At 67.7% G+C, this 114,129-nt stretch carries 103 protein-coding genes, 2 tRNA genes, 1 pseudogene and 1 riboswitch (2 of these 107 only partly in view); of the genes and pseudogenes, 51 read left to right on the top strand and 55 right to left on the bottom strand.

Annotated elements, in window-relative coordinates; all coding sequences use genetic code 11:
- The 8 genes from ABTV68_RS12130 to ABTV68_RS12165 form a co-directional block, all read left to right on the top strand.
- Positions 1-289, top strand: the 3' portion of a protein-coding gene (locus ABTV68_RS12130; protein ID WP_433673942.1) for a hypothetical protein. Its footprint begins 77 nt before the window's first position; 289 of the gene's 366 nt are visible here — the last part of the coding sequence; the start codon falls outside the window, past its left edge; the stop codon is at positions 287-289.
- Positions 290-296: 7 nt separating this feature from the next.
- Positions 297-1,124, top strand: coding sequence for a hypothetical protein (locus ABTV68_RS12135; protein WP_433673943.1), 828 nt, complete (start codon positions 297-299; stop codon positions 1,122-1,124).
- A gap of 26 nt (positions 1,125-1,150) precedes the next feature.
- Positions 1,151-3,961 (top strand): hypothetical protein, encoded by a 2,811-nt coding sequence (locus ABTV68_RS12140; protein ID WP_433673944.1) that lies wholly within the window; start codon positions 1,151-1,153, stop codon positions 3,959-3,961.
- Positions 3,961-4,308 carry a hypothetical protein gene (locus ABTV68_RS12145; RefSeq protein WP_433673945.1) on the top strand — a complete coding sequence of 116 codons (348 nt, stop codon included), beginning with the start codon at positions 3,961-3,963 and terminating at the stop codon, positions 4,306-4,308. Before ABTV68_RS12140 ends, ABTV68_RS12145 begins: the two co-directional genes overlap by 1 nt.
- Entirely contained in the window at positions 4,305-4,577 is a 273-nt protein-coding gene (locus tag ABTV68_RS12150) for a hypothetical protein (RefSeq protein WP_433673946.1), read from the top strand. The genes ABTV68_RS12145 and ABTV68_RS12150 overlap by 4 nt, the downstream gene beginning before the upstream one ends.
- A gap of 151 nt (positions 4,578-4,728) precedes the next feature.
- Positions 4,729-5,337 (top strand): hypothetical protein, encoded by a 609-nt coding sequence (locus ABTV68_RS12155; RefSeq protein ID WP_433673947.1) that lies wholly within the window; start codon positions 4,729-4,731, stop codon positions 5,335-5,337.
- An 89-nt stretch (positions 5,338-5,426) separates the two neighbouring features.
- Complete coding sequence (locus tag ABTV68_RS12160; RefSeq protein ID WP_433673948.1) at positions 5,427-5,888, top strand: hypothetical protein; 462 nt, start codon at positions 5,427-5,429, stop codon at positions 5,886-5,888.
- 44 nt (positions 5,889-5,932) lie between these two features.
- On the top strand, positions 5,933-6,574 hold the full coding sequence (locus ABTV68_RS12165; RefSeq protein WP_433673949.1) for a hypothetical protein: 642 nt from the start codon (positions 5,933-5,935) through the stop codon (positions 6,572-6,574).
- Here the strand turns inward: ABTV68_RS12165 and ABTV68_RS12170 are convergent.
- The gene (locus ABTV68_RS12170; protein ID WP_433673950.1) at positions 6,571-7,023 is read right to left on the bottom strand and encodes a hypothetical protein; all 453 of its coding nucleotides are present in this window, start codon (positions 7,021-7,023) and stop codon (positions 6,571-6,573) included. The two genes, ABTV68_RS12165 and ABTV68_RS12170, sit on opposite strands and share 4 nt — an antisense overlap.
- A gap of 222 nt (positions 7,024-7,245) precedes the next feature.
- Here ABTV68_RS12170 and ABTV68_RS12175 point away from each other — a divergent pair, with 222 nt between their 5' ends.
- A complete protein-coding gene (locus tag ABTV68_RS12175) occupies positions 7,246-7,557 on the top strand; it encodes a hypothetical protein (RefSeq protein ID WP_433673951.1) in 312 nt (103 codons plus the stop codon).
- Positions 7,554-9,347: an ATP-binding protein gene (locus tag ABTV68_RS12180; RefSeq protein ID WP_433673952.1), complete on the top strand. Its 1,794-nt coding sequence runs from the start codon at positions 7,554-7,556 to the stop codon at positions 9,345-9,347. Before ABTV68_RS12175 ends, ABTV68_RS12180 begins: the two co-directional genes overlap by 4 nt.
- A 28-nt stretch (positions 9,348-9,375) precedes the next feature.
- Here the strand turns inward: ABTV68_RS12180 and ABTV68_RS12185 are convergent, their stop codons facing one another.
- The 4 genes from ABTV68_RS12185 to ABTV68_RS12200 form a co-directional block, all read right to left on the bottom strand.
- Positions 9,376-10,578: a site-specific integrase gene (locus tag ABTV68_RS12185; RefSeq protein WP_433673954.1), complete on the bottom strand. Its 1,203-nt coding sequence runs from the start codon at positions 10,576-10,578 to the stop codon at positions 9,376-9,378.
- Entirely contained in the window at positions 10,578-10,796 is a 219-nt protein-coding gene (locus ABTV68_RS12190; protein WP_433673955.1) for a helix-turn-helix domain-containing protein, read from the bottom strand. The genes ABTV68_RS12185 and ABTV68_RS12190 overlap by 1 nt, the downstream gene beginning before the upstream one ends.
- Before the next feature lie 195 nt (positions 10,797-10,991).
- A tRNA-Ile gene (locus ABTV68_RS12195) sits at positions 10,992-11,066 on the bottom strand.
- 28 nt (positions 11,067-11,094) lie between these two features.
- Positions 11,095-12,255 (bottom strand): DMT family transporter, encoded by a 1,161-nt coding sequence (locus tag ABTV68_RS12200; protein WP_433677601.1) that lies wholly within the window; start codon positions 12,253-12,255, stop codon positions 11,095-11,097.
- 46 nt (positions 12,256-12,301) lie between these two features.
- Here ABTV68_RS12200 and def point away from each other — a divergent pair, with 46 nt between their 5' ends.
- The 5 genes from def to ABTV68_RS12225 all read left to right on the top strand — a co-directional run bounded on the left by def (position 12,302) and on the right by ABTV68_RS12225 (position 14,656).
- Complete coding sequence (def, locus tag ABTV68_RS12205) at positions 12,302-12,868, top strand: peptide deformylase (RefSeq protein WP_433673956.1); 567 nt, start codon at positions 12,302-12,304, stop codon at positions 12,866-12,868.
- A gap of 144 nt (positions 12,869-13,012) precedes the next feature.
- Positions 13,013-13,507: a septum formation family protein gene (locus tag ABTV68_RS12210; protein ID WP_433673957.1), complete on the top strand. Its 495-nt coding sequence runs from the start codon at positions 13,013-13,015 to the stop codon at positions 13,505-13,507.
- A 233-nt stretch (positions 13,508-13,740) separates the two neighbouring features.
- Complete coding sequence (locus tag ABTV68_RS12215) at positions 13,741-14,079, top strand: ATP-dependent DNA ligase (RefSeq protein WP_433673958.1); 339 nt, start codon at positions 13,741-13,743, stop codon at positions 14,077-14,079.
- Positions 14,080-14,081: 2 nt separating this feature from the next.
- Complete coding sequence (locus tag ABTV68_RS12220) at positions 14,082-14,459, top strand: hypothetical protein (RefSeq protein WP_433673959.1); 378 nt, start codon at positions 14,082-14,084, stop codon at positions 14,457-14,459.
- Positions 14,456-14,656 (top strand): hypothetical protein, encoded by a 201-nt coding sequence (locus tag ABTV68_RS12225; RefSeq protein ID WP_433673960.1) that lies wholly within the window; start codon positions 14,456-14,458, stop codon positions 14,654-14,656. Before ABTV68_RS12220 ends, ABTV68_RS12225 begins: the two co-directional genes overlap by 4 nt.
- A gap of 128 nt (positions 14,657-14,784) precedes the next feature.
- Here the strand turns inward: ABTV68_RS12225 and ABTV68_RS12230 are convergent, their stop codons facing one another.
- Entirely contained in the window at positions 14,785-15,666 is an 882-nt protein-coding gene (locus ABTV68_RS12230; protein ID WP_433673961.1) for an SDR family oxidoreductase, read from the bottom strand.
- Between the two features lie 237 nt (positions 15,667-15,903).
- On the opposite strand from ABTV68_RS12230, the gene ABTV68_RS12235 reads away from it, so the two are divergent.
- Positions 15,904-16,191, top strand: coding sequence for a stress protein (locus ABTV68_RS12235; protein ID WP_433673962.1), 288 nt, complete (start codon positions 15,904-15,906; stop codon positions 16,189-16,191).
- A 65-nt stretch (positions 16,192-16,256) separates the two neighbouring features.
- On the opposite strand, the gene ABTV68_RS12240 is transcribed toward ABTV68_RS12235, so the two are convergent.
- Both ABTV68_RS12240 and ABTV68_RS12245 read right to left on the bottom strand, forming a co-directional pair.
- The gene (locus ABTV68_RS12240; RefSeq protein ID WP_433673963.1) at positions 16,257-16,517 is read right to left on the bottom strand and encodes a hypothetical protein; all 261 of its coding nucleotides are present in this window, start codon (positions 16,515-16,517) and stop codon (positions 16,257-16,259) included.
- A 131-nt stretch (positions 16,518-16,648) separates the two neighbouring features.
- Positions 16,649-18,589: a heavy metal translocating P-type ATPase gene (locus ABTV68_RS12245; protein ID WP_433673964.1), complete on the bottom strand. Its 1,941-nt coding sequence runs from the start codon at positions 18,587-18,589 to the stop codon at positions 16,649-16,651.
- A 39-nt stretch (positions 18,590-18,628) separates the two neighbouring features.
- Here ABTV68_RS12245 and ABTV68_RS12250 point away from each other — a divergent pair, with 39 nt between their 5' ends.
- The 4 genes from ABTV68_RS12250 (at position 18,629) to ABTV68_RS12265 (ending at position 20,762) form a co-directional block, all read left to right on the top strand.
- Positions 18,629-18,979 carry a hypothetical protein gene (locus ABTV68_RS12250; protein WP_433673966.1) on the top strand — a complete coding sequence of 117 codons (351 nt, stop codon included), beginning with the start codon at positions 18,629-18,631 and terminating at the stop codon, positions 18,977-18,979.
- 94 nt (positions 18,980-19,073) lie between these two features.
- A complete protein-coding gene (locus ABTV68_RS12255) occupies positions 19,074-19,505 on the top strand; it encodes a DUF6153 family protein (RefSeq protein ID WP_433673967.1) in 432 nt (143 codons plus the stop codon).
- Between the two features lie 60 nt (positions 19,506-19,565).
- Positions 19,566-20,153, top strand: a complete 588-nt coding sequence (locus tag ABTV68_RS12260) for a DUF305 domain-containing protein (RefSeq protein WP_433673968.1) — start codon at positions 19,566-19,568, stop codon at positions 20,151-20,153.
- A 120-nt stretch (positions 20,154-20,273) separates the two neighbouring features.
- Complete coding sequence (locus ABTV68_RS12265) at positions 20,274-20,762, top strand: ferritin-like domain-containing protein (protein WP_433673969.1); 489 nt, start codon at positions 20,274-20,276, stop codon at positions 20,760-20,762.
- Between the two features lie 49 nt (positions 20,763-20,811).
- Here ABTV68_RS12265 and ABTV68_RS12270 read toward each other — a convergent pair whose 3' ends face one another.
- The 3 genes from ABTV68_RS12270 to alr are packed head-to-tail and all read right to left on the bottom strand — an operon-like array spanning position 20,812 to position 25,021.
- Positions 20,812-22,926, bottom strand: coding sequence for a CapA family protein (locus ABTV68_RS12270; RefSeq protein ID WP_433673970.1), 2,115 nt, complete (start codon positions 22,924-22,926; stop codon positions 20,812-20,814).
- Positions 22,923-23,885 carry a D-alanine--D-alanine ligase family protein gene (locus ABTV68_RS12275; protein WP_433673971.1) on the bottom strand — a complete coding sequence of 321 codons (963 nt, stop codon included), beginning with the start codon at positions 23,883-23,885 and terminating at the stop codon, positions 22,923-22,925. Before ABTV68_RS12275 ends, ABTV68_RS12270 begins: the two co-directional genes overlap by 4 nt.
- Positions 23,882-25,021, bottom strand: coding sequence for an alanine racemase (gene alr / locus ABTV68_RS12280; protein WP_433673972.1), 1,140 nt, complete (start codon positions 25,019-25,021; stop codon positions 23,882-23,884). The genes ABTV68_RS12275 and alr overlap by 4 nt, the downstream gene beginning before the upstream one ends.
- Positions 25,022-25,147: 126 nt before the next feature.
- A riboswitch (FMN riboswitch) is annotated at positions 25,148-25,301 on the top strand.
- Positions 25,302-25,412: 111 nt separating this feature from the next.
- Here alr and ABTV68_RS12285 point away from each other — a divergent pair.
- From ABTV68_RS12285 to ribH, 3 genes and pseudogenes are all read left to right on the top strand, one after another.
- Positions 25,413-26,042 carry a riboflavin synthase gene (locus tag ABTV68_RS12285; protein ID WP_433673973.1) on the top strand — a complete coding sequence of 210 codons (630 nt, stop codon included), beginning with the start codon at positions 25,413-25,415 and terminating at the stop codon, positions 26,040-26,042.
- Positions 26,039-26,641 (top strand): annotated as a pseudogene (gene ribB, locus ABTV68_RS12290) (3,4-dihydroxy-2-butanone-4-phosphate synthase); the annotation flags it as partial. The gene ABTV68_RS12285 and the pseudogene ribB, both read left to right, overlap by 4 nt.
- Before the next feature lie 23 nt (positions 26,642-26,664).
- The gene (gene ribH, locus ABTV68_RS12295) at positions 26,665-27,132 is read left to right on the top strand and encodes a 6,7-dimethyl-8-ribityllumazine synthase (protein ID WP_433673974.1); all 468 of its coding nucleotides are present in this window, start codon (positions 26,665-26,667) and stop codon (positions 27,130-27,132) included.
- 37 nt (positions 27,133-27,169) lie between these two features.
- On the opposite strand, the gene ABTV68_RS12300 is transcribed toward ribH, so the two are convergent.
- Entirely contained in the window at positions 27,170-28,162 is a 993-nt protein-coding gene (locus tag ABTV68_RS12300; protein WP_433673975.1) for a LacI family DNA-binding transcriptional regulator, read from the bottom strand.
- 143 nt (positions 28,163-28,305) lie between these two features.
- Here ABTV68_RS12300 and ABTV68_RS12305 point away from each other — a divergent pair, with 143 nt between their 5' ends.
- From ABTV68_RS12305 to ABTV68_RS12320, 4 genes are all read left to right on the top strand, one after another.
- A complete protein-coding gene (locus tag ABTV68_RS12305) occupies positions 28,306-29,595 on the top strand; it encodes an ABC transporter substrate-binding protein (RefSeq protein ID WP_433673976.1) in 1,290 nt (429 codons plus the stop codon).
- A 6-nt stretch (positions 29,596-29,601) separates the two neighbouring features.
- The gene (locus tag ABTV68_RS12310; RefSeq protein WP_433673977.1) at positions 29,602-30,615 is read left to right on the top strand and encodes a carbohydrate ABC transporter permease; all 1,014 of its coding nucleotides are present in this window, start codon (positions 29,602-29,604) and stop codon (positions 30,613-30,615) included.
- Complete coding sequence (locus tag ABTV68_RS12315) at positions 30,612-31,493, top strand: carbohydrate ABC transporter permease (RefSeq protein WP_433673978.1); 882 nt, start codon at positions 30,612-30,614, stop codon at positions 31,491-31,493. The genes ABTV68_RS12310 and ABTV68_RS12315 overlap by 4 nt, the downstream gene beginning before the upstream one ends.
- A gap of 71 nt (positions 31,494-31,564) precedes the next feature.
- Positions 31,565-33,790 (top strand): glycoside hydrolase family 3 N-terminal domain-containing protein, encoded by a 2,226-nt coding sequence (locus ABTV68_RS12320; protein ID WP_433677602.1) that lies wholly within the window; start codon positions 31,565-31,567, stop codon positions 33,788-33,790.
- A gap of 275 nt (positions 33,791-34,065) precedes the next feature.
- Here ABTV68_RS12320 and ABTV68_RS12325 read toward each other — a convergent pair whose 3' ends face one another.
- Positions 34,066-34,665 carry a hypothetical protein gene (locus ABTV68_RS12325; RefSeq protein WP_433673979.1) on the bottom strand — a complete coding sequence of 200 codons (600 nt, stop codon included), beginning with the start codon at positions 34,663-34,665 and terminating at the stop codon, positions 34,066-34,068.
- 66 nt (positions 34,666-34,731) lie between these two features.
- Positions 34,732-35,193, bottom strand: a complete 462-nt coding sequence (locus ABTV68_RS12330; protein WP_433673980.1) for an Lrp/AsnC family transcriptional regulator — start codon at positions 35,191-35,193, stop codon at positions 34,732-34,734.
- Positions 35,194-35,286: 93 nt separating this feature from the next.
- Here ABTV68_RS12330 and ABTV68_RS12335 point away from each other — a divergent pair, with 93 nt between their 5' ends.
- Positions 35,287-35,730 carry a rhodanese-like domain-containing protein gene (locus ABTV68_RS12335; protein WP_433673981.1) on the top strand — a complete coding sequence of 148 codons (444 nt, stop codon included), beginning with the start codon at positions 35,287-35,289 and terminating at the stop codon, positions 35,728-35,730.
- Positions 35,731-35,779: 49 nt separating this feature from the next.
- On the opposite strand, the gene ABTV68_RS12340 is transcribed toward ABTV68_RS12335, so the two are convergent.
- Together ABTV68_RS12340 and ABTV68_RS12345 are read right to left on the bottom strand one after the other, a co-directional pair.
- On the bottom strand, positions 35,780-36,001 hold the full coding sequence (locus ABTV68_RS12340; RefSeq protein ID WP_433673982.1) for a DUF2795 domain-containing protein: 222 nt from the start codon (positions 35,999-36,001) through the stop codon (positions 35,780-35,782).
- Positions 35,998-36,441 (bottom strand): Hsp20/alpha crystallin family protein, encoded by a 444-nt coding sequence (locus ABTV68_RS12345; protein WP_433673983.1) that lies wholly within the window; start codon positions 36,439-36,441, stop codon positions 35,998-36,000. Before ABTV68_RS12345 ends, ABTV68_RS12340 begins: the two co-directional genes overlap by 4 nt.
- A 116-nt stretch (positions 36,442-36,557) precedes the next feature.
- Between ABTV68_RS12345 and ABTV68_RS12350 the strand changes: the two genes are divergently transcribed.
- The 6 genes from ABTV68_RS12350 to ABTV68_RS12375 all read left to right on the top strand — a co-directional run bounded on the left by ABTV68_RS12350 (position 36,558) and on the right by ABTV68_RS12375 (position 45,442).
- Positions 36,558-36,866, top strand: a complete 309-nt coding sequence (locus ABTV68_RS12350) for a MerR family transcriptional regulator (RefSeq protein ID WP_433673984.1) — start codon at positions 36,558-36,560, stop codon at positions 36,864-36,866.
- 16 nt (positions 36,867-36,882) lie between these two features.
- Complete coding sequence (locus ABTV68_RS12355) at positions 36,883-37,242, top strand: hypothetical protein (RefSeq protein ID WP_433673985.1); 360 nt, start codon at positions 36,883-36,885, stop codon at positions 37,240-37,242.
- A 393-nt stretch (positions 37,243-37,635) separates the two neighbouring features.
- Positions 37,636-43,074, top strand: a complete 5,439-nt coding sequence (locus ABTV68_RS12360) for an SdrD B-like domain-containing protein (RefSeq protein WP_433673986.1) — start codon at positions 37,636-37,638, stop codon at positions 43,072-43,074.
- A gap of 272 nt (positions 43,075-43,346) precedes the next feature.
- Positions 43,347-44,102 (top strand): 23S ribosomal RNA methyltransferase Erm, encoded by a 756-nt coding sequence (gene erm, locus ABTV68_RS12365; protein ID WP_433673987.1) that lies wholly within the window; start codon positions 43,347-43,349, stop codon positions 44,100-44,102.
- Positions 44,103-44,250: 148 nt separating this feature from the next.
- Positions 44,251-44,994, top strand: coding sequence for a siderophore-interacting protein (locus ABTV68_RS12370; protein ID WP_433673988.1), 744 nt, complete (start codon positions 44,251-44,253; stop codon positions 44,992-44,994).
- Between the two features lie 40 nt (positions 44,995-45,034).
- Positions 45,035-45,442, top strand: a complete 408-nt coding sequence (locus ABTV68_RS12375) for an Imm70 family immunity protein (RefSeq protein WP_433673989.1) — start codon at positions 45,035-45,037, stop codon at positions 45,440-45,442.
- Positions 45,443-45,521: 79 nt separating this feature from the next.
- Here the strand turns inward: ABTV68_RS12375 and ABTV68_RS12380 are convergent, their stop codons facing one another.
- Positions 45,522-46,208 carry a FadR/GntR family transcriptional regulator gene (locus ABTV68_RS12380; protein WP_433673990.1) on the bottom strand — a complete coding sequence of 229 codons (687 nt, stop codon included), beginning with the start codon at positions 46,206-46,208 and terminating at the stop codon, positions 45,522-45,524.
- Between the two features lie 52 nt (positions 46,209-46,260).
- Here ABTV68_RS12380 and ABTV68_RS12385 point away from each other — a divergent pair, with 52 nt between their 5' ends.
- Positions 46,261-47,475 (top strand): MFS transporter, encoded by a 1,215-nt coding sequence (locus tag ABTV68_RS12385; RefSeq protein ID WP_433673991.1) that lies wholly within the window; start codon positions 46,261-46,263, stop codon positions 47,473-47,475.
- A gap of 68 nt (positions 47,476-47,543) precedes the next feature.
- Entirely contained in the window at positions 47,544-47,930 is a 387-nt protein-coding gene (locus ABTV68_RS12390) for a hypothetical protein (RefSeq protein ID WP_433673992.1), read from the top strand.
- A gap of 162 nt (positions 47,931-48,092) precedes the next feature.
- Here ABTV68_RS12390 and ABTV68_RS12395 read toward each other — a convergent pair whose 3' ends face one another.
- The 4 genes from ABTV68_RS12395 to ABTV68_RS12410 all read right to left on the bottom strand — a co-directional run bounded on the left by ABTV68_RS12395 (position 48,093) and on the right by ABTV68_RS12410 (position 51,079).
- Positions 48,093-49,238 carry an SMP-30/gluconolactonase/LRE family protein gene (locus ABTV68_RS12395; RefSeq protein WP_433673993.1) on the bottom strand — a complete coding sequence of 382 codons (1,146 nt, stop codon included), beginning with the start codon at positions 49,236-49,238 and terminating at the stop codon, positions 48,093-48,095.
- A gap of 21 nt (positions 49,239-49,259) precedes the next feature.
- The gene (locus ABTV68_RS12400) at positions 49,260-50,021 is read right to left on the bottom strand and encodes an SDR family NAD(P)-dependent oxidoreductase (protein WP_433673994.1); all 762 of its coding nucleotides are present in this window, start codon (positions 50,019-50,021) and stop codon (positions 49,260-49,262) included.
- Between the two features lie 69 nt (positions 50,022-50,090).
- Positions 50,091-50,696 (bottom strand): TetR family transcriptional regulator, encoded by a 606-nt coding sequence (locus tag ABTV68_RS12405; RefSeq protein WP_433673995.1) that lies wholly within the window; start codon positions 50,694-50,696, stop codon positions 50,091-50,093.
- 50 nt (positions 50,697-50,746) lie between these two features.
- A complete protein-coding gene (locus tag ABTV68_RS12410; RefSeq protein ID WP_433673996.1) occupies positions 50,747-51,079 on the bottom strand; it encodes a winged helix-turn-helix transcriptional regulator in 333 nt (110 codons plus the stop codon).
- A 64-nt stretch (positions 51,080-51,143) separates the two neighbouring features.
- Here ABTV68_RS12410 and ABTV68_RS12415 point away from each other — a divergent pair, with 64 nt between their 5' ends.
- Positions 51,144-52,028 (top strand): SDR family oxidoreductase, encoded by an 885-nt coding sequence (locus ABTV68_RS12415; RefSeq protein WP_433673997.1) that lies wholly within the window; start codon positions 51,144-51,146, stop codon positions 52,026-52,028.
- A gap of 147 nt (positions 52,029-52,175) precedes the next feature.
- Complete coding sequence (locus tag ABTV68_RS12420; protein WP_433673998.1) at positions 52,176-52,805, top strand: GNAT family N-acetyltransferase; 630 nt, start codon at positions 52,176-52,178, stop codon at positions 52,803-52,805.
- 62 nt (positions 52,806-52,867) lie between these two features.
- On the opposite strand, the gene ABTV68_RS12425 is transcribed toward ABTV68_RS12420, so the two are convergent.
- From ABTV68_RS12425 to dusB, 5 genes are all read right to left on the bottom strand, one after another.
- Positions 52,868-52,940 (bottom strand) — tRNA-Asn (locus ABTV68_RS12425).
- Positions 52,941-53,028: 88 nt separating this feature from the next.
- On the bottom strand, positions 53,029-53,805 hold the full coding sequence (locus ABTV68_RS12430; protein WP_433673999.1) for an ATP-binding cassette domain-containing protein: 777 nt from the start codon (positions 53,803-53,805) through the stop codon (positions 53,029-53,031).
- A 32-nt stretch (positions 53,806-53,837) separates the two neighbouring features.
- Positions 53,838-55,697 carry a DNA primase gene (gene dnaG / locus ABTV68_RS12435; protein ID WP_433674001.1) on the bottom strand — a complete coding sequence of 620 codons (1,860 nt, stop codon included), beginning with the start codon at positions 55,695-55,697 and terminating at the stop codon, positions 53,838-53,840.
- A complete protein-coding gene (locus tag ABTV68_RS12440) occupies positions 55,697-57,037 on the bottom strand; it encodes a deoxyguanosinetriphosphate triphosphohydrolase (protein ID WP_433674002.1) in 1,341 nt (446 codons plus the stop codon). Before ABTV68_RS12440 ends, dnaG begins: the two co-directional genes overlap by 1 nt.
- Positions 57,027-58,199 carry a tRNA dihydrouridine synthase DusB gene (gene dusB, locus ABTV68_RS12445; protein ID WP_433677603.1) on the bottom strand — a complete coding sequence of 391 codons (1,173 nt, stop codon included), beginning with the start codon at positions 58,197-58,199 and terminating at the stop codon, positions 57,027-57,029. Before dusB ends, ABTV68_RS12440 begins: the two co-directional genes overlap by 11 nt.
- Positions 58,200-58,276: 77 nt before the next feature.
- Here dusB and ABTV68_RS12450 point away from each other — a divergent pair, with 77 nt between their 5' ends.
- The 3 genes from ABTV68_RS12450 to ABTV68_RS12460 all read left to right on the top strand — a co-directional run bounded on the left by ABTV68_RS12450 (position 58,277) and on the right by ABTV68_RS12460 (position 61,044).
- Entirely contained in the window at positions 58,277-58,777 is a 501-nt protein-coding gene (locus tag ABTV68_RS12450) for a glutathione peroxidase (protein WP_433674003.1), read from the top strand.
- Between the two features lie 218 nt (positions 58,778-58,995).
- Positions 58,996-59,901 (top strand): DMT family transporter, encoded by a 906-nt coding sequence (locus ABTV68_RS12455; protein ID WP_433674004.1) that lies wholly within the window; start codon positions 58,996-58,998, stop codon positions 59,899-59,901.
- Positions 59,902-60,099: 198 nt separating this feature from the next.
- The gene (locus ABTV68_RS12460; RefSeq protein WP_433674005.1) at positions 60,100-61,044 is read left to right on the top strand and encodes a PIG-L family deacetylase; all 945 of its coding nucleotides are present in this window, start codon (positions 60,100-60,102) and stop codon (positions 61,042-61,044) included.
- A gap of 13 nt (positions 61,045-61,057) precedes the next feature.
- Here the strand turns inward: ABTV68_RS12460 and ABTV68_RS12465 are convergent, their stop codons facing one another.
- From ABTV68_RS12465 to ABTV68_RS12475, 3 genes are read right to left on the bottom strand one after another with little or no spacing between them, the layout of a single operon-like run.
- Positions 61,058-61,867, bottom strand: coding sequence for an isoprenyl transferase (locus ABTV68_RS12465; RefSeq protein WP_433674006.1), 810 nt, complete (start codon positions 61,865-61,867; stop codon positions 61,058-61,060).
- Positions 61,864-62,589, bottom strand: a complete 726-nt coding sequence (gene recO / locus ABTV68_RS12470) for a DNA repair protein RecO (protein WP_433674007.1) — start codon at positions 62,587-62,589, stop codon at positions 61,864-61,866. The genes ABTV68_RS12465 and recO overlap by 4 nt, the downstream gene beginning before the upstream one ends.
- Before the next feature lie 46 nt (positions 62,590-62,635).
- Positions 62,636-64,057 (bottom strand): RNB domain-containing ribonuclease, encoded by a 1,422-nt coding sequence (locus tag ABTV68_RS12475; RefSeq protein ID WP_433674008.1) that lies wholly within the window; start codon positions 64,055-64,057, stop codon positions 62,636-62,638.
- A gap of 79 nt (positions 64,058-64,136) precedes the next feature.
- On the opposite strand from ABTV68_RS12475, the gene ABTV68_RS12480 reads away from it, so the two are divergent.
- Positions 64,137-64,832, top strand: coding sequence for a trimeric intracellular cation channel family protein (locus tag ABTV68_RS12480; protein WP_433674009.1), 696 nt, complete (start codon positions 64,137-64,139; stop codon positions 64,830-64,832).
- A gap of 52 nt (positions 64,833-64,884) precedes the next feature.
- Here the strand turns inward: ABTV68_RS12480 and leuA are convergent, their stop codons facing one another.
- The 9 genes from leuA to hrcA all read right to left on the bottom strand — a co-directional run bounded on the left by leuA (position 64,885) and on the right by hrcA (position 74,184).
- Positions 64,885-66,639 (bottom strand): 2-isopropylmalate synthase, encoded by a 1,755-nt coding sequence (gene leuA, locus ABTV68_RS12485; RefSeq protein WP_433674011.1) that lies wholly within the window; start codon positions 66,637-66,639, stop codon positions 64,885-64,887.
- Between the two features lie 555 nt (positions 66,640-67,194).
- Entirely contained in the window at positions 67,195-68,079 is an 885-nt protein-coding gene (gene era, locus ABTV68_RS12490) for a GTPase Era (RefSeq protein ID WP_433677604.1), read from the bottom strand.
- Positions 68,079-69,389 carry a hemolysin family protein gene (locus tag ABTV68_RS12495; protein WP_433674012.1) on the bottom strand — a complete coding sequence of 437 codons (1,311 nt, stop codon included), beginning with the start codon at positions 69,387-69,389 and terminating at the stop codon, positions 68,079-68,081. The genes era and ABTV68_RS12495 overlap by 1 nt, the downstream gene beginning before the upstream one ends.
- Positions 69,386-69,847 (bottom strand): rRNA maturation RNase YbeY, encoded by a 462-nt coding sequence (gene ybeY / locus ABTV68_RS12500; protein WP_433674013.1) that lies wholly within the window; start codon positions 69,845-69,847, stop codon positions 69,386-69,388. The genes ABTV68_RS12495 and ybeY overlap by 4 nt, the downstream gene beginning before the upstream one ends.
- Before the next feature lies 1 nt (position 69,848).
- A complete protein-coding gene (locus ABTV68_RS12505) occupies positions 69,849-70,868 on the bottom strand; it encodes a PhoH family protein (RefSeq protein WP_433677605.1) in 1,020 nt (339 codons plus the stop codon).
- 43 nt (positions 70,869-70,911) lie between these two features.
- Complete coding sequence (locus ABTV68_RS12510; protein ID WP_433674014.1) at positions 70,912-71,259, bottom strand: HIT domain-containing protein; 348 nt, start codon at positions 71,257-71,259, stop codon at positions 70,912-70,914.
- Between the two features lie 22 nt (positions 71,260-71,281).
- Positions 71,282-72,010, bottom strand: coding sequence for a 16S rRNA (uracil(1498)-N(3))-methyltransferase (locus ABTV68_RS12515; RefSeq protein WP_433674015.1), 729 nt, complete (start codon positions 72,008-72,010; stop codon positions 71,282-71,284).
- The gene (gene dnaJ, locus ABTV68_RS12520; protein WP_433674016.1) at positions 72,010-73,122 is read right to left on the bottom strand and encodes a molecular chaperone DnaJ; all 1,113 of its coding nucleotides are present in this window, start codon (positions 73,120-73,122) and stop codon (positions 72,010-72,012) included. The genes ABTV68_RS12515 and dnaJ overlap by 1 nt, the downstream gene beginning before the upstream one ends.
- 33 nt (positions 73,123-73,155) lie before the next feature.
- Positions 73,156-74,184 (bottom strand): heat-inducible transcriptional repressor HrcA, encoded by a 1,029-nt coding sequence (hrcA, locus tag ABTV68_RS12525; protein WP_433674017.1) that lies wholly within the window; start codon positions 74,182-74,184, stop codon positions 73,156-73,158.
- A gap of 127 nt (positions 74,185-74,311) precedes the next feature.
- Between hrcA and ABTV68_RS12530 the strand changes: the two genes are divergently transcribed.
- Positions 74,312-75,730 (top strand): carboxylesterase/lipase family protein, encoded by a 1,419-nt coding sequence (locus ABTV68_RS12530; RefSeq protein ID WP_433674018.1) that lies wholly within the window; start codon positions 74,312-74,314, stop codon positions 75,728-75,730.
- A 7-nt stretch (positions 75,731-75,737) separates the two neighbouring features.
- Here ABTV68_RS12530 and ABTV68_RS12535 read toward each other — a convergent pair whose 3' ends face one another.
- Positions 75,738-76,145 (bottom strand): ankyrin repeat domain-containing protein, encoded by a 408-nt coding sequence (locus ABTV68_RS12535; protein WP_433674019.1) that lies wholly within the window; start codon positions 76,143-76,145, stop codon positions 75,738-75,740.
- Between the two features lie 101 nt (positions 76,146-76,246).
- Here ABTV68_RS12535 and ABTV68_RS12540 point away from each other — a divergent pair, with 101 nt between their 5' ends.
- From ABTV68_RS12540 to ABTV68_RS12555, 4 genes are read left to right on the top strand one after another with little or no spacing between them, the layout of a single operon-like run.
- Positions 76,247-77,194 carry an ABC transporter ATP-binding protein gene (locus ABTV68_RS12540; RefSeq protein ID WP_433674020.1) on the top strand — a complete coding sequence of 316 codons (948 nt, stop codon included), beginning with the start codon at positions 76,247-76,249 and terminating at the stop codon, positions 77,192-77,194.
- The gene (locus ABTV68_RS12545; RefSeq protein ID WP_433674021.1) at positions 77,191-77,952 is read left to right on the top strand and encodes an ABC transporter permease; all 762 of its coding nucleotides are present in this window, start codon (positions 77,191-77,193) and stop codon (positions 77,950-77,952) included. The genes ABTV68_RS12540 and ABTV68_RS12545 overlap by 4 nt, the downstream gene beginning before the upstream one ends.
- Before the next feature lie 20 nt (positions 77,953-77,972).
- Entirely contained in the window at positions 77,973-79,064 is a 1,092-nt protein-coding gene (locus ABTV68_RS12550) for a sensor histidine kinase (RefSeq protein ID WP_433674023.1), read from the top strand.
- Entirely contained in the window at positions 79,061-79,675 is a 615-nt protein-coding gene (locus ABTV68_RS12555) for a response regulator (protein WP_433674024.1), read from the top strand. The genes ABTV68_RS12550 and ABTV68_RS12555 overlap by 4 nt, the downstream gene beginning before the upstream one ends.
- 3 nt (positions 79,676-79,678) lie before the next feature.
- Here the strand turns inward: ABTV68_RS12555 and hemW are convergent, their stop codons facing one another.
- The 5 genes from hemW to ABTV68_RS12580 form a co-directional block, all read right to left on the bottom strand.
- Positions 79,679-80,899 (bottom strand): radical SAM family heme chaperone HemW, encoded by a 1,221-nt coding sequence (hemW, locus tag ABTV68_RS12560; RefSeq protein ID WP_433674025.1) that lies wholly within the window; start codon positions 80,897-80,899, stop codon positions 79,679-79,681.
- A complete protein-coding gene (locus ABTV68_RS12565) occupies positions 80,899-81,552 on the bottom strand; it encodes a DUF1990 family protein (protein WP_433674026.1) in 654 nt (217 codons plus the stop codon). The genes hemW and ABTV68_RS12565 overlap by 1 nt, the downstream gene beginning before the upstream one ends.
- Before the next feature lie 125 nt (positions 81,553-81,677).
- Entirely contained in the window at positions 81,678-83,525 is a 1,848-nt protein-coding gene (lepA, locus tag ABTV68_RS12570; RefSeq protein WP_433674027.1) for a translation elongation factor 4, read from the bottom strand.
- Positions 83,526-83,557: 32 nt separating this feature from the next.
- Positions 83,558-84,340, bottom strand: a complete 783-nt coding sequence (locus tag ABTV68_RS12575) for a hypothetical protein (protein WP_433674029.1) — start codon at positions 84,338-84,340, stop codon at positions 83,558-83,560.
- The gene (locus ABTV68_RS12580; RefSeq protein WP_433674030.1) at positions 84,337-93,972 is read right to left on the bottom strand and encodes an SdrD B-like domain-containing protein; all 9,636 of its coding nucleotides are present in this window, start codon (positions 93,970-93,972) and stop codon (positions 84,337-84,339) included. Before ABTV68_RS12580 ends, ABTV68_RS12575 begins: the two co-directional genes overlap by 4 nt.
- 224 nt (positions 93,973-94,196) lie before the next feature.
- Here ABTV68_RS12580 and ABTV68_RS12585 point away from each other — a divergent pair, with 224 nt between their 5' ends.
- Positions 94,197-94,928 (top strand): alpha/beta fold hydrolase, encoded by a 732-nt coding sequence (locus ABTV68_RS12585; protein ID WP_433674031.1) that lies wholly within the window; start codon positions 94,197-94,199, stop codon positions 94,926-94,928.
- Here the strand turns inward: ABTV68_RS12585 and ABTV68_RS12590 are convergent.
- The gene (locus tag ABTV68_RS12590) at positions 94,907-96,145 is read right to left on the bottom strand and encodes an MFS transporter (protein ID WP_433674032.1); all 1,239 of its coding nucleotides are present in this window, start codon (positions 96,143-96,145) and stop codon (positions 94,907-94,909) included. The two genes, ABTV68_RS12585 and ABTV68_RS12590, sit on opposite strands and share 22 nt — an antisense overlap.
- Positions 96,142-97,494 (bottom strand): GH1 family beta-glucosidase, encoded by a 1,353-nt coding sequence (locus ABTV68_RS12595; RefSeq protein WP_433674033.1) that lies wholly within the window; start codon positions 97,492-97,494, stop codon positions 96,142-96,144. Before ABTV68_RS12595 ends, ABTV68_RS12590 begins: the two co-directional genes overlap by 4 nt.
- Before the next feature lie 232 nt (positions 97,495-97,726).
- Here ABTV68_RS12595 and rpsT point away from each other — a divergent pair, with 232 nt between their 5' ends.
- Positions 97,727-97,987, top strand: coding sequence for a 30S ribosomal protein S20 (gene rpsT, locus ABTV68_RS12600; RefSeq protein WP_433674035.1), 261 nt, complete (start codon positions 97,727-97,729; stop codon positions 97,985-97,987).
- A gap of 127 nt (positions 97,988-98,114) precedes the next feature.
- Here rpsT and araA read toward each other — a convergent pair whose 3' ends face one another.
- From araA to ABTV68_RS12635, 7 genes are all read right to left on the bottom strand, one after another.
- The gene (araA, locus tag ABTV68_RS12605; RefSeq protein ID WP_433674036.1) at positions 98,115-99,638 is read right to left on the bottom strand and encodes an L-arabinose isomerase; all 1,524 of its coding nucleotides are present in this window, start codon (positions 99,636-99,638) and stop codon (positions 98,115-98,117) included.
- A 16-nt stretch (positions 99,639-99,654) separates the two neighbouring features.
- On the bottom strand, positions 99,655-101,241 hold the full coding sequence (locus ABTV68_RS12610) for a xylulokinase (RefSeq protein WP_433674037.1): 1,587 nt from the start codon (positions 101,239-101,241) through the stop codon (positions 99,655-99,657).
- Positions 101,242-101,251: 10 nt separating this feature from the next.
- The gene (locus tag ABTV68_RS12615; RefSeq protein WP_433674038.1) at positions 101,252-101,971 is read right to left on the bottom strand and encodes an L-ribulose-5-phosphate 4-epimerase; all 720 of its coding nucleotides are present in this window, start codon (positions 101,969-101,971) and stop codon (positions 101,252-101,254) included.
- A gap of 92 nt (positions 101,972-102,063) precedes the next feature.
- Entirely contained in the window at positions 102,064-103,071 is a 1,008-nt protein-coding gene (locus ABTV68_RS12620) for a LacI family DNA-binding transcriptional regulator (RefSeq protein WP_433674039.1), read from the bottom strand.
- A 106-nt stretch (positions 103,072-103,177) separates the two neighbouring features.
- Positions 103,178-104,224: a DNA polymerase III subunit delta gene (gene holA / locus ABTV68_RS12625; RefSeq protein WP_433674040.1), complete on the bottom strand. Its 1,047-nt coding sequence runs from the start codon at positions 104,222-104,224 to the stop codon at positions 103,178-103,180.
- A 56-nt stretch (positions 104,225-104,280) separates the two neighbouring features.
- Entirely contained in the window at positions 104,281-106,596 is a 2,316-nt protein-coding gene (locus ABTV68_RS12630) for a ComEC/Rec2 family competence protein (protein ID WP_433674041.1), read from the bottom strand.
- Complete coding sequence (locus ABTV68_RS12635; RefSeq protein ID WP_433674042.1) at positions 106,593-107,201, bottom strand: ComEA family DNA-binding protein; 609 nt, start codon at positions 107,199-107,201, stop codon at positions 106,593-106,595. Before ABTV68_RS12635 ends, ABTV68_RS12630 begins: the two co-directional genes overlap by 4 nt.
- An 803-nt stretch (positions 107,202-108,004) precedes the next feature.
- On the opposite strand from ABTV68_RS12635, the gene ABTV68_RS12640 reads away from it, so the two are divergent.
- Together ABTV68_RS12640 and ABTV68_RS12645 are read left to right on the top strand one after the other, a co-directional pair.
- Positions 108,005-110,209 (top strand): sensor histidine kinase, encoded by a 2,205-nt coding sequence (locus ABTV68_RS12640; protein WP_433674043.1) that lies wholly within the window; start codon positions 108,005-108,007, stop codon positions 110,207-110,209.
- Positions 110,209-110,907 carry a response regulator gene (locus tag ABTV68_RS12645; RefSeq protein ID WP_433674044.1) on the top strand — a complete coding sequence of 233 codons (699 nt, stop codon included), beginning with the start codon at positions 110,209-110,211 and terminating at the stop codon, positions 110,905-110,907. The genes ABTV68_RS12640 and ABTV68_RS12645 overlap by 1 nt, the downstream gene beginning before the upstream one ends.
- Positions 110,908-110,977: 70 nt before the next feature.
- Here ABTV68_RS12645 and leuS read toward each other — a convergent pair whose 3' ends face one another.
- Together leuS and pabB are read right to left on the bottom strand one after the other, a co-directional pair.
- A complete protein-coding gene (gene leuS / locus ABTV68_RS12650; protein WP_433674045.1) occupies positions 110,978-113,533 on the bottom strand; it encodes a leucine--tRNA ligase in 2,556 nt (851 codons plus the stop codon).
- 82 nt (positions 113,534-113,615) lie between these two features.
- On the bottom strand, positions 113,616-114,129 hold the 3' end of the coding sequence (gene pabB / locus ABTV68_RS12655; protein WP_433674047.1) for an aminodeoxychorismate synthase component I. 725 nt of this gene lie beyond the right edge of the window; the window shows 514 of its 1,239 coding nt (coding positions 726-1,239); the start codon falls outside the window, past its right edge; the stop codon is at positions 113,616-113,618.

A 114,129-nucleotide genomic window follows, 5' to 3' on the forward strand; every position in this document is an offset into this window, starting at 1 on the left:
CTTCATGCGGCATGCGCTCCGGGAGTACGGGAAAGAGTGGGCGGAGTCCGATATCGACAACCTCCTGCGGGAAGCTCGACGGCTCGCTGACGACTTTCACTGCCGATGTGGTGTCGACCGACGGAATCCAGAATGGGCTCGGATCGATTCAAGAATCAGTCTCGCCTCTTCGAATGCGGCTAGTCTTCGCGTGTACGGAGTGACTCATGCGGAGGCGGACATTGCGCTGCTGACCGCTGACATCGAGCAACTCGAAGAGGACCTGATGATGCTCCAGCCGCGCCTGTGAGGGGAACATGGACATACGGCTACACCCGATCGACGCGTTCGCGTTGAAGCTGCCGGCAGCGCGCGCAGCCCGCCTGTTGCGCCGGTACCGGGATGCCGTGACCGAGGACGTTGCCGCGGCAGACTCACTCGCCCCAGACATGCTGAGGGTTCTCGGGGATCTCATCGCCATCACCAGCGTCGACGCCTTCCAAGTCGCTCCGGGTGGGCGACACATCGTTCTGACGCATCGGTCAGTCTCGGACCGCATGCAGCGCGCACAACGTCACGCTGCCGCGGCCGCACTCCCCCAGCCGTTGGCGGAGTTCGTTGCCTCAGGTGTGGCCGGTCAGGTCCACAGGCTCGCTGGCGCAATGACAATGGCTTTGCGGCTCATCGGCATGGAAGAAGATGTCCGCGTCATCGACTCCGCGGTTCGGGCACGTTTCCACCACTCGCGGCTGCGTTTCGAGGTGATCGAGACGTCCGGTGCGCTGCAGATAGTGATCGGATGCCAGCACCCTGACCCCACCGGCGATATCCTCATCGCCGCCCGTGACCTTGTTGCCGCCTACAGGGCAATGCGCTGGGCGGGGTTCGTTGACGACGGTGGAATGCAGCTGGACCTCGCCGAGCGGGAGATGCGAGCCGCTCTGGACGTACATGGCACCCACATCGACGCGATCGTCGCCGCCTACGACCTCGAACAGTATGTTCCAGCCCTGTTGCCACCGTCGATCGAGATCGCGCACCTTGCTCCTGAGGAGGAAGAGCGCGCACGACTCGTCAATGTCGGCATCCTCCTCGAGCCCGTCGTGGCCGCTTGGGAACGAGATCTGATCCTCGCCACGCTGTAGGTCGGTCGCCGCGCATGTGAATGAGCATGGACGCCGACTCCCCCGATGACAGCTCAGCACTGATCCCGTACACCGGCGCTGATGCCCTGGCGACTCGCAGCGCTGTTGTCCACGCACGCACAGAACTCGCCCGGCGCCGGGCAGAGCTCGAGCGCGTTCAGGCCGAGCAGCGCGCGGACCTCGAACGGCAGCGCAAGGAGCTGGAAGAGAAGTTCGCTCAGGCTCACGCTGACCTGATGGCTCGCATAGCGCCGCTCGAAGCGCAGCTGAAGAAGATGGCCGAGGTCCTCTGGACCGTTGACCTCTACCTTGGCCGGGATGAGACGCTGCAGCTCATCCGCGACGGCAAGCCTGCCAGCGCAGACACGCCCATCACGCTGAGGCAGAAGGTCCTCGTGATGGCGGAGGAGTCGCTCATCCTGATGGGTGGCCGGAAGACCGGGATGACCAGCGACAACATCCCCGAGTTCGTCGACTGGTTGTGCGCGGATCCAGAACACCTGGATCGCGTGCTTCCGGAGCAGAAGGGTGTTGTCGTCCTCATCCCGACGCGTGTCGCGAGCCGCAGCGGGAACATGTTCGAGGACGCGTCGCGCGACGCGAGCAACCAGCGCTCATACTGGCTGCTGCGCAACGGGGAACGCCTGTACCTCCTGACCGTCGATCCTGACCTGCGCATCTTCGACCGGGTGCTGCCCCGGCGGCGGGAGTTCGTCGAGGTCTTCGACAAACGGCTCTTCGGCTTCGGCGGCACGTTCGGGGAGCCGGTGCGCCCAGGCTCGGACGAGTGGTTTGAGCTGGAGAAGATGGCGGATGCCCGCCGCCGGCACTACATGCGGATCATGCTGGTACTGCAAGGCATCGTCGACCGGACCCCGGTCTGGCATCCACTCCCGGCGGCCGGGGTGAACTTCATGTCTGTGAAGGATCAGGATGCCGGCCGCATCGAGCTGATCCAGGACGACGAGGACTCCATTCAGCTCGGCGAGGGAGGTGAGACGTTCGCAGCTTGGCAGCGACGCCTCAACGGCCTGCTTCGTCCCGGTCTGCGGGTCATCGGCAACTGGAACACCCTGGAGTTCAGCGAGAAGTACATCGAAGGTGACCGGTGGACGCGCGGGCGACACCCGAGGATCCATCCGGGCAATGCTGAGTACCCGGACTCGAACGTCCCGCACCTCATCGAGGGTCGCCGTGACGGTGGCTTTGTGATCCGGTACGGGCGCGCGGAGAAGATCTACAAGCGGAACCAGCCTGTCCCCGGGAAGCCCGGGTGGGTGTACCGCGGCGAGACCGCGGTGGAAGCCCAGCAGCGAGCATCGTGTGTGGTGAAACCGGATGACTCGTGGGTGCTGCCGTTCGACCTGGTCACGACAACTGAGCTGGAGAAGTTCCTCTATTCGCGACAGGAACGCTCAAACCACTTCCTGTCTATGGTTCCCACCGTTCGTGCCGCACTGGAGGCGAAGAAGGCCGAGGCTGACCAGGAGGTCGACTTCCGTGATCTGATCGGCCGCCTCCTGATCATGGAGGGTGCTGACGCTGACGGCATCGGCGAGGTTGTGGACGATCTCGTGCACTGGTGGAAGCTCGCGCACACGTGGACGAAGCCGTTGAACGGTTCCGGCGCGCACGAGAAGAAGGCGGCGGACCAGATCGTCGCAGAGTTCCGTTCCCGGGAGCGAGTGAAGGGCGATGCGTCGACAGACGTGGCGGTGGCAACTGGCATCCAGATCGAGGGCGTCATCGCGATCGCTGCGGACCGGCAGGGCCGATGGAACGCCTACGTCCCATCTCCGGGCGCTCATGAGCCTGGAATCTATCTCGACGTCACCCGCATCCGACGCAATGGCACGCTTGGGAAGACGACCAAGTGGCAGGCGCTGACGCAGCGGACCGCCAGCATCTTGAACGTGGCTTGGTCAACGCCGGAATGGGATGGGTGGCGGTTCGGCGCGAACCCACGCCAGCACCTCACCGAACCGGAACGCGCCGAGCTCATCGAGGAGGCACGGCAGCGTGCGGTGGGGGTGCCGATCGTGGTGATCGAGAAGTGGGATCCGCGCTACCCCGCCGACAGAGCACTGGTCACCTACTCCTGGACGAAGGATGGAACGCAGAGCCCCAGCGACGCGGAAGCTGTTCCGGCCCGTGACATTCTCTCCTGGCACCACGAACGTGACGACGTCACCGCGGCCCTCTTCAGGGTCGTCCGAGATGATGACGGGTCCCCGGAGCTGACCGTCGGCGACTTCAACGACTTCGGCGTCTCTTCGTCGTTCTCGCACTTCAGCGGCGGCTCGAAGTGGGGTGACACTCCCTGGTGGCCGGACGACGCCAAAGACACCTGGGACTCACGCCCACGCCTCGTCTGGTCGGATGAGGCGATGCTGGATCAGCTGGCCGACTATCGGAACCGCTGCGCGGCCCTCGCGAAAGAGCAGGACGATGCACGTCGCGAGTTCGAGGGCGCGGCTCAGCGGTACGTTCCGGCAGTCCTCGAGCTGATTCGGGCTCGGCAGCTCGCCAAGGTGCGTGAGCGCTTCGAGGAGGACTTCGGAACGAACGCCGACGATCTCTGGGATGCGCACGTGAAGTCGCTGCAACTTCGGGATCCGCTTCACCAGCGGGAGATCTGGGGCATCGTCGCAATCGCCCTCAAGCATGGAGAGCCGGTCGTTGGTCGAACGCTGCAGGAGCTGTCCGACAGTGCACGAGCACATGGCAACCAGGCTCCTGGCGAATGGCATCCGGGGCCCGGTGGCGTGGTTCCCGGTGAGTATGGAGATGTCACGGTCCCGGAGCCGACGGCAGAGAACGATGAGGAGATGGGTTGATGACCATGAGCGACATGCCGAGCGACGGGTTCGAACACCCGAATCCGACGATCACGGACCTCGATCTTGCGTTCCCCGCTCGCGGCGCCGACCCTGACGTCCTTCCCCCGATGAGCATCATCCCGGATCGTTACGACGGCAAGGAGGATTGGGACGCGTTCCACCGAGCGTGGTTCTACACCGGGCTGCCGGAGACGGTTCAGCTGGATGTTCGTGCCGGAATCGATCCACGACAGGCATGGAACCATCTGCGAGTCGTGCAGGGGTGTTACGGGTCCAAGCACGAACACAAGATGGCGGCCCTGGCTTGGCTGTCCTCTCGCTGGTTCGCGGGGTACCAACTGTGACCGTTGACGTCCTGGATGACACGCGGATCGTTCCGATCAGCAACGGTTACCGGCTCCAGGAGACGGACACATACGTCGTCGAAGTCTGGCATTACCTGTTCAACTATCGCCTCATCGTCAGGCTCAGCGACGATCCCGTGAGCGTTGAGCACGGGTACTGCTACTTCGGCCGCGGACTCGAGTCGCTCGCACAGGCTGTGGCCGCCGGGCTGGAGTGGACCAACCCCTTGCACACTCACCCGCACGGTTTCGACAAGCAGGCGTTCTGACCGGCAGGGGCTTGCCCAGTTGACATTCGCGGAGGTTGCCGCGCATGTGGGATACGTGGAAGATCTCTTCAATCCGGCCGCCGGCCTTGACGCCATGATCCCGGTTCTCCTCGGGGTCTTCGACGCGATCGTGCCTTGGTTCGCGGGACTCATGGCGCTGATCGCGCTCGGGATGGTCATCTACCGTTCCCTGGACCGTTTTCGTTCCGAGCACACGAGCTTCACTGCCCCGATCGCCCGGATACGCCTCGAGGAGGAGTGGCAGGCCGTCGTCGAGCAGCACGAATCGCTCCTGCGCCAGTACCTGCACGCAGAGACAGACTGGGACATGCTGTTCAACTACCCGGCATTGATCGACGTCACCGTGCCTTCGACATCGCGGATGATCAGCGCCATGCACGAAGCGGGGCAGCTGAGCCGTTCGTTCCCTGCCGCGGAAATCACGGACACCACGAACATCGCCTCGCTGCAGTACCCGCGCGCGGTGGCCCAGTTCCAGCTGGCCTGGGATCAAGCTGAGGCCTACGCCAGGAAGGCGGGGCAAAGCATGCTGCCGGCCGCAGATCGCAAGACGATCCGAGAGATCCGGATCTGCCTGGACATGGCAGAGGACCCCGCGGCATCGTCGCAGGAACGCCTCCTTGCCGCCCGCCGGGCACGCTCGCTCATGGACTCGCTCACGTCCCTGAACGTCCCTCTCAAAGCACTGGATGCGATCGAGAGCGTGCAACGCCTGAGCATCGAAGCCGCCGCCCGATAGCGCGTTCGGCGTGGCAGCACCTCTCAATGGCCGAGTCGACTCACAATCGCAGCATGCCCTTCCCACCAGTCAGTCCGATCATGTTCGTCATGTATGACACGGACAACGATGTGCCGAGGGTGCTCGAGGCGAGGATTGAGAACCTTCCTCACAGCACGCTTTTGACCGCTTCCTCCCCTGGGCATCTGGCGGAGCTACTGAGGTCGTGCACGAGTGACCAGATCGTCATCGTCATGACGCACGGTGACAGCAGCCGCCAGTTCACAACCGGCCCCGAGGACACGTCCCCGGGCCTGGCCTATGACGATGTGCCTGTGATGACCTGTCGGACGCTCTACTCGTTCATCTGCTACCAGGACGGGGATGGCGAGACCGCCTGGCGGGAACGGGACTACGAGCTCGTTGCCACAAGAGGCATCGCGTACCCAGACGACATCGTCGCGCTCATTCGCGCGATCGCTCAGGCAGAGAACCCTGCTGATGGCGCAGCTGTGCTTCGATCCGCAGCTATCCGGACAAGGGGCTGGAAGGCTTACCCTCCGAAGGTGTGAGGGAACAACCGAGGTCCTGGCGGTCACGTCACTACGATTCGCACATGAACGGTGAAGCGACGGCGCCGCCGGTTCCGAGCCACGGCACGGACGAGATCTCTGTCTGGGGCGACGTGAACTGGGTACCGGCGTCTGAGAGTCGCCGGTACTTTCTGCACACCGTCCTGCTCCTCGTGCCGTTGGCCGTTGGCGGGGCCCTGATGGCGGCCGGCGCCGTGATGCTGGGGCTCAAGCAGATCAGCAGCGTGTGGCTGCTCGGAAGCGGACTGCTCATCCTCGCACTGGTGGCCGCCCTCGCCCCCCTGTGGAACACATACCGCCGGGCACCAGCGTCAACGGTGGGGGCGACGGTCTTCCATGTGACAGCGGCGGAGTGGGCCGTTGGTGATGTCGTCACGATGAAAGCGCATCGCGGCCGTCAGTACGTCGCTGATCGGGCGTGGGGTCGACGAATGCCCCTCGTCTATGTGTTCCCCGAGCGCCCAACGATCCATCATGCGAAGGGACAGACCCTGCATGGTAGACGTCGCTCGATCCGATACCTCTACGAGCTTGAGGTTCAGAACCCGCCGGCGGCTGTGTATCGCCGCAGCTCGGCTGTGGCGATCCCTCACGATCTTGTGGTGACTGTGCTCAGCAAGGAGAAGATCCCCGAGCAGCGGAGACGTCGCCGGCGGGGAGCCTAGGCCGGGTAGTACGAGCGGATCTCGGTGGGTCCGAGTCCGTGTGCGTCAGGCTGCTGCAGGCGCTTCCTCACTGCGTCCCGGGCAGCGTGGGAGCCGATGTCCTTCTCCGGGACGAAGACGAGGGCGCCTGGGGCGTCTGGACCGGACGTCGTCAGGTGGGTGAGCTCGTTGACGAACGAGTCCTTCTTCATGAACCAGTCGTTGACGATGACAACGATCGCATCATCGTCGGGCCCAGACCAATCCGGCATCAGCACCAACGCATCAGCATCGGGCACCACAGTCGGGTCAACCGACTCTGTCCCGTCATCGGGATCCAGTGTCTCCTGCCATGCCGGCCGCAGCCGGTACCGCCAGCCGAAGTCGTACGCGCAGTGGATGGTATGCCCGTCAGGCAGCACCACGTTGAGCTGGTCGGCGGTCATCTCTTGGTATCGGATTCGTGTCATGACGCGAGCGTAAGCAGCAATACGCAGACATTCGCCGAGCACGCTCCGTGTGGTTTGGCGTGATCAACGTCGGCCACGTGTTCGCCGCGCATGTGAAGGTTGCATGGGCTGCGAACGAACCCCGAGAGGCTAGGACACCTGATGAGGAAGACCGCGACTACTGAGCCGTTGTGGCGTGTTCATGTCCACCGCCCATGGTGGACGCGGACGGCTCGCACGACGATGACCCGCAACTCCCCGATTGGTCGGCTTGCCGCGGTGCTCACGCTCGGCCGGATCCCGTACGAGCTGGAGCAGCCGGTGCTGGATCTCTCCTCACGTGAAGGGCTGCGCTCCCCCGACAGCGCGGACGCGCTCGTTCGTTCGGAGACGGCTCGGCGAATCTTCGCTGCTGTCCAGACGTACCGGCACTCGCAGCGGTCGAAGAAGGAGGCCGACATGTTCGGGCCGTTCGAGGCGGGTCGCCCGGGTCGCATCATGACGTCGCACGATCGGATGACCGATTCGATCGTCAGCCTCTTGGAGCCAGCATGACTGCCCGTGCTCGCGTCCTCGACCTGGGCGGGATTCAGCTGCCCCTCGACCTGGTCACCGAATCGAACGCCATCCTCGGAAAGAAGGGGTCCGGCAAATCCACTGCCGGGCTTGACCTGTTCGAGGAGATCTACAACGTCGGCGTGCCGGTCGTCTCGATCGACCCGAAGGGCGACCACTGGGGCGTGCGCTCCGGCGCCGATGGCACTCCGGATCAAGGTCTGCCTGTCCCGGTCTTCGGTGGCCTCCATGGCGATCTCCCGTTGGCAGCGGACAGCGGTGAGTACATCGCGGATCTGCTGCGTAGCCGGAACCTCAGCGCCGTTCTCGATGTGTCGGAGTTCTCCGCTGCTGAGCGCCGGAAGTTCCTCACAGCGTTCACGAACCGGCTGTACCGGCGGGCTGAGCGTGCGCCGATGCATCTGCTGATCGAAGAGGCGCACGAGGTGATTCCGCAGCGCGTGGACTCTGGTGATGCGCCCATGGTGGGTGCGTTCGAGCGTCTGGTGAAGCTCGGCCGATTCAAGGGCATCGGTGTCACGATGCTGTCTCAGCGGAGCGCGTCGCTGAACAAGAACGTGCTGACGCAGGTCGACAACCTCTTCATGCTCCGCACCGTGTCGCCTCAGGATCGAGCGGCCGTTCGGGCGTGGATCGAGACGCACAGCGAGTCGTCGGCGATCATTGACAGCCTCCCGTCGTTGGCGACCGGTGAGTGCTGGCTGTGGCAGCCGGAACGTGGCGAGCCGGTGAAGTTCCGTTTCCGCCCACGCCGCACGTACGATGCCGGCACCACGCCGAAGGTGGGCGAATCGCCGCGGCCGCCAGCGACGCTCGCGGACATCAATCTTGCCGCGATCCAGTCGGAGATGGCGGCGACGATCGAGCGTGCGCGGAACGACGATCCGAAGGCGCTCCGCCAGCGCATCGTCGCTTTGGAGCGACAGCTGGCCCAGCAGACCGACTCGGGCGTCGCGGAGCCCCGGCTTGTCGAGGTTCCCGTCCCGGTGATCACTGACGACGACCGCAAGGCCCTCGAGGGGATGATCGACCGGTTCGAGCATCTGGTGGCGGATGAGGCCCGCGGGCTTGTCCGTGATCTGCAGGAGGCAATGGCAACGGGTGAGGCTCTCGCTGAACGTCTCCGCGCCGTCGTCCGCGACGCACCGCCAGCCCGGAGCGGCCAGACGTCGCCCGCTCGCAACGCACCGCGGGTAGCGCCGCAACGAACGCTCTCCCCAGAGATTCGTGCGAAGCTTCCCCGCAATGTGGTTCTTCGGCCGGCCGCCTCCACGGACGGGGACCTGAAGCTCAGCAAGATGCAGAAGGCGATCGTCACGACGCTGGCTGCCCATGGCGAGCTCTCAACCCGTCAGATCGGGTTGTTCACTGGCTACGCCCACAAGTCAGGGTCGTTCGCGAACAGCCTGAGCGGTCTTCGCACACGGGGACTGATCATCGGCGGAGCGCAGGCCATCTCAGTCACGCCGGAGGGCTTGACTGTTCTCGACGCCAACGGCGGCTTCGAACCGCTGCCGTCTGGTCAAGCACTCGTTGAATGGTGGCTTGCGAAGCTACCCAAGGCGCAAGCGGCCATGCTCAGCGCGCTCCTCGAGGTCTATCCGGAACCTCTCAGTGTCGACGAGCTCGCGGCGCGCACCGGTTACGCCGCAGGGTCTGGATCGTTCGCCAACAACCGTTCGAGGCTCAACGTGGCCGAACTCATCCACGGAACCCGGGACGCGCTCTACGCCGCGGACACTCTCGGGATCGCCCATCGTCAGCGGTAACAGCCCACTACCCACGTGACGGCTGTTGCTACTGGGCTGCGCGCTCACCCAGGATCTCATCTAGGACCAGGGCAGAACCTACAGTGAAGAACGCCTCTCCGAGGTAGGCCTGCTTGGTGGTGCTTGCGTGTGCGTGTCCCAACAACTCCTGCGCATTGATGATGTTCCCGGTGGCTGCTGCGACCAAGGTGGCTGCAGTCCGGCGGAGCAAGTGTGGCGTGAGGTCCGTGGGCTTGAGGCCGGTGACGGCGAGAGCTTCGACGAGGCGCGGATGCTCACGAAGCTTGATCAGGGCCTTCCTGACCTTCCGTGGATCCAGCGTGTTGCCTCGTCGCCCGTGGAGGGCTGGAGACTGCGGCAGTCGGCTGGGGATGGTCTCTTGGGCGGACCGCGCTTCGTGCAGGACGTTGCATCCGTACTGCGGGAGCTTGATGATCCGTGCCTGATCGCGGGCCTTCAGTTCGTCCTGTCTGACGAGGATGTAGTGCTCGTCCTCGATCATGGTCCCGGTGATGGCGATTGTCCCTGCCTGCAGGTCGGCATCCATGTTTCGCAGCGCGCACACCTCGGAGATTCGCAGGCCGGATGCGAGCATGAGCTCAACAACCCAGCGGAGGATCCTGGCGCCGGCCGGTCCGCCGTGCTTCGCAACACCAGCCTCACGCTCTAGGATCACCTCCCGGAGGACCCACACCTGGGCGACGGAGAGTGCTTTCGGGCGTCCGCGGCGAGGCTTCTTTCGCCGCAAGCTCGCGATCGGGTTGTGGAGGATCGCGTCCAGCTCCACAGCGATTCCGAGCGCGCCGTTGAGAGCGGTTCGAACCTGATGAAGATCTCGGGTCTTGCCAATCTCCTTCAGGATGCCTTTGAGCCGAGCGGGCGTGAGCTCTTTGACGGGGATCGCACCGATGATGCCTGTCAGGTACTCGGCAGTCGACCGGTAAACCCGCATCGACTGGACTTTCACTTCCTCCTGTCGATCCTCGATCCACAGGGCGAGGAAGGTCCCCAACTCGCTGTCGCCGTCAACCACCCTCACTGCGATGGCCAGCTCGTCCGCTTGCTCCTGGAGAAGTTGCTTGACCTTCTCTGGTGACGTCGAGGTGGCCGTCAGCCGGCGAACGATACCTGCGGCGTCGCGGGTTCGAGCGCGGCCTCGGAAGCGTCCGTTGACCTCAACGCACTTCACCGATCCGAGCTCTCCGACGCCCAGGGCCGGGCGTCCAGCCATCAGGCGACATCCTGGACTGGGTCGTCTGCAGTCTCCTGGCTTTCCAGCCAGGCGTCGACGGTCGCACGGCGATACCGGATTCGCTTGCCCAAGCGGATCCACCGGGGGCCCGTCTTGCGACGCGGGCTGCGCCAGTCTTCGAGGGTGCGAACCGGGATCTGCAGGTACTCGGCGAGCTGCTCGGTCGTCATCAGGTCAGGCATGGTGTCAGCACTCATACCCACCACATGCGCGGCTGCATCCCGTCCCTGTGCACGGTCTGCCCGTAGGACCCCGTACACCCTTCCTAGAACAGGGTCTGACGGGGCAATAAGTGGACTATTTGTGGACACATTGCTGATTCCAGCCAACTGCTGCGACATGGTCGCCCTCCCAAGAACCGCGGAATTACGCTGTTCCAGAGGAGTACACGGTAGGGCGGGCGGGACTTGAACCCGCGAATCGTTGGGTTATGAGCCCACTGCCTTAACCAGCTTGGCCACCGCCCCGTACGCGACCAGCCTACCCGGTCGCGGGTCAGCGATCGGGGTGGGAGAAGGGTCGGTCGTGGGATCCGGCGACGGGGCGCGGCGCGGGGTCCGCGGCGATGCCCGGGTCGGACGCGTTCTCGACGAGGTCGTCGGTGCTCGGCAGGTCGGCCGCATCCGGTGCGTCGAACGACACCGTCGGCCCAGTGGGGGGCGGAACCGGTCGTGAGTCGCCGGCCGGACCACTGCTTCCGCGCTGGATCGGCAGCTCCTGGCTCTCCTCGATCACCTGCGGATGGTAGCGAGTGAGCGCGACCACCCCGAAGGTGGCGATCGCGCCGGCGATACCGAAGCCGACGTAGATCCAGGTGGGAGCGGACGTCGCCTCACCGAGCACCAGGAGACCGATGAGCACCGCGACGATCGGGTCCACAACGGTGAGCCCGGCGATCACGAGGTCGGGCGGGCCGGAGGCGTGGGCGGTCTGCACGAAGTAGCCGCCCAGCAGGGTGCCTGCCACGAGGGCGATGAGGCACACGAGCGTGAGCCACTCGAAGTCCTGCTCCTGGATGCGCTTCAACACGACCTTCGCGAGCGTCGCCACGAAGCCGTAGATGATGCCGGCGCCCATGATGTAGAAGAGCGCCTTCATGCGGTTGCGCAGCAGCACCCACAGCCCGCCGAGCACGATGATGACGACCAGCAGAATGCTGAGCACCGTCCCCAGTTGCGCATCGGTGACGGGTTTGTCCTCGGCGTACATCGCGGCGAGGAAGACGAAGAGGAACGTGCCGCCCACACACAGGCCGATGGCGATCAGCGACTGGCGCGTCGGCGTGAACCCGGTGATCCGGGCGTTCAGCAGCGTGGTGATCACGAGCGCGACCGCACCGAGTGGCTGCACCACGATGAGCGGTGCGAGCCAGATGGCGGCGAGCTGACAGACGATCGCGAGCCCCAGCATGAGAGTGCCGACGATCCACGACGGACGAGTCAACAGCTGGGCGAGCTGACCGCGGCTCAGTCCCCCGGCGGCGTCCTGGCCGCTGAGTTTCTCCACCTTCGCGACACCGCGATGCTGGTACTGCGTTCCCAGCGACATGAAGACTGCCCCGGCGAGCGCGAGCGGGATTCCCAGAAGAATCTTGGGGTTCTGCAAGAACCCAATGAGGTCGTTGACGTCTGGCGCGGCCGCAACAGTCCCCCACATCACCCCCTGAGCCTACCTGCTCGGTGCCGCGGACTAGGCTTCTGACGTGGCCGTACTTCCGATTCGCATCATGGGCGATCCCGTTCTCCATGCCCCCGCTTCCCCCGTCGGCGAGATCACCGACGAAGTCCGCACGCTCGTGGCCGACATGTACGAGACGATGGATCTCGCTCCCGGCGTCGGTCTCGCCGCCCCCCAGGTGGGTGTCGCACTACGGATTTACGTCTACTCCTACGAGGACGACGAGGGCCAGCCGTGGCGCGGGGAAGTCATCAATCCTGAGCTCTGGATGCTGTCGCCCGAGCCGGGAGCACCCGACCCCGACGAAGAATCCGAAGGGTGCCTGTCCGTTCCGGGCGAGCGATTCCCGCTGCGCCGGTCGGATCGTGTTCGCGTCACTGGCACTGACCTCAGTGGAGCACCCGTCAGCATCGACGTCAGCGGATGGCGGGCGCGGATCATGCAGCACGAGTTCGACCATCTGGACGGCGTGCTGTACGTCGACCGCATCGATGACGGCGACTGGAAGACCGTGCAGAAGATCGCCAAGAAGCGTGGCTGGGGTCGCACCGTGACCAGTTGGACGCCTGGGGTGGACGGTTTCGAGTCGTAAGTGCACAAATGAGCGTCGTCAGTGATTACCGCTCTCGGCGGACGCTCAGGTAACATTTTTTCAACCACCGGACTCGCACCCGGTGTTCTGCACGCGCACTCTCTGTCCCGGATGGTGCGCTCCATCATCTCGTGGGGAGAACGCATGAAGACCACCGCAGCGCGCCGCACCCTGGCCGCAGCATTCGCCATCGCCGCCGCTGTGAGCCTCACCGGCTGCAGCATGTTCGCACCGAGCGCCACGCGCGACGAGGACGGCGCGATCACCGAGGCCGGCCAGCAGGACGCGTTCAGCCTCAAGGTTGGCGACTGCCTCCTCGCGCAGGAGGCCACCACCATCACCGAGGTGCCGGCAGTGCCGTGCGACCAGGAGCACGACGAAGAGGTGTACTTCCTCTTCGACATGGAGGGCACGGACTTCCCGGGCGACGACGCGATCACCGCTGCCGCTGCAGAGAAGTGCGAAGCCGAGTTCGTGAACTACATCGGCCTCGACTCGAACACCTCCACGTACACCTGGTACCCCATCACGCCGACCACCGAGTCGTGGGAGCAGGGCGGAGACCGCGAGGTCGACTGCGTTGCTTACCAGGACGACCTGGCCAAGATCACCGGTTCGCTCAAGGGCATCAACCAGTAAGCACTCTGACTCGAAGCGGGCGCCATCCTCGGATCGCGCCCGCTTCGTCGTTTCTGGCTGATCATGTGAAGATTCTCAGGATCCCTGGTTCCGGCCCCGACCTGCGTTTTGTGCCATGCACATGCCGCAGATCATGCCTCCCCCCTGTCAGCGCCGATTGCCGTGTGCCACCGTGGAAACACCTCGCCGATCGTTCGAAAGACGGCGAACCCCCCACAGGATCGAGGCCCGCCATGGGCAAATTCTTCTATTCAGACACGACCAAAGTTGACATCGAGGACCGGGCACTGGCTCACCTGCAGATGGTCATCGGAACGAAGCTGCGCCGCGGCGAGGCGTTCCACTTCACCTGGCGCGAGGACGCCAGCCTCGGTGACGGCCGGACGAGCGTGTGGATGCACGCGTCCATTCCGGTGGTCTATCGCTTCAGCGGGAGCCGACGCCCGCAGCTGAACCCCGAGTGGCTCGACGCCCTCACCTACACTGCAAACTCCCCGACGGGCCTTCACCTGGTTCCCGAGCCCCAGGGCTCGGGCCCCAGCACAGGCGCGGTTCGAACGATGAGAGGTTGATCATGGGAGTGCTTTTCTATGGCGGCCCTGCCGCACCGATCGAGATCGAGGACCGGACGCTGGCTCACCTGAAGCTGGTTGTGACGGCGAAACTGCGCCGGGGTGAGAGCTTCACGCTGTCGTGGGTTCACCCCGAGGGACAGCCCGGCGGGCGCAGCACCCTCTGGCTGCACCCGTCCATTCCGCTGCGGTTCGTGTTCGACGACCCGAACCCCGCAGACATCAGCCCCGAGTGGATCGACCAACTGGCACATTCGGCGCACTCGACGGGCGGCATCCGGCTCACGGCGGAGCCCTTTCACGAGCAGTCGACCACCGGCCACGAGTGGCCGGCCAACACCGCCGCGACGCCGGTGGCGAAGGAAGAGGCCCTGAGATGAGTGTTGAGATCCACGAGTGGTGGCCGAAGCTGTCCATCCAGGCGAAGCACGCGCTTCGAGCGTTGGATGACGAAGCCATTCCCGCAGAGGTTCGAGACGAAATCGCGGAGATCACCGGCACTGCCGTTCCCGAGGGAACACGACTGACACCGGCGGACGCGGATTTCATTCGCACCCAACGCGAGATCGTCGACTGAAGCTCGCTGTCGACCGCACCCGTCGATGCCGGAACACCGGCGATCGACGATCTGTCATGACTCAACGACCAGAGACGGCACGAATGCAAGGCGGCCGGCGGGCCGCCCTGCATCCGTGTCCGGAACCGTCAGAGGTGCTTGCCGCCGGTAACCGCCAGAATCGCGCCCGAGACGTAGGACGCCTCTTCGGAAGCCAAGTAGACGTATGCGCCGGCAAGTTCTGCCGGCTGTCCCGCTCGGCCGAGCGGCGTGTCCTGCCCGAACTTCGGCAACTTGTCCGGCCAGCCGGTCGCGGGAATCAGCGGCGTCCAGATCGGGCCCGGCGCCACACCGTTCACCCGGATGCCAGAAGGCCCCTGCTGCTCTGCCAGAGCCTGTACGAACGCGGCGAGCGCCGCCTTGGTCATGGCGTAATCGAGCAGTCCCGGAGACGGCGAGAATGCCTGGATGGACGTGGTCACGATCACGGATGACCCCGGCTCCATCTCCGGCAACGCCGTGCGCGCCATCCAGAACGGGGCATAGAGGTTCGTGTGCATGACCCGATCGAACTCGCTCGTCTCGATCGCCGCGTCCTCATCTCGCTGCTTCTGGTACGCCGCGTTCAGGACGAGGATGTCGATGTCCCCGAGCGCATCTCGGGCGTCCTTCACGACACCAGTGGCGGCCTCTTCCGTCGTGATATCGGCCGGCAGCAGAACGGCGGTCACGCCGGCGTCCTCGATCTGCTTCTGTGTCCGACGGGCGTCCTCCTCCTCTTCGGGAAGGTAGTTGATGGCCACATCGGCGCCCTCGCGCGCGAACGCGATGGCCACGGCGCGCCCGATGCCGGAATCACCGCCGGTGATCAACGCGCGCCGTCCGCGGAGGCGATCCGATCCGCGGTAGCTGCTCTCGCCATGATCGGGGCGCGGCACGGTGTCACTGGTGAGGCCGGGCTGTTCCTGGTCGTCTGCGGCGAACCCGCCCGTCGTGTACTTGGTCCTGGGGTCGGTCAGTCGGTCAGTCATGTCTGCAGGCTAGGTCGACTGATGGGCTGGAGCGAAGGGCCTTGACAGGAACGTCGGGCCCGCCCTACGCCTGTCGGGCGGTAGCAGCGGCCGATTGTTTCACCGCCCCTCGACCTTGTGAACCCCCTCCGGTTTCTCGTCCCGGGCGCCTTGCATGGAGTCACGGAGACACCGGCCGGATTCCCGGCACGAACCCGTCTCCCTGAGTCCGCCCACCAGGGCGAGGAAAGGATCATCATGGCTGATCGCGAGAACGAAGGACAGTTCGGAAACCGCTCCGATACGCAGGAGCAGGCCCGGAAGGGCGGCGAGGCGAGCACCGGCAAGTTCGGCGCGGAGCACGGCGCCGACCCGCACGAAGCGGGCCGCAAGGGCGGCGAGGCGAGCACCGGCAAGTTCGGCGCCGAGAACGGCGCCGACCCCCGCGAAGCCGGCCGCCGAGGCGGCGAGGCCAGCGGCGGACAGTTCGGATCCGAAGGCGGTGCTGACCCGAGCGAGGCCGACCGCAAGGGTGGCCAGCACTGAGATGCACAATCGACACGGGGCGAGGGACGACGCATCGCGTCGTCCCTCGCCTGTTGCTGTGTCCGTCAGATGCGATGCACCATCGTGGCCTCTGTGGCCGCGCCGTGAACGCGTGCCACTCCCGCCAGCAACACGGACTCCAATGATGAGAACTGCTGCTTCGACAGACCGCCGACCAGCCAGATCACCTCGTACACGCCGTCTCCTATGCGCTCGACGCACCCGAGGATCGCATCGGCGTTGCCCCGGGGCACAGCCCGGTCCGTCAGTCGCCAGCTTGACGCATCCAATGACTCCAGAACCAGCTGGTGGACCCCATCGTTCATCACTTGCCTCCTTCGAGCCCCGCGCCGCTCCCCGAGAGCGCGCCGTTGCTGAAGTGTGCGGCAGGAGGCGGCTCTCGCCGCGGGGATTGACATAGCGGCCCGGTCACGGCATAAGTGGGGCTCGTCGATGGTCACCGATCGAGGACGGCGCGGGCGGCGCGCTCCGGACGCAGGTCCAGTCGGCGCAGCAGCTGTGCGTTCAACGCCACCACGATCGTCGACAGAGACATCAGGATCGCCCCCACCGACATCGGCAAGACGAAACCGACCGGAGCCAGCACACCCGCCGCCAGCGGCACGGAGAGCAGGTTGTACCCGGCCGCCCACCACAGGTTCTGCTTCATCTTGCGGTACGAGGCGCGCGACAGCTCGATCACCGACAGCACCGAACGCGGATCATCGCCGGCCAGAATCACTCCGGCGGACGCGATCGCCACGTCAGTACCGGCTCCGATCGCCAAGCCGACGTCGGCCTGCGCCAGGGCGGGTGCGTCGTTGACACCGTCACCGACCATCGCCACCCGGCGACCCTCGCGCTGCAGTTCCTGCACCTTCGCCGCCTTGTCCTCGGGACGCACCCCGGCGAACACCCGATCGACCCCCAGCTCCTGAGCCACGCTGCGGGCGACGGCTTCCGCATCCCCCGTGATCATCACGACTTCGACTCCCAGCGACTGCAGCGCGGCAACGGCCTCCCGAGACTCGGGACGCACTTCATCCGCGAGCTTCAACGCACCGATCACCGTACCGTCGCGCAGCACGTGAAGGATGATCGCTCCGTCTGCACGCCAGTTGTCGGCGACAGCGAGCTCCGTCGCGCCCTCCTCAGCGAGCAGGTGCGGCCCACCGACCCGAATGGTGGCCGCTGCGACGGAGACGGAGACGCCGACGGCGGGCGACGATGTGAAGTCGCGAGACGCTGGCACCGTGAGCCCCCGGTCCCGTGCAGCACGCACGATGGCGCGCGCCAGCGGGTGTTCACTCGCCGTTTCCGCGGCTGCGGCCAGCGCCAGCACCTCGTCGTCGGTCACTCCGTCGACTGACTCCACGTCCGTGACAACCGGCTCGCCGCGCGTGAGCGTTCCGGTCTTGTCGAAGAGTACGGCGTCCACGGTGCGCATGGTCTCGAGGGCGAGACGGTCCTTCACCAGCACGCCGCCGCGCGCCGCACGCTCGGTGGCGATGGACACCACCAGCGGGATCGCGAGACCGAGCGCGTGCGGGCAGGCGATCACCAGCACCGTGATGGTGCGGATGACGGCGTCATCACCGCGCCCCAGCAGCGTCCAGGCGATCGCCGTGATCGCGGCGGCTCCCAGCGCGAACCAGAACAGCCACCCGGCCGCTGTGTCGGCCAGCCGCTGCGCCCGCGATGAGGAGTTCTGCGCTTCCGTCACCAGGCGCTGGATCCCGGCGAGCGTGGTGTCGTCGCCGGTGGCGGTGATCTGAATCCGCAATCCGGAGTCCGTGGCCACGGTTCCCGCCGTGACGGCGTCACCGACACCGCGCTCCACCGTGCGCGACTCCCCTGTCACCATGGATTCGTCCATCGACGCGCGCCCCTCGACCACGCGACCGTCGGCTGGCACGCTGCCGCCGGGTCGGATGATCACGATGTCGTCCACGCGAAGATCGGACGGAGTGATCCGGACGATCTGTTCGCCCTCGACGCGCTCCGCCTCATCGGGAAGGAGTGCGGCGAGGGAGTCGAGCGCGGAGGTCGTCTGCGCCAGCGACCGCATCTCGATCCAGTGACCGAGCAGCATGATCACGATCAGCAGGGCGAGTTCCCACCAGAAGTCGAGCTCGTGATGAAGGAACCCGAGACTCGCGCCCCACGAGGCGACGAACGCCACCGTGATCGCCAGACCGATGAGGAGCATCATGCCGGGGCGACGCACGCGGATCTCGTCCACGGCTCCCGTGAGGAACGGCCGGCCGCCCCATACGTACATGACCGTGCCGAGCACCGGTGACACCCAGGCGAGCCCCGGAATGTTCGGGAGGGTGTAGCCGAGGATCATGGCGAACATGTCGGAGAGCGCGACGGTAGGCACCGCGAGGACCAGCATGATCCAGAACAGGCGGCGGAACTGTCCGACGTGATCTCCGTGCCCGGCATGGGCATTGTGATCGCCGTGGCCGGCGTGACCCGGTCGATTGTCGTGGCCGGCGTGACTGTTCTGTCCGCCGTGGCCCATGTGACCGGCGTGATCTTCGTGGCCCGCGTGAGCATCGTGGCCCACGTGAGGATCGTGACCCGCGTGAGCATCGTGACCGCCATGACCCACGTGCTCCTCGTGTGCGTCGTGACGGTCGTGCGTGGAGTGGGCGTGGTTATGCGCGTGATCGACGTGGTCGCCGTGGGCCGGACGCGCCCCGTCTGCTTCCCTCATGTCAGGTTCGACGGAATCCGATGCAGGATGCTCGGCGCGGTTCATGTCCACTCCTTCGGTTGGTGACCGGCACGACGTGCCGCACGGCGATACCCCTAGGGGGTACTGCTATCATCAACTATCCCCACACGGGCGATATTCCTGTCAAGAGGAGGGCGATGTGAACAGCACCGTGGTGGGCTGGTTGCGGCCGGTTCTCCCCCTCCTGATAGCGCTCGCCGTTGTCGGGATCGTCGGGATGCACGCACTGTCCAGCGACCACGCCGCCCACGGCACCACGCCCGCGATGTCGATGCACGCTGGCATGGAGGCGGCGAGCGCAGAGGCTGCGGAGGTCGCCGGCGGATCGGTCGACCGGGCCGAACACCTCGGGGGTTCGCCCGCACGCGGCACCGTTACGCCGCCGTCGCACCCTGCCGGCGCTTCGGACTGCGTACCGGCGCTACTCAGCACCGGCCCCTCGATCAGCGCGCCCGCTGTGGCCGTCGCGATCGTTCCGCCGCCGATGTACCGCACGGGTGTCGCGCTCACCGCTCGAGAGATCACGCCCCCACGCCCCTCTCTCATCGTCCTGTCCATCAGTCGGACGTGAATCGCTCGGGCGCCGCACGCCCGCTCGCACTCACACACCGATACAGACAGGAACAGAAGAATGAAGAAGCACATCGTCGCGCTCGGAATCGGCGCGCTCACCCTCACGCTGGGCATCACCGGCTGCTCGGCCGCATCATCCACCGCACCGTCGCCGTCCGCGAGCGCGAGCTCGTCGGCGATCGGAGCGGCGGACGTCATGTTCGCCACGATGATGATCCCCCACCACCAGCAGGCCATTCAGATGGCCGACATCATCGGAGACAAGACCGATGTCGACCCGCGCGTATCGGCGTTGGCGGAACGGATCTCACAGGCGCAGGGACCGGAGATCGAGCGGATGCAGGGTTGGCTGTCCGCCTGGGGCGTTGCGTCGGATGCCGACTCCGCCAACATGGGCGGCATGCACCACGGGATGTCGGGCATGCTCTCCGAGGATGATCTCGCCCGCTTGGAGGCTGCGCCGGGCTCGGAGGCGGGGCGGTTGTTCGTGGAGCAGATGATCGCACATCACGAGGGGGCGATCGAGATGGCCCGGACTGCGCTGGACGGCGCGCAGTCGGTGGAGGTGCTCGAGCTTGCGCAACAGGTGATCGATGACCAGACCACCGAGATCGACGAGATGCGCGAGCTGCTCGGCACGCTGTGACGGAGGGGCCGGGCGGGCCCCCGCCCGGCCCTCCGTAGCGCGCCGTGCCGACGGCCGTCAACCCCCGTGTCCACCCTGCGGCGTGCTTCTAGCGTCGAAGGCCAGACGAAAGGGAGGACCATGGTCCAGCAGACACTCGATACCCCCGACCAGCTGATCCACTTCCAACTGCGCACAGCGCTCACCATGGAGCACGACTCGCTCGCGGCGGTGGAGGAGCTCGCGGGGGCGGCACGCTCGAGCGACATCAAGAAGCTCTTCCGTCACCACGCCGACGAGACGCGCGAGCAGATCGAGAACCTCGGCAAGGTGTTCGAGGTTCTCGATCTGAAGCAGAGCACGTCACCGTCGCCGAGCACGAAGGGCATCTCGAAGCAGGCCGGCTCTCTCATCGAGCGGTCGGCGCCGAAGCTGCGCGATCAGGTGGCGCTCAGTGCTGCGCTCGGCAACGAGCACTATGAGATCGCCGCCTACACGTCGTTGATCGTGCCACTCACGGCTCTCGGTGCTTCCGAGGCTGTGACGCTGCTGCAGGCGAACCTCGATCAGGAGACCCACACGAGCGAGGAGCTGCTCTCCGCGCTGCGGAAGCTCGCGGGCGAAGGCTGACAATACGACAACGTGGGCCGTCCCCTGTTGGGGCGGTCCACGTTGTCGTCTATGGCATCACCAGGTTCCCGTCGGCGTCCACGCGGATGGCACGATCGGCGAAGTCGCGCCGTCCGCGCTCGTCCATGACGCGCGCCGCGGTGCCGGACGGGTCCGATACCGGCGCGCCGCCCTCCTGCTCGAACCGCACGGACTTCACCGTTCCGGCGAGGAGTGAGCCGTCCGACCGCAATCGGAGACTCAGATATGCACCGCGACGGGTCTCCTCTTCGGCGCCGAACACGCCTCCGCCCCCGAAGTTGCCGAGGCTGTAGGCGATGAGCCGGCCACGGTACTCCTCCATTCCCCGCAGCACGTGGGGTCCGTGTCCGATCACCACGTCGGCACCCGCGTCGATCGCCGCGTGGGCGAAAGCCACGGGATCGCCGCGGTTCTCGCCGTACATCGTCTCCGTACCCGGACGGACGACGTCGGCGCCGGGTCCCTCCGCCCCCATGTGGGCATGGACGAGAACGATGTCAGCTTTCGACGCGGCCGCACGAACGACCGCGCGCACGTGACGAAGGTCCGTCACTCTGTTGAATCCGTCGTACGGTGCAAACCCCACCACGGCGACGATGCTGTCGCCTACCGCGATCCAGGCGATCTCGTCGCGCTCGCCAACGGCGCGTATCCCGGCATCGGCGAGCAGATCGCGGGTGTTCGCGAATCCGTCGTCGCCGTAGTCGCGCGAGTGGTTGTTCGCCAGGTTGAGGAGGTCGAAGCCTGCGAGTGCCCTGACCGCGTCAGGGTCGCTGCGAAACGCCAGGCACTCCCCCTGACCGCCACACTTGTCGTACCCGGTGTCGGCCGTGATCGCCTGTTCCAGGTTGCCGGTCACGAGATCCTCGGTGAACCACGAGCGCACCGCATCGAAGTGGTGGAGCCCACGATCATCCGGCACTCGATGCCCGGTGTCGTACACGAGCACATCGCCCACCGCGCCGATGCTCACCTCTCCCGCCCGCACGGCAGCGACGTGGGGTGGCGATGCGGGCGGGCCGGGGATCGCAGAGGCCGCCACCGCGACCACGCCGACGGCACCCAACACCGCTGCGGTTCCGACCACGCGCCACGGCATCCGTCGTACACCGGCGGTGCGGCTGGGGAGATCGAACAGCCACCGCGGTCCGTCCTTCTCGATCCAAGAACCGAGCAACGCACTGATCGCGGTGATCCCGCCTGTCAACAGCACCGGAAGCAGCACCGCCGCCACGAGCTGGACGACCCCGCGGCTATCCGACACCCAGCCGACCACCAGCGCGTCCACGATCACCAGGATCGGCATGTGCAGCAGGTAGACCGGGAGCGTGTGACGGCCGAGACGCGCCAGCCACCCGCCGAGCACGGGAACCTTCGGCAGCAGCGGCGCCAGCGACAGCCCCATCGCCACTCCGACCGCAGAGACGGCGGGCCAGACGCCGGGCACCGTCGCCGCATCCAGCAGACGCATACCGCCGTAGAGGACGCCGTAGCCGACCACCAGCAGCACCGCGAACGTCGGACGCGGACGTGCAGCGAAGCCCCGGATCGCCGGCGCGAATCGTGCCCCGATGAGGAAGAAGGCGAGGTTGTACAGCATCGAGCCTCGGTTGCTGACCACGTCGATGAGCCCCGCAGCAACCGTCACCGACAGCGCGATCGCCGGAAGCAGTACCGCCCACGTCGGCACCCTGCGCAGCGCCCGCGCCAGCAGGAAATACAGCGCCAGCGCGTAGAGGTACCACGTGTTCGGCGGGCTGATCGTGATGGCCTCGAGGAACTCCCCCACGCCGCGCGGCACGAACGTCGGGAAGTCGGGGAACGCCCACATCGCCGCTGTGTGGATCAGGGTCCAGAGCAGGAAGAGGTAGAGGAAGCGCAGCACCCGGGGCCGCAGCACACGCGCCCACGGACGGGAGAGCGCCTCAGCGGCGAACACCCCGGAGACCAGGAGGAAAAGCGGCATGAGGAAGGGCCAGATGATGTCGCTCAGCAGTCCCCACACCCCGGGGATCGGGATGCCGATGCGCCAGTCAACCTGCAGGTAGGTCTTCAGCACCACGTGCCAGAAGACGACGAGCAGGATCAGCGCTCCCTTCAGGGCGTCCGCCCACGCCAGTCGCGCGTGGCCGGGCGACATCATGCCGGGATGCCGATCGGCTGCGCCACGCGTGCTGCCTCGACGAGTTCCGCGATGAGCTGCGGATACGGCAGACCGACCGCCGCGAACATGCGCGGCACCTGGGATTGCTCGGTCATTCCCGGTGAGGTGTTCACCTCGTTGAGCACCGGGCCCGCGTCGGTGACGAAGAAGTCGAACCTCGCCACGCCACTGCACTCCATCGCCTCGTACAGCGCGGATGCGGCCGCACGGATCGCGGCGTCCTCCGCCCCCGAAATCTCCGCCGGCAGGGTGAAGCGCGCCGAGCCGTCGTACTTGGCATCGCGGCCGAAGACGTCTCCGTCGTCCACGCCGATCTCCAGGGTGGAGCCGAGGCGCAGCGCGCCCGCCGCATCCCGGAACACGGCGATGTCGACCTCGCGCCCGCGCACATACTCCTCCACCAGAACCGTCGCGCCTGACTGGCGAGCGAGAGCGATCGCATCCGTGAGGTGAGAGCTGTCCGTCACCACGGAGACCCCGTTGCTGGAGCCGCCGGTCGCGGGCTTGACCACCGCAGGCAGCGGCATCGACACAGCCGCGGGCGCATCGGGCGTCAACAGCACCCCGGCGGCCGTGCGGACGCCGAGTGCTGCGGCCACCAGCTTCGTGAGCCATTTGTCCATGCCGATCGCTCCCGCGCGCACCGGCGAGCCGACGAACGGGATGCCGCACAGGTCGAGCAGACCGGCGACCGCCCCATCTTCGCCATGCACACCGTGCAGTGCGGGGTACGCGACATCGCACGCGCTCAGCAGCTCGATCGCCCGCGCGGCCGACAGCGCGGTCCCGCGTCGGTCGCGCCAGGTGCCGTCATCGTCGATGGTGAGCGCCACGCTCTCCCACCCCAGCAGCTGCACGGCGTATGAGACCCCTGCGGCTGACGCGAGTGAGACGATGTGCTCGTCATTACGGCCGCCGCCGATCACAGCGATTCTCATGATGGGACTCCCTCCGCGCGGTGCGCGCGTTCGATGGTTCGATGCACGCGCGCCACTCGGCTGCCCACGTGCGTCACGATCTCGTGCTCGATGGTGTGCGACCACGCGGCCCACTCGGCCACGGTCGGCTCGCCGGCATCGCCGGGGCCGAACACCGTGACGCTCTCCCCCGGCTCCAGACGGTCATCGCCGGTGTCGACGACGAGCATGTCCATCGAGAAGCGCCCGACGATCGGTCGACGTCGGCCGCGCGCGAGCACTTCGGCCTGGCCGGACGCCTCGCGTGGCAGGCCGTCGCCGTACCCGATCGGCAGAAGTGCCAGGTGGGTCGCCTGGTCAGCGACGAAGTCGTGACCGTACCCGACTCCCGTCCCAGCCGCGGCGTCACGTGCCGAAACCACGGGTGCCGTCAGCGTGAGTGCCGGGCGGAGAAAATCTGTGGTGTGCGAGGGGTCGATCCCGAAGGGCCCGGCACCGATTCGATGCATGTCGAAGCCCGCTCCCACGCCGGTGAGCGTGGCCGCCGTGCCCGCCAGGTGCAGCAGGCGGGGAGCCAGCGCCCGGCGCCGTGCCGTGCGCACGGCGTTATGGAAGAGGAGTCGCTCGCGCGCGTTCTGCGGATGCTCGGGAACATCTGCGCACGACATGTGTCCCATGACGCCGACGACACGGACGGCACCTGTCACCTCGTACTCACGAGCGAGAGCGCACAGTGCCGCCCACTCCGACACGGGGCAGCCGTCGCGCGAAATCCCGAGATCGACGTGCAGGTGCAGGCGAGCGACACGTCCGACCGCGCGTGCCGCCGTCGCGATCGCGTGCAGCAGATGAGCGCTCGACACGGCGAGTTCGATCTCGGCTGTCACCGCGGCGACGAAGTCTGCGTCCGGCGCGTTCAGCCAGCTGAGGATCGGAGCATCGATCCCCGACGCGCGCAAGGCGAGTGCCTCCGTGACGGATGTCACGCCGATGGCTCCCGCGCCCGCCGCCAGCACCGATGCCGCGATGGATCCGTGCCCGAAGGCGTCGGCTTTCAGCACGGCCATGACCCGGCCATCGGTCAACTCGGCGAACCGGGCCGTGTTCTCTCGGATCGCCTCGTCATGCACGACGAGTTCAGAAACGCATGAGGACATGGGTCCAGCGAACACGGGCGCGTGTTGCCCCGTCGTATGCGGTTTTCGATATGCGGACGATATGTGACGGTCGTGTCCCTGCGACGGGCCGAGGCGTGCGCCCGCGGGGTTACACTCAAAACGACACACGTGCTCCGGGGTCGGTGAGAATCCGAACCGGCGGTGACAGTCCGCGACCCGCAGAGGCTTGCTTCTGTGGTTGACCCGGTGAAATTCCGGGACCGACGGTGATGGGTCTTCGCTTGCGAATGACTCGAGTCCGGATGGGAGGCAGCACGGGTCACAGATGGATGCGCCGAGCGCACCCGTCGGTGATCGCGCGTTCCCTCTTCGCGCACCCCGGACACGGCTGACAGCAGCCGGAGCCGCAGGCGTCCGGGAGAGGAGAACCATGTTCACCGGACTGATCGAGGAGATCGGCGAGATCGTTCGCGTCACCGCGGGCCCCGAGGTGGTGCGATTCGCGGTGCGCGCACCGGGGGTGGCCGGCACGGCGGGCCTCGGAGATTCCATCGCGACCGACGGCGTCTGCCTCACCGTCGTCGCCACGGCTCCGGGCGGGGCCGCCGACGAGTACGAGGTCGAAGCCATGCCGCAGACGCTCCGCGTGACCACCGCAGGCGACTGGGAAGTTGGCTCGCGCGTGAATCTCGAGCGCGCGCTGCGCGCGGACGCGCGCCTGGGCGGGCACATCGTGCAGGGACACGTGGAGCAGACCGCCGAGGTGCTGTCGGTCACCGATCACCCCGACTGGCGCGTCGTGCGCATCGCCCTGCCTGCTGAGGCAGCGCCACTCGTGGTGGACAAGGGCTCCATCTGTGTGAACGGCATCTCCCTCACGGTGTCTGCCGTCTCGGCCGCCACGGAGCCGAACCCGTGGTTCGAGGTGTCGCTGATCCCGGCGACGATCGCAGCCACCACACTCGGGGCTGCCGCCGCCGGCACGCGCGTGAACCTGGAGACCGACATCCTGGCGCGCCACGTCGCTCGCCTCGCGGAGTTCGCGGGAGTCTCGCGATGACGGGGATCCCTGCAGCACTGACATCACTGCGCGCCGGACGACCGGTGCTGGTGGCCGACGACGAGCGGCGCGAGAACGAGGGCGATGTGATCCTGTCCGCCCAGCTCGCCACGCCGGAGTGGATCGCGTGGACCGTCCGCCACACCAGCGGATACCTCTGCGCTCCGCTGCCCGCGGAGCTGGCGGATCGGCTCGATCTGCCGCTCATGGTCGTGCACAGCCAGGATCCGCGCGGCACGGCATACACGGTGTCCGTCGACGCCGCGGTGGGTGTCACGACCGGGATCAGCGCGACCGATCGGGCCCGCACGTTGCGCACTCTGGCCGACCCCGACGCGACGGCGGCGGATCTCATCCGCCCCGGCCACATCCTGCCCCTGCGTGCGGCCGCCGGTGGCGTTCGCGAGCGCGCTGGTCACACCGAGGCTGCCGTGGATCTGATGCGGTTGGCTGGGCTCTCCCCCGTCGCCGTGATCGCCGAGGTCGTGCGCGACGACGGCGAGATGATGCGCCTGGCCGAACTGCGCGAACTCGGCGCCACCGAGGACATCCCCGTCATCACCATCGAAGAGCTGCGCCAGTTCCTGGACGCGGCGGAGCACGAACTGAAAGGACACGCGGCATGAGCGGTACCGGACCCGAACTGGAGGTGGACGGCGCAGGTCTGCGCGTCGTCGTCATTGCGGGGAGCTGGCACACCACGATCTCCGAGGGTCTGATCGCCGGAGCAGCGCGCGTGCTCGACGGTGCGGGCGCAGACTGGTCACTCGTGCGCGTGCCCGGCAGCTTCGAGCTGCCGGTTGCGGCGCAGGCAGCGTTCGCGGGCGGTGCCGACGCGGTCATCGCGCTGGGCGTGATCATCCGCGGCGGCACACCGCACTTCGAATTCGTCTCCGCCGCCGCCACCGACGGGCTCACGCGGGTGGCGTTAGACGCCGGCCGTCCCGTGGGCTTCGGCGTGCTCACCCTGGACGACGAACAGCAGGGCCTCGATCGTGCGGGACTGCCCGGTTCCCAGGAGGACAAGGGCGCCGAAGCGGCGACGGCAGCACTCAGCACCGCACGCACCCTGGCGCAGCTGCGCGGGTGACGAGCGGGCCCGGCGGTCGCCCGACCGCCGGGCCGCCTCACCGGGGAGGCGCCGTGGTGGCCCGAGGGATGAACTTCGTCGGAAGAATGAGGTGCGTGCGCTCCAGGGTCTCCCCCGCCATCAACGAGACCAGCATGCGGGCGGCCTCGGCACCGAGCCGTTGGATCGGCTGCCGCACCGTGCTCAGCGGCAGCGCAGAGCCGTGGGATGCCTCGGGAACATCGTCGAAACCCACCACCGACAGGTCGCCAGGAACGTTGAGCCCCAGCTCCGTCGCGACCTCGATGAGCGCGAGCGCCGACAGGTCGTTCGCCGCGAACACCGCGGTGGGCGGCTCGGGCTGCAGCAGCAGCGGACGCGCCACCGATCGCACCGTGTCGGCGTCATACATGCCTACCGCGCTCAGTCGCGGGAGGTAGTCGATGCCGGCATGGCTCAGCGCGCGCCGATACCCCGCCTCCCGCATCGCCGACGAGCGCAGGTCGGGCCGACCGGCGAGGAAGCCGATGCGACGATGCCCCAGGCTGATCAGCGAGGACACCGCCTCGAACGCTCCGGTGAAGCTGTCCGACTCCACGGCGGGCAGATCGGCACGACCCGTGTGCGGATCGACCGCCACGATCGGAACGTCCGCGGTGACTCCCACCACGGTCGGCGTCACCATGATTGCGGCGTCGATCAGGGTGCCGCTGAGGCGGCTCAATGACCGGCGCTCCCATCCCTGCTCGCTCAGTCCGCTGTAGGCGAGCAGTTCGTAGCGGTAGTCCGCCAGCGCCGTTCCCACGCCTTTCAACACCTCCGCGCTGAAGGGTTCGAAGTCGGCCACGAGCACACCGATCACCCCCGTGCGGCGCGAGCGCATGCTGCTGGCGACGAGGCTCGACTCGTATCCCAGCGCCTCCACCGCGTCGAGCACGCGGGCCACCGTCGCGCTGGCGACGCCGTAGCGCCCGTTGACCGCCTTGGACACCGTGGCTACGGAGACCCCGGCAGCCGCCGCGACGTCGTGGATGGTTGCTCGTCGTGCCATCCCCCGAGCGTACGCCCTTCGAAAAGGTTATTGAAAACGTTTGACGACGTTGTAGAGCCTTCGCAGACTGAGTGCGTTCCGAATGCACCGACCGGAGCGGGCCTCGCAGTCGAGGCACAACTCAACGAGGAGGAAACAACCACATGAATGCGAAGAAACTCCTGGCGCCCGCCGCACTGTTGCTCGCCGGGGCGCTCAGCCTCAGCGCCTGCAGCGGCGGAGGGACGGACAACGCCGCCGGCGGCAACGTCGAGATGACCCTCTGGCAGAACTCGACCACCGGCGCCGGCCAGCAGTTCTGGAAGGACGCCATCGCGGCCTTCGAGAAGGCGAACCCCACCGTGAAGATCACCATGCAGTCCGTGCAGAACGAGGACATGGACGGCAAGCTGCAGACGGCGCTCAACGCCGGCGACGCCCCGGACATCTTCCTGCAGCGCGGCGGCGGCAAGATGGCCGCGATGGTCAACGCCAACCAGCTCATGGACCTCACCGACAAGATCAGCGACAGCGTGAAGTCGGAGATCTCCGAGGGGTCGTTCAAGGCGGAGACGTACCAGGACAAGGTCTGGGCGATGCCACTTGCGGTGCTGCCGAGCGGATTCTGGTACAGCAGCGACCTCTTCACGCAGGCGGGGATCTCCGCCGACCCGAAGACGATCGACGAGCTGGAGCAGGCGGTCGACAAGCTGAAGGCCACCGGGGTCGCGCCGATCGCGCTGGGCGGCAAGGACGCGTGGCCGGCGGCGCACTGGTACTACAACTTCGCGCTGCGCGAGTGCAGCCCGAAGACGATCGAGGCCACCGGCGACTCCAAGGACTTCAGTGACGAGTGCTGGCTGAAGGCCGCCCAGGACCTCAGTGACTTCGCGGCCACCGAGCCCTTCAACGACGGATTCCTCACCACCTCGGCGCAGCAGGGGGCGGGTAGCTCGGCGGGACTGGTCGCCAACCACCAGGCCGCCATGGAGTTGATGGGCGCCTGGGACCCGGGCGTGATCGCCTCGCTCACCCCGGACGAGAAGCCGCTGCCGGACCTCGCCTGGTTCCCGTTCCCCGAGATCGACGGCGGTGCCGGCGAGCCCGGTTCGATGATGGGTGGCGTCGACGGATACTCCTGCTCGGCCAAGGCGCCGAAGGAGTGCGCGGACTTCCTCAACTTCATCGCGAGCGCCGAGCAGCAGAAGGCCTATTACGCCGCGTTCAACGCCCCTCCCGTGAACACTGTGGCGCAGGAGGCCGTGTCCGAGGACTACTTGAAGGCCGTTCTCGCCGCGTACAACGAGGCCCCGTTCGTCACGCAGTGGCTGGACACCGTGCTCGGCCAGAACGTGGGCAACGCGCTCAACGTCGCCGTGGTGGACCTGCTCGCGGGCAAGAGCTCGCCCGACCAGATGATCGAGTCGGTCGCCAGCGCCGCGAAGAAGGGCTGATCGGACATGTCCGTCAGCGAGACCCCTCGGATCGCCGCCGAAGCGGATCTCGCGCAGCTGAGCGGGGACGGCGGCACGCCGTCCCCGCTTCGGCAGCGCCGAGCACCGCGAGGTGCGAACTGGACCCGCACCCTCGAGATCGCGATCCTCGTGGGCCCCGCCCTGGTGATGTTCCTCGGTTTCGTCATCTTCCCCGTGCTGATGGCCGCGTACTACGGCTTCTTCCGGTGGCAGGGCTATGGCGCACCCACTGACTTCGTGGGGCTGCAGAACTACATCACGATCCTCACCGACCCGCCGTTCCTGGAGGCACTCGGCCACAACGGGTTCGTCGTGCTCGCCTCCCTGGTGCTGCAGGGGCCGATCGCCGTCCTGCTCGCGCTGCTGCTGAACCGTCGGATGCGGGGGCAGTCGATCATCCGCGTGCTGATCTTCGTCCCCTACGTGATCGCCGAGGTGGTGGTCGGCACCGGCTTCGGTCTCATGCTGCAGACCAACGGCGCCATCAACGGCCTGCTGGAGAGCATCGGTCTGGGAGGACTGACCCAGGACTGGATCTCGGACCCCTCGATCGCCATCTGGACCCTCATGGGGATCCTGGTCTGGAAGTACGTCGGGTTCGCGGTGATCCTGTTCCTCGCGGGTCTCCAGGGCATTCCGGAGGAGCTCTACGAGGCCGCCTCTCTGGACGGAGCCGGATACTGGCAGACGCACCTGCGCATCACGCTCCCGCTGCTCGCGCCAACGCTGCGCATCTGGGCGTTCCTGTCCATCATCGGAGCGCTCCAGCTGTTCGACCTCGTGTACATCATCTGGGGCCAGTACGTGGCCTCCACGGCGGGCACGTCCACCATGGCGACCTACATGGTGACGAACGGCCGCAACGCCGGCAACTACGGCTACGGCAACGCCGTCGCCGTCGTGATCTTCGTTATCTCCCTGATCGTCGCGCTCGTCTACCAGCGCTACGTTCTGCGTCGCGACACCGCGGGCGCCATCACCGAAGGAAAGAACCGTTGAGCGCCGCCACCGCCACCGCCCTGATCACCACCCGTCCCCGACGCGGACGCGCGAAGGCACCGCTGCCCTGGGGCAGCCCCGTGGTCTACTTCATCGCGCTGATCGTCATCGCCGTGATGCTCGCCCCGGTGCTGTACATCATCGTGGGCGGCTTCCGAAGCAACGCCCAGATCACCGTCGACCCTTCGGGTTGGCCCGCACCGTGGAACCTGGAGAACTACATCACGGTCCTCACCGGCGGACAGTTCTGGCAGCAGGTGGGCAACTCGCTCATCGCTGCCGGAGCGACCGCAGCCGGTGTGGTGGTCCTCGGCTTGATGGCCAGCTACGTCCTCGCGCGGTACCGCTTCCGCGGCCGGGGTGTGCTGTACGCGCTGTTCGCCGCCGGACTGATGTTCCCCATCACCGTCGCCATCACGCCGCTCTACATCGTGATCCGCGACCTCGGTCTGATGAACTCGCTCGCCGGTGTGATCCTCCCGCAGATCGCGTTCGCGCTTCCGACCACGATCATCATCCTGGTGCCGTTCCTGCAGGCGATCCCCGACGAGATCGAGGAGGCCGCTTTCATCGACGGATGCTCCCGCCTCGGCTTCTTCTGGCGCATGGTGCTGCCACTGTCGGTTCCCGGTGTGATCACGGTGAGCATCCTCGCCTTCATTGGCAGCTGGAACAGCTATCTGCTCCCGCTGTTCATCCTGAACAACGAGGCGACATTCACGCTGCCCCTCGGTGTCCAGGCCTTCTCCTCCCAGTACTCCGTCGACACGGCCAAGGTGCTCGCCTTCACGTCGCTGTCCATGATCCCCGCACTGGTGTTCTTCAGCCTGTTCGAGCGACGCATCGTCGGCGGGCTCACCGGCGCAGTGAAAGGTTGACCCCCGTGCCCGTTGTTCCCGCCGCTGTTTCGACGAACCTCTCCGCTCGCGTCGCCGACCTGATCGCGCGGATGACCCCGGACCAGAAGCTCGCCCAGCTCGTGGGCTTCTGGGTGGATCAGGGCGACGAGATCGTCGCACCGCTCGCCAACGAAATGGCGTCGTCGACGCGCTACGAGGAGGCCAGCGCGAACGGCATCGGTCACCTCACGCGGGTCTACGGCACTCGGCCGGTGGACGCCGTCGAGCGCGCCCAGTGGCTGTGGACGGAACAGCAGCGACTGCGTCGCGCGTCCGGTCACGGAATCGGGGCGATCGTGCACGAGGAGGCGCTGACCGGCCTGGCCGCATGGCGCGCCGCCACCTTCCCCACCCCGCTCGCGTGGGGTGCGACCTTCGACCCCGAGCTCGTCGAGCGCATGGCCGCGAACATCGGCGAGACGATGCGGGAGCTCGGTGTGCACCAGGCTCTCGCTCCAGTGCTCGACGTGGTGCGCGATCCCCGATGGGGTCGGGTGGACGAGTGCATCTCCGAGGATCCCTATGTCGTCGGGACGACGGCCACGGCCTATGTGCGCGGGCTGCAGTCCGCCGGGGTCGATGCCACGCTCAAGCACTTCGTCGGGTACTCGGCGTCACAGGCGGGGCGCAACCACGCGCCGGTGCACGCGGGGGCGAGAGAGATCGCCGACGTCTTCCTTCCGCCGTTCGAGATGGCGGTACGCGACGGTGGTGCGCGCTCGGTGATGAACTCGTACACCGACATCGACGGGATTCCCGTGGCAGCCTCCCGCGAGCTGCTCACCGACCTGTTGCGGGACCAGTGGGGATTCGAGGGTGTGGTGGTCTCCGACTACTTCGCCGTCGCCTTCCTGCAGAGCATGCACGCGGTGGCCGGCGACCGCGCGGAGGCCGCCGCCCTCGCGCTTGCCGCCGGAATCGACGTGGAGCTCCCCACCGGCGATGCCTTCGCCGAGCCGCTGGCCGCGGCGGTGGCGGACGGTCGCGTGCCAGCCGAACTCGTGGATGTCGCTCTCGCACGCGTGCTGACCCAGAAGGAGCGACTCGGACTTCTCGATCCGGACGATACCGCTCCCCCGAGCTCCATCGATCTGGATTCGTCGGCGGCCCGCGGGATCGCCCGCGAGCTGGCGGAGAGCTCGCTCATCCTGCTCGCCAACGACGGCGTCCTCCCGCTGCAGCAGCCGCGCCGCATCGCGGTGATCGGTCCGAACGCGGATTCCGACGCCGCGCTCATGGGCTGCTACTCGTTCGCGAATCACGTGCTGGCACACCACCCCGACGTGCCGCTCGGCATCGACATCCCGACCGTCGCCACGGCGCTGGCGGCCGAGTTCACCAGCACCGAGATCGTCTCGGCGCGAGGCTGCGACGTCGAAGGCGAAGACCGGAGCGGGTTCGATGAGGCCGTGACGACGGCCGCGAGCGCGGATGTCGCGATCCTCGTGATGGGCGACCGCGCGGGCCTGTTCGGGCGGGGAACCGTCGGTGAGGGCAACGACGTCGAGAGCCTGGACCTGCCGGGAGTGCAGCGGGAGCTCGTGGAACGGGTGGCGGCGACGGGTGTGCCGGTCGTGCTCGTCCTCGTGACGGGTCGTCCGTATGACCTCTCGTGGGCGCTGGATGAGCCGGGCGCCCCGGCCGCGGTGGTGCAGGCGTTCTTCCCCGGCGAAGAGGGCGGCACGGCGATCGCGAGTGTCCTCTCCGGGCGGACGAACCCGTCGGGGCGTCTTCCGGTCTCCCTGCCGCGGTCCGCCGGGGCGCAGCCGTTCTCGTATCTGCATGCTCCGCTCGCGGGTCCGTCGGAGGTCACCAGCGCCGACAGCACGCCGGTGCGACCGTTCGGGTTCGGACTGAGCTACACGACGTTCGCCCGCGAGGGTCTCGTGGCGCCGAGTCAGGTTCCCACGTCCGGATCGTTCCCGGTGGAGGTGACGGTGACGAACACGGGCGATCGTCCTGGTGTGGAGGTGGTGCAGCTCTACGGACACGATGTGATCGGATCCGTCGTCCGTCCGCGCGCTCAGCTCCTCGGGTACGCACGTGTCTCGCTCGGCGTGGGTGAGTCGGTGCGCGTGAGGTTCCTCGTTCCCACGACGCGCCTCGCGTTCACCGGACGGGATGGTGCCCGCATCGTGGAGCCGGGGCGGGTGCGCCTCTGGGCGGGCGCCTCCGTCGCGGGCGACGAGACGCAGACCACGATCGAGCTGACCGGCCCCGTCCACACCGTCACTTCCGCCGACGCTCGACTGGTGGAGACGACGATCATTCGATGATCGCTCCCGGCGCCGGCCCCGTCCGGCGCCGGGACCGCGCTACACGCGCGGGTGTACCTCGCGAAGTCGTTTCCCGCAAGCCGGTATGCGCCCCTGGGTAGACCTGCCTAGGGTGCAGTCATGAACCCCCCGCACCCTCAGCCCGACCTGCCTCGTCCGTCCCCTCCCGCACACAGCGAACCTGCTGAGCCGACATCGGCCGAGCGCAGCCGGGCGACGAAGCCGATCCCAATCCCCAGCTTTCAGCCTGTCCGCACCACGCGGCGATAGCCCGGTCAGCGTGGTTGCTCGATCGCCGAGGGATCCACAACGTCGATGACGTGGACGCCGTCACCAATGCCGGCGGCCATCCGCCATACCCGGACGGGCTGCCCGATCCCCGGAACCTGTGACTGCAGGATCGCTCGACTGCTCGCCTTCGGCCTGCTCCAACGGCCCCGCAGCTCGGTGCCTTCGTCCAGGAGCACAGTCACCTCGAACGATCCGACCTGTCCGTCCTCCTGTGTGGACACGTCCCGCGAGATCACTCGTGCGTGCTCCACCGCGCGCTTCGGCGCAGTCGACCACAGATCGCGCGCCTCGGCACGGGCACGCCCGTCCCGCACGGCACCGATGTACGCGAGCACCAGCGCGGCCACCAGTCCCGTGATCATCACCGTGAACAGGAGTGAGAACCACGCTCCGGGAGTGGGCTCGGTCCACAGCAGGAAGATCGCGCCGCCCGCGACGAGTGCGGCGATCACCAGCAGCACCGCAAGAGTCACGCGAGCGGGGCCGCCGAGCGGTCGGACGACGGGAAGCACTTCCGGTGCCGATGCCTCGCTTCCGGGCGGGACGAAACGCACCACGTGGCCGGGCAGGAGAATCGATGCCATGGCGGCACCATATGTCATCAGCGCCAAGGCGTCACCCTGCACGAGGTGACCAGCCGGTGACGTCTCTCACCGCGGCGGCAACACCGGCCGTGTGGGCAGCGGGGACGAGTAGGCCACGCTCGTCGTCACGTTCCCCAGGGTCCCGATCCGTCCGCTGATCTGCTCCAGGTGCTTCATGTTCGTGGCGAGGACCTTCATGATGAAGCAGTCATCACCGGTGACGTGATGCGCCTCGACCACCTCGGGGATCTCGGCGAGCAGGGAGTGCAGCGGCTCATAGACACTGCTCGGGTACCGCAACCGGAGGTAGGCGAGGATCGAGTACCCGAGCCGCTCGGGGTCGACGGTGGCGGCATAGCCGGTGATGACCCCGCTCTCCTCCAGACGGCGGAGCCGTTCGGCGGTGGCGCTGTGGCTCATCATGATGCGTCGTGAGAGGTCGGCAACGCTCAGCCGCCCGTTCTCCTGGAGGGCGACGAGGATCGCCGTATCGACGTTGTCGGGCTCAAAAGGGGAAGCAACGGCCATGACAGCAGATTGCCACGAAAATCCCGTTGCATCCCGCGATCTACCGTGATTCGGGCCTGGATTCGGCTCTGGCGCGCGAATAGCGTGGGCGGCATGACCACAACCGCTGTATCCCAGGACGTTCTCGTCGCTCACTTCGCAGGCAAGCTCGCGTTCGAGACGGACCCGTCCGATGTCCGCGCCGACCAGCAGACCGGCACCACGTTCGTCCTCGTCGACTCGCGGGGCGACCAGGCGTGGGCCCAGGGCCGCATCACCGGTGCCGTCCACCTACCCACGGCGCAGATCGCCGCCCGGGCGCAGACCGAGATCCCCCTCGACGTTCCGGTCGTCGTCTACTGCTGGGGTCCCGGCTGCAACGGCTCGACCCGTGCCGCCCTCGAGTTCGCGAAGCTGGGCTACCAGGTGCGCGAGATGATCGGCGGCTATGAGTACTGGGTGCGCGAGGGATATCCGGCCGAGGACGATCGAGGCGCGCTGGCATCAGCCATCGACCCGCTGACGGCTCCGCGGGGTGCGCTCAGCTGCGACTGCTGAGCGCGAGACGGAGCCCGGGGACGGCCCCGGGCTCCGTCTCGTTTCGGCGTCACACCAGCACGGGTTCGCGCGGAACACCGATCGTGCGTGATGCCAGTGCACGGCGCACCTGCCAACCGGCGCTGTAGGTACGATTCGGCAGGCTCCGGATCAGCTCTCGATCCCGTTCGGCGAGCGCCTCGCGGGCAGCCTCACGCAGAAGATCGTCCTTCGTCGCCGGGTACTCCATGTCTCGCAGGAAGCGATCGATCGCGAACGGGACCATGATCATCCCTCCTCTGCGCCGACGGCCGCGCTGATCTCCGGACGCTGTCGCGGACCCTGAACCGTGATGCGGCGAGCTCGAGCGCGCTCGCTGACCGGGATGATCACCGACAGCACACCGTTGTCGTAGGACGCGCTGATCCCGTCGAGATCGACTCCGTCCCCGAGCGCGAACTGGCGGAGGAAGGACCCCGCATCTCGCTCTCGCGAAAACCAGCGGACGCCTTCCGGCGATCCCATCGTGCGCTGAGCCCGGATCGAGAGCTGACCGCCATCGACATCCACGTCGATCGATCCCGGATCCATTCCGGGTAGATCCGCATGGAGGATGTAGCGATCGCCATCGCGGTACAGATCCACGGGCATGCGCCGCGGTCCGCGGGGAGACTCGAGCACGCTGGCCGCGAGCCGATCCAGCTGACTGAGGGTGTCGAAGGTGAGTGCCATTGTTGTTCTCCTTTCTTGCGGCCCGACTGGGCTGTGGTATCGATGCAGGTTATCTGCATCGGATGATGTAGATTTTTTATAGATCAGATCCGCAAAAATTTCAACCGGGAGGAACAATGACCGGTCGTGATGGCACGACCCCGGTGTACGGCATCGCGGTCGCCGCTCAACTCGTCGACATGAACGAGGCGAGCCTGCGGCTGTTCGAACGCCACGGCATCCTCACCCCCGCGCGCAGCGACGGCGGGACCCGCCGATACAGCGACGACGACATTGCGCGCCTCCGCCGCGTGAGCCGGCTGCGTGACGAGGGCATGAACCTCGCCGGCATCGGCCGCGTCCTCGATCTGGAGGACGAGAATCAGGTCCTGCGAGATGAGCTCGAAGCAGAGCGCACGGATCGCGCAAGCCGGCCGGAACGGTGATGCGTAGACTCCGCACATGCTGATCGTCGTCTCCGGTACCCACGCCAGCGGCAAGAGCACCCTGATCTCAGACTTCGCCCTCCACCATCCGGAGGCCGCGGTCGGCGGCGACGTGTTCGATCTGGTCGCGCAGGACGACGACCATGCCAGTGCGCGGATGTTCGCGACGCAGTTGCGAGTCGCGGCCGATCGGATCCTGGCCACCCCTGCCGGTGAGCTGACCATCCTCGAGCGCGGCCCCTTGACTTCCTGGCCTATCTCCTCGCTGTCGAACAGAGGGGACGTGATGGGATCCGGCACCGTCCTCGAGCTCAGCGGCACGCCGGAGATGCGCGCTATGGCGTTGGAGAGCGCAATGGCCCATCTCGCGCGGTGAACTGCCAATCACGCATCACTGCGGTGCCAGCGCGGCAACCTGTGCGGCGCGAAACATGACCCCTGTTCTGGGGTCATTTCGACCTTTTCCCGTCCAGCACGAACGTTTGCCCTGCTGCCGACGGGGGCAAACGAACGAACGGTAAAGCCCCGTGAGGGCTGAAATTTACGGGCTTCACAGACCACGACGACCCGACGGTGACCGTAGACCGTGAAGCGCCCGCCCCACGTCTGTGAATTCTGGGTGCTGACTGACCGATTCCTCTCAGGCCGCTGTGCAGATAAGTTCAAAGTGCTGACCAACCCCCGGTTCAGCTGCCCGCGCGCCCGGGTTCCCCGTCAGGCGCGGTGCACTCTGCGTGCGCGGAAACGCGCAATCGAACAGGAGTGATCTGTGAGAAGGCTCATCGCAGGAGGTGCGGTCGGTGCTCTGGCCGCCACTCTGCTGACCGTGGGAGGGGTGAGCCCCGCCGTCGCTGCGACGGGCGACGGCACCATCTCTGTCACGGTCGTCCAGGATACGAACGTCAATAAGAGACACGATCCCGCCGATGTCCCACTCGACAACGTCGAGGTGCGCATCACGGATGCCGCGGGTGACTCGCTGACCGTGCGCACCGACGCCACCGGGGTGGCCACACTCGCCGCGGCTGAGAACACCCTTGCGGGCGGCCGCTACCGCGTCGAGGTCACCAACCCGAACGTCTTCCGGTTCTCCGAGGCCCAGGTCGCGGACGACCACGCAGACGCTGCAAGTCTCGACCCGGCGGTCTCGTTCGTAGACGTGCGGGATGGCGCGGATGCAAACGTGGCAGTGGGTTACGTCGACTACTCCACGCTGGGCGTCGACGGTGCACGGATCTTCTCGGCCGTTCAGCCCGACGACGCCGGTGCCGGCGGTACCGGCACCGGCGTCTACAACGTGAAGTACGACCTCAGTGGTGGGGTTAATGCGCTGACCGACCGCAGCGAGCTCGGCGCCGTGTACGGCATCGGCATCGACACTGAAACGGCGGAGCTCTACGTCGGCGCATACGCAAAGCGCGGATCGCTGTACGGCCCCGCAGGCGCTGGTGGCATCTACCGTGTGAACAGCGCGACCGGCGCCTGGGAGACCTACGCCGTCGTCGCCGACGCCGGCGACACGGAGCACGTCATGGAGCCCGCCGGCAGCCCGTACGTGCAGCAGGACTACGCGTTCCGCACGGCAGTCGGACGTGAGTCGCTCGGTGACGTCGAGGTGTCCGAGGACAACAAGTTCCTCACCACCGTGAACCTCAACACCAAGTCCCTTGTCGTGTTCCCCGTGCAGGAGGCGCTGGACCCGGCGCCGATCCAGACGCTCGCCGTGGCAGCGCCCGAGGACTGCGTCAGTGACTGGCAGCCGATGGGCCTCGCCGAGCGCGGCAGCAGCCTGTTCGTCGGCGCGGTCTGTGGTAGCGACCTGCGGGCATTCGTGCTGGAGTACGAGCGCGCCGCCGACGGCACGCTGGGAAGCTCCCCCGTCAAGACGATGTCGGGTGACGTGACCGAGACGACGCCGCGCGCTGGAGAGGCCGGCCCCGGTATCGGTTTCGGCCTTCACCTCCACGTTGACTGCGTCCCGGTCGACTGGCGTGTGTGGACCGATGAGGTGCCGCAGGCCTGCGTCGACAACGGCCGGACCGTTCCCAGCACCGCCCCCGGTGTGCAGTTCGTGGTCCCGCAGCCCATGCTCGGCGACATCGAGTTCCTCGAAGACGGTCGGATGGTCCTGAGCTTCCGCGACCGCGGTGGTGACCAGTACGGCCTGGCGCTGTACATCGGCCAGAAGTCGACCGATGTCCCTTCCTATGCGGCTCTCGTCGCTACGGGTGACATCGTGACGATTCCGAGCGGAGCGACATCGCTGGACTTCGCGACTGCGACGAACAACTTCGACGACAACGGCGGCGGGCACAACCAGGCTGCATACTCGGGTATCACGCACGTTTCCGGCAGTGACACGATCGTTGGCAACATGGTCGACGCGAACAACACCTGGGGCACGAACGGTCTGCGCGCCTGGGATGCCGAGACTGGCGAGTACCGCGGAGGCAACATCGTCACCGTCGACTTCAGCAAGGGAATGGGTCTTGCCGACGTCGAGTCGTTGGTGTTGGAGCAGTCGCAGCAGATCGGCAACCGGATCTGGTCCGACCTCAACCAGGATGGGATCCAGAACCCGAATGAGGGTGGCATCGCCGGCGTCCAGGTGAGCCTGTACGACGCCGACGGCGAGGTCATCGCCACCACGGAGACGGATGCGAACGGTGAGTACTGGTTCGACACCGCAGATGGCGTTCTCCCCCGCACGTCGTACGAAGTGCGTCTGGATCGCGCGGCCGACTTCGAGGCCGGTGGACCGCTGGCCGGTTACACGCCGACCGAGGCGAACCGCGGCTTCAACCGGGGCGTTGACAGCAACGGCGAGGTGAACGACGCAGGCGTGGTGATCGCCGACGTGACCACCCCCGCCGCGGGTATCAACGATCACTCGATCGACTTCGGTTTCGTGCCGACGCTGGTATCGGTGGGCGACTACGTCTGGTTCGACGCGGATCGCGACGGCATCCAGGACTCCGGCGAGACCCCCATCGAGGGTGTCGAGGTGATCATCTTCGACCGCAACGGTGTCGAAGTTGCACGCACTACGACCGACGCGAACGGTTTCTACGCGTTCGGCGATCTGGTGGCCAGCAGTGAGTACACGATCGAGTTCCCCACCACCGTTGAGGTGGATGGTGAGCAGGTTCCGCTCACGCGCGCCAACCAGGGAAGCGACGACGGGCAGGATTCCGACGCTGACCCGGCAACGGGCCGCGTGACCTTCACGACGACCGCCGACGGTGACAACTCCATCCTTCCGGGTGAGGTTGACCTGCCGACGATCGACGCCGGCTACACCAAGCCGATCCTCGTCTCGATGGGCACCTACGTCTGGTTCGACGCGAACAGCAACGGCGTACGCGACGCGGGCGAGGCACCCATCGCGGGCATCGAGGTCATCCTCTACGACGCGAACGGTGTCGAGGTTGCTCGCACCACGACGGATTCGAACGGGTTCTACGCGTTCGGTGACCTGGTCGCTGGTGCGGAGTACTCGGTTCAGTTCCCGACCACTGCTGAGGTGGACGGCAAGCAGATTCCGCTGACTCGTCCGGGTCAGGGCACGGACGGCACGAAGGACTCGAACGCTGACCCTGAGACGGGTCGCGCGACGTTCACCGCTCCGGCGGACGGCGAGAACTCGACCCTTCCGGGCGAGGTCGACCTGCCCGGAGTCGACGCCGGCTACGCGGTTCCCGTCACTGACACGCCGGTGTCGGTGGGTGACTACCTCTGGATCGATGCAGACCGTGACGGTATCCAGGACTCCGGTGAGAATCCGGTGGCGGGTGCCGAGGTGATCCTCTACGACGCCGAGGGTGTCGAGGTCGCTCGCACCACGACGGACTCGAACGGGTTCTACGCCTTCGGTGACCTCGACGCGTCAACCGAGTATTCGATCGCGTTCCCGACCACGGTCACCGTGGGCGGTGCGGAGTACCCGCTGACGCGCCCGCGTGCCGGCTCGGATCGTGGTGCCGACTCGAACCCGGGCGCGGATGGGCGGTACACGTTCACCTCCCCCGCAACGGGTGACAACTCGACCGCTCCGGGCGAGGCCGACGACCCCACCATCGACGCGGGTTACGCTCCGCTGCCCACCGAGGAACTGGTTTCGATCGGTGATTACCTGTGGCTGGATGCGGACCGTGATGGTGTCCAGGACTCCGGTGAGAAGCCGGTGGCTGGTGCCGAGGTCATCCTGTACGACGCCGAGGGTGTCGAGGTTGCTCGTACGACGACGGATGAGGACGGGTACTACGCGTTCCCGGATCTGACGCCGGGTGCGGACTACTCGATTCAGTTCCCGACCACGGTGACCGTGGGTGGCAAGGAGTACCCGCTGACCAAGCCCGGTGCCGGTTCGGACCGTGGTGCGGACTCGAACCCGGGTGCGGATGGCAAGTTCGCGTTCACTGCTCCGACGTCGGGTGACAACTCGACCGCTCCGGGTGAGGCTGACGACCCCACGATCGACGCGGGCTACGCTCCGCCGGTTCCGGCACAGCCGGTCTCCGTCGGTGACTATGTCTGGATCGATGCAGACCGTGACGGCATTCAGGACGCGGGCGAGAAGCCGGTTCCGGGTGTCGAGGTCACCCTGTACGACGCGGACGGCGTCGAAGTTGCACGTACCACGACCGACGAGAACGGGTTCTATGTGTTCCCGGATCTGACGCCGGACGCGGACTACAGCATCGGCTTCCCGACCACCGTCGAGGTCAACGGCACCACGGTTCCGCTCACGAGCGCGAACCAGGGTGGTGACGACGCGAAGGACTCCGACGCCGACCCGACCACGGGCCGGGTAGAGTTCCGTACCCCCGCGTCGGGTGAGAACTCGACCGCTCCGGGTGAGGCGGACCTGCCGACGATCGACGCCGGTTACGCTCCTGCGGTCGCGCCGGTGCCGGTGTCGGTTGGTGACTACGTGTGGGTTGATGCTGACCGTGATGGCATCCAGGACAAGGGTGAGAAGCCTCTTCCGGGTGTTGAGGTGAAGCTGTTCGATGCGGACGGCAACCTGGTCGGTACGACGAAGACGGATGAGGACGGGTACTACGTGTTCACCGATCTGACTCCGGGTGCGGAGTACACGGTGCAGTTCCCGACGACGGTCACGGTTGGTGGGGTTGAGTACCCGCTGACCACGCCGGGAGCCGGCAGCGATCGTGGTGCGGACTCGAACCCGGGTGCGGACGGGAAGTACACGTTCAACGCGCCGACGTCGGGTGACAACTCGGCTGAGCCGGGCCAGGCGGATGACCCCACGATCGATGCCGGGTATGTGATCCCGTCGGTGTCGGTGGGTGACTTCGTGTGGCTGGACACGGATCGTGATGGTGTGCAGGATGCGGGCGAGCCCGGCATCCCGGGTGTCACCCTCACGTTGACGGGTCCGGATGGCAAGCCGGTCACCGACGTGTTCGGTAACCCGGTGGGTCCGGTCACGACCGACAAGGATGGCAAGTACTCGTTCGAGAACCTGCCGGTGCTGGCCCCGGGTCAGGAGTACACGGTCACGGTGACCCCGCCGGCCGGGTACCTGCCCACGCTGCCGGGTGTGGGTGAGCCGGGAACGGACTCGTCCACGGGTTCCGCGTCGTCGGGTGACCTGACCACGGATGGTGCGCGTGATGACACCCTGGACTTCGGGTTCTACCCGAACCTGGTGTCGATCGGTGACTACGTGTGGCTGGACGCGGACGGTGACGGTGTTCAGGACCCGGGCGAGAAGCCTCTCCCGGGTGTTGAGGTGAAGCTGTTCGACAAGGACGGCAACCTGGTCGCCACGACCACCACCGACGAGAACGGCTTCTACGTCTTCACGGACCTGAAGCCGGGTACCGACTACTTCCTCGAGTTCCCGACCACTGTCACGGTGGACGGCGTGGAACACTTCCTGACCCGCCCGGGCCAGGGAACCGACGGTACCGACTCGAACGCTGACCCCGCGACCGGACGCGTCCCGGTCACCACGCCGAAGACCGGGAACAACTCCGCCCTGCCGGGCGAGGTCGATGACCCGACCTACGACGTGGGTTACGCGCTCATCCCGGTCGTCACCCCGACCCCGACGCCGACGCCGAGTGCGCTGCCGTCGACCGGTCTCGGTGACATGACCCCGCTCGCGGGCCTCGCGGCCCTGCTGCTCCTCGCCGGTGCGGGTGCGTTCATCGCACGCCGCCGCACCAGCCAGCAGTAACCCGAGCAACACAAAGGCGGGCCCGTCGCGAAAGCGACGGGCCCGCCCTCGTATGCCAGACTCTTCTGCATGGGTACATTGATCTGGAGCGCGCAGTACGGCGCGCCCTCTGCCATGATTCGTCAGCGCCGCGCCTGACGGCGCGCTGACGCTCACTTCGCGCGCCGTCTCCGGTAGTCCTCGCACCCGGAGGCGCGGTTTCTGTACGCTCTCTTGCGGTCGGCGTTCGCCGACGCCCGCCTCGGGTGCTCCTCATCTCTCTGGAGCGACCCATGCGATCCCTGCACGGCGGCCGACACGAACTCGGCCAGAACTTCCTCATCCACACGCCTACGGTTCGGCTCATCCGCGACCTGGTCGACCGAACCGAGGGCACGATTCTCGAGCTCGGTGCCGGCGACGGCGCGCTCACCGCGGAGCTCCTTACCCTTCGACGCCCTCTCACGGCGGTGGAGATCGACGAACACCGCGCTCGCCGACTCCACGACCGATTCCCCCGCGCGCGGGTGATTCACGGCGATGCCCTGCGCATCCGCTACCACCATGCCGTGGTCGTCGGCAACATCCCCTTCCACATCACCACGCCCGTGCTTCGGCGACTCCTGACGAGCGACGGCTGGCACCGCGCGATTCTGCTGACGCAATGGGAAGTCGCACGCAAACGCGCGGGGGTCGGGGGCGCCACCATGATGACGGCGCAGACGGCTCCCTGGTTCGCGTTCGAGCTGCACGGCCGCGTTCCGGCCCATCGGTTCCGTCCGATCCCGTCCGTCGACGGTGGGATCCTCTCCGTCACCCGTCGGGGTGATCCGCTGGTCCCGGTGGCGGAGCGCGCGCCGTACGAGCGGTTCGTTCGTGAGGTGTTCACCGGCCGCGGCCACGGTATCGAGCGAATTCTGCGAGCACGGGAGCGCGCCTCCGGTGTGCGTGCCGCCGTGAATGCGGCGAGCATCGATCCGCAGGCGCTCCCCCGTGACCTCACTCCTCGGCAATGGGCCGCCCTCTGGACACGGCTGCGGCAGGGGTGAGATCGCATGCGTGGTACAGGTTCAGCAAAGTAAGGGTTGCCTTACCTAATCTCCGCGACTAGGGTGAACCTCGACCTCTGCCCCCTCAGACGCACCAGCGTGCCCTCCGGTGCGCCTGAGGCAACCCCACGAAGACAGGAGCACACCGATGCCTCACGGATTCGACGGAGCGGTACTCCGCGTCCTCGGCGCGAAAGAGCACGCCCTCACGGTGCGCGGCGTCACCCGACTCGCCCCGCACTTCACGCGGGTGCACTTCGACGCGCCCACACTGTTCCAGCAGGCCACAGACTCCCCCGCGGCGTGGATCCGGCTCTGGATCGAGGATCCGATGACCGGCGTCGACTTCCAACGCGCCTACACGATCGCAGCGGCGGACGTTTCCGAAGCTCGCCTTGAGGTGGACTTCCTGCTGCACGAGCCGGCGGGCCCTGCGTCGGCATGGGCGTCGTCTGCGAGCGCGGGGGATCGGGTCGTCGCCCAGTCGCTGGGGTCCACCTCGTTCACACCAGCGCCTGACACGTCGGGGCTGGTGCTGATCGGCGACGCGGCAGGGGTGCCGGCGATCAACTCGATCCTCCGCTCGCTTGACCCGCAGATGGAGGTTCGCGTGCTGCTGGAGCGCTCGCACGAGGAGGACGAGCTGATCCCGCTCGCCTCGCATCCGGGTGCTGTGGTGAGCTGGGTCCCGCGTGATGGATCGGGGTCGCTTGCCCTGGCGGCAGCGGAGATCCTGTCTCCGGGCACGCAGGTGTGGGCTGTTGGAGAGACGGGTTCTCTGAAAGCGCTGCGTCCGGCGGTGAAGGAGCGAGCCGCGGGTAACCGGAAGTCGATTCACGTCCAGGCGTACTGGATCGAGGGCCGAGCGATGGGCAAGGAGCGGCGCGTCTGATGCGGGAGTGGGTTCTGCGCGATCAGCTACGCTGATGCGCGTGCTCAGCTTCCGCGTCGGGCCGATCGCCTATCCGGTCGGTACCGCCTCGTTCCTCGGTTCGTTCTTCGACACCATCACGGTGCGGCTCGAGGGCGGCCGGCGCGGTCGCGACTTCCCCGCCCTCGCGGTCCTCTTCTCGTCGGGCGAGCTGGCTCCCGAAGACGCGGCGCGCGCCCGCAACGAGCTCGCGGATGTCGCCACGCGACTGCAGGCGCTCCCGGTCGCCGACGTCGTATGGGACGCTGAACGCCCGGAGCAGGCCCCTCCCTGGGGTGACGACATCGCCGACACCATTCGCAACCTCCGCGACTACCACGTCACCGCGGATGGTCGTTCCCTGATCGGCGTTCTGGACGAGGCTCTCGCCACCTCAGTGACGATCCAACGACCGCTGCGCCTGCAGTAGACGCACTCCGGCCGACGCAACCGGCGACCGACCTCCACACCGCAGCCGCGTGCCCGCAGCGCGATCGGATGCCAGGCCATTAGAGCGTTGCCGCCCCCTGACGCTCATCGAGATCCCAGCGCTCGGTCGCCGCCAGATTCGCGGCCGCACTCGCGCTGGCCGCGTCGGGGTCGCGTCGGATGATCGCCTCGAGAACCTCCTCGTGCCCGCGCGGGTCATCCATCTGGAAGCCGGAACGGCGGATCGCCGCCTCAACCGACTCCTGCAGTCGGGGCAGCAGAGCGGCGTAGACCTCGAACAGGATCGGGTTGTGGGCTGCGCGAGCGACGGTCTCGTGGAAAAACGCGTCGGAGGAGGCCCAGTCGTCGGGATGCGATCGCGCGCGCTGCGCCAGCGCCGTTTCAATGAGGGAGATGTCGTCCGCCGTCGCGCGGACCGCCGCTAGCCGCGCCAGCTGCGGTTCGATGGCGGCGCGGGCCTCCAGCACGTCCGCGAGCGTGCCGCCGGAGCGCGCGAGAGCGCCCGGTACCTCACTGCGCGCGTTGACGAATGTCCCGTCCCCGCGTCGGATGTCCAGCATCCCGCTGTACTGCAGCGCGCGCAGCGCTTCGCGCAGCGTGCCGCGAGCGACGCCAAGACTCTCCATCAGCTCGGGTTCCGGCGGGATGCGCTCGCCCACCGGCCAGCGCCCCTCCACGATCTCGGTGCGAAGTCGCTCGACGACCTGATCGCTCAACGAGCTCTGGCGAACCGGGGTAAGGGTCATGCATGCAATGATAGTACGGCTCAATGATTAGACGTTAGACGTTTGGATGAATATGACCGATGCTGCTGTATCCGCACCGAGCCGGAGCCGGCTGACCTTCATGGTCGTGGCTCTGGTCCTGGTCGCCCTCAATCTGCGACTGGCGATCACGAGCACGTCCGCGCTCCTCACCGCGCTGACACAGAGCGGTGCGCTCACCGACATCACCGTCGTGATCGTGCCCGCCGTTCCTACCGCCGTCTTCGCCATCGCGGGTCTGAGCACGGCGTGGCTGTCGGCGCGTCTCGGCGTGGAGCGAACCATCGGGCTCGGGATGGTCCTCCTCACCGCTGGGTTGTTGGTTCGCGCGATCCCGTCGCCCTGGATCGTTGTGGCAGGAACCGTGATCGCCACCTCCGGACTTGCGGTCGTCAACATCCTGCTGCCGGCCGTCGTCCGCGCGCACTTCGGTCGTCGCATCGGGCCCGTCACGACGGTCTACTCCACAGCCATGTCGATCGGTGCCGCGCTCGCCGCCGCTGTAGCCGTTCCGATCGCGACAGCCGTCGGCAGTCCTTCGATCGGCCTGGCCGTGTGGGCCGCGCCCGCAGTCGTTGCGATGGCCGTGTGGGCGTTCGCCATGCCGCTCGGCTCGTCGCGCTCGGCAGCGGAAGCACCCATCTCCGCGAAGGTCGCCGAATCTCGTCGGCCCCTACCCCACGGAACCTGGCTGCTCGCAGGGTTCTTCGCGACGCAGTCGCTGCTCAGCTACATCCTCATGGGCTGGCTGCCGAGCATCGCCACCGGTTCCGGAATCTCCGCGGAACGCGCCGGTATTCTGCTCGGCGTCATGATGGCGGTCGGCGCCCCGGCCACAGTTCTCGTCGTCCCGCTCACCCGCACACGGGCACGGATGCGTGCGGGATTCACGCTGATCGCCGCGGCCACGATCGTCGGCGTCGCCGGTCTGACGTTCGCGCCGACCGCGCTGCCCGAGGTGTGGGCCGCCTGCCTCGGCCTCGGCATGTGCGCTTTCCCGTTCGCTCTTGTGCTGATCGCCGGACTCGGCCGCGATGCGGCGGATTCCGCGCGGGCATCGAGCGTGATCCAGTCCGTCGGCTACACGGTCGCCACGATCGGACCGCTCGCCGCCGGCGCGATCCACCAGGTCACCGGCTCGTGGACCCTCGTCCTGGGGGTTCTCGCGGCGGGTGCCCTGGTACAGCTCGCGCTCGGTCTCCTGCTCACGCGCAGCCACGGCTCTCGAGCGACGGTGCGGACAAGCTGAGGTATCGCTGCGCTGCTGGCATGGCATCATGGCGAGGGCGTGGTCCCGCCAACCTCAGGAGGTGATCCATGGATACGCCGTCACCAGAACGACTGGACGAGAATGCCCGGGCTCTCCTCACGGCCGCGTGTCACCATCTCGGACCGCAGGGCCAGATCCTGATGCAACAGGCGCGACGCGCGCGGGTCGTGGCGTCGTCGCCGACGATGATCGATGTGGACGTCCCGACCACGGAGCCCCTCCTCGATCTCCCCGACGGCCCGATTGCCGGACGACTTCTCGTCGTCACCGCCGACGAACTCTCGGGCGAGATTCTTATCTGGGTGCGCTCGGGACGACTCATCGGTCTGGAGCAGGCTTGGTACACGGATTCTGCTCCGGCCGGATGGCCTCAGCCGTCACAGCTTGAGTGGACCCACCAGAACCGACCGACGAGCGGGGACGATGCGAGGTGAGTGCGCACCCTCCCAGTCGCGCCGTCTCGGAGCGGGACCGCGCGCGGAGGGATCGATGGCGATGACAACCAGGGAGCCGGTGCCGGCCGCGAACTGCCGCTAATCGCCAGGCTCGTCGGAGGTCGAGTCCTGAGCATCCACGTACCGTGACGAGGGACTTGCTCACTCCGCGGAGGCAGTGCCCAGCATCACGCGGTGAATTCCGCCGCTGCCGCCGGGCGCGGTGCCGAGGTACAGCCAGCCATCCCGCTGCACGGCCGTGGTGATCCCGAAGGTGTCACCGTCGGGGTCAGCCAGGGTGCGCAGAACCTGACCGTCAGGCCCGAGTTGCACGACCACGCCGGTGCCCGTGGGAGCCGACATTCCGTTCAGCACGTCTTCGGGGATCTTCGCCATCGTGTTCTTCAGCCACGGCGTGCCGTGGAGTGCATCGACCAGGGGCACCCGCTCGGTGAACATGCCGACGAAGAACGTGCCATCCGCATTGGTGGTGATGTTGTCGGCGAAGCCGCCGAGATTCTGCGCGAAGACCTCCTGCTCCCCCGCACGTGGTCCGGAGAGCCAGTAGCGAAGGATGTCATAGGAGTAGGTCTCCACGACGAGAACGGAATCCTCGCTCGACGTCAGTGTCACGCCGTTCGCAAAGTAGAGATCGGTCATCACCACTTCCGTGCTGCCGGTCGTGGGGTCATAGTGCAGCAGCCGACCGTGCGGCCGATGCTCGAGCACCTCGATGAGCGATACCGAGGGATACGTGGTGGTGTCGGTGAAGTAGACCTGCCCCTGTCGTGTCACCACGACTTCATTCGCCTGCAGCACCTTCGCGCTGCTGTCGCGGTCGACCAGCGTCGTCACCTGACCCTCCGTGTCGACGGACAGCAGGCCCTTTTCGATATCAGCGACATAGAGGGTGCCATCCGGAGCAAAAGCCAGGCCGTTGGGACGACCGTCGGTCGTTGCGAATACGGTCGTCGAGACCGGTTCGTCGTCCGCATCGAAGGTCGTCTTGAAGATGGAGCCGGTCTCGTCCCCCGCGTACAGCGCGCCATCGGCATCGAAGGCCAGGAACTCCGCGTGGACCACCGCCTCCGTCACGGTCTCGGGGTCGCTCAGTGAGCGGTCGTCACCCGGGGTGGGTGCCGCGGCGGGGCTCCAGGCGATCGCGTTGATCGGGGACGGGATGATCGCAACGGTGATCACGGCAGCAGCGATCACCGCGGCGGCTATGACGCCTGTGCGACGGGCGATCCTGCCGCGCCGACGACGGCGCGACTGCTTATCGGTGGACTGAGGTGTGGTGATGTTCATGACATTGGTTCCTGACGTGAGTTACGGGCGGACGCTACGTTCGGCAACGGCGATGAGTGCTCGCTTGGGGAGCAGACGCGTGGCCAGGCGCGCGACAAGGGCATTCACCGCACCGTCGACGACGCTCGGTTTGCCGCTTCGCAGAGCGGCGAACGCCCGCGCGACAACCTGCTGCGGCGTGCGCTTCGATCCGGCCGCGGCCGCCTCGCCCGCCACCTCGAAGAACGGCGTGTCCGTCGCACCCGGGCACACCGCGAGCACCCGGATTCCGTGAGTCCTCACCTCGCCCCAGAGCGCTTCGCTGAAGGACAGCACGAACGCCTTGGTTGCGCCGTAGACGGCCATGTGAGGCACCGGCTGGAAGGCTGCCGTCGAGGCGACATTGATCACGGTGCCCTGCCCACGTTGCTTCATCTCGCGGAGGTACAGCGTCGTGATGGCGACGAGGGTGCCGCAGTTGAGTTGGATCTGTGCCCCGAGTCGATCCGCATCGGCGTCCGCCAGATCTCCGTGTGTGGCGAACCCCGCGTTGTTGACGAGCGTGTCGATCTCGATCCCGAGCTCAACCGTGGTGCGGTGCAGCTGGGCAGCCGCTCCCGGCTGCGCCAGGTCGAGCGGCACGACGGTCACAGCGATCGAGTGCTGCGCGCGCAGGCGCGTCGCGAGAGCTTCCAGACGGTCCCGAGATCGCGCCACGAGGACGAGATCGTGTCCGCGTGCCGCGAACTGCCGAGCGAACTCCTCGCCGATTCCCGATGAGGCACCCGTGATGAGCGTATGCATGTTAATTCTCCAAACCGCATAGATGGTTTATTTTATGGATAGCGAAAAGGATGACGATCGGGCGGCGTGCTACGCGCGCAGCGCGCTCTCCAGCGTGTCGACCAAGGCCTCTGCTCGGCGGCGGAACTCGGTCATATCCCCCGGCGAGACGGCATCAGACGCCGTCTTCAGCCCGTCGAAGGCCGAGACCGCGATGAATCCGAGATCCGCTGCCGGCTGCTCTGTCCGGAAGATTCCGCCGTCCTGCCCGCGCTGGATGATGCCCGCCATGAGTTCGATCCAGTCAGCCAGAGGGTTGCCTGTCCGCGCATCCGCGGGTTCACTCGATGCCGGCAGCTGGTCCGCCAACCGCACCACGCTCCAACCAGCGGCATCGGACGCCGACAGCGTGATGAGCAGGCCCGCCAGCTCCCGGAACTGAACAAGTGGATCACTGTGGCGAGCCACCTCCTCCTGCCCCACGGCCAACCAGCGCTGCTTGTGATGCTCGACCACCGCCCGCGCCAGGATCTCTTTCGAGGGGAAGTAGAAGTACACCGCACCCTTCGTGAGACCGACCGCCGCGAAGACATCTTCCATCCGCGTGGCGGCATAGCCGCGGCGTGCGAACACTTCGCTCGCCGCCTGAAGGATGCTCTGTCGAGTATCCTCACCCTTCGCCGTGCGACCAGTCATGTGCACCTCCCCACGCAACAATAAAACCGCATGCGCGGTATGTCAAATGTTCACGCGTCGTCGAACGCCGCGTCCGGGGCGCTGATCCCCCACTCGTTCATCGCGTCCAGAACGGGACGAAGCTGTTGACCGCGCTCGGTGAGCTCGTACACCACGCGCGGCGGGATCTCTGCGAACGCAGTGCGCGTCACGATTCCATGAGCCACGAAGCCGCGGAGTCGATTCGTCAGCGTGTGCGCGCTGATCCCCGGTAACGCCTCGCGCAGTTCCGTGAATCGCTGGGGCCCGTGGAGCAGCTCGCGCACGATCAGCGTGGCCCAGGGTCCGTCGAGCAGGATCAAAAACCGGGCGACACCACACTCGGGAAGAGGATCATTTCTCACAGTTTGCAGAGTACGCCAATAGTGCAGTTGCTGTAACCGGTGCATCACATGCACTAATGGATCCATGACCTACATCGTTCACGGCGCCACCGGCGCCCAAGGTGCCCCTGTTCTCTCCCGTCTCCGCACTTCCGGCCACTCCGTGACAGCGGCGGTGCGCACTGCCGCGTCCGTGCCGGAGGGCGTGGACGCCGTGTCTGTGGATCTGAGTGATGCCGCGTCACTGGTTGCGGCCTATTGCGATGCCGAGGGTGTGTTCGTTCATCTGCCACTCGGCAGCCCCGAGCAGATCGACGCCTACGCCGACGCCATCGTCGCCGCGGTGCGCGATGCCGCCCCGCGCCGCGTGGTGATCTCCACCAGCGGGCAGATCGTCGACGACCCCGCATCACCGCTTGCCGCTCCCCCCACCAGTCCGGTCCGCAAGCTCATCGACGGCATTGCCGATACGGGCGTATCGGTGGCCGTCGTCGCCCCGCGCCTCTACGTCGAGAATCTGCTGCTTCCGATCATCGCCGGCCCGGCTCGGGAGGAGGGCGTTCTGCGCTACCCGCTGCCCGCGGGCTATCCCGTGTCCTGGAGTTCGCATGCCGATGTCGCCGATGTCGCAGTGCGACTGCTGACCGATTCGACCACCACGGGAGTGGTGTCCATCGGTCACCTTCCGGCGCTCACCGGCGATGACCTCGCGAGCGCGTTCGCAACGCTCCTGGGGCGCGATGTGGTGTACGAGGCGATCACACCGGAACAGTTCGGGTCTCTCATCCTGCCGCTGTTCGGTCCCGCGAGCACGGGTCCCGTCGTTGGTCTGTACCAGGCGCTAAACGGTCTCTCGGGCAATGTGATCCCGGCCGAGCGAAGTGCGCAGGAGCTGCTGGGCAGCGCGCCCGCTGCCGTGGCCGATCGTCTCGCGCAGGCCATCGCGCTCGCCTCGAACGCGAGCGTATAGCGCCTGTATGCGTCGTGGAAGCGCGGCCCTGATGCACGGGGACTCCGTGCAGGGGCCGCGCTGCCGAGGAGGATGCAGAGCCCAGTACTGTGGAGGTCGCTGGGGCGCACCCGCCCGCACCCACCGCCACCGAGCGAGGAATGATCGATGAGCCCCGAATCCACCGCGCGCCGCGCTCTCGCCTCGGACCTCGACGAGATGACGCGCATCGTGACGTCGGCTTTCCTCGATGATCCGGTGTGGGGTCCGTCGTTCCCCGATCCCGCCACTCGTCCGCAGATCGCCGGCGCGTACTGGCGGTTCATGATCGAGGAGGCTCTTCGCTTCCCAGAGTCGCGCGTGATTGATACGGCCGATACGGGGGCCGACACCCTTCGCGCCGTTGCCGTGTGGTATCCGCCCGGCGAGGACGAAGTCTCTCCCGAAGCCCACCCGGCGTACGACGCGCTTGTCCACGAGCTGCTTGGTTCAGACGCGGCTGCCGCCCTGGATCATGCCGGTGCTCAGTTCGTCGCCGCCCGTCCGGCGGAACCGCACGCGTACCTCACCCTGCTGGCGGTTGCGCCGGAGGCACGCGGCGGCGGGTACGGCATGGCGCTGCTGCGGTCGGCACTTGCCGAGTACGACACCGCCGGCATACCGACGTACCTGGAGTCCTCGAACCCCGCGAACGATGCTCGCTACGAACGGCTGGGCTACCGACCGCGTCAGGTCGTCCACCTCGCCACCGGCGCCGCTGTTCAGACGTACTGGCGCGACGCCGCTGCGTCGGACTGAACGTCTCGGCTTCGATTTCACACGAAAAACTCCCCGAAGCGTGAGCTTCGGGGAGTTTACTGCTCCCCCACTTGGACTCGAACCAAGAACCTATCGGTTAACAGCCGATTGCTCTGCCAATTGAGCTATGGAGGATCATCACCACCGTGGCGGCGACAGATCAACTCTAGCAAAGAATTCTGTCGCCTCAGAACACGAGCCGAGGCCCGGGAGTGTCGCTGATTCAGCGCGCGGGGATAGTCGAAATCGCGGAGGTCGCCGGCGGCCGTGGGATCGCCGTGTGGTCACCGACAGCCACGACCGAGCCCGCGCGGAGCGTCATGGTGTCGGCTGCGAGCTCGCGCGCAAGGTCGGGATCGTTGGTGACGAGGAGCGAGGCCATGCCCCAGGCCCGCTGACGACGTCGGATCGCGTCGTAGACAACGTGGCGCACTTCAACGTCCAGGTTCGCCATGGGCTCGTCGGCCACGAACACCTTCGGGTCCAGCACAACGGCATGAGCGAAGGCGATGCGCTGCAGCATTCCGGCGCTCAGCTCGTAGGGATACTTGTCGGCCGCGCCGAGCGGAAGGTGCATCTCGTCAAGCAGTGCGGCGATGCGCACCGACAGCGCGGTGTGGTTGACGTTGCGATCGCGGCTCGTGATGGGAAATGCGATGTGCTCCCCCACGGTGAGTCGCGGCGGCATCGCCGTCCCGGCGCCCTGCGGCAGATAGCCCGTGCGGAAGTCCCATTCACGGCGCCCTCGACGCCCCGGACGTCGAACGTTCACGCCCGCGACCTCGCCGGAGCCGCCGATCACGCTCACGCCGTCCGCCGCTTCGCCGGCGAAGACGCTCGCGAGCGTCGACTTGCCGGAGCCGGTCGGGCCGGACACCACGAGGGTGCCGGCGGGCGCTACGGAGAAGGAGACCCCATCGACAATGCGCAGACCCCCGGGTCCCCCGATGCTGAGATCATCTGCGCGGATGGCTGCGGACTCGTCCTGACGTCGTGCCATGGATCCATCCTGACCTACGAACGAGGTCAGCGCTACTCGCCGCGCAATCGACGCGTCTCAATGTCGAGGTCGCGCAGTTGGACGCGCAGCGCGCGGCCCTCCTCCGAATCTGCCGGCACACGCTGCACGGCGCTCAGCAGCTCAGTCTTCTCCGCTCGCAGCTGACGCTCGACCAGTGCCAGGGCCAGATCGTTCGCGACCGCGAGCGCGGACTGCTCGTCTCGCGCCGGGAACTCGGCCGCGAGCATCTCGCCGGCGAGCACGCGATACGGCTCACGGACGGCCTCGATCGCCGTCAGCGCCCATCCGGGACGCGACCGATCCGGCACGGACAGGATCCCTGCACGAACGGCCTCGAGTCCCGGGTGCTGCAGGGGGCGACTCAGCGCACGCACGAGCAGGGGCGTGTCCATCTGGTGCCCGTACTGCAGGAACGCCATCAGCGCATCGCGCTCACGCATCACGTCACCCGTGCGCGGGAGCGTCGCCAGCGTCACGCGCTGGATCGGCTCAGCAGCCGCCTCGGGCGCAGGCTCCACTGGACCGCTCTCCTCACGCTGCTTCTCCCGACGCGCGGCCGAACTCACGGCACGGTGCACGTCGGTGAGATCGCTGCCCAGCCGTCGAGCCAGCACGTGCTCGTACCCGTTACGCACGGCGGGGTCGGAGATCTCGCCGAGGATGGGTGCTGCGGCGCGCAGGCCGGCGACGCGCCCCTCCACGCTCGACAGGTCGAAGCCCTCGAGCTTGCGGTCGATGACGAACTCGAACATCGGCACCTTGGTGTCCATCAGGGCTCGCACGGCTGCGTCGCCGCGCTCCAGGCGCAGATCGCACGGGTCCAGACCGTCCGGCGCGACCGCCACATAGGTGCGCGCCTGAAACCGCCGCGCCTCTCCGAAAGCACGCAGCGCCGCCTTCTGGCCGGCGGCATCCGGGTCGAAGGTGAAGACCACCTCACCCGCCGCGGACTCATCACCCATCACGCGCCGAAGCACCGTGATGTGATCCGTGCCGAACGCCGTTCCGCAGGTGGCGACGGCCGTGGTGACGCCCGCGAGATGCGCGGCCATCACGTCGGTGTATCCCTCGACGACGACCACGCGCTTCGGATCGCCTCGCGAGATGTCGCGCTTGGCCAGGTCCAGCCCGTAGAGCACCTGGGCCTTCTTGTAGATCGTGGTCTCGGGGGTGTTCAGGTACTTGGGACCCTGATCGTCGTCGTACAGCTTGCGGGCGCCGAAGCCGATGGTCTGGCCCGTGACGTCGCGGATCGGCCAGATGACGCGACCACGAAAGCGGTCATACACACCGCGCTGGCCGGAGGACACGAGTCCTGCAGCGCTGAGCTCGTCGCGCGTGAATCCCTGGGCCAGCATGGCGTCCAGCAGACCGTTCCAGCCACGCGGCGCATACCCCACACCGAAGTGCGCGGCCGCTCCCGCATCGAATCCGCGCGAACCGAGAAAGCGACGACCGGTCTCCGCCTCAGCGGTGCCCAGCTGAGCGCGGAAGTACTCGGCTGCGGCTGCGTTCGCCGCATACAGACGCGCCCGCCCGCTGGTCTCAGGGGCGGGCCCGCCCCCCTCCTCGTAGTGCAGCGTGATGCCGACGCGTGCCGCCAGTCGCTCGACGGCCTCCGTGAACGTGACGTGGTCCATCTCGCGCAGGAACGTGTAGACGTCGCCCGACGCGCCGCACCCGAAGCAGTGGTAGAAGCCGACCTGCGGGCGCACGTGGAAGCTCGGACTCTTCTCATCGTGGAACGGGCACAGCCCCTTCAGCGAACCGACCCCGGCGGAGCGCAGCGCGACGCGCTCCCCGATGATGTCGCCGATGTTGGTGCGCGACTTGACCTCTTCGACATCCGCCTGCGAAATGCGCCCGACCATCAGTGCCGCCGCTCTCCGATGCCGAACCCGGGCGACCAGATGCCGACGTCCGCGGGGTCGATGTCGCCGACATAGCGGCGGTGCCAGGCGAGCGCGGTCTGGTCGGTGAGGCTCGCGACCTGGTCGACGATGATCCGCTTGCGCTCGGTGTCGTTCGTCGCGTCCCGGAAGTCCGCGGCGAAGACCGGATCCAGCGCGTGCGCGCCGTCCTGCCAGAGCGCGGTGGCCAGGCGCTTCAGCACCCGCCGCTGCTCCTTGTAGATGGACTTGCGACCCTCGATGGACACCACCGTGGCGCCGATGATGCCCTTCAGCACGGCGACCTCCGCCTCGACGACACGGGGCACGACGACGTGCGCGTGGTAGCGCGTCATGACCTCGACCGGGTACGCCTCGCGGGTCGCGGCCGTGGCGGCGCGCGCGAATCGGCCGATCAGCTCCGATGTGAGGTTCTTCAGCCGCGCCAGGGCAGCACGCGAATGATCGAAACTGCGCAGCCACACCGGCAGACGGGTGAGCCGGTACAGCGCGTCATCCAACTCGTCGCGCGTGAAGTCGTAGCCCACCCACGACTGGATGGCGCTGACCAGGGCCTCGTGCTCTGCCGGGTCGGACAGCCGCGCGGGGTTGAGGTAGCCGTTGACGACCGCGTCTTCGAAGTCGTGGACGGAGTAGGCGATGTCGTCGGAGAGGTCCATGACCTCCGCCTCGATACAGCGCACGCGCCCCGGAGCACCCTCGCGCATCCAGCGGAACACCGGCTCGTCATCCGGATAGACGCCGAACTTCAGCCGGCCACCGGGGTCGGGAACAGGGGCATCCACGGTCCACGGGTACTTGCACGTCGCGTCCAGGCTCGCGCGCGTGAGGTTGAGCCCGTAGGCATTCCCCGCGTCGTCCATCACCTTCGGCTCCAGGCGGATGAGGATGCGCAGCGTCTGCGCGTTGCCCTCGAACCCGCCGATGCCCGACGCCCAGTCGTTCAGGGCGCGCTCGCCATTGTGACCGAACGGCGGGTGACCGAGGTCGTGGCTGAGGCAGGCGGTGTCGACGACGTCCGGGTTCAGCCGCAGGTTCGTCGCCAGTTCGCGACCCACCTGGGCCACCTCCAGCGAATGTGTCAGTCGGTTGCGGGCGAAGTCTGCGGGGCTGGCCGGGCTCAGTACCTGGGTCTTTGCGGCCAGCCGTCGCCAGGCAGCCGAGTGCAGCACCCGAGCACGATCGCGTGCGAAGTCGTCGCGTTCGGATCGGTGGGTCTCTCCGTGGAATCGCTCGACGTCGGCGGAGACATACCCCTCGGAGATGCGCCGGCCGGCGCTCGACCTCTGCTCAACCGCCACTGGTGTCCGCTTCTCCCTCGGTCAGGTTGCTCCGGTGGTCGGCCGCAATGTCGTGCGACTCCAGCCACCCGTCGGGAAGGACGGTGCGCTTCGGCGTGCCTGCACGTCCACGCTGTCCTTCGGCACCCGCGCCCGGGTAGGGCGCTTCGAGGTCGAGCGTACCGAGCAGATCATCGATCTCCTGCAGGCTCGACGCGGTCGCCAGCGCCGCGCGGGTGTCGCCGCCCACGGGGTATCCCTTGAAGTACCAGGCGACGTGCTTGCGGATGTCGCGGCAGCCGCGACCTTCGTCCTCGAAGAACTCCACCAGCAGCTCGGCGTGGCGCTTGAAGGCGCTCGCGACGAAGCCCAGGGTGGCGTCAACCTTGGGGCTCGGAATGTGTCCCAGTTCCTCCGCGAGCTCACCGAACAGCCAGGGTCGCCCGAGGCAGCCGCGACCCACCACGACGCCATCGCAGCCGGTCTCCGCCATCATGCGTCGGGCATCCTCGGCAGACCAGATATCGCCGTTGCCGAGCACTGGCACGGACGTGACGGTCTCCTTGAGCTTCGCGATCGCCGACCAGTCGGCATGACCAGAGTACATCTGGCTCGCGGTGCGGCCGTGCAGTGCCATCGCGGCCACACCCGCGTCCTCAGCCATGCGTCCCGCATCGAGGTAGGTGAGGTGGTCGTCGTCGATGCCCTTGCGCATCTTCACGGTGAGCGGGAGGTGCTCGGCGGCGCGCACGGCCTGCGTGACGATCTCGTTGAACAGCGAGTGCTTCCATGGGAGCGCGGAACCGCCGCCCTTGCGGGTGACCTTCGGCACCGGGCAGCCGAAGTTCAGGTCGATGTGGTCTGCACGATCCTCGGCGACAATGATGCGCACGGCCTCGGCCACGGTCTTCGGGTCGACACCGTAGAGCTGAATCGATCGCGGGGTCTCGGACTCATGGTGCGTGATGAGGCGCATCGTCACGGCATTGCGCTCCACGAGTGCGCGCGAGGTGATCATCTCGCTCACGTATAGACCGGCACCGTACTCGCGGCACAGGCGCCGGAACGCCGTGTTGGTGATGCCGGCCATGGGTGCGAGGACCACCGGAGCATCCAGCTCGATCGGTCCGATGCGCAAGGCCGGCGCGGCGGCGGAATCCGCCGTGTTCTGTTCTGCCAGCATCGTGTTCACTCCCCTATTCTTCCAGAGTCGCGGGCCAGGAGCGCCGCCGGTCCCCCGGACGGTCGTAGGCTCAGAGAATGACCGAAACCGCCACAGATCTGCGCGCGATCCCGTTCCTCGCTGCCGACGGCAGCGAGCACACTCTCTCCGAGTTCGCCGATGACGTCGTGATGATCGTCAACGTCGCCTCCAAGTGCGGGCTGACTCCCCAGTACGAGCAGCTCGAGCAGCTGCAGCGCGACTACGCCGACCGCGGGTTCACCGTTCTCGGCTTCCCGTGCAACCAGTTCCTGGGCCAGGAGCCGGGCAGCATGGAGGAGATCCTGGAGTACTGCTCGGTCACGTGGGGAATCAGCTTCCCGATCGAGGACAAGGTCAAGGTCAACGGCCCCGGCGCCGCACCGCTGTACAAGGCGCTGAAGAAGGCCAAGGACGAAGAGGGCAAGCGTGGTCCGGTGCTCTGGAACTTCGAGAAGTTCGTCCTCACGCCCGCGGGCAACATCCACCGCTTCCGTCCCCAGACGCGTCCGGATGACCCCAGCATCGTCGAGGTCATTGAAGCAAACCTCCCGCGGTAGGCGTCCGTCGTCTGGCCGGCGCGATCGTCCGCAATCGCGAAGCGAGCCGACGCGCCATCCAGGATGCGGGACGAAGGACGTTCAGACACCGATTCGAACACCCGCGGGAGACTGCTTGTTTCATCGCCGAGCTCTGACCGGCACGCTTCGGCAGGATTCCATCGTGCGATGTCGGATTCCCGCCAGCATTCCGCGCGGGGCGCCGACAGACTGGGGCTATGAATCGACGCGGCATCGGAATCCTGGCCCAGTTCATCGCGACCGCGTTGATCTGGGGCTCCAGCTTCCTCTTCATCGCCGAGGCGGTGCGCGGCCTGAGCCCGGTGCAGGTGGTGCTGGGGCGCGTCGGCATCGGCGCGATCGTGCTGCTCGCCGTCTGTGCGCTCACCCGGGCGCGATTCCCGCGCGAACCGCGCACCTGGGCTCACCTGAGCGTTGTCGCGATGCTGCTGTGCGTCATCCCGTTCCTGCTCTACGCCTGGGCGGGTCAGTTCGTCGACTCGGGGCTGGCGAGCATCTACAACGCCACAACGCCCCTGATGACGATGCTCGTGGCCCTGGTCGCGCTGCGAGAGGAGCGGCTGACCGCTCCTCGACTGATCGGTCTGCTGCTCGGCTTCGCCGGTGTCATCTTCGTCCTCGGCCCCTGGCACGGCTTCTCGGGTGAGAACGCCGTGCTCGCGCAGGCCGCATGCCTGGGTGCCACCCTCTGCTACGGCATCGCCTTCGTGTACCTCCGCCGTTTCGTCACACCGCTGGGATTGCCCGCTGTGCCCGTGGCGACGATGCAGGTGGGTATCGCTGCCGTTGTGATGATCCTCATTGCGCCGTTCACCGCCCTCACCCCCGTCACCCTGACGTTGCCTGTCGTCCTGAGCATGCTCGCGCTCGGGGCGCTGGGCACGGGGCTGGCGTATGTATGGAACACAAACGTCGTGACGGCCTGGGGTGCCACGAACGCCTCGACGGTGACCTACCTGTCGCCCGTGGTCGGGGTCGCCCTGGGCGCGCTGGTCCGTGGCGAGGCGATCACGTGGAACGAACCGGTCGGGTGCGCGATCATCGTCGCGGGCATCCTGGTCAGCCGTCGCAGCCCTCGGCGCGTCGGCGCCGCCGTAGGGTAGACACACAGCCACTCGCACACAATCCTTTCGATTGGCTGTGCGAGGATGCTGAGAGTGCTATCAGGGGGAGATCGGACCGTGAGGACCGGCGCGTCAGGAAGAGGACGAATTCGTGGAGCGATACGAGCGGGTTTCGGCACAGCGGCCATCGTCGCAGCCCTCGTCCTCGGCGGATGTGCGACCCCGGCGAGTGCGCCCGTGATCCCGCCGCTTTCCCCCGCCGCCCCCACGAGCACTCCGACACCCACGGTCGAGGTGACGCCGACCGAGGCACCGCAGCCAGTGTCGCCCCTCGCCGCTCCCTGCCCGGATGGCGCTCCCACGACCGTGTCGATCATGGCGCACTACGACGACGACCTGCTGTTCGCCAACCCTCAGCTCATCACGGCTCTCCGTTCCGGCGAGTGCGTGCACACCGTCTTCCTCACCGCCGGGGACGCCGGCAAGGGCATGGGTTACGTCGAGGGTCGCGAGCGCGGACTCCGCAACGCGTACGACGCGATGCGCGGGGTGTCGGGGGTCGAGTGGACCACGCGCGAGGTCACGCTCCTCACAGGGATGCACGCCACGGTCATCGCCCCCGCCGACGATGCGCGCCTCACCATCACGCTCCTCCGCCTCCCGGACGGCAACCTCAACGGGTCGGGCTTCGACGCCACCGGGCGCGCGTCACTGGCGTCCATGAACGCGGGGACGATCTCCGAGATGACCCAGGTGGACACGGGCGCGGTCGTCACACGCGATCAGCTGCTGGCAAGCGTGCAGGAGATCATCGCCGCCTTCCAGCCGAGCCAGCTGATCACGCTCGTGCCCACGGAGGCGACGATGCACGTGGGCGACGACCCGCGTCGCCCGGATCACTCCGATCACGGTGCTGTCGGATCTCTCGTGCGCGCCGCGTGGATCGGCATGGGCTACGACGCCAACGCGGTCCGCTACGCGGTGGGGTACCCGGGTCGCGATCTGGACGCCAACGTCGAGGGTCAGGACCTCCGGCTGAAGATCGACGCATTCCGGATCTACTCCGAGGATGACCCGGTGTCGCGCTGCACCACGGACGAGTCCTGCCTCGCGCTCAAGCCCTTCGGCACGTCGCTGCAGCGACTGTACCTCTACACCGACGCCGAGCTCGTCTTCCCCTGAGCCCTCTCCCCCGTCAGGCGGAGGCGTCCGGGGCGTCGACGGCACCGCCGAAGCGGCGGTCACGACCGGTATAGATGTCGATCGCGCGCCACAGGTCGCGGCGGGTGAAGTCGGGCCACAGCGTATCGAGGAACACCATCTCCGCGTACGCGGACTGCCACAGCAGGAAGTTCGACGTGCGCTGCTCGCCCGAAGAGCGAACGAACAGGTCGACATCGGGCATGTCCGGCTGATACAACCGCTTCGCGATCAGCTTCTCCGTCACGGCGGAGGGTCGCAGCCGCCCGGCGGACACGTCATCGGCGATCGAGCGCACCGCGTCGGCGATCTCGACCCGGCCGCCGTAGTTCACGCACATCGTCAGGGTGAGCGCCGAGTTGTGCTTGGTGAGTTCCTGGGCGTACTCGAGCTCGGAGATCACCGAGCGCCAGAGTCGCGGCCGACGTCCCGCCCAGCGCACGCGAACTCCCCACTCGTTGAGCTGGTCGCGCCGACGGTGCAGCACATCACGGTTGAAGCCCATCAGGAAGCGGACCTCTTCGGGCGAGCGCGCCCAGTTCTCGGTGGAGAACGCATAGACCGACAGGTGCTTCACACCGGCTTGCAGCGCACCCGCGACCACATCCAGCAGCGCGGCTTCCCCCGCTTTATGCCCCTCGATCCGAGACAGCCCGCGACGATTCGCCCATCGGCCGTTGCCGTCCATCACGACCGCGACGTGCTGGGGAACACTGCCCTTGGCATACGCGGGCGGGTATTCACCCGTCCAGTCGACCGGACGATACGCGACGGCGTCGCGATGCGTGTAGGGCTTCGGGGTCACGGAGTCTCCACGTGTGCCAGGGAGCGGATTCCACGCTCCAGATGCCATTGGGTGTAGGCGGCCACGAGCCCAGCGGCAGCGGCGTGCTCGCGGTGGGAGGCCGCATCGATCTGCTCCCAGTCGCCGCGGATGAGGGCGCGCAGCAGGTCGATGGTGGCAGGCTCCACACGCGCGGCTCCGGCCGGCGCGCAGGATCGGCACACCATGCCGCCGGCCTGCGCCATGAACATCTGGTGCGGGCCCGGATCGCCACAGCGGGCACAGTCGTCGAGTCCCGGTGCCCATCCTGACAGGGACATCGCGCGCAGCAGGTAGGAGTCCAGGATCGATCGCGGGGCGTGTTCGCCACGCGACAGGGCGCGGAGCCCGCCGACAAGCAGCACGTACTGTTGTGCGGTGGCTTCGGCATCCCCCAATCGGTCAGCGGCCTCCACCATGGCGTGCGCGGCAGTGTAGCGGTCGTAGTGCACAGCGATCTCTGCGCCATAGGATCCGAGGGACTCCGCCTGCTGCACGGTGTCGAGCGAGCGCCCGACGTAGAGCTGCACGTCGGCCACCATGAACGGCTCCAGACGCGCACCGAACCGCGACGACGTGCGCCGAACGCCTTTGGCCACCGCGCGGATCTTGCCGTGACGGCGGCTCAGCATCGTGACGATGCGGTCCGCCTCACCCAGCTTGTGGGTGCGCAGCACGACGGCTTCATCTCGATAGGTGGGCACAGTCCATTATCGGTCGCACCTCCGACAGTGAGGCCGCAGACACGGGTCAGTCGTCCGCCGCGACGAACGTGGGCAGCCCCTTCTCCGTGTCGAAGCTGTCCAGCTTCACACGAATGCGCGCACCGGCCGGCGCGGTGACGCGGGCGTCCGTCTCCAGCGGCGGGGCCACCAGTTCGATCCGCGCCGGCTTCTCACCGCGCTGTTCGATCACGATCGCGTCGAAACGATGTCCCACCAGCGGGGCGAGAATCGCGTCCGTGACCACGTCGAGGGACTCGCGCTCGAGTCGTCCCGCGAGCTGGCCGGTGCGCTGCATGATGCCGGGGAGCTCGGCGAGCCCTGCCGTGGCCCAGACGGGGACCGGAGTCCCGTTCGCCTGTGCCTCGCAGTGCGCGAGGACGTAGCGATCCACCAGGCGACGCAGGGGTGCGGTCGCGTGCGCGTAGGGCGCGCCGATCGCCGCGTGCACGGCGTCTGCTTCGGATAGCGGTCCGTCGATCACCCGGTATCCCGCGCCGCGGAAGAGTCGCCGGGCCGCGCTCAACACCGCGAGCGTCGTGGGCCGCTCACGATCCAGTCCGCGCAAGAACTCGCCGTAGGTCTGGTTCGCGGCCCACACCAGCCCGAGAGCCGCCACCTGGGCGCGGAAGAGGTCGACATCCGACTCCGCCGGACGCGGCATCGTTCGGATGATGCCGGCACCGGCCGCGAGCTGGATGTTCGCGGCCTCCATGCCGGTCATCAGCGAGATCTGGGCGTTCCACTGCTCCACCGGCAGGAGGTCGCGCCGCTCGATGCGCCAGAAGCCGTGCGCGTGGACGATCTCCTCCTCCGGCATGTCCAGCGATGCCCCGCCGCGCGCCGTCTCCAGCTGCAGGCGTCGCTCCCCCACGGTTCGCAGTGGTGCGAGCAGTCCGTCGCCGGCCGCGATCCGCTCTTGCGCTTCGCGATACGACAGCTGGGACCGGCTGCGCACGCGCGCCCGCCGCAGCGTGGTGTGCGTGGTGTTTCCGTCGGAGTCGAGCTGCATCCGCCAGACGTACGCGGAGCGCACGCGCCCTTCCCGCAGACTCGCGCCGTCCTCGCTGATGATGCGCGGGTGCAGCGGCACGGAGCCGTCGGGTGCGTAGAGCGTCTGCCCGCGCAGATGGGACTCGATGTCGACGGCGCCTCCGGCCGGTACGACCGCGGGGAGATCAGCGATCGCGTAATGGACGACGTGCCCGCCGCCGTCCGATGCGATGTGCAGCGCCTGATCGAGATCGCGCGATCCCTCCGGGTCGATGGTCACGAACTCGATGTCGGTGAGGTCGGCGTCCGGCAGGGCGACCGACGCGACGGAAGCAGCCGCCTCCTGCTCGACAGCGTCCGGGAATCCCTCCGGCAACGCCAGCTCGGTGCGGATCCGTTCGAGTCCCGTGGTGATCTCGGTGCTGGTGTCGGAGAGTCTCGTGTGGCGCATCGGCATGCGCCCAACCTATCCCCGCCTGCCGGACACGGTCGGACGCAGGGCCGCACGCGTGCCCGCAGAAGGCGAGAATGGAGGAGTGACACCGGATGCGTTCATGATCCCGCTGTGGGCGGACCTCACCGCCGTCGGTCTGGGCGGCCTGCAGGGGGCGATGTTCGCCGCCGGCTTCCAAGGTCAACGTCGCCTGGACCTGCTGGGCGTCGCACTGATCGGCGTGCTGGTGGGCATGGGCGGCGGTCTCATCCGCGACCTCATGCTGGGAGTACCGCCGGCCACCCTGCAGAGCAACTGGTATCTGATCGCCGCCAGCGGTGCGTCCCTCGTCGGCATGCTGCTGGCCGGCCTCCTGCACCGGGCGAATGCCATCATCGTGGTCCTCGATGCCTTCGCGATCGGCATGTTCGGTGCCTTCGGAACCACCAAGGCGCTGGGGATGGGCCTCCCGGTCGTCCCCGCGATCTTCGTCGGCGTCTGCGCCGCGGTCGGCGGATCGGTGCTGCGCGACGTGATCATGGGACTCCCGGTGGCCGTGATGCACGTGGGGTCGCTCTACGCGGTCGCGGCCGGCGTCGGATGTGTCGCGATCGTGGTCGCCAACGCCTTCGGCATGGCGTTCGCTCCCGCGGCGATCCTCGGCATCGTGGTGACCGCCGGCGTGCGGCTGCTCGCCGTCATCTTCGACCTGTCGCTTCCCGAGCAGCGGATGCTCCACCGCCGCAAGGTCGCCGCCGAGACGGGCGTCATCCGCATCGTGAAGCCGACCGACGACTGACGCACACGAGAACGGGCCCCGGCGATCGCCAGGGCCCGTTTCGTCTCGAATGTCAGACCAGTGCTGCCGACAGCTCGCGCGTGCGGATCGAGCGGTTCACGGCGGAGACGATCGCCTTCAGCGATGCCGTCGAGATGTCGCCGTCGATGCCCACACCCCACAGACGGTCGCCGTTGACGGAGAGTTCGACATAAGCCGCTGCCTGAGCGTCGCCGCCCGCGCTCATCGCGTGTTCGACGTAGTCGTACAGCGTGATGTCGAAGCCGGCCTCGTTGGCCACCGTGAGGAACGCCGCAACCGGGCCGTTGCCGACGCCGTGGGCCTCGATCTTCTCGTCGCCGTCACGCATCGTGACGTCGAGGATGACATCACCGGTCATGTCGCTGGCGGTGCGGGTGGCGAGCAGCTCGAAACGTCCCCACTTCTGCTCGGCGTCGTCGGCAGGCAGGTACTCGTCGGAGAAGATCTCCCAGATCTGGTTGCTGGTGAGCTCGCCGCCCTCTTCGTCGGTCTTCTGCTGCACCACACCGGAGAACTCGATCTGCAGCTTGCGCGGCAGGTCCAGTGCGTGGTCGGTCTTCAGCAGGTAGGCCACACCGCCCTTGCCGGACTGCGAGTTGACGCGGATGACCGCCTCGTAGGAGCGCCCGAGGTCCTTCGGGTCCACCGGCAGGTAGGGAACGGCCCACTCCAGCTCATCCACCGACACGCCGCGCTCGGCCGCCGTGGCGGCCATCGCTTCGAAGCCCTTCTTGATGGCGTCCTGATGAGATCCGCTGAACGCGGTGAAGACCAGGTCGCCACCCCACGGGCTGCGCTCGGGCACGGGCAGCTGGTTGCAGTACTCCACGGTGCGCTTGATGCGGTCGATGTCGCTGAAGTCGATCTGCGGGTCGATGCCCTGCGTGAACATGTTGACGCCCAGCGTCACCAGGTCGACGTTGCCGGTGCGCTCACCGTTACCGAACAGGCAGCCCTCGATACGGTCGGCGCCAGCCATGTAGCCCAGCTCCGCTGCGGCGACGGCGGTGCCGCGGTCGTTGTGCGGGTGCAGCGAGATGATGACGTTCTCGCGGTGGTTGATGTGTCGGCCCATCCACTCGATGGAGTCGGCGTAGACATTGGGAGTTGCCATCTCGACCGTGGCGGGCAGGTTGATGATCACCTTGCGCTCGGGGGTCGGCTCGAAGATCTCGATGACCTGGTTGCAGATGTCGACCGCGAACTCCAGCTCCGTGCCGGTGTAGCTCTCGGGCGAGTACTCGTAGTACACCGCGGTCTCGGGGATGCGCTTCTCGTACTCGCGGCACAGGCGTGCACCTTCGAGGGCGATGTCGATGATGCCCTGCTTGTCCTTGCGGAACACGACGTCGCGCTGCAGGATGCTGGTCGAGTTGTAGAGGTGGACGATGGCCTGCTTCGCCCCGGCGATCGCCTCGAACGTGCGGGAGATCAGGTGCTCACGCGACTGGGTCAGCACCTGGATGATGACGTCGTCCGGGATGAGGTTCTCCTCGATCAGCTCGCGGACGAAGTCGAAGTCGGTCTGGCTGGCCGACGGGAAGCCGACCTCGATCTCCTTGTAGCCCATCTCGACGAGCAGCAGGAACATGACCTTCTTGCGCTCGGGACTCATCGGGTCGATCAGTGCCTGGTTGCCGTCACGCAGGTCGACCGCGCACCAGCGCGGTGCCTCCGTGATCTGCTTCGCCGGCCAGGTGCGGTCGGGCAGATCGACGTTGATGATCTCGCTATACGGACGGTACTTGTGGATCGGCATGGACGACGGCTGCTGGGTGTTCTTCATGGCTTCGCTTCTCTCTTGCAGATGTGCGGGCCAACGCCAGACTCCGCGACGAGGAAGGCCCTAGATCAAGGTCTCGTCGCGGCGGCTAAGAAGGAGCACACCCATGCGCATGGAGCCATGCTAACACGCACTCTTTTCTCCGCGACACTTCCCTCTGTGGGCGACAATCGGCGCGTTGCGGTGTTTCTCACCCACACACGGAAGTCTCGCGGGATCCAGACTCGCGGATCCACACGCGGATCGGAGAACGCGGGATCCAGAGCCCCGGGTCCAGGCACACGGGATCCACACTCGCGGATCGGGACGCGGCGTGAGATCTGCGGTGGGCGAAGTGCCCCGGAAAAAGTTGAAGCCGGGGCTTTGGAAGATCATCCTCCGCCCCGGCGTGACGAGACACCCCCAGCGTCCCCACGCAATATGCGTCTCGTCGCCCCACAGCGAAGCGGCAGATGCCCTCCGGTGTGGAGTGATCTCACACTATCCGACGCAGTGTCGGCTCACCAACATTTTCCACGATCAAATTTTCTCGTTGTGATCACAACTGCGAGCGAGGGCTCAGAAGCCGAGGCGACCGAGCTGCTTCGGGTCTCGCTGCCATTCCTTGGCGACGCGCACGTGCAGCGACAGGAAGACCCGCGTTCCGAGCAGCGGCTCAATCTGTGCGCGGGCGCGGGCACCCACGTCTTTCAGCCGCGAGCCCTTGCGACCGATGATGATCGCCTTCTGACTGTCGCGCTCCACGACGATGTTGGCGAACACGTCGGTCAGATCGGAGTCCTCCCGCTCGGAGATGTCCTCGATCGTCACCGCGATGGAGTGCGGCAGCTCGTCACGCACGCCTTCGAGTGCCGACTCACGGATGATCTCGGCGATTCGATCCTCGATCGCCTCGTCGGTGGTCATCCCCTCGGGATAGAGCGCGGGACCCTCCGGCATGAGCTGGAGGAGCTCGTCGGCCAGCACGTCGAGCTGGTCGCCGCTCACGGCCGACAGCGGGATGACGGCCGCCCAGTCCTCACGCAGCGAGTCCACCTCCATCAGCCGCTCCATGATCTCGTCCTTGGACGCGTCATCGGTCTTCGTGACGATCGCGACCTTCTTCGCCCGCCCGTAGCCGTCCAGCGACGCCGCGATACGACGATCACCGGGGCCCACCTTCTCCCCCGCCGGCACGCAGAGGGCGATCACGTCGACATCGCCCAGCACCTGCTCCACGAGGTCGTTGAGACGCTGACCGAGCAGGGTCCGCGGCTTGTGGATGCCGGGGGTGTCCACGATCACGAGCTGGCCGACGGGGCGGTTGACGATACCCCGGATGGCCCGACGCGTGGTCTGCGGCTTGGCGCTGGTGATGGCGACCTTCTCCCCCACGAGAGCGTTGGTGAGAGTCGACTTTCCGACATTGGGACGTCCGACGAACGTGACGAAACCGCTGCGCATCACTCGGCCTTCCTGATCACGGGGGTGTCGCGCGTGCGCGGCTCCGCCTCGATTGCTGGTTCTTCTGCGCGTTCGACGATGAAGGTGGCAAGGTCTCGGGGACCACCGCGGCCGTGCTCGGCGGTGATCGTCACGCCCTGCACGGTGGCCGAAGCACCGGATTCCGGGACGCGACCGAGCTCCTTCGCGAGCAGCCCGCCGATGGAGTCGACCTCGTCGTCCTCGATCTCGAGGTCGAACAGCTCGCCGACTTCCTCGAGAAGCGAGCGACCGCTGACGCGATATCGGCCATCGCCGAGATCCGTGACCTCGCTCCACTCCTTGTCGTACTCGTCGGAGATATCGCCCACGAGGTCCTCGATGAGATCCTCCAGCGTGACCAGGCCTGCGACGCCGCCGTATTCGTCCACCACGATGCAGACGTGAATCGCATCGCGCTTCATCTGCTGCAACAGGGTCTCGGCCTTCATGGACTCCGGCACGAACACCGCACGCCGCGCGAGGGGGCGAGCGGAAGCATCCCAGACGTCGGCACCGTCCTGACCGTACGCGGCGCGCACGAGGTCCTTGACGTACAGCACGCCCAGCACCTCGTCGCCGTCGACGACAGGGACGCGCGAGACACCGGTCTCCAGGAACAGGTCCATCGCCTCACGTGCGGTGGCGCCGTCCTCCAGCGTCACGAGGTCCGTGCGCGGGATCATGAGGGCGCGGACGAAGCGGTCGGTGAAGTCGAAGACCGAGTGGATGAGTTCGCGATCATCCTCTTCGATGAGGTCATGGCTTGCGGCCTCGTCGACCATGCTGAGCAGCTGATCCTCCGAGGTGAAGGATGCGCCGCGGGTCACCCCCGGAGTCACGCGATCGCCGAAGGCGACCAGCGCGTGCGAGAGCGGGCCGAGGATGATGCGCGACAGACGGACGACACCTGCGGCCGAGCGGAGCAGTCCCGTGGCGTGCTGTCGGCCCACGCTGCGCGGCGAGGTGCTCACGAGCACGAACGAGATGAGCGTCATCAGCACTGCGGCCGCCAGGATCGCCCACCAGATGTTGTCGAACAACACCATGAACGCCGCGGTCACGAGCACCGCGGCCGCGGTCTCGGTGAGGATACGCAGGAACACCACGGCGTTCGCGTGCGTGGGCAGGTCGTCCGCGATGCGCCGCAACGCGTCACCCCGCCGACCCTCGTGGCTCCATTCGATCAGTGCCGAGCGACTGGTCACAGACAGCGCGGCGTCCAGGGCGGCCATCAGACCGCCCACGGCGACCAGGACGACCGCCAGCGCCAGGAGGATGAAGGGGGTCATCGGTGTCGTCGTTCGGCGGAGTGGAATGCGGCGATGAGCTCGCGCTGCAGACCGAACATCTCCCGCTCCTCATCGGGCGTCGCGTGATCGAAGCCCAGCAGGTGCAAGGTGCCGTGCGTGGTGAGCAGAATGAGCTCGTCCATCAGCGAGTGCTTCGCCTGCGCGGCCTGCGTCTCGGCCACCTGCGGGCACAGCACGATGTCGCCGAGCAGCCCGGGGTCCGTGGGACGATCCGGCGTTCCGGGGCGCAGCTCGTCCATCGGGAAGCTCAGCACGTCGGTGGGGCCGGGTTCGTCCATCCACTGCACGTGCAGGGCCTCCATGGCGCCCTCGTCCACGAGGACGATGGCGATGTCGGCGTCCGGGCTGATGTGCAACTGCGCGAGGTTGTTCTCGGAGAGGCGCAGCAACACCGTCTCGTCGATCTCGACTCCGGATTCGTTGTTGATCTCGATCATGTCAGCCTCGCTTGGGGAGTCGGTCTCGGGGGCCCGCCGGCCGGGTGCCGCGGCGCTCGGCGCGGTTGGCGAACTCGGCCGCCTGCTCGCGCTCGTGACGCGCGGCGGTGCGCTTCTCGTCGTAGGCGCTGTACGCGTCCACGATCCGGCCCACCAGGCTGTGACGCACGACGTCGTCGCTAGTGAGGCGGGCGAAGTGGATGTCGTCAATGTCAGCCAACACGCGGGTGACCACCCGCAGGCCGCTGGTGCCACCGGGGAGGTCTACCTGAGTGATGTCGCCGGTGACCACCATCTTCGTGCCGAAGCCGAGGCGTGTCAGGAACATCTTCATCTGCTCGGGGGTGGTGTTCTGCGCCTCGTCGAGCACGACGAAGGAGTTGTTCAGCGTGCGGCCACGCATGTACGCCAGCGGCGCCACCTCGATCGTTCCCGTGGCCATGAGCTTCGGAAGGATCTCCGGGTCGATCATCTCGTTCAGCGCGTCGTAGAGCGGGCGCAGGTACGGGTCGATCTTGTCGGTGAGAGTGCCGGGCAGGAAGCCCAGTCGCTCGCCGGCCTCCACCGCGGGGCGGGTGAGGATGATGCGATCGACCTCCTTGCGCTGCAGCGCCTGCACGGCCTTCGCCATGGCGAGGTAGGTCTTTCCGGTTCCGGCCGGTCCGATGCCGAACACGATGGTGTTCTCGTCGATCGCGTCGACGTAGTCGCGCTGGCCCAGTGTCTTCGGACGGATCACACGTCCGCGCGAGGAGAGGATCGGCTCCGAGAGCACTTCGGAGGGACGTGGTCCGCCCTCGGTGTTCATCAGGCGCGCCGATGTGGCGACGTCCGAGGGTGCCAGGTCCTGTCCATCGCGGGTCATCGTGAGCAGTTCGTCGACCAGCCCCTTCGCCGCGGTCACGGCAGCGGGCTCGCCGCTGAGGGTGATCTCGTTGCCGCGCACATGCACGTCGACGGAGGGGTGCTCCTTCTCGATCATGCGCAGCAGTCGGTCCTGCGGTCCGAGAAGTCGGACCATGGCGACCCCATCCGCCAGGATGCGTACGGTCGCGGTGTTTTCGTCAGCCAACGAGGCTCTTCTCCTCCAGGTCTCCCCCGAGCACGTGCGCGTGCACGTGGAAGACGGTCTGTCCGGCATTCGCGCCGGTGTTGAAGATGAGGCGGAACTGCCCGCCGCAGCGCTCATCTGCCAGGTTCTTCGCCACGGCCACCAGCTCCGCGAGGAGGGCAGGATCGGCGGCGGCGAGCTCGGTCACGTCGCGGTACTCCGCCGTCTTCGGAATCACGAGCAGGTGCACGGGCGCCTGCGGAGCGATGTCCTGGATGGCGAACACGCGATCGGTCTCCGCAACGATCTCAGCGGGGATCTCGCGGTTCAGGATGCGGGTGAAGACGGAGGGCTCGCTCATGCGGTCAGTCTAACGGCCGCTCTCACCAGCGGCCCAGGGAGACGGCGGCCACGGTGAGGGCAGCGGGACCGGCGGTCGACGTACGAAGCACCGTGTCTCCCAGCTTCACGATCTGCGCGCCGGCATCGCCCAGCGCCGCGAGTTCCTCAGGTGCGATGCCCCCCTCGGGACCGACAACAAGGACGACTTCCCTCGCACCGGCGAGGTCGACGCCGGTCAGAGGGGCGTCGGCGCTCGGCTCCAACACCACGATGAGCGCCTCATCGGCGCGACGGGCGAGTTGAGCGGTGCTGATCGGATCGCTCACGGAGGGCAGCCACGGGCGATGCGCCTGCTTCGCGGCCTCGCGAACGATGCTCGCCCATCGCTGGACGCCCTTCGCTGCTTTGGCCGCATCCCAGCGTGACACGCTGCGCGCGGCCTGCCACGGCACGATCTCGTCGACACCGAGCTCGGTGGCCGCCTGGATCGCGCGCTCGTCTCGATCGCCCTTCGCGAGAGCCTGCACGAGCACGAGGCGCGGACTCGCGGCGGGCACCGTGGACCGGGACGTCACGCGCACGGCGACGCGTTTCGGCGCGACCTCGGTGACCTCGCCGGTGTGCCAGGCCCCCTGACCGTCGCCGATCGTGACCGACTCACCGACCCGCACCCGCCGCACGGTCGCGGCGTGATGCGCCTCGGCACCGGTCAGCACGACATCATCGCCCGCGAGCTCGGCCGGATCCTCGACGAGGAAGTGTAGAACCATCAGTGGGACCGGAAGCGATCGCGGAGCTTGGAGAACAGGCCCTGCTGGAACTCGGCCAGCTTGGGGGTCGGCGCCTTCGTGCGTGCGGCGAAGTCTTCGATGAGGGCACGCTGCTTCGCGTCCAGGCGCGTCGGCGTGACCACCTGGACGCCGACACGGAGGTCGCCTCGTCGGCTCCCACGCAGCGGGGTGATGCCGCGCTCCTTGATGGTGAGGACGTCCCCGGATTGCAGACCCGGACGAATCTCCAGGTCGACGGGACCATCGAGGGACTCGATGCGCGTCTCGGTGCCGAGAATCGCATCGGTCATCGATACCTCGAGTGTGGCGAGCAGATCGTCGCCATCACGGGAGAACGCCGCGTTCGGGGCGACAGTGACCTCGATGTAGAGGTCCCCGTTGGGGCCACCGGCGGGACCGACCTCGCCGGATCCCGGAAGCTGCAGCCGCAGTCCGGTCTCCACGCCCGCAGGAATGTCGAGTCCCACCGTGCGACGCGAACGGACACGCCCCTGACCGGCACAGGTGGCGCACGGGCTCGGGATGGTGGTGCCGTAGCCCTGGCACACGTTGCACGGCTGGGTGGTGAGGACGTTGCCGAGCAGGCTGCGGACCTGTCGCTGCACGTGGCCGGTGCCGTGGCAGATGTCGCAGGTCTGCGGCGAGGTGCCGGGGGCGCAGCAGGAGCCCTGGCAGGTCTCGCACAGCACGGCGGTGTCCACCTCGATGTCGCGATGCACACCGAAGATCACGTCACCCAGCTCCAGCGTCACGCGCACCAGGGCGTCCTGGCCCCGCTCACGACGCGACCGCGGTCGTCCGCCGCGTCCGCCGCCGCCGGCGGCCGCGCCGAAGAACGTCTCGAAGATGTCGCCGAATCCGCCGAAGCCACCGCCGCCGAAGGCGTCATCGCCGCCCATGTCGTAGCGGCGACGCTGCTCGGGGTCGCTCAGGACGTCGTAGGCGTGGGTGACCTCCTTGAACTTCTCCTCCGCGTCCGCGGACGGGTTCACATCGGGGTGGAGCTGACGCGCCAGACGTCGGTACGCCTTCTTGATCTCCTCCGGGCTGGCCTCTCGCGAGACGCCCAGGACTTCGTAGTGGTCGGCCACAGTCACCTTTCTTGGGGACGGTCCCCGTGCGCCTCAGCGGCGCGATTCGTCTTCGTCCAGCAGTCGCGTGAGGTAGCGGGCCACGGCCCGCACCGCCGCGAGGTTGCTCGAGTAGTCCATGCGCGTGGGGCCCATGAGTCCCACGCGCGCGCTCGATCCGGAGGCGTCGTAGTCGCTGGCGACCACGGCTGCCTCCGCAAGTCCGAAGGACGCGTTCTCGCGTCCGATGCTCGCCGCCAAGCCGTTCTCCCCGGCCGTCATCTCGCCCATCAGCCGCAGCAGCGTGACCTGCTCCTCGATGGCCTCCAGCAGCGGATGGATGCTGCCCCGGAAGTCCTGCTCGCGGCGAGCGAGGGTCGCAGCACCCGCCATGACCAGGCGATCCTGGCGGAACTCGTCCAGCTCCTCCGCCACGAGCGCGGCGACGTCGTGATACACCGAGCGCAGTTCGGCGGCCGCCGGAGCCTCTGCCGCGAGCCGCTCGGCGGCGCGGCCGACGGAGTGCCCGGTGATGAGGGTGTTGAGCCGGGCGCGAAGCACACCGGTGTCAGCCTCGTCGATGTCCTCGCTGATGCCACCCACGCGCTGCGAGACGCGTCCGGTATCGGTCACGACGATCACCAGCACACGACGTTCGGCGATGCGCACGATCTCGACGTGCGTCACCGTGGCGCGGGCGAACGAGGGGTACTGGACGAGCGCCACCTGCCCGGTGAGCTGCGTGAGCAGGCGAACGGTGCGCCCGAGGAGGTCGTCGAGATCCGCGGGGTCGGAGAGGAAAGAGGTGATCGCCGTTCGCTGGGCGGCAGTGAGCGGCCGCAGCTCCGCGAGGTGATCGACGAACATCCGGTAGCCCTTGTCGGTGGGCACGCGACCCGACGAGGTGTGTGGAGCCGCAATCAGCTCCTCCTCCTCCAACAGGGCCATGTCGTTGCGGATCGTGGCGGCGGAGACGCCGAAGTGGTGTCGATCCACAATGGACTTGCTGCCGACGGGCTCGTTGGTGTCGACGTAGTCCTCGACGATGGCTCGGAGGACGCGCAGGCCGCGTTCGGTGACCATGTCGCCTCCTCTGTTGCTGGCACTCGAATGCTCTGAGTGCCAATTCTACCGACTTCGGCTGGGTGCGCGCTTCGACTCGACGGATCACGACTGACGCGTGTCGCACCTGTGCAACTAGCATGGCGGAATGAGCGACCTCGATGTCACCCGAGTCATCAGCGCCGGAGCGGTTCGTGGCGCCCGCACGGGCGACGTAGAGCGGTATCTGGGCATTCCGTACGCGGCTGCACCCTTCGGTGCGAACCGCTTCCGCCTCCCCCAGCCTGTTCCGGCGTGGGAGGGCGTGCGCGATGCGCTCGCCTTCGGACCCACCGCACCGCAGGCGCCCTATCAGGGGGCGACCGCGGAGCTGCTGGGTTCCGTCGCGATCCCTGGAGACGACATCCTGACCGCGAACGTCTGGCGACCGACCGACGCCGATGCCGCGCCCGTGATCCTCTGGATCCACGGGGGTGCCCTGGAACGCGGCACCGCCGCGCTGTCCACCTATGACGGCACGCCCTTCGCCCGCGACGGAATCGTCTTCGTCTCCATCAACTACCGGCTCGGCTCGGAGGGCTTCTCCGTGTTCGACGACGACGCCCCGCTGAACCTGGGGGTCGCAGACGCCGCCGCTGCACTGCGCTGGGTGCACGACGAGATCGCCGCATTCGGCGGGGACCCCGCGCGCATCACGCTGATGGGTGAGTCAGCCGGCGGAGCGCTTGTCGCGGCTCTGCTGTCGATGCCGGACACGCGACAGCTCGCGGCCGGCGCCATCATCCAGTCCGGGCCGCTGTCCGCGCAGAAGCCGAAGAAGGCGGGGCGCGTCACGCGCGCCCTCGCGAAGCGCCTCGGCGTGGCGCCGACGAGCGCGGCGTTCGCCGAGCTGGAGCCCGAGGCGATCGTGGCCGCGCGAGTTGCACAAGCCGCCGGGTCTTCCCCGCTCGGCGGCGCGCCGGCCTTCGCCCTCGCGCTGTCCGACGAGATGCCCCGTGAACCGGAAACCGCGATCGTCGACGTGGACGTCCCGCTACTGATCGGCACGAACACGGACGAGTACCGTCTCTGGTTCCCGCCTGCCGCGCTGAAGACGATCACGGCCACCAAGCTTCTCCTCGCCCGCCTCGCCCTGCGAATCCCGGGGGCCGCCGTCGCCGCCTGCCGCAGGGTGTGGCCGAACGCGTCCGTCGGCGAGGTGTTCGGACAGATTGCCACGGAATACCTGCTGCGCGCGCCGATGCTCCGGGTGGCCGCTGCCCGGCCCGCTCCCACGTTCGTGTACGAGTTCGCGTGGCAGAGCCCGGTGCGGGATCTGCGCGCCGCGCACGCTCTCGAGCTGGGTTTCGTCTTCGACGCGCTCGACGACGAGGAGACGCAGCGCATGGCCGGTCCCGACGCACCGCAGTCACTGGCCGACGAGATGCACGCCGCGTGGGTGGCCTTCTCGCATACCGGTGATCCAGGCTGGCCGGCCTATCGTGCCGACCGCCTCACGCGCGTCTTCGACACCGACTCGCGCACCGAGCCGGTGCGTCGCGCTGCCGTGGTGGACGCGATGCGCTGAGCCGCGCTCAGGAGCGCGCGGCGTACTCCGCAAGGATCGTCGACATCTCGGACTGACCGAACTGCTCGGCGATCTGCGCGGCGGTGCGGAATCCGACGTCGGGATTCGCTCCCGCATCCAGCAGCAGACGCAGAATCTCGGCGTCACCGCGGAACACCGCGCACGACACCGCGGTCTGCCCCATGGTGTTCTCGATGTCCAGCGCGGCCCCGCGCTTCAGCAGCTCGCGCACGACCTCGGCCTGGCGCGCGTAGGCGGACACGATGAGAAGCGTGTCCGATCGGGTGTTGCGCGTGTCGATCGGAACCCCGGCATCGAGCATCTCGCCGAGCGGACCCACGCGGCCCTCGCGGGCCAGGTCGAACGTGCCGTCGATCACTTCGGCGCTGAGGCTCGATCCGGGGTTCTCATCCATCCGGCCATTCTCGCAGGTCAGCATCGCGCATGACATTCGTCACCTCCAGCTCATGACATCGCCCTCCTGACTCGCGCACCACGCGGCGCTTGGCTGGAGTCATGACTCTCCACACCGCCGCCGGGTCCAGCAGAGAACGGACCGAAACAGCGCCAGCTTTCGATGTCGTCGGAGCAGTACGACGCTTCGGTCGCGGCCCCCAACTCATGACCGCCGTCGACGGCATCGACCTGCGCATCGAGCGCGGTGAGGTCACGGCTCTGCTCGGGCCCAACGGCGCAGGCAAGACCACCACGATCGACATGCTGTTGGGTCTCAGCGAGCCCGATGCCGGTCATGTCCGGGTGCTCGGGGCCAGCCCCCGCACCGCCGTCCGCGGCGGCCGGCTGTCCGCGGTGCTGCAGACCGGCGGCCTGCTGTCCGACCTCACGGTCCGCGAGACGGTCAACGTCATCGCCGGGCTGCACGGGGTCGCGGCGCGCGCGGGCCAGGTGATGGATCGGGCCGACCTCCTCAGCCTCGCGAAGCGGCGCGTCGGCCGGCTGTCCGGTGGCGAGAAGCAGCGCGTCAAGTTCGCGCTCGCGCTGCTTCCTGACCCGGACGTGCTCGTGCTGGACGAGCCGACTGCTGGCATGGATGTCACGGCGCGCCGCCGCTTCTGGGACACCATGCGCGCCGATGCCGACGCCGGCCGCACCATCGTGTTCGCCACCCACTATCTCGAGGAGGTGGAGCAGTTCGCCCGGCGCACCGTGGTGATGAATCGAGGCCGGATCGTCGCGGATGGGCCCACCGCCGAGCTGCGGGCGTCGCTCGGCGGTCGCACGGTCTCGGCAACCGTCGCCACCGATATCGCCGCGCTTGTCGACCGGCTTCGCGCCGACGACGCCGTCTCCGATGTGACCGTCGACGCCCACCGCCTGACGGTGCGCACCACGGCGTCGGACGAACTGGCCGGCCGCCTGCTCGCACTCGGCGCGACGGACCTGGAGATCGCCGCGCCCACCCTGGAATCCACCTTCACCTCGCTCACGGAGGAACCGTCATGACCGCCATCGTCGCGCCCGCGCTGTTTCGCACCGAGCTCGTGCGTCAGATTCGCAACCCCTACACGCTCGCCTTCACCATCGGCATGCCGGTGGCGATGTACCTGCTGTTCGGCGCCAGCATGTCGTACGCCGCCGAGAGCGTCGGCCAGGCGAACGTCTCGTTCTACGTCATGGTGTCCATGGGCGCCTATGGCACCGCCACGGCCATGAGCTCACTGTGCTCGCTAGCAGCGTCGGAGGTCGGTCAAGGATGGGGTCGGCAGCTTGCGCTGACACCGATGACCATGTCGACCTATGCACTCACCAAGGTGCTGGCCGCGGTCTCGTTCGCCGCGCTGTCCACGCTGCTGGTCTTCATCGCGGGCATCGCCACCGGCGCCGAGGCGGCGGACACCTGGCGCTGGCTGGCCGCGGCGGCACTGGCACTGGGCATCGGTCTGATCTTCGGGCTCTACGGCCTCGGCGTCGGGCTCGCGTTCAACTCGGACTCGGCCGCCGCCCTCGCGTCGATCTCGATCACCTTCTTCGGCTTCTTCGGCAACGTGTTCGTACCGCTGTCGGGCGTGATGTTGGACGTGGCGAAGTGGACCCCGATGTACGGCTACGTCGCCCTGGTGCGCTGGCCCGCCACCGAGGGGGCGCTGGTCGCCGGTGGCGAGGATCCGCTCTGGGCGCTGCTGCTGAACATCGCCGCGTGGACAGCGGTGTTCGTCCTGCTGGTGCGGTTCGGCGTGCTGCGCTCGCGGCGCCGTCGGTGACGCTGAGTAGGGTGGGGCACATGACGAACGCCGAGCCGGGCGCCCAAACGCACACATCTCCGTGGGAGCGGTGGGGCTGGCTGATGGCGATCGTCTGGATGGTGTTCCTCATCTATCCGGTGCTGTCACTCATCTCTTCCCCCGCCGCACCGGGGTGGATCGCGGCGGGGTGGGTTGCGACCATCACCTTCGCTATCGTCTACGTCCTGGGATTCATGGCGGGAATGCGCACGGCCTGGGGGCCACCGGGGCGCACGGCGATCGCGCTGTTCGGCGTGCTGATCCTGTGCGCCCTCATCACGCTGCCCGCGATCGAGACGCAGGCGCTCAGCTTCGTTCCCTACCTGATGGCGTACGGTACCTATGCGCTGCGGGGGCGGTGGCACCCGGTCACGACGGTCTGCGCCGTCCTCATCACCGTGCTGGTGTCGACACTGAGCGGACGCGTTCTGGAGCACGTTCAGATCCTGATCGTCGTACTGCTGATGGCCGCGATCAACAGCGTCACCAGCTGGCTGATCGGACGCTCCATCGCCTCCGACAAGGCGCGGCTCGAACTCGCCGCATCCGATGAGCGCGTCGCCATCGCCCGCGACGTGCACGACCTGTTGGGCCACACGCTGACCGCGGTGAAGCTGAAGGCGGAGCTCGCCGAACGCCTCATCACGAGCAACCCGGAACGCGCTCGCGCGGAACTCGAACAGATCGTGGCGCTCACGACGGATGCCATCCAGGGCGTCCGCGCCACGGCGACGGGACTGCGAGGAACAAGACTCGACGAGCAGATTCGCGAGAGCGCGGCGACGCTGGAGTCAGCCGGGGTGAGTGTGTCCGTGACCGGAGAGCCCAGCGCCCTCTCGCCCGCGCAGGCGATCCCCGCCGCCTGGATCCTCCGCGAGTCGACCACGAACATCCTGCGGCACGCGCAGGCCGGCACTGTCCGCATCCACTTCGAACCCGGCGTGCTTCGCGTAGAGGATGACGGACGCGGGATCCACGCCGCGGCCGGCAACGGCGTGCGGGGAATGCAGGAGCGTGCGACGGCCGCCGGTGCCGCTCTCACCATCGAGGACGCACCGACCGGCGGCACACGCGTGGGAGTGGTCTGGTGAACGCTCCGATCCGCCTCCTCCTGGCCGACGATCAGGCTCTCGTCCGCGGCGCGATGAGCGCGCTGCTGGATCTCGAGGACGATCTGACCGTGGTCGCCGAAGCCGCCACCGGTGCGGAGGCCGCGCAACGCGCACGGGAGCTGCGCCCCGATGTGTGTCTGATGGACATCCAGATGCCCGGCATGGACGGCATCACCGCGACTCGACTCGTCATCGACGCGAGCCCGAATACCCGAGTGTTGATCGTGACGACCTTCGCCCGCCCCGGCTACGTCCGCGAGGCTCTGGAGGCGGGGGCATCGGGACTGCTCGCCAAGGACGTGCCCGCCGCTCAGCTCGCGCACGCGGTGCGTCGCGTTCACGACGGTCTGCGCGTGGTCGACCCGGCACTGGCCGAGGCTTCCCTGTTCGAGGGCGCCAATCCCCTCAGCGAGCGCGAGCAGGAGGTGCTCCGCCTTTCCGACGACGGCAGCGCGATCGCGCAGATCGCCGCCGAGGTCTACCTGTCGGCCGGCACCGTGCGCAACATCCTGTCCTCTGCCATCGGCAAGACCGGCACGCAGAACCGCGCACAGGCGGCACGGGTCGCGCGCGACAAGGGCTGGATCTAGCTCCTACTCGGTGAGGGCCCGCACCACGGCGTCGGCGAGCAGCCGACCAGTGCGCGTCAGCACCACGCGCTGCTCACGCAGCGCCGCTGCGGGCTCGATCAGTCCATCGGCGATCAGCCCAGCGACATTCGCGCGGAACTCCGGCGCGATCTCGGCGAGCGGAAGCCCGGAGCGGATCCGCGACTGCAACAGCACACGCTCGAGCCGAGCTGCTTCGGCATCAGGCTGCTCCCGGGCGTGAGCGGGCGAGAGCCCGGCGTCCAGGCGCTGCGCGTAGGCCGCGGGGTGCTTCACGTTCCAGAAGCGCGTGCCGGCGATGTGGCTGTGCGCCCCGGGCCCGTACCCCCACCAGTCCGTGCCCTGCCAGTAGGCCAGGTTGTGACGGGAGCGGTGATCATCGCCGCGCGCGAAATTGCTGATCTCGTACCAGTCGTAACCGGCCGCACCGAGGCGCTCATCGACCAGCTCGTACATATCCGCCTGCAGGTCATCGTCCGGCGCAGGCACCTCCCCGCGGCGGATCTGGCGCGCAAGCTTCGTGCCGTCCTCGATGATGAGGGCGTACGCGGAGATGTGGTCCGGTTCGAGCGCCAGCGCGGCCTCGACCGAGCTCCTCCAGTCCTCCAGCGACTCACCCGGTGCGCCGTAGATCAGATCGACGCTCACGTCCAGTCCCCCGCGACGGGCGGCAGCCACGGCGGTGCTCACGTTTGCGGGGTCGTGCGTGCGTTCCAGAGCCGCAAGGACGTGCGGAACCGCGGACTGCATCCCGATCGACATGCGGTTCACGCCCGCCGCGCGCAGCTCGGCCACCATCTCGTCGGTGACCGTGTCGGGATTGGCCTCCACGGTGATCTCCGCGCCCTCTCGGATGCCGAACGCCTCCCGCACGCCGTCGAGCATGCGTGCCAGATCTCCCGCCGGCAGCAGCGTGGGCGTGCCGCCCCCGAAGAACACGGTGCTGATCGGGCGCAGCTCCCCGACACCCTCCAGCACACGTCGTGAGAGTGCCACCTCCTGCAGCAGGGTGTCGGCATACGCGTCCTGCCGCGCCCCGCGCAGCTCGGTCGCGGTGTAGGTGTTGAAGTCGCAGTACCCGCAACGGACGCGACAGAACGGGACGTGCAGGTACACCCCGAAGTCGATATCGCTCGACGTGCGCGTGCCACGCGGCAGCGAGCCGTCCGACGGCACGGGGTCGCCGTCGAGGAGGGGTCCGCCCATCAGGACGTGGTGGTCGCGTACAGCGGCGAGATGGCGCGGAGGTACTGCGTGAACAGCGCCTTGCGACGGCGCTTGGTGAGGCCGGGGATGGTGCGATACAGGAACGCTCGTGGGCTGTCGAAGGCACGCACGGTGAACCACACCTCGTCGTTCGAGAACCACTCGATCATGAAGGACTCCTCACCGCTGACGACCGAGTCGCCGACGGTACCGAGGCCAAAGCCCACACGCCGCTTGTCCTCGACGACGAAGATCACGCGGTACTCGCCGTCGGCGCTGTGTCCGCCGACGCGTCCGTGGGCGCGCACGGTCATGCCGGCGCCGACGTACGGCGTGCCGTCGGCGTCGTAGCGCTGCTCGGCCTCGGTGCGACTGGGGGTGATCGGGTGTCCCTCATCGTCAAAGCTGACGCCCTGGTAGACCGGTCCGGACGCCGGGCGGATGTCCTCCAGCTGCATCCCGGCGGCCTTCTGCGCCACCCAGCTCAGCAGGTCCTCCGACGCGGACCGGAAGCGAGCCTCACCGCTGCCGAGACGCCAGGACTCCTCGGCGGGGATGCTCTTCTCCGGCGGATACTGCATCAGATCCGGTGCCTGCGTCGCTCCGACGGCGGCATAGTCCACCGTCTCGTCCCTGAACGTTCCGCGCCGCATGAAGTACAGCCTAACGTGACCTCGGCTGTGGGAGGCATCCATGCCGGTCGCGTGCCCCCGCCCGCGACCCGCTGCCGGAGACGCCGAACGCGCGCCCACCGAAGTGGGCGCGCGTTCGCGAACTCTTACTTGTCCTTGCCTTCGACGTCGCCGGAGAGGGCGGCGATGAACGCCTCCTGCGGGACCTCGACGCGGCCGACCATCTTCATGCGCTTCTTGCCCTCTTTCTGCTTCTCGAGGAGCTTGCGCTTACGGCTGATGTCACCGCCGTAGCACTTGGCGAGCACGTCCTTGCGGATGGCGCGGATGTTCTCACGCGCGATGATCCGCGCGCCGATCGCGGCCTGGATCGGCACCTCGAACTGCTGGCGCGGGATGAGCTTGCGCAGCCGCTCGGTCATCATCGTGCCGTAGGCGTACGCCTTGTCGCGGTGCACGATCGAGCTGAAGGCGTCGACCTTCTCCCCCTGCAGCAGGATGTCCACCTTCACCAGATCGGCTTCCTGCTGCCCGGCGGGCTCGTAATCCAGCGAGGCATAGCCCTGCGTGCGACTCTTCAGCTGATCGAAGAAGTCGAAGACGATCTCGCCGAGGGGCACGTTGTAGCGCAGCTCGACGCGGTCTTCAGACAGGTAGTCCATGCCGAGCAGCGTGCCGCGGCGGGACTGACACAGCTCCATCACGGTGCCGACGTAGTCCTTCGGCGTGAGGATCGCGGCCTTCACCATGGGCTCGGCGACGGAGGCCACGCGACCGTCGGGGTACTCGCTCGGGTTGGTGACCGTGACGTGCTGGTTGTTGTCGGTGGTGACCTCGTAGATCACGCTGGGAGCGGTGGTGATGAGGTCGAGACCGAACTCGCGTGCGAGACGCTCCGTGATGATCTCCAGGTGCAGCAGCCCCAGGAACCCGCAGCGGAAGCCGAAGCCGAGCGCCACGGACGTCTCCGGCTCGTAGACCAGCGATGCATCCGACAGCTTCAGCTTGTCGAGCGCTTCCCGCAGCTCCGGATAGTCGGATCCGTCGATCGGGTACAGGCCGGAGAAGACCATCGGCTTCGGGTCGGTGTAGCCGGGCAGCGCCGACTCCGCGGGCTTGCGCGCGTTGGTGACGGTGTCACCCACCTTCGACAGACGCACATCCTTCACACCGGTGATGAGGTAGCCCACCTCACCCACGCCGAGCCCCTTCGTGGGTACCGGTTCGGGGCTGGAGACGCCGATCTCCAACGCCTCGTGGTTGGCCTTCGTGGACATCATCTGGATGCGCTCGCGCGGCTCCAGCTTGCCGTCCACCATGCGGACATAGGTCACCACGCCTCGGTAGGCGTCGTAGACCGAGTCGAAGATCATGGCACGCGCCGGAGCATCCGGGTCGCCCACGGGAGCCGGGATCTGCTGCACGATCGCATCGAGCAGCTCCTCCACGCCCACGCCCGTCTTGCCGGACACCCGGAGCACGTCCTCCGGCTTGCCCCCGATGAGGTTGGCGAGCTCCGCCGCGAACTTCTCCGGGTCGGCCGCGGGCAGGTCGATCTTGTTGAGCACCGGGATGATGGTGAGGTCGTTCTCCATCGCCAGGTACAGGTTGGCGAGCGTCTGGGCCTCGATGCCCTGCGCCGCATCGACCAGCAGAATCGCGCCCTCGCATGCCGCCAGCGACCGGGACACCTCGTACGTAAAGTCGACGTGACCGGGGGTGTCGATCATGTTCAGGGCGAACGCCTCACCATCGCGCGACCACGGCATGCGCACGGCCTGGCTCTTGATGGTGATCCCGCGCTCGCGCTCGATGTCCATGCGGTCCAGGTACTGCGCCCGCATGTCGCGGTCGGAGACGGAACCGGTGATCTGGAGCATGCGATCGGCGAGGGTCGACTTGCCATGGTCGATGTGCGCGATGATGCAGAAGTTTCGGATCTGCTCCGGCGGCGTCGCGGCGGGCTGGAGCGGCTTCAGGGCGCGTGGTGACATATCCGGACGAGTCTATCCGGTCCGCGTCACGGTCACAGACCCGCGAAGATGTCGCGCGTCTCGTCGGCGAAGTCCACAGTGCTCCAGGTGACGCCGTCCAGCCGCATCTCCAGGCGTATCAGGGTGCCATCGGTGGTGATCCAGTAGCGCAGGTTGGACTGCGTGGCTCCCTCGCTGCGCACGCCCGCGAACACTGTCACCGGTGTCGAGCCGACGGTGTCCTCGCGCAGGAACTGCGCTCCGCCCTGCGCCACCAGCTGCGCGTTGTCGGGCCGGTCCGTGGCGATGCTGGCCAGGAGCTTCTGTCCCGCGGCGAGCGAGGAAGCGGAGGCGTCGAGCGCGGTGCTCTCCCACCCGGCAGCCGGGATGGGAAGCGGTGGTGCCGGCTCAGCGACATCCTGTGCCGTCACCTCGGACGCCGTCCACAGTGAGAGGAACGAGGCTCCGGATGGAGTCGTGATCGCCGCGTAGGCCTGGTGCGTCTGCGGCGAGAGCCACCCGTTGATGGCCACGCCTCCGGTCTGGTCCACGATGGTCCCGGCGATGGCCACGACCTGGCGCTGGCCGAGTCGGAACCCGACCGAGGCGAGCAGGTCCGCCTCCGCCGATGTCACCGCTCGGGGCATCTGCGCCGACGCCGAGGGCACCGGCGCAGCATCAGTCGGCGTCGTGCATCCAGCGAGCACCAGGACCGTCAGCGCACCGAGCACGAGGGCGGTCGTGCGACGCGGACGGCGTCGGGGCACGGCTGAGGCCGGGAGGGGCGTGCTGCCCCTCCCGGCCTCGATGTGCGGATGGTCCGTTCCCGCGCTCACGCTCGCAGCTTATCCGCGCCCGTGCGCCGACGACGCACCACGAGCAGACAACCGCCGATCAGCAGCATCAGCGCCAGCGCACCGGCCACGAGAGCGGGGGTGGTGTCTGTACCGGTGGTGGGCAGGGGTGGAACCACTCCGCCCGGCGTCACCGCGGTGAACGGGTCGTCGTCTGCCACCGTCCAGGGCTCGCCCGTGGCCGGGTTCACCGCGGGAACGGGCTTGCCGTCCGGACCGAGCTGCGGCTTGCCGGTCGGGTTGCCGTCCTCGTCCACGGCCGGAACCACGATCGTGCCGGTGACCTCCACGTGATCGGCGTGTGCGTCCTTCTCCCCCATGACCAGGGTTCCCTGGCAGAAGAAGGATGCACCCGGAGCGAACAGCGCACCGTCTGCGGACGACCAGGTGATCGATCCGTCGACGACCTTCCCGAGTGTTCCACCGGGGAACACGCAGGTGATGGAGTTCGGGTCGATCGCCGGTCCGAAGTCGGTCACATCCGTGATCGTCAGGTCGGTGAGCCAGGTCTTGCCCGTGTTGGTGATCACCCAGCGCACGATGTTGGCGCCGGTGGACTTCTTGCCATCCAGCAGCTCGAACGTCGCAGCCTGATCCGCCGCGTTGGCGTCCTGACCGGCATCCGCGAGCGGCTTTTCCGGGGTCATCCAGGCACCGTCCTCACCCACCTCGGGATCGGGGCCGCTGCCGTCGTACTTGATGACCTGGATGTCACCGGAGAAGGCGTTGTACGGGTTGTCGTCCGTGACCTTCTCCCCGCCAGCCGTGACCGCCGCCACCTGCACCACGTCGCGATGCGGGTCGGATGCGCCGTCCAGCGTGAGCTCAGAGGTGCAGGTGATCTGCTCGTCCGGGTTCCAGGCGGTGGTGCCCGGCGCGAAGGTCGCCTCCCAGCGCACCGTCCACGTCTTCGACGCTGTGTCGTAGACGCCGGCGGCCGTCGAGCCATCGGGGAAGACGCACGCCATGCCGAGCGGTGCGGTGCCCGCCGTCGTGACGTCGGTGAGAACCACGTCGTGCAGCGGGTTCTGGGACGGGTTCGTCGCGATCGACACGATCTGACGCGTCTCGCCCTCGGACGCGTACACCGCACCGTCGGACATCGTGTCGGCGTCGTTCACGATCGCACCATCCGCACCGTCGCCCTTGACGACAGTCACCTGCGTGGTGGTGGCGTGGAACTGGTCGTCGTCCGTCACGACCTCGGTGCTGCGGGTCGGCTGTCCCTCCTCGTCGGTCTCGTAGACCGGGAGGCCGTCGTCACCGATGACCGGCTTGCCGTCCTCGCCCAGGACCGGCGGCACCACGGTGCCGGTGACCGACACCTCGTCGCCGTGGCGCTCGTTGGCGGCCAGCGTCAGCGGACCCTCACAGAAGAACGAGGCGCCGGGAGCCAGCGGGCCGACCCACGGGCCGGACGCCGCGAACGAGTAGTCCGCGGGACCGCCCACGGGCGACAGGTCACAGGTCCAGGAACCGACCGCAGGACCGTTCAGCGTCGAGTCGACGACGTTGACGTCCGTCAGCCACGTGGCGCCGGTGTTGGTGACCACCCAGCGCACCGGCTGAGCCGCGCCGGCGGGATAGTCCACGGCACCCCCTGCGGTGTTCGCGTCCTGGTCGACGTTCGCGAGCGGCTTGCTCGGCGTCGTCCACGATCCTGCCGATCCCACGGCGGGGTCGGCGTGGTTGCCGTCGTACTTGATGACCTGGATGTCGCCGGAGAAGGCGTTGTACGGGTTCTCCTGCGTCACCGTCTCTCCGGCCGGCGTGACCGCCGTCACCTGGACGACATCGCGGTGCGGAGCGGACTGGCCGTCCAGGGTCAGCGTCGACGAGCAGGTGATCTCCTCGCCCGGGTTCCACGTGGTGGTTCCCGGCGCGAACGTCGCCTCCCAGCGCACCGTCCACGTCTTCGACGTCGCGTCATAGTCGCCGTCGGCGGACGTGCCATCGGGGAACTCGCACACCATGCCGATGGGTGCGTCGCCCGTGGTGGTCACGTCGGTGAGCACCACGTCGTGCAGCGCGTTCTGCGACGGGTTGACCGCCACCGACACAATCTCCCGCGTCTCCCCCGCCGAGGCGTAGGTCTGACCGTCGTGCATCGTGTCGGCGTCGTTCTCGACCACACCGTCCGCGCCGTCGCCCTTGACCACCGTGATCTCGGTCGTCGTGGCGTGGAACTGGTCCTCGTCGTCCACCGTGAGATCCGAGCGGACGGGAGCGCCGCCCTCGTCGGTCTCGTAGACCGGGAGCCCGTCCTCACCGAGGACGGGGGTGCCGTCCTCGCCGAGCACCGGCGGCACCACGGTGCCGGTGACCGACACCTCGTCGCCGTGGGTCGTGTTCGCCGGGAGGGTCAGCGGACCCTCGCAGAAGAACGACGCGCCGGGGGCCAGCGGCCCCGTCCACGGACCGGAGTCCGCGAAGGAGTACGCCGAGGGGCCGCCCACGGGCGACAGATCACAGGTCCAGGAACCGACCGCCGGGCCGTTCAGCATGGTGTCCACGACGTTCACGTCCGTCAGCCAGGTCGTCCCGGTGTTCGTGACCACCCAGCGCACCGGCTGCGCGGCGTCCGTGGGGTAGTCGACGGCGTCGAGCGCGGTGTTCGCATCCTGCGACGAGTCCGCCAGCGGTTTGCCTGGCACCGTCCACGAACCCGTCGATCCGACCGCGGGGTCGGCGTGGTTGCCGTCGTACTTGATCACCTGGACATCACCGGAGAGGGCGTTGTACGGGTTGTCCTGCGTGATGGTCGCGCCGGCCGGCGTCACCGCCGACACCTGGACCACGTCACGGTGCGGAGCGGACTGGCCGTTCAGCGTCAGACTCGACGTGCACGTGATGCTGTCGCCGGGGTTCCACGTGGTCGTTCCCGGCGCGAAGGTCGCCTCCCACCGCACGGTCCAGGTCTTGGTGGCCGCGACGTAGGTGCCGGTGGTGGCGGATCCGTCGGGGAACTCACACACCAGGCCGATCGGTGCGTCACCCGTGGTGGTCACGTCCGTCAGCACCACGTCGTGGAGTGCGTTCTGCGACGGGTTGACCGCCACCGACACGATCTCCCGCGTCTCCCCGGCGGGCGCGTAGGCCTCGCCGTCGTGCATGGTGTCGGCGTCGTGGATGATCTCTCCGTCCGCGCCGTCACCCTTGACCACCGTGATCTCGGTCGTCGTGGCGTGGAACTGGTCGTCGTCATCCACGGTGAGGTCGCTCCGCACCGGAGCGCCGCCCTCATCGGTCTCGTAGACCGGGAGTCCGTCCTCATCGACGACGGGGGTGCCGTCCTCGCCGAGCACGGGCGGCACGACCGTGCCGACGACGCCGACCTCGTCACCGTGCGTCTCGTTCGCTGCGAGGGTCAGCGGACCCTCGCAGAAGAACGATGCACCCGGCGCCAGCGGGCCCACCCACGGACCGGAATTGGCGAACGAGTAGTCGGCGGGGCCGCCGACAGGCGAGAGATCACAGGTCCAGGAACCGACGGCCGGGCCGTTCAGCGTGGTGTCCACGACGTTCACGTCGGTCAGCCAGGTCGCGCCGGTGTTCGTGACCACCCAGCGGACGGGCTGTGCCGCGCCCGTCGGGTAGTCGACGGCGTCCAGTGCGGCGTTGGCGTCCTGAGACGCGTCCGTCAGCGGCTTGCCGGGAACGGTCCACGATCCGGTCGAACCGACCGCCGGGTCGGCGCGGTTTCCGTCGTACTTGATGACCTGCACATCCCCCGAGAAGGCGTTGTACGGGTTGTCGGCGGTGACCGTCGCACCTGCCGGGGTGACAGCGGAGACGGTGACCTCATCGCGGTGCGGTGCGGACGTGCCGTCGAGCGTCAGCGTCGACGTGCATGTGATGACGTCCTGCGGGGCCCACGTCGTGGTTCCCGGAGCGAAGGTCGCCTCCCAGCGCACCGTCCACGTCTTCGACGCCGCGTCGTACACGCCGTCGGCCGACGAGCCGTCGGGGAACTCGCACGCGAGCGCCAGCGGCGCATCGCCTGTGGTCGTGACATCCGTCAGCACCACATCGTGAAGTGCGTTGGGCGAGGGGTTGGTGGCGATCGACACGATCTCTCGCGTCTCAGCGTCGGCGGCATACGCCTGGCCCTCGTGCATCGTGTCGGCGTCGTTCTCGATCACGCCATCGGCACCGTCGCCCTTGACCACCGTGATCTGCGTCGTGGTCGCGTGGAACGGGTCCTCGTCCGTGACGGTGAGGTCACTGGGCACCGGCTGGCTGCCTTCATCCGTCTGGTACGCCGGCTGACCGTCGTCGCCGATGATCGGGCCACCGTCAGGACCGAGCAGCGGAGGCACGACCGTTCCACTCACGTCCACGTTGTCGCCGTGCGTCTCGTTGGCGGCGAGCGTCAGCGGACCCTCACAGAAGAACGATGCGCCAGGTGCCAACGGGCCGGTCCACGCGCCCGAGTCCGCGAAGGAGTAGTCCGCGGGGCCGTTCACCGGTGACAGATCGCAGGTCCAGGCCCCGACGGCGGGCCCGTCGAGCGTGTCATCGGCCACCAGCACGTCCGTGAGCCAGGTGGCACCTGTGTTGGTCACCACCCACCGCACCGGCTGCGCGACTCCGACGGGATAGTCCACCGCCGTGGCCGCCGCGTTCGCATCCTGCGCGGAATCCGCGAGCGGCTTGGCGGGCACCGTCCAGGAACCGACCCCGCCGACCGACGGATCGGCCTTCGTGCCGTCGTACTTGATGACCTGAACATCGCCGGAGAAGGCGTTGTAGGGGTTCTCGTCGGTCACCGTCGTGCCGCCGGGGGTCACGGCCGTGACCGTGACGGCATTGCGGTGCGGCGCGGACGCACCGTCCAGCGTCAGTGTCGAGGTGCAGGTGATCTCGTCGGCCGGCGACCAGGTCGCCGTGCCCGGCGCGAACGTCGCATCCCAGCGCACCATCCACGTCTTCGACGCCGCGTCGTACACACCGTCGGCCGAGGACCCGTCCGGGAACTCGCAGACGAGCCCCAGTGGTGCATCGCCGGTGGTCGTGACATCGGTGATGACGACATCGTGCAGCTCCCGCGTCGAGGGGTTGGTCGCGATCGAGACGATCGTGCGAGTCTCACCGTCGGCGGAGTAGCCCTGACCGTCCAGCATGCTGTCGGCGTCGTGCTCGATGGCACCGTCTGCGCCATCGCCCTTCACCACCTCGACCGTGGGCGCCACGGCGTGGAACGGGTCGTCGTCATCGACCGTCACATCCGACACCAGCACGTTGCCGTTGTCTCCCGTGGCGTATTCCGGAACGCCGTCGTCGCCGATGACCGGCTGACCGTCCTCACCGAACAGCGGGGTGACGACCGTGCCGACCACGTCGACCTGATCGGCGTGGCTGTCATTCGCCGTGAGGGTGAGCGCGCCCTCGCAGAAGAACGAGGCTCCGGGAGCGAGCGGGCCCGCCCAGGGTCCCGCCGCGGCGAAGGAGTAGTCGGCAGGACCGCCCACAGGCGAGAGGTCACAGGTCCACGCACCGATGGCGGGCGTGGTGGTCGTCGTGTCCGTCACCGAGACGTCCGCCAGCCAGGTGGCACCGGTGTTGGTGACCACCCAGCGCACCGGCTGCGCGATACCGGCCGGGTAGTCCACAGCGTGGGTGGCGTCGTTCGCGTCCTGCGCGGCATCGGCCAGCGGCTTCGTCGGCGCCGTCCAGGCACCGGTTGCACCCACGGCGGGATCGGCCTGGTTGCCGTCGTACTTGATCACCTGGATGTCACCGGTGAAGGCGTTGTACGGGTCCGCGGCGCTGGGGCCGTTGGGCGTCGCGGGCGGGGGGTTGTCCGGGTCGCCCGGAACGCCCACCGGCGAGAGGTTCGTCGTGACCTGCGCGACGTCGGTGTGCGGCTCGTCTGCGCCGGACAGCGTGAGGGTCGCCGTGCAGTCGAAGCTCGCTCCCGGCTCCCACGCCTGCGGCTGGGTGCCGGCGAAGCTCGCGAGCCACGGCACGTTCCACGTGGTGCCGGTGAGCACACCCGCGGTGGCGGAGTTCTCCCCCGGGAACACGCACGCAAGGTCGTCGATCGTGGTGCCGCCCGCGGTGCGCTCGTCACTGACCGTCACGTTGTACAGCGGGACGTCGCCGGTGTTGGACATGGTGATGACGATGTCGCGCGTCTCGCCCGGAGCGTACGCCTCGCCGTCATACATGATGTCGGCGTCGTTCACGATCACGCCGTCCTCGGCGTCGCCCTTCTCCAGGGTGATGGTGGGGACAGTGGTGGTTGCGAAGAACGGGTCGTCGTCGGCGGGGTGCACGTCGGAGAGCACCGGGTTTCCATTGCCGTCCGTCGCGGGCTCGTCCGTGAACGGCTCCGAGGTCGGGTCGCTCGGGTCGTAGTCCGGGTTCGCCTGCGGCACGATGACCGTGGTTGTCACGCTGGCAGTGTCGGAATGCGACGCGTTCGCTCCCGTGGCATCGAGCGTCAGTGTGCCGGTGCAGAAGAACGTGGTTCCGGGCTCCCACGGGCCCGTCCAGGTGGTCCCGGTGGCCGGTCCGCCCAGTGGCGAGAAATCGCAGGAGATGTCCGTGAGGTCCGGACCGCTCACGGTGTCATCGGCGATGGTGATGTCGCCGAGCCACGTGGTTCCGGTGTTGGTGACCGCCCAGGAGACGGGCTGGGGTCCGGTGCTTCCCGTGACCGGTGAGGCCGTGTACACCACGGCCGTCCCGTCGCTGTTCGCGTCGCGCTCGCTCCCGTCCACCAGCGGCTTCTCGGGGATTCCGGCGGTCTCGGTGGGGGTGAAACCGCCGCGCGAGTCGTACTTGACCAGCTGCACGTCGCCCGTGAACGCGTGGTAGTCGTCACGATCGGTGACCGTCACGCCGGTGGCCGTGGACGTTCCCGTGACCGTCGCCGCATCCGCGTGCGGTTCCGCGTCGCCATTCAACGTGAGTGTCGCCGTGCATGTGAAGGTGACCTGCGGCTGCCAGGTGGCGGTCGGCGATGCACCCGTCGTCTCGGCCCAGGTGACCGTCCAGGTGCCGTCGACCAGAGTGCCGGTCGCCGCGGACGTCGCACCGGGGAAGGTGCAGGCGAGAGCCGCGATGTCCCCGCCGGTGATGGTGCGATCGGTGACGGTCACGTCGCGCAGCGGATCGGTTCCGGTGTTGGTGACGTCGAACTGGATCGTCCGTGTCTCCCCCGCGGTGTATCCGAGCGCCGTCTCCGGCGTGTCCGCATCGCCGTCGACCGGACCGCCCACGGTGTCGTACTTCTCGATGTCCACCTCGGGCGCGTGCTGGATGAAGCCGAAGTCCAGGCTCGGGTCGTTCTCGCCCGGCCCACCGGTCGTAAGCGTCACCTCCGGATAGGTGCCACCGGAGGGCACCACACCGTCGGAGTCGTGGTCGTCGTCTCCCTGATTCGCCGTGGTGGGCACGAAGCCGTCCAGCGGACCGCCGGCGGCGTAGTCCTCCGGCTTGTCGACCTTCACGGTGTACTGCGTGCCTGTCTTCAAGCCACCGGTGACGTTCGAGTTGTCGAACAGGTAGGTGCCGTTCGCACCCGTGACGGCGGTGCCCACGACAGCACCCGTCTCATCCACGAGGTGCACGGTCACCCCCGCGGCGGGCGGCTCGCCCGCGTCCTGCACGCCGTCTCCGTCGGTGTCCTTCCAGATGCGGTTTCCGATCTGGATCGGCGCCTGGTCGCACATCACCTCCAGGTCCGCGAGGCCGGAGCCTTTGAGGAACGATGAGGTGGCCGGCTGCACCGCCAGACCGTTGCCATTGCTGGTGCCGTCCCGGTTGATGAGACCGACACCGGCGGTCCACACGTTCCCTGCCGGGTCGACCGCGTCGGATGCCAGCGTGGTCTCCACCCGAGACAGCGCCTGCCCCGAGTAGAAGGACTCCTCGTGGAAGCCCGTGCGGAAGTCACCGGTGTAGTACTCACGGAACGTCCGCGACTGGCCGCCGTTCGTGCCTGAGACGTTGTTGTCGGTGCAGATGCTGCCCGCGGCGAGCGTCTGCGACGCAGGGTCGAAGTTCGGATCGAGCACGAAGGTTCCGTCATCGAGCCGGCATCCGCGCAGGATGTCGGATCCCGAGGCGGGCTCTGTGTTGGTCTGCCATCCACCCGTACGGTTCGGGTTCTCCGAGTTGTACGGCGTCTGGTCGCTGAAGCGGTCGCGGAAGCTCACGACGAGATCGCCGTTGGTCTCCTCGATGATGTCCGCGAGAATCGGCTGGGGGTACGACGCCCAGCCGCCGCCGTAGCAGCCGTTCACGTTGTTCGTCGCAAGGTTCGCCGCGTTCGGGAAGTCCGCGATCCAGGGGAACCAGGCTCCCTCTCCGGTGGCGACGGCCTCGCCGGTGCACACCGTGCCGTTGTAACCATTGCCGCGGCCGAAGTCCAGCGGCTGGTTCATGACGATGTCGCCGAAGTCGCCCGTCGCGGCGTCGAACTCGTAGATGACCGCCCGCATGTCGGCGGGATCCTGCGTGGACTGGGCGGAGCAGACGCCTCCGACGTACTGGGTGAACAGGCCGACGCCCTCTCCGAACGGCTGCCAGTCTCCGGGCACCGCGCAGGGGTTCGGGATGTCGTACGAACCGATCGGACTGTTGTTCACGCCCGTGGACATGCCGTCGTAGACGTAGACCTTCTTGTCCTCAAGGTTCGTGACGAAGAGGTACTTGTTGTCGTTCGTGATCTCGAGCTCGCCGAGCGACTTCTTACCGACCTGGTCGTAGAAGCCGTAGTCCTGCCGGGTCGCGAAATCGTGGGAGTCGGGTCCGACATTCGGAACGGTTGCCCACTGCGTCGCACCGCCGGTCGCCGGGTCGGTGACATAGATGGCACCGGGGCCGCCGGGTCCGTAGGCGGAGCTGCGGTGCGCGACGGCGCTGGAGAACACCCGCTTGGTGACGTTGTTGTAGGCGATGCCGTAGAGCGATCCGGTCTGCTGAAGCTGAGCCACCTGTGAAGCACCACCCGCGGCGTTGTACTTCATGGTGAACAGGCTCTGTGCGGTCGGGGACGTCTGGTGCCCGATCGTGCTGTTGGGCAGACACGCGCCGATGAGGTCCGCGTTCTGCTGGCAGTAGTAGGGCGGGTACCAGAACGCCGCGTTGACGTACGCGGGCGCACCGCCTCGCACATCGACGAACTCAGTCGGCGTGGAGAGCTTCTTGTTCGTGGAGCTGGCCAGGTCTGCCGGTGTGACAGGAGCCGACGCGCCGGTGCCGTTCGCCGCGAAGCTCGGGAAGAACGTCCCCGGATGCGGGTTGGCGACATCCACCCGGTACTGACCCCCGACGAGCGCGGAGGTCGCCGGAGTGAACACCGCGTTTCCGTTCGCGTCCGTCTGGGCCGTGATCGAAGCGCCGCTGGCGTCGGTGAGGGTGACATCGACACCGATGAGCGGCGGCTCCAGGACCGTGGAGTCCACGAGCCCGTTGGCGTTCACCTCCTGCACCACGTGAACGGTGACGGTTCCGTCGCCAACGTCCGCGAGCGCGGCATCCACGGCGGGAACGAGCGCCAGCACGGAGGCGACGACACCGGCTATGGCCAGTGCTGCCGTGCTTCGGGTGAGCCGGCGCGTGCCGACGGGGCGGGAGGTTCCAGCAACTCGAGTTCGAGGCACCGACTCGTCCTTCCAGACGAAGCTGCCGCGGGGGTGGCAGCGAGCTGTGGGCGGGCGTTGGCCGGGTGTGCCGCGCTGAGGGGTCAGCTGACGCTCGTCCGTGGGGGCTGATGCACACGCTAGCGGAGAGCCTGGGAAACCGCTATACAGAACCTGGGTCTTTCATGTACGGCCAGACGGCGTTCTCCAAGACCGCTGTCCGCCTCCCTGACTACGCTGGCGGCATGGCGACGCAGGTGATTCTCGTTCATGGCATTCGCACGTCGGCTACGATGTGGCGCGCGCAACTCGCCCACCTCTCCGAGCGCGGTGTGGACGCTGTTGCCGTGGACCTGCCCGGCCACGGGACCCGGATGAACGAGCAGTTCACCTTCGACGAGGCGTGGCGCACGATCGACGAGGCCGTGCAGCGTGCAGCGGAGCGCGGACCCGTGCTGCTGGTGGGGCATTCCATGGGTGGCCTGCTCACCACCGCGTACGTCGGTGCCGAGACCACTCCTCCCGTGACCGCGTTCATCGGTGCGTCCTGCACGGCGCTCCCCCGCGGCGCGGGTCTTGCGACCTACCGGCTGCTTGCCGGCGGGTTCAACTCCCTGCCCGATCAGGGTGCCTGGTTGACGCGTCAGGTGCTCGCCGCCACGCTGCCCGACGAGACCCGGGAGGATTTCGGAGCCGGCGGGTACGCCCTCGCCGCGCAGGACGCGGCCCTGCGATCGCTCGCCCGGCTGGATCTGGTCGCGGCGCTGCCCCGCATCGCGATTCCGACGTGGTTCATCAACGGGCAGTTCGATCAGCTTCGACTCAATGAGCAGCTGTTCGCGCGACTCGTGCCGCATGCGGAGCTCATCGTGGTGCCGAAGACCTCGCACCTGGTCACCGCGATGCGCCCGCGAGTCTTCAACGCCCTGCTGGATCTGGCACTCGCGACCATCGCTCAGGGTGTGCGCGCCACGTGAGGCTCTCGCGCGCCGGCCGTCATCAGCCCGCCGAGGACCGACAGGATCGCCCCGCCCAGGAACAGGAGCCAGAATCCACCTGCTGCGGCGACCAGCGCCGCCCCGATGAGGGGCCCGAGCAGCTGCCCGAGTGCCGCGGATACGGTCACCAGACCGAGGTCGCGGGCGTGCGCCGTCTCGTCCGGCAGGAGGTCGGTGGCCAGAGCGAGGCCGGTGGTCATGAACGCCCCGTAGCCGATACCGAGCAGCGCTGCTGCCACAAGGGTCATCTCCCAGCTGGGCACGAACGCGAGCAACAGCGACGCGAGAGCCTGGATCATGGCACTGACTGCTGTGGGCATCCGGCGTTTCCCGGTGCGATCCGACCACCAGCCCGAGCCGAACGAGGCGATCACGACGAACACGGTGTACACGACGATGGCGATGAGCAGGTTGTCCTCGGCGGCCGCGCCCTGATCCAGCCCGTACATCAGGAAGAACAGCAGCAGTGTCGTGCCGAGGGCGTTGCCGATGTTCACGACGAGCCGGCCCGAGATCATCCACCCGAAATCCCGGTCGCGGAGTGACCGCAGTACCCCGCCGTCGGCGCCGCGCGTTGCTGCCGCGGGTCCCGGCGGGTCGGGAAGCACGAGAGCGGCGATCGTTCCCATCACGGCGATGAAACCGCCGAGGACGAGGTACGACACATCAACCGTGAGCGCCAGCACCACCACGGTCCCGACTCCCACGATGATCCCGACGGCCTGGGCGGAACTGGCCAGTGAGGCCGCGGTCCCCCGCTGCGCCTCCGGCAGCTGGTCGGCGATCATCGCGGTGAGCGCCGCGGACACCACCGCGATGCCGATGGAGACGCCCGTCCATGACGCCCCGACGGCGATCGGACCGGAGGCGAATCCCGTGACGGCCAGACACACGGCGGCGATCCATGTGCCCGCCAGCGCCCACGGTCGTCGCCGCCCCCAGCGCGAGCGCGTGCGGTCGGACATCGCGCCTGCCAGCGGCCCGGCGATCACACCGGCCAGACCCCCGACGCCGAGCACGACTCCGGTGGACACGACACCGCTGATCCATCCGTTCGCGTCGTCCGGAGTGTCCAGCTGCGTCGGCAGCAGCAGCTGCACCGGAGTAAGCTGCACGGTCCAGATCGCAAGCCAGGCGATGGCGAACAGCACCATCCACCCCCGCGTCACGGGCGTCCGTGCCTCCGTGATAGTCATGCCCGGCTCCGAGCGATGAGGTCGCGGTACCAGCGATAGGACGCCTTCGGGGTGCGGGTTCCGGTGGCGACGTCGGTGTGCACGAGCCCGAATCGTTGGGTGAAACCATCCGCCCACTCGAAGTTGTCCAACAGCGACCACACGGTGTACTCGTCGACGACGACACCCGCACGGATCGCCTCGCCGACCGCGGCGATATGTCCCTCGAGATAGGCGATCCGGTTCTGATCGTTCACGGAGGTCGGCTCGTCCGGTTCGGGGAACGACGCTCCGTTCTCCGAGACCACCACGGGCGGCAGAGTCGAGCCGTATCGCTCGCGCAACTGCACCAGAAGGGCGGTGAGGGATTCCGGCACGATGGGCCACTCCTGGCCGAATCCCGTCACCGGCGCACCCGGCGTGGGCACGATGGCGAAGGGCACGGGCCCGGAGTCAGCCGTCACCGTGGTCGGGTTGTAGAAGTTCACGCCGTAGACGTCCAGCGGAGCCGAGATCAGCTCCAGATCTCCGTCGCGAATGGGCAGGTCCGGCAGTCCCAGCGCAGCGAAGTCGGGATAGTGCCCTGAGAGCACCGGATCGGCGAAGAGGCGGTTGTGCAGGACGTCGTAGACGGCGGCGGCTCCCGCGTCCTCCTCGGTGTCATGCAGCGGTCGCACGAACGTGTGGTTGTTGGCGATGGCCACCTCGTGAGCCCCCGCCGCACGCAGGACGCGCAGGGCGAGTCCGTGCGCGAGCAGCTGGTGGTGCGCGGTCGGAAGCGCATCGAAGAGCATCGTCCGCCCCGGCGCGAGAGTGCCCACCGCATACCCCTGCAGGGTGGTCATGGCGGGCTCGTTGATCGTGTACCAGTGACGCACCCGGTCGGCCAGCCGATCGGCGACCAGCCGGGCGTAGTCAGCGAATCGGAGGGCGGTATCGCGGTTCAGCCAGCCGCCCTGTGCCTCCAACGGGCTCGGGAGGTCCCAGTGATACAGCGTCGGGAAGGGCGTGATGCCGGCATTCAGCAGGTCATCCACCAATCGCGAGTAGTAATCCAGCCCCGCCGCGTTCACGCCGCGCAGGCCGTCGGGCTGAACACGCACCCACGAGATCGAGAACCGATACCGGTCCGCTCCGAGCCCCCGTAGCAGGGCCACATCCTCGCCCCAGCGGTGATAGCTCTGCGGCCCCTCCTCTGCGGTGGTGCCGTCGATGATCCTTCCGGAGTCCACGAAGTCGTCCCAGATGCTGCGACCCCGACCCCCGATGTCGCGTGCCCCCTCGATCTGGAACGCGCTGGTGGCGGTGGACCACCGGAAGCCGGGTGGGAATTCGGGAAGCGGATCGGCGGTGGGGCGAAGGTCGGACATGCATCTCCTCGGACAGCGTCGTGCGAAGTGAACTCTGGTGTCTGTTCGGACGATACTCCGCACCAACGGTGCCGCGTCAAGCGTTCATGTCGGCGCGGTCGGGAGCATGCGCGTTGTGCTGGTAAGCTTGGCCTTTGACTTGTGTGTGGGTTCGCCCTCACATCGTCGAGGACAGCCCTCTCTCTGTCGCTCGACAAACCTCATCCCATTCGGAACGAAAGTCAGACCACACGTGGCAAACATCAAGTCGCAGATCAAGCGCAACAAGACCAACGAGAAGGCCCGCGAGCGCAACAAGGCCGTCAAGACCGAGCTGAAGTCCGCCGTGCGCCGCACGCGCGAGGCCATCGCGTCGGGCGACAAGGCTGCCGCTGAGGCCGCACTGAAGAACGCGTCCAAGAAGCTGGACAAGGCCGTCGGCAAGGGCGTCATCCACGAGAACCAGGCTGCAAACCGCAAGTCCTCGATCGCCAAGCAGGTCGCCGCTCTCTGAGCCTTCGACAGGATGCCCGCCCCGTTTCGGGGCGGGCATCCTGCGTTTTACGGCGTCATCCTCCGGCGAGAGATGGAAAACGCCGCTCCGACAGGCGTCGGAGCGGCGTTTTCGATCTCTCAGCGGCTCAGAGTCCCTGGGCCAGGCGGTAGTACGCCTGGTTCCAGCGCACCTGCTGCTGGAACGCCGGGAGCGTGGTGTCCTCGTCGATCACGAGGAGCTCGACCCCAGCCATGTCGGCGAAGTCGCGGAACGCCTCCAGCCCCACGGCGGTCGACATCACGGTGTGGTGCGCCGCGCCCGCAGTGAGCCAGGCGGCGGCGCTGGTGGTGAAGTCCGGCGCGGGCTTCCATACCGCGCGTCCCACCGGGAGGCTGGGCAGCGGCTGGCGCGGCTCGACGTTCTCGACGACGTTCGCGGTGAGGCGGAAGCGGTCACGCATGTCGCTCATCGCCACGACGACGGCGGGGCCGGGATCAGCCGTGAAGACGAGGCGCACCGGGTCGTCCTTGCCGCCGATGCCCAGCGGGTGGATCTCCAATGTCGGGCGCGCGGTCGTGAGTGAGGGCGAGACTTCCAGCATGTGCGCACCGAGGATCAGCTCATCGCCCGGGGTCATATCGTAGGTGTAGTCCTCCATAAGGCTCGCACCGCCGGGGAGGCCGGCGCCCATGACGTTGGCGATGCGCACCAGCACGGCCGTCTTCCAGTCGCCCTCGGCGCCGAAACCGTAGCCCTCGGCCATCAGTCGCTGCACCGCGAGTCCGGGGAGCTGCTTGAGCTCACCAAGGTCCTCGAACGAGGTTGTGAAGGCCCCGAAGCCGCCCTCCTCCAGGAACGAGCGCAGGCCGATCTCGATCGCGGCTCCGTCGCGCAGGGACTGGTGGCGCTCGCCACCGCGACGCAGCTCAGGCACCACATCGTAGAGTTCCTCGTACTCGGCGACGAGAGCGTCGATCTCCGACTCCTCCGCGGCGGCCACGGCCGCAGCGAGGTCGTTGACGCCCCACGTGTTCACCTGCACGCCGAAGCGCAACTCTGCCTCGGTCTTGTCACCTTCCGTGACGGCGACGAACCGCATGTTGTCGCCGAAGCGCGCCAGCTTGAGCGAGCGCGCGGCCGCGAGGCCCGCGGCGGCGCGCTGCCATGTGGTGATCTCGGCGCGCACGCGGGCGTCACTGGCGTGGCCGACGACGGTCTTGCGCGGGACGCCGAGGCGGGTCTGGATGTAGCCGAACTCCCGGTCGCCGTGCGCGGCCTGGTTCAGGTTCATGAAGTCGAAGTCGATATCGGCCCACGGCAGCTCGACATTGGCCTGCGTGTGCAGGTGGGCGAGCGGCTTCTGCAGCGCGTCGAGACCCGCAATCCACATCTTGGCCGGACTGAACGTGTGCATCCAGGCGATGAGGCCGATGACGTTCTCCGCAGCGTTCGCCTCGAGCACGAGCGTGCGAATCGACGCGGAGTCGGTGAGCACCGGCTTCCAGACGATCCGCACCGGAACGTCGTCGGCCGCGTCCAGGAGCGCGGCGATCTGCTGCGACTGCTCCGCCACCTGGGCGAGCGTCTCGGGACCGTACAGGTGCTGGCTGCCGGTGAGGAACCAGACCTCGTAGGCGTCGAGCGTGGTGGAGAGGGGCGTGCGGGTCATGATGTCCTTCCGGGATTCAGAGCGCGTCCACCGCGGCGACCTCGATCGCGAGGCCCCGGTGGTAGCGGTCGAGGTAGGTGGCGAAACCGGCGACATCGTCGGCCTCGGGTTCGGTGACGCGGGTGTCGGCGGCGGCGAACACCGCATCGTTCAGATAGTCGCGGAGCGCGGTGGTGTCGGCGTGATCGAGGTACGACGCCAGCACCGCGATCCCCCACGCGCCGCCCTCGGCCGCAAGCTCACCGACCGCAACGGGCGCGTTCAGCGCGGCGGCGAGGAAACGCTGCGCCACCCCGGCCGTGCGGAACATCCCGCCATGGGCGAACATGCGATCGAGCTGGACGTTCTCGGCGTCCAGAACGCGCATCCCGAGCGCGAGTGTGGCGAAGACGCCGTAGAGCTGCGAACGCATGAAGTTGGCGAGGCTGAAGGAGCTGTCGGGCGTTCGCGCGAACAGCGGACGCCCCTCCGTCAGCCCGGCGACCGGCTCACCGGCGAGGTGGTTGTAGGCCAGGAGGCCACCCGCATCCGGCTCGCCATCCAGGGCCTCGCGGAAGAGGGTCTCGAAGACCGCATCTTCATCGACGGACTGTCCGGATGCGGCGGCGAATCGCGTGAAGAGTCCGGTCCACGCGGCCAGTTCGCTCGCGCCGTTGTTGCAGTGGACCATCGCCACGGCATCGCCTGCCGGGGTAGTGACCAGATCCAGTTCGTGATGTGCGGACGCGAGCGGTCGCTCGAGCACCACCATGGCGAAGATGCTGGTGCCGGCGGAGACGTTGCCGGTGCGCGGCGCGACGGAGTTCGTGGCAACCATGCCGGTGCCGGCATCGCCCTCGGGCGGGCAGAGCGGGGTTCCGGCGCTGATGCCACCGGTGGGATCCAACAGCAGAGCGCCCGCGTTCGTCAGCGAGCCGGCGGCAGCGCCCGCGGGAAGTACGCGCGGAAGCAGGTCGCGCACGGCGCGGGGAAGGCGTCCGGCGGTAACCCGGTCATAGGCATCGAGCATGTCGGCGTCGTAGTCGACCGTCGCCGAGTCGATCGGGAACATCCCGGACGCGTCGCCGACACCGAGCACGTGCTCCCCCGTGAGACGCTCGTGCACGTAACCGGCGAGGGTGGTGATCCGATCCAGCGCGGGGAGGTGCTCCTCCCCCGTGAGCACGGCCTCGTGGAGGTGCGCGATGGACCAGCGCAGCGGGATGTTCACGCCGAACAGTTCGGTGAGCTCCGCTGCCGCCGCAGAGGTGTTGGTGTTGCGCCAGGTGCGGAACGGGACGAGGAGGTCGCCGGCCGCGTCGAGTGCGACGTACCCGTGCATCATCGCGGAGATGCCGATCGCACCGAAACGGTCAGGGCGGACACCGTGACGCGTCTCCGCGTCTGTGAGGACTCCGGCGACGGCCGCCTGCACGCCGCGCCACACCTCATCGATCGGGTAGGTCCAGAGCCCGTCGACCAGGTCGTTCTCCCAGGCGAAGGATCCCACGGCGATGACGTCGGACGGGTCGGGCCCGATCAGACACGCCTTGATCCGGGTCGATCCCAGCTCGATCCCGAGACTGGTGCGGGCTGCGGTGATGTCGGAAGCTGCGGTGCTCATGTTCGCTCTCTCACCGACGCGCGTCGGTGTTCTGCCCGTAGACGTTCTGGTAGCGGTTGTAGAGCGCGTCAATCGCCTCGGGCGCGATCGGGATGAGCGGACCGGCCTCGCGGGCGAGGTGGACGGTGCGCGCCACGTCTTCGACCATGACCGCCGCCTTGACCGCGTCGCGGGCGTTCACACCGATCGTGAACGGGCCATGGTTGCGCATGAGCACCGCACGCGAGCGATGTCCTCGGAGCGTCTCGACGATGCCGCGACCGATGGAGTCGTCACCGATGATCGCGAACGGTCCCACCGGAATCGGCCCGCCGAACTCGTCGGCCATCGCCGTGATGACGCACGGGATCTCCTCGCCACGCGCCGCCCACGCCACGGCGTAGGTGGAGTGGGTGTGCACAACGCCTCCGACCTCCGGCATGTTGCGGTAGACGTACGCGTGCGCCGCGGTGTCACTGGACGGTGCCCGCTCGCTTCCGGGAGCACCCGGGATCGCGTTGCCATCCAGGTCGCAGAGGATCATGTTCTCCGGAGTGAGATCGTCATAGCTGATCCCGGAGGGTTTGATGACGAAGAGATCCGCGCCGGGGACACGTCCCGACACGTTTCCGCCGGTCCAGACGACCAGCGAATATCGCACCAGTTCGGCGTGCAGACGCGCGACGTCCTCACGAACGATTCGGATGGCCGCATCGATCTCCGGGCCGAAGGTGGGCTCTGTGCTGCTCACGGTACCTCGCTGTCACGTGGTGGGCGGGTCACGGAATGTGACCGGTCACAGAAGTGTGTCACATGGACGAATGCACCGTCAAGGAGGCGACGTCAGTCGCGGGCTGCGATGGAGTCGCGAACCACCAGCACCGGCGTCACCGGCGCGGCCGGAGTGCGGGTGTCGGAGGACCCGACGAGGAACTCCACGGCGCGGCGCGCGATCGCCGTGAAGTCCTGGTGCACGGTCGTGAGCTTCGGCCAGTAGTAGGCTGCATCGGGGATGTCATCGAAGCCCACGATGCTGATGTCCTGGGGAACGGCGACGCCGGCCTCATGGAGCCCACCGAGCAGCCCGAGCGCCATCTGATCGTTGGCCGCGAAGACCGCGGTGACCCCGGCGTCGACGATCGTCCGGGCTGCGGCATAGCCCGAGCCCGCCGACCAGTCCCCCGTGATGATCGGTCCGATCGGAAGCCCGCGGTCGGTGAGTTCCGCCGCGTAGCCGTCTGCCCGGGATTGCGCTTCCAGCCAGTCGATGGGACCTCGAAGGTGCGCGATTCGCGTGTGTCCGGCGTTCGCGAGGGCGCCGACGGCCAGTCGCGCGCCCGCCACCTGGTCGATGGACAGCCCGTGCTCGCCGTGCCCCGACGAGTGCAGGGTGATCATGGGGACGTCGACGTTGAGCGACGAGACGGCGTCGAGGGTCGCGGCGTGCGGCGCGACCACGACGATGCTCTCCACGCCCTGCGCGAGCAGGTGTTCGATCGCCGATGTCACCGACGCGGCATCATCCGCCTCCGCGAACGCGGCGCTCACCCAGTACCCGGCTTCCCGTGCAGACGCCTCGATGGCCGCGATGCTCTGCGCTGGGCCGAACAGAAGCGCGTCAGAGGCCAGCACGCCGATGGTGTGCGAGCGGCTGGTGCCGAGGGCCCGCGCCGCGTTGTTGACCCGGTATCCGAGCTCGGCCATCGCCGCGAGCACCCTCTCCCGCGTCTCCGGTGCCACATCCGGGTTCTCGTTGAGCACGCGGGACACCGTCTGGCGCGACACGTCCGCATGCGCCGCGACGTCGCGGACGCCCACTCGCCGCCCTGATGCACCCTTCGCGTCGTTCACGCCGTCGAGTCTATGGCTCACGCAACGACTCGCTACACGTGCCGCACCGGAGCGCCGCGCCCGTCACGCGAAGGGGCGCCGTCCAATGCCGCTCTGCTTCGTGGTGTCAGGCCTGTGAGGCGTAGGGCGCCCGCGTGGCGATGACGGTGACGAGTCGCTCGAGCGCGAACACCGGATCCCGTGAGGCGCCCTTCACCTCGGCGTCGGCGCGGGCGGCGGCCTGGATCGCGATGGCCAGCGTGGTCTGATTCCACCCCGCCAGGTCGCGCCGTGCGCGGTCGACCTGCCAATCCTTCATTCCGAGCCGACTCGCGATGGCCTGGTTCGACTCTCGTCCGGCACCGGCCACTCGCGCCATCGTGCGCAGCTTCATGGCGATGGCGGCGACCATCGGCACCGGGTCGGACCCCGACGCCAGCGCCTGCCTGAGCGACACCAGGGCTTCGGCGTGCTTTCCGGCGATGGCCGTGTCGGCCACGGTGAAGGCCGTCGTCTCGACGCGGCCGCCGTAGTAGCGCGCAACGACCTCGTCGGTGATCTCGCCGGAGACGTCTGAGATGAGCTGCTGACACGCGGCGGCCAGCTCCGTGAGATCGTCCGCGAACGCGCTCACGAGGGCCCGGAGCGCACCCGGCGCGATGCGACGACGCGCTGCCTTGAACTCCCCCGCCGCGAAGTCGAATCGGTCGGAGTCACGCTTCACCGCGGGACAGGCGATCTCGATGCCGCCACCGGCACCAGCGCGGATGGCGTCGAGGAGCTTCTTGCCGCGAACGCTCGCACCGGTGTGACGCAGGATAAGCGTGGCACCATCCTGCGGGTTGTCCAGGTAGGCGACAGCCTCCGTGAGGAACGCGTCGGAGCACTTCTCCACACCGGACACCCGGATCAGGCGCGGTTCGCCGAACAGGGACGGCGATGTGAGCGCCAACAGCGTGCCAGCCGCGTAGTCGTCGGCCCGGACGTCGGACACCTCCAGCGACGGATCCTCCGCTTTGAGGTAGGCGCGCACCCCGGCGATCGCCCGCTCCGCGCACACTTCCTCGGGCCCAGACACCAGCACGATCGGTGCCGGCTGCGGATCGCGCCAGGACACCTGCGGGATGGCCGAAGTCGCCTTCTTCGCGGGTGCTCGACGTGCCGTGGATGCCATGATTCCAGCCTACCCACCGCCTCCGACGTCAGCCCGACGCCGCCGGCCCGGCGGCGCTATGGTGGCGGGTGCTCGCGCCACAGTCTCAGCTCGCCGCCGACGGGTTGCGCCAGGAGCAGTCCTTCCTCATCGGTCCGCGCGATCACGGTGCCGAGCGCCGCGAGCAGGTTCAGCGTCTCGTCCCGGGGATGCCCGTAGTCGTTCCCGCGCCCGACACCGATCAGGGCCAGGCGCGGATGCAGCGCGGCGTACAGCCTCGGCTCCTGGTCAGCGCTGCCGTGGTGACTGACCTTCACGATGTCGTACGCGGATCGGAGACCGCCGGCGCGCAGCAGCCCGCGCTGCGCCTCGGCGTCCAGATCCCCAAGCAGGAGTGTGGCGGGGAACCCTTCACCCGTGACCTCCAGCACGACGCTCGCGGGGTTGCCGGCAACCCGGTCGGAGGTCGGCCACAACACACGCCACCGAGCATCCCCTAGATCTCCGGTGAGACCACGCCGAGCATCCACCACGCGCGCTCCATCAGCCTCGAGCCGATCGACCAGCTCCGCATCCGCGTCTCCGTCGGGCAGCCCATGCAGAACCAACCCCACCCTGCCGATGACCGCAGCCGTGCCGCCGACGTGATCCAGGTCGAAGTGCGTGAGAACCAGCAGATCCACCCGTGTGATGCCAAGTCGCTGAAGGCAGTTATCCAGCAGTGCGGCGTCAGGCCCGGCGTCCACGAGCGCGACATGTCCCGCGGCACGCAATACGGTTGCATCGCCTTGACCCACGTCGCACATCGCGACCGACCACGTCGACGGCGTCGTCAAGGGCACGACGGTGGTGCGCACCAGCCAGCCCCCCACGCCGATTCCGACGCTCACCAGGACGATGCCCGCCGCCCCACGACGCAGCGCCGGAGACCGCGCCCGAACGAGCAGGACCGCGATCGCCCCACACACGATCCCGAGCGTCAACGCTCCGAGCAGCCCCTGCTGCCACGGCAGCACGCTCTGCGGCAGGGATGCGGTCAGGCGCGCTGTGCTTCCCACCCACTGCGCCGGTACCCAGGCGATCGCGATCACAGCCGTGCCGAGCACGGGCACCCCGGCGAACAAGCAGCCGAGCATCCCGGCCAGGGTCGCCACGGGTGCGGCGGGCGCCGCGAGCACGTTCGCCAGTACGCCGGACAGCGACACCGCCGGGCTGATCAGCACGAGAATCGGCGCACAGGCCAGTTGAGCCACGATCGGTGCCGCTAACGGCAGCGCCATCCACATCGGCAGCAATCCCGCCACCGTCCGCGCCGCCGGTGGGCCCAGCACGAGCAGGGCCGCGGTCGCCGCCACGGAAAGTGCGAAACCGATCTCCGACGCAAGCCACGGATCACTGCACAACAGCACGATCACGGCGACGCTCAACACGTGCAACCCGATCTTCGCACGACCCAGGAGTATCGCGAGCATCGAGACGGCCGACATCGCAGCGGCGCGCACGACGCTCGGCTCGGGCGTGACCAGGATCACGAACGCCGCGAGTCCGCCCAGCGCCACAAGAACCCGGATCGCTCGCGGCAGCCGACACGCCGCCGCGAGAGCGAATCCCGCTCCGACCACGAGCAGACAGTTGGATCCGGAAACGGCCAGCAGGTGCGCAAGACTGCTCGCCTTCATCGCCTGGTCCAGATCCGCATCCACGCCAGTGGTATCACCCACGGCCATCCCCGGGATGAGCTGAGCACCGTCTCCCGGGAACGGGCGGGTCTGTTCGAGCAGGTCCTGGCGCAATTGCGCGGCGACAGCGAGAGCGCCCACCGGCGCCGCGATGAGGTCCGGCGGCCGCGACGAACGCAGCGCGACGAGGGCACGATCGCCGGGTTCCGCAGCTTCCACCTGCCCGGTCACCGACACCACCGCGCCGAGATCCACGCCGGCCGGACGCTCCCCGCTGAACAGCACCTCGGCAGGCGCGGTGAATCCGCCCGTGGTGAGGGATCCGCTCAGCCTCCAGGCGCCGTCCCACGCCGGGGTCGGTTTGGACAGCACGGTGAGCGTCCCGCTCACACGGGCGGGCAGCTCCGCGACCGCCTCACGCATCGGCGCCTGTAGCGACACGTGCATGCTCGCCACCGCGATCGCAGCGGCGATGAGCACCGGCAGAGCAGTCCCTCGACGCGCAGCCAGCATCACCCCGACGAGCATCAGGACCCCGGCGATGACAGTGACGGGAAGCGCGAGGTCGACGAACGTCGTCACCACACCGGCGCATACCCAGACTCCGACGACGACAGGCACGAGACGCAGATCACGCGCACGCAGGGAGAGTCCGCGGGAGGAATCCTCGCCGCCGCTCGGCACCGCGGTGGTCTCCGCGCCGTGCCGAGTCATACGCGCACCATCGGCTCGATCGCGGCGAACATCTTCTCGCCGATGCCGGTGACCTCCAGCAGATCCTCCACGGCGGAGAATCGTCCGTTCTCGACTCGCCAGTCGAGGATCCGCTGCGCGAGCGCCGGACCGATGCGCGGGAGCGTCTCCAGATCTGCCGCGGTGGCCGTATTGAGGTCGATCAAGCTGCCGGAAGGCGCCTCCCCTCCCCCGGTGGCCGCCGCCGGAGCTTCGCCCTGCGCGGACACCACGATCTGTTCTCCATCGGCCACCACTCGAGCCAGGTTGAGGGCGTCCGTGGCTGCTTCCGCGACGAAGCCGCCGGCGGCCGCCACGGCGTCCATCACGCGGGATCCCGGCTTCACCGCGTACACACCGGGAACGGCGACGGCACCAGACACATGGACCGTGAGTAGACCCTCCTGCGGCACGACTTCGGAGGCGGACGGGCTCGGCGCGGCGACCTGCTGCACGGTGCCCGCCTGCTGCAGCACGCCGGTGGCGACGGTGGCTGCAACGGCGACCACGGCGACGCCGACGGCTGCCGCGACGCCGATCCGCCAACGACGTCGAGGCTGGTCGAGGTATGCAGAGCCTTCGGTCATCCCGCGAAGCTAGATCCACCGCGGAACGCAAGACCGCCTCAGCCCTCAGTCGTTGAAAAGGTTGGCCCCGGCCAGCGCCTGGGGAGGAATCACAGACCCAGGTTTGGCGTGCGGCCCACACCCCCCGGCGCAAGCCGCACGCCCGCCCCGAAGGGCAGATCGACAGCGCCGATTTCTCGACGGGCCTCACCGGCATCCGACACGCCGACGAGACCGAAACAGCGCGACTTCCCGACTCGGCTGCTCGACGATCCGCAGCGAGAGTAGCCTCCCATCCCGGTATCCAGACAGCCTTTGCCTCAGAGTGACCCCACTGCAGGGGTCATTACCCGCTTCCCGCCGCTGGGCAGCACTACTGGCGCATAGTCTCTTTGATGGGAGATCGGTGCTTTCTCATGCACGGATACCACCAGGGGGAGGCGGATCGTGGGTAATCGACGCGCGCTGCTGTCGATTCACACGCTCGATCGCGCGGGCACACGGCGAGCGGCGTGCGTCGAAAAGCTCGCGTCTCATCGCGAGCGACGGCAAGCTCCGATCAGCCGACTGCCGAAGACGACGACTCTCCGCTCCTCGCTTTCCACCACGATGACAGCTCGGCCGCTCTCACATGACAGTCGACCGATAAGCTGAGGGTGAAAGATCTCTACTTCCCCCCGAGTCAGAGGCACAATGCCGTGATCATCACAGATCCTGCGAGGGTCCGATCACTGGTAGGTGACCTCGTGGCCCGGGTGTTCGACACCGCGTCCGACAGTGCGACGGGATGGGCTTCAGAGACGCTGCTCACGTCTATTCGAAGCGTGGTTCTTCTCAGCGCTGCGGGCTGGCAGGCGGTCATGATCGCCACGACGGCCCTCGCTGTCGGTTGGACGGGTTGGATGCCGATGGCCGGCATGGTGGTGCTTGCGCTTCTCGCCGTGGGCGCACTGCGCGGCATGTTTCCCGACGCCGCCATCCCCGTGGGTATGGCGGCGATCGGCATCTGGTGTCTCCTCCTCGCCCCCGATGTGGAAGCACCGCTCACGCTGGCGGCCTGCTGGCAGATGAACTTCGCCACCTTCTTCGCGGGGCTCTTGGTGAGAGACCGGCGCATTGTCGCCGTGGTCATCGGCTACACGATCGTGACGACGGCCGTCGTGCTCATATTCCGGCCAGACTGGGGACCGGCGTTCGCCATCGCTGTACCGGTAGCGCAGACCTCGATCATCGTCGGTCTTCGACTCGGGCTGCCTGCGCTGCTGCGCATTGGCACCGTTGCTGACCTCAGAGCGCGCACCGCTGAGAATGCCGCCCGCCGAGCCGTCCTCGCCCGCGAGTCGAGCGCTCGCATCGCCGAGGAAGCACGTGTTCTTCACGACACCGCCATCAATACCCTCGGTGCCGTCGCTAACGCGGGTGCGGGCGTCACCGACCTTGCGCGAGTACGACAGCAATGTGCCCGAGACCTCGTGTCGCTGGCGGCACTGCGAACCCAGCACCCGCTGCCGGAGGCCACCTCGCTCCTGGACCTCTTCGGCCAGCCGGGTCTGCCGACCCGACGTAGCGGTCTCACCGATGAGGAGATCGAACGCGTCGGAGCGCGCCTTGACGCGTCTGTCGTGACGGCGCTCCTCGGTTGCGTGCGCGAGGCGGTCACCAACGCCACAAAGCACTCCGGGGCGGACTACGTAGTCATCACCACGGAGGTGGACGGGGACACTTTCAGCCTCACTGTCGCCGACGGCGGAGTGGGATTCGACCCCACAGCCGCGTACGGCCGTGAGCGCGGGCTGATGAACTCGATCGTCGCGCGGGCGTCCGACGCGGGGGTTGCAGCCCAGATCGACAGCGCGATCGGCGTTGGCACCAGAATCAGGTTGACCGCTCCTCTGGACGCCGCACCGCACGATGAGCCCCTCCCGCTGACGGCGGACATCGGGGCCTTCCTGGCCTCCGCTCGTCTTCACGCCGCCACGATGTACGGCCTCGGCGTCACGATCATCGGCGTTCTTCTCACCGTGATCGGCGGCGCCAACGCTTACGGCGCCCACTACCTGATGCTCGCCGTCATGGCTGTTGCCTGGTGGGCGTTCCGTTCGCCTGGCGCCAGGGTCCATCGCGCGGCACTGGCCGTCGGTCTCGTCACCACAGCGCTCGTGGCTTTCATTCTGTCGGCTGCCGCGACCGATTTCGGCTCGCAGGGCGTCGCCCATTGGCAAGCCCTCGCACCCACGGGGCCGCTCATCATGGTGTTTGCGCTCTTCCCCTCACGGCGCTTCATCGTCACTGTCCTGAGCATCGTCGCCACGGTGATTGCGGCTCTCGCCGTCGTGGTAGGGACCGGCGGCCTGGCCCCCGCCGAAAATATCGCCGTCGCGGGATGCGTGACTGTGGGCTTCTCCGCTGTCTGGGCACGATTTCAGATGCTCGTGGAGCGTGTTGGCGAGCGTTCGCTGCGCTCGCGGCAGGAGACATTCGTCGCCAACCTCGCGTCCGAGGTGGCCGCCGCGGCGCAGGCTCACTATCTGCGATGGATGGATGCCGGCCTGGATGACGCGATCGCGCTCCTCCAGGAGCTCGCCGACGGCACCTGCGACCCGACGGACGATACGACGCGCGCGCGATGCGCGGACGAGGAGCGCTATCTGCGCCAACTCGTCCAGATCAGTCCCGAACTCGTGTATCTGGGGCGCGAGATGATGCCCACCCTGCAGTTCGCACGCGACCGGGGCATCGCCTACTCGCTGCGTCTTGGCAGCACAGACACGACGGACGAGACCAGCGCACGACTGCTCTCACGAATGGTGCTTCACAACCTTGCGACGACGCCGCCCGGCAGCAGCGTCCTCGCTTCGGTCTTTCCCACCCAGGACGGCTTGCAGCTCACTCTCGTAGGCTCAAGTCTGTCCGTTCCTCCGTCGCCATTACCGTGGCCGACGGAGACGACTGTCTCGCACGGTCTCATTGAAATGGTCACCCGCGAATCCGACCGCGCCGTGGCCGACGCACGTACTGGAGGTTCGTAATGGAGAGCAGCAAGACGCGACGGGCACGGATCGCCATCGTCGAAGATCATCTGCTGCAGCGCAAGCGCACGGAACAGCTGTTGAACGACACGGGTGAGTTCGAGATCGTGTTCAGCGCTGTGTCGGCCCCGGAGTTCGTCGAGTGGGTGCAGACCGCACCACGATCGGTGCGCCCGCACCTGCTCGTGCTGGATCTGATGGTGGATCGCGAGCCCTCCGTCGACGTCGCCGTGGTCGAATCCCTCCTGCAGGCCGGCCTGAAGATCGTGGTGCTCTCCGCGCTCGCCTCTCCCCCGCTCGTGCGCAGCATCGTCCGCGCCGGTGTGAACGGCATCGTCGGCAAACGTGACGCCGAAGAGGACATTCTGGACGCGATCCGTGCCGTCCTGCGCGGTGAGGAGTGGATCACGACGGAGCTTGCCGCCGTGATCGCCGGCGACCCGAATCGTCCGAAGCTGAGCATTCAGGAGGAGCGCGCGCTCATCCTCTACGCGTCGGGCCTGACCATCGCTGAAGTCTCCACCGCGATGAACATCGGATGGGAGACCACCCGCCAGTACCTGGACCGGGTGAAGAGCAAGTACACGGCGGCGGGGGTTCCGGTACGAACGAAGGTCGATCTCGGCCGCGTGGCCGTGGCGGACGGATACATCGATCCAGCGGACAGCCCGCGCGCGATGGACGCTCCCGCGTCCTGACGCCGTCGCAACGTCGAAGCCCCTCCCGAACGGATGATCCGGGAGGGGCTTCGACGTTGGCGTCTCGACATCACTTGGTGGCGAAGCTCACCACCTTGGGTGCGCGGACGATCGCGCGAACGATCTCGCGACCGTCCAGGGCACGCTGCACCTTCTCGTCAGCTCGGGCGAGTGCCTCGAGCTCTTCGGGGCTGATCTTGGCGGACACTGACAGGGTGCCACGCACCTTGCCATCGATCTGCACCACGGCCGTGACCTCGTCTTCCACGAGCAGCGCGGGGTCGGCGTCGCGCCAGGAGGCGAGGCCCACGAAGGAGTCGTGGCCCAGCACTGACCACATCTCCTCGGCGACGTACGGCGCGACCAAATCCAGCACCAGCGCGACGGCCTCCGTGGCTTCGCGGACCGCGGGGTCCGCGGCACCCGCACCGGAATCGACGGTCTTGCGGGTGATGTTCACCAGCTCCATGAGGCGGGCCACGACCACGTTGAACTTCGTCTGGTCGACCAGCCCGGGCACTTCGGCCCACAGCTTGTGCGTGGCGCGGCGCAGCGTGGAGTCGCCGCCCGCGAAGATCACGTCCACCGGGCTGGCCACGTCGTGCGCCAGGCGCAGGGCGCGGGAGAGGAACTTGTACGCGCCCGTGGTGGACACGTCGTTCCAGTCCTTGTCGTCTTCCACCGGACCCGCGAACGCGAGCGCGGTGCGCACGACATCCGGGCCGTGCTCGCCGAGCTCCTCGTTGAACAGCACCAGATTGCCCTTGGACTTGCTCATCTTGGAGCCGTCCAGCAGCACCATGCCCTGGTTGATCAGACGGGAGAACGGCTCGGTGAAGTCGATCAGTCCCATGTCGTAGAAGACCTTGGTGAGGAAGCGCGCGTACAGCAGGTGCAGGATGGCGTGCTCCACGCCACCGATGTAGCTGTCCACCGGCGCCCACGCGCTGGCCTCCAGGCTCGGGAACGCCTGGAGGTCGCTGTTCGGGTCGAGGAAGCGCAGGAAGTACCACGAGCTGTCCACGAACGTGTCCATCGTGTCGGGGTCCCGCAGCGCCGGCTCACCGGTTTCCGGATCGGTCGTGGTGACCCAGTCAGTGGCAGCGCCCAGCGGCGAGGAGCCCTTCGGCTTCAGATCCAGCCCCTCGGCCGACGGCAGGCGAACCGGCAGCTGGTCCGCGGGCACCTTGACGATGCGCCCGTCCTGGGTGTGGATCATCGGGATGGGCGTTCCCCAGAAGCGCTGACGCGAGATCAGCCAGTCGCGCAGGCGGAAGGTGGTCGTGGCGCGGCCACGCCCGGTCGCCTCGAGCTCCGCCGTGACGCGCTCGATCGCGTGCTTCTTGCTCAGCCCGTTCAGCGATCCCGAGTTGATCATGCGTCCCTCGCCCGTCAGGGCGATGCCCGTCTGTGCCGGGTCGATGGACGCCAGCTCGACGGTCTCGGCTTCGGGGTCGACGACCTCGATCACACCGGTGGCGGATGCCGTGGTGTCGACCACCACGGAGATCGGCAGACCGAACTTCCGTGCGAAATCCAGGTCACGCTGATCGTGCGCGGGCACGGCCATCACCGCACCGTGTCCGTAGTCGGCCAGGACGTAGTCGGCCGCCCAGATCGGCAGACGCTCGCCGTTCACCGGATTGACCGCGTACCGTTCCAGGAACACACCGGTCTTCTCGCGATCGGTGGACTGCCGCTCGATCTCGGTGGACCGACCGACCTCCTCGAGATATGCCTGGAAGCGCATACGAGCCTCACTGGACGCGCCGGCCACCAGCTCCGCAGCCAGATCGGAGTCCGGGGCCACCACCATGAACGTCGCACCGTGCAGGGTGTCGGGTCGCGTGGAGAAGACCGTGACCTTCTCGTCACGACCCTCGATCTCGAAGTCGATGTCGGCACCCGTCGAGCGACCGATCCAGTTGCGCTGCATCTGCAGCACCTTGCTGGGCCACGCGCCTTCCAGCTGGTTCAGGTCATCCAGCAGCCGGTCGGCGTACTCGGTGATCTTGAAGTACCACTGCGTCAGCTTCTTCTTGACGACGGTCGCGCCGCAGCGCTCACAGTGCCCGTCCACCACCTGCTCGTTCGCGAGCACGGTCTGGTCGTTGGGGCACCAGTTGACCGGCGATTCCTTGCGATACGCCAGACCACGGTCGAACAACTGCTGGAAGATCCACTGGTTCCAGTGGTAGTACTCGGGGTCCGACGTGTGCAGCTCGCGGCTCCAGTCGAACGACATCCCGTACTGACGGAAGGCGTCACGCTGCTGGTCGATGTTGGCGTAGGTCCACTCCAGCGGGTCCGCACCGCGCTTGATCGCGGCGTTCTCCGCCGGCAGACCGAAGGAGTCCCATCCGATCGGGTTCAGCACGTTGTGGCCGCGGTGGCGCCAGAAGCGGGCGACGATGTCGGAGTACAGGTAGTTCTCCGCGTGGCCCATGTGCAGGTCGCCCGATGGGTACGGGAACATCGCCAGGATGTACTTCTTCGGACGTGTGTCCTCATCGCCACCGGCGCGGAACGGGTCGTGCTGGTCCCAGAGCGCCTGCCACTTCGCCTGAAGCGCGTGCGGGTCGAACCCGCTGGCGTCGGGAGAATCGGACTGCGTGACCTGGGACACGGATGACACCTCACTGAATGGGACTCGTGCGCGATGCGCGCATCCATCCAGGTTACCGCGCCGGGCGGGTGCTCCCGCCCCCTTACCAGCCCGCGGGAAGCGTCGCGCCGAGCGCCGTCAACGGCGTCCGGGCCTTGATGCCCACCTCGGCTACCTCGTCGGCGATGATCGACCCCCACGTGATCCCGCCGCCGGCACCCACCGTCGCGTTTCCGGGTCCGACCACGATCGTGCGGATCGTCATCGCCAGATCCAGCGAGCCGTTCGCCCCGATCCAGCCGAAACAACCCGCATACAGGCCGCGCGGCCGGCGCTCCAGACCCGCGAGGATCGTCATCGCGGAGAGCTTCGGGGCACCCGTCATCGAACCCGCCGGGAACACCGCTTCCAGCACCTCTCCGACCGTCAACTCCGGTCGCAGGCGCCCCTCGACCGTACTGACGAGCTGATGAACGGTGGGATAGCTCTCGACCTCCCAGAGACCACGCACCCGCACGGTGCCTGTCTCACAGACGCGCGACAGATCGTTGCGCATGAGATCGACGATCATGACGTTCTCCGCGCGCTCCTTCTCCGAGGCCTGCAGTTCCGCCGCG

This window comes from Microbacterium gorillae (assembly GCF_050990725.1).
In the GTDB taxonomy this organism is placed as follows: Bacteria; Actinomycetota; Actinomycetes; order Actinomycetales; family Microbacteriaceae; genus Microbacterium; species Microbacterium gorillae_A.

What these genes read in the sequence shown, in the direction of transcription:
- ABTV68_RS12590 (WP_433674032.1), bottom strand. Translation starts at nt 96,145, where the DNA reads ATGACTATCACGGAGGCACGGACGCCCGTGACGCGGGGGTGGATGGTG.
- ABTV68_RS12285 (WP_433673973.1), top strand. Translation starts at nt 25,413, where the DNA reads ATGTTCACCGGACTGATCGAGGAGATCGGCGAGATCGTTCGCGTCACC.
- ABTV68_RS12275 (WP_433673971.1), bottom strand. Translation starts at nt 23,885, where the DNA reads ATGAGAATCGCTGTGATCGGCGGCGGCCGTAATGACGAGCACATCGTC.
- ABTV68_RS12350 (WP_433673984.1), top strand. Translation starts at nt 36,558, where the DNA reads ATGACCGGTCGTGATGGCACGACCCCGGTGTACGGCATCGCGGTCGCC.
- ABTV68_RS12265 (WP_433673969.1), top strand. Translation starts at nt 20,274, where the DNA reads ATGGTCCAGCAGACACTCGATACCCCCGACCAGCTGATCCACTTCCAA.
- ABTV68_RS12450 (WP_433674003.1), top strand. Translation starts at nt 58,277, where the DNA reads ATGACCGAAACCGCCACAGATCTGCGCGCGATCCCGTTCCTCGCTGCC.
- ABTV68_RS12455 (WP_433674004.1), top strand. Translation starts at nt 58,996, where the DNA reads ATGAATCGACGCGGCATCGGAATCCTGGCCCAGTTCATCGCGACCGCG.
- ABTV68_RS12220 (WP_433673959.1), top strand. Translation starts at nt 14,082, where the DNA reads ATGGGAGTGCTTTTCTATGGCGGCCCTGCCGCACCGATCGAGATCGAG.
- dusB (WP_433677603.1), bottom strand. Translation starts at nt 58,199, where the DNA reads ATGCTGGCAGAACAGAACACGGCGGATTCCGCCGCCGCGCCGGCCTTG.
- ABTV68_RS12210 (WP_433673957.1), top strand. Translation starts at nt 13,013, where the DNA reads ATGAAGACCACCGCAGCGCGCCGCACCCTGGCCGCAGCATTCGCCATC.
- ABTV68_RS12230 (WP_433673961.1), bottom strand. Translation starts at nt 15,666, where the DNA reads ATGACTGACCGACTGACCGACCCCAGGACCAAGTACACGACGGGCGGG.
- ABTV68_RS12430 (WP_433673999.1), bottom strand. Translation starts at nt 53,805, where the DNA reads ATGGCACGACGTCAGGACGAGTCCGCAGCCATCCGCGCAGATGATCTC.
- ABTV68_RS12235 (WP_433673962.1), top strand. Translation starts at nt 15,904, where the DNA reads ATGGCTGATCGCGAGAACGAAGGACAGTTCGGAAACCGCTCCGATACG.
- ABTV68_RS12335 (WP_433673981.1), top strand. Translation starts at nt 35,287, where the DNA reads ATGACCACAACCGCTGTATCCCAGGACGTTCTCGTCGCTCACTTCGCA.
- ABTV68_RS12165 (WP_433673949.1), top strand. Translation starts at nt 5,933, where the DNA reads ATGAACGGTGAAGCGACGGCGCCGCCGGTTCCGAGCCACGGCACGGAC.
- ABTV68_RS12260 (WP_433673968.1), top strand. Translation starts at nt 19,566, where the DNA reads ATGAAGAAGCACATCGTCGCGCTCGGAATCGGCGCGCTCACCCTCACG.
- ribH (WP_433673974.1), top strand. Translation starts at nt 26,665, where the DNA reads ATGAGCGGTACCGGACCCGAACTGGAGGTGGACGGCGCAGGTCTGCGC.
- ABTV68_RS12240 (WP_433673963.1), bottom strand. Translation starts at nt 16,517, where the DNA reads ATGAACGATGGGGTCCACCAGCTGGTTCTGGAGTCATTGGATGCGTCA.
- ABTV68_RS12190 (WP_433673955.1), bottom strand. Translation starts at nt 10,796, where the DNA reads ATGAGTGCTGACACCATGCCTGACCTGATGACGACCGAGCAGCTCGCC.
- dnaG (WP_433674001.1), bottom strand. Translation starts at nt 55,697, where the DNA reads ATGGTCGGGCGCATTTCGCAGGCGGATGTCGAAGAGGTCAAGTCGCGC.
- ABTV68_RS12550 (WP_433674023.1), top strand. Translation starts at nt 77,973, where the DNA reads ATGACGAACGCCGAGCCGGGCGCCCAAACGCACACATCTCCGTGGGAG.
- ABTV68_RS12155 (WP_433673947.1), top strand. Translation starts at nt 4,729, where the DNA reads ATGGCGCTGATCGCGCTCGGGATGGTCATCTACCGTTCCCTGGACCGT.
- ABTV68_RS12595 (WP_433674033.1), bottom strand. Translation starts at nt 97,494, where the DNA reads ATGTCCGACCTTCGCCCCACCGCCGATCCGCTTCCCGAATTCCCACCC.
- ABTV68_RS12160 (WP_433673948.1), top strand. Translation starts at nt 5,427, where the DNA reads ATGTATGACACGGACAACGATGTGCCGAGGGTGCTCGAGGCGAGGATT.
- ABTV68_RS12140 (WP_433673944.1), top strand. Translation starts at nt 1,151, where the DNA reads ATGGACGCCGACTCCCCCGATGACAGCTCAGCACTGATCCCGTACACC.
- alr (WP_433673972.1), bottom strand. Translation starts at nt 25,021, where the DNA reads ATGTCCTCATGCGTTTCTGAACTCGTCGTGCATGACGAGGCGATCCGA.
- erm (WP_433673987.1), top strand. Translation starts at nt 43,347, where the DNA reads ATGCGATCCCTGCACGGCGGCCGACACGAACTCGGCCAGAACTTCCTC.
- ABTV68_RS12510 (WP_433674014.1), bottom strand. Translation starts at nt 71,259, where the DNA reads ATGAGCGAGCCCTCCGTCTTCACCCGCATCCTGAACCGCGAGATCCCC.
- ABTV68_RS12535 (WP_433674019.1), bottom strand. Translation starts at nt 76,145, where the DNA reads ATGGATGAGAACCCCGGATCGAGCCTCAGCGCCGAAGTGATCGACGGC.
- ABTV68_RS12495 (WP_433674012.1), bottom strand. Translation starts at nt 69,389, where the DNA reads ATGACCCCCTTCATCCTCCTGGCGCTGGCGGTCGTCCTGGTCGCCGTG.
- ABTV68_RS12185 (WP_433673954.1), bottom strand. Translation starts at nt 10,578, where the DNA reads ATGGCTGGACGCCCGGCCCTGGGCGTCGGAGAGCTCGGATCGGTGAAG.
- era (WP_433677604.1), bottom strand. Translation starts at nt 68,079, where the DNA reads ATGCGCAGCGGTTTCGTCACGTTCGTCGGACGTCCCAATGTCGGAAAG.
- ybeY (WP_433674013.1), bottom strand. Translation starts at nt 69,847, where the DNA reads ATGATCGAGATCAACAACGAATCCGGAGTCGAGATCGACGAGACGGTG.
- ABTV68_RS12645 (WP_433674044.1), top strand. Translation starts at nt 110,209, where the DNA reads ATGGAGAGCAGCAAGACGCGACGGGCACGGATCGCCATCGTCGAAGAT.
- lepA (WP_433674027.1), bottom strand. Translation starts at nt 83,525, where the DNA reads ATGTCACCACGCGCCCTGAAGCCGCTCCAGCCCGCCGCGACGCCGCCG.
- ABTV68_RS12565 (WP_433674026.1), bottom strand. Translation starts at nt 81,552, where the DNA reads ATGCGGCGCGGAACGTTCAGGGACGAGACGGTGGACTATGCCGCCGTC.
- ABTV68_RS12300 (WP_433673975.1), bottom strand. Translation starts at nt 28,162, where the DNA reads ATGGCACGACGAGCAACCATCCACGACGTCGCGGCGGCTGCCGGGGTC.
- ABTV68_RS12420 (WP_433673998.1), top strand. Translation starts at nt 52,176, where the DNA reads ATGAGCCCCGAATCCACCGCGCGCCGCGCTCTCGCCTCGGACCTCGAC.
- araA (WP_433674036.1), bottom strand. Translation starts at nt 99,638, where the DNA reads ATGACCCGCACGCCCCTCTCCACCACGCTCGACGCCTACGAGGTCTGG.
- ABTV68_RS12180 (WP_433673952.1), top strand. Translation starts at nt 7,554, where the DNA reads ATGACTGCCCGTGCTCGCGTCCTCGACCTGGGCGGGATTCAGCTGCCC.
- ABTV68_RS12505 (WP_433677605.1), bottom strand. Translation starts at nt 70,868, where the DNA reads ATGGTCCGACTTCTCGGACCGCAGGACCGACTGCTGCGCATGATCGAG.
- ABTV68_RS12515 (WP_433674015.1), bottom strand. Translation starts at nt 72,010, where the DNA reads ATGGTTCTACACTTCCTCGTCGAGGATCCGGCCGAGCTCGCGGGCGAT.
- ABTV68_RS12405 (WP_433673995.1), bottom strand. Translation starts at nt 50,696, where the DNA reads ATGACTGGTCGCACGGCGAAGGGTGAGGATACTCGACAGAGCATCCTT.
- ABTV68_RS12215 (WP_433673958.1), top strand. Translation starts at nt 13,741, where the DNA reads ATGGGCAAATTCTTCTATTCAGACACGACCAAAGTTGACATCGAGGAC.
- ABTV68_RS12545 (WP_433674021.1), top strand. Translation starts at nt 77,191, where the DNA reads ATGACCGCCATCGTCGCGCCCGCGCTGTTTCGCACCGAGCTCGTGCGT.
- ABTV68_RS12415 (WP_433673997.1), top strand. Translation starts at nt 51,144, where the DNA reads ATGACCTACATCGTTCACGGCGCCACCGGCGCCCAAGGTGCCCCTGTT.
- ABTV68_RS12135 (WP_433673943.1), top strand. Translation starts at nt 297, where the DNA reads ATGGACATACGGCTACACCCGATCGACGCGTTCGCGTTGAAGCTGCCG.
- leuA (WP_433674011.1), bottom strand. Translation starts at nt 66,639, where the DNA reads ATGAAGAACACCCAGCAGCCGTCGTCCATGCCGATCCACAAGTACCGT.
- ABTV68_RS12610 (WP_433674037.1), bottom strand. Translation starts at nt 101,241, where the DNA reads ATGAGCACCGCAGCTTCCGACATCACCGCAGCCCGCACCAGTCTCGGG.
- ABTV68_RS12305 (WP_433673976.1), top strand. Translation starts at nt 28,306, where the DNA reads ATGAATGCGAAGAAACTCCTGGCGCCCGCCGCACTGTTGCTCGCCGGG.
- hrcA (WP_433674017.1), bottom strand. Translation starts at nt 74,184, where the DNA reads ATGGTCACCGAACGCGGCCTGCGCGTCCTCCGAGCCATCGTCGAGGAC.
- ABTV68_RS12540 (WP_433674020.1), top strand. Translation starts at nt 76,247, where the DNA reads ATGACTCTCCACACCGCCGCCGGGTCCAGCAGAGAACGGACCGAAACA.
- ABTV68_RS12395 (WP_433673993.1), bottom strand. Translation starts at nt 49,238, where the DNA reads ATGAACATCACCACACCTCAGTCCACCGATAAGCAGTCGCGCCGTCGT.
- ABTV68_RS12225 (WP_433673960.1), top strand. Translation starts at nt 14,456, where the DNA reads ATGAGTGTTGAGATCCACGAGTGGTGGCCGAAGCTGTCCATCCAGGCG.
- ABTV68_RS12530 (WP_433674018.1), top strand. Translation starts at nt 74,312, where the DNA reads ATGAGCGACCTCGATGTCACCCGAGTCATCAGCGCCGGAGCGGTTCGT.
- ABTV68_RS12145 (WP_433673945.1), top strand. Translation starts at nt 3,961, where the DNA reads ATGACCATGAGCGACATGCCGAGCGACGGGTTCGAACACCCGAATCCG.
- ABTV68_RS12400 (WP_433673994.1), bottom strand. Translation starts at nt 50,021, where the DNA reads ATGCATACGCTCATCACGGGTGCCTCATCGGGAATCGGCGAGGAGTTC.
- ABTV68_RS12380 (WP_433673990.1), bottom strand. Translation starts at nt 46,208, where the DNA reads ATGACCCTTACCCCGGTTCGCCAGAGCTCGTTGAGCGATCAGGTCGTC.
- ABTV68_RS12270 (WP_433673970.1), bottom strand. Translation starts at nt 22,926, where the DNA reads ATGATGTCGCCCGGCCACGCGCGACTGGCGTGGGCGGACGCCCTGAAG.
- ABTV68_RS12635 (WP_433674042.1), bottom strand. Translation starts at nt 107,201, where the DNA reads ATGACCGAAGGCTCTGCATACCTCGACCAGCCTCGACGTCGTTGGCGG.
- ABTV68_RS12340 (WP_433673982.1), bottom strand. Translation starts at nt 36,001, where the DNA reads ATGATCATGGTCCCGTTCGCGATCGATCGCTTCCTGCGAGACATGGAG.
- ABTV68_RS12385 (WP_433673991.1), top strand. Translation starts at nt 46,261, where the DNA reads ATGACCGATGCTGCTGTATCCGCACCGAGCCGGAGCCGGCTGACCTTC.
- holA (WP_433674040.1), bottom strand. Translation starts at nt 104,224, where the DNA reads ATGGCATCCACGGCACGTCGAGCACCCGCGAAGAAGGCGACTTCGGCC.
- ABTV68_RS12630 (WP_433674041.1), bottom strand. Translation starts at nt 106,596, where the DNA reads ATGACTCGGCACGGCGCGGAGACCACCGCGGTGCCGAGCGGCGGCGAG.
- ABTV68_RS12355 (WP_433673985.1), top strand. Translation starts at nt 36,883, where the DNA reads ATGCTGATCGTCGTCTCCGGTACCCACGCCAGCGGCAAGAGCACCCTG.
- ABTV68_RS12585 (WP_433674031.1), top strand. Translation starts at nt 94,197, where the DNA reads ATGGCGACGCAGGTGATTCTCGTTCATGGCATTCGCACGTCGGCTACG.
- ABTV68_RS12370 (WP_433673988.1), top strand. Translation starts at nt 44,251, where the DNA reads ATGCCTCACGGATTCGACGGAGCGGTACTCCGCGTCCTCGGCGCGAAA.
- hemW (WP_433674025.1), bottom strand. Translation starts at nt 80,899, where the DNA reads ATGGGCGGACCCCTCCTCGACGGCGACCCCGTGCCGTCGGACGGCTCG.
- ABTV68_RS12330 (WP_433673980.1), bottom strand. Translation starts at nt 35,193, where the DNA reads ATGGCCGTTGCTTCCCCTTTTGAGCCCGACAACGTCGATACGGCGATC.
- ABTV68_RS12475 (WP_433674008.1), bottom strand. Translation starts at nt 64,057, where the DNA reads ATGCCGATGCGCCACACGAGACTCTCCGACACCAGCACCGAGATCACC.
- ABTV68_RS12245 (WP_433673964.1), bottom strand. Translation starts at nt 18,589, where the DNA reads ATGCTGGTCCTCGCGGTGCCTACCGTCGCGCTCTCCGACATGTTCGCC.
- ABTV68_RS12345 (WP_433673983.1), bottom strand. Translation starts at nt 36,441, where the DNA reads ATGGCACTCACCTTCGACACCCTCAGTCAGCTGGATCGGCTCGCGGCC.
- ABTV68_RS12310 (WP_433673977.1), top strand. Translation starts at nt 29,602, where the DNA reads ATGTCCGTCAGCGAGACCCCTCGGATCGCCGCCGAAGCGGATCTCGCG.
- ABTV68_RS12325 (WP_433673979.1), bottom strand. Translation starts at nt 34,665, where the DNA reads ATGGCATCGATTCTCCTGCCCGGCCACGTGGTGCGTTTCGTCCCGCCC.
- ABTV68_RS12320 (WP_433677602.1), top strand. Translation starts at nt 31,565, where the DNA reads ATGACCCCGGACCAGAAGCTCGCCCAGCTCGTGGGCTTCTGGGTGGAT.
- ABTV68_RS12170 (WP_433673950.1), bottom strand. Translation starts at nt 7,023, where the DNA reads ATGACACGAATCCGATACCAAGAGATGACCGCCGACCAGCTCAACGTG.
- ABTV68_RS12175 (WP_433673951.1), top strand. Translation starts at nt 7,246, where the DNA reads ATGACCCGCAACTCCCCGATTGGTCGGCTTGCCGCGGTGCTCACGCTC.
- ABTV68_RS12390 (WP_433673992.1), top strand. Translation starts at nt 47,544, where the DNA reads ATGGATACGCCGTCACCAGAACGACTGGACGAGAATGCCCGGGCTCTC.
- ABTV68_RS12200 (WP_433677601.1), bottom strand. Translation starts at nt 12,255, where the DNA reads ATGTGGGGGACTGTTGCGGCCGCGCCAGACGTCAACGACCTCATTGGG.